The organism is Streptomyces similanensis (genome assembly GCF_039543625.1).
In the GTDB taxonomy this organism is placed as follows: Bacteria; Actinomycetota; Actinomycetes; order Streptomycetales; family Streptomycetaceae; genus Streptomyces; species Streptomyces similanensis.
On the sequence record NZ_BAABKC010000019.1, the window covers coordinates 55948 to 170483 of the forward strand.

At 71.9% G+C, this 114536-nt stretch carries 102 protein-coding genes and 4 tRNA genes (2 of these 106 only partly in view); 52 read left to right on the plus strand and 54 right to left on the minus strand.

Annotated elements, in window-relative coordinates:
* Positions 1-271 carry the beginning of a chromosomal replication initiator protein DnaA gene (gene dnaA, locus ABEB07_RS07255; RefSeq protein WP_345667494.1) on the minus strand. Its footprint begins 1793 nt before the window's first position, so 271 of the gene's 2064 nt are visible here — the first part of the coding sequence; it begins with the start codon at positions 269-271; the stop codon falls past the left edge of the window.
* A gap of 367 nt (positions 272-638) precedes the next feature.
* Here dnaA and rpmH point away from each other — a divergent pair, with 367 nt between their 5' ends.
* The 9 genes from rpmH (at position 639) to ABEB07_RS07300 (ending at position 7456) form a co-directional block, all read left to right on the plus strand.
* Entirely contained in the window at positions 639-776 is a 138-nt protein-coding gene (gene rpmH, locus ABEB07_RS07260; RefSeq protein WP_003956500.1) for a 50S ribosomal protein L34, read from the plus strand.
* 21 nt (positions 777-797) lie between these two features.
* Positions 798-1169, plus strand: a complete 372-nt coding sequence (gene rnpA / locus ABEB07_RS07265) for a ribonuclease P protein component (RefSeq protein ID WP_176149721.1) — start codon at positions 798-800, stop codon at positions 1167-1169.
* Positions 1166-1519: a membrane protein insertion efficiency factor YidD gene (yidD, locus tag ABEB07_RS07270; protein WP_164586613.1), complete on the plus strand. Its 354-nt coding sequence runs from the start codon at positions 1166-1168 to the stop codon at positions 1517-1519. Before rnpA ends, yidD begins: the two co-directional genes overlap by 4 nt.
* A gap of 3 nt (positions 1520-1522) precedes the next feature.
* Positions 1523-2812: a membrane protein insertase YidC gene (gene yidC / locus ABEB07_RS07275; RefSeq protein WP_345667495.1), complete on the plus strand. Its 1290-nt coding sequence runs from the start codon at positions 1523-1525 to the stop codon at positions 2810-2812.
* Positions 2813-2827: 15 nt separating this feature from the next.
* The gene (locus ABEB07_RS07280) at positions 2828-3340 is read left to right on the plus strand and encodes a Jag family protein (protein ID WP_176149719.1); all 513 of its coding nucleotides are present in this window, start codon (positions 2828-2830) and stop codon (positions 3338-3340) included.
* Between the two features lie 117 nt (positions 3341-3457).
* Positions 3458-4174 carry a 16S rRNA (guanine(527)-N(7))-methyltransferase RsmG gene (gene rsmG, locus ABEB07_RS07285; protein ID WP_164586619.1) on the plus strand — a complete coding sequence of 239 codons (717 nt, stop codon included), beginning with the start codon at positions 3458-3460 and terminating at the stop codon, positions 4172-4174.
* A 261-nt stretch (positions 4175-4435) separates the two neighbouring features.
* A complete protein-coding gene (locus tag ABEB07_RS07290; RefSeq protein ID WP_176149718.1) occupies positions 4436-5509 on the plus strand; it encodes a ParA family protein in 1074 nt (357 codons plus the stop codon).
* Positions 5506-6624 carry a ParB/RepB/Spo0J family partition protein gene (locus ABEB07_RS07295; RefSeq protein ID WP_345667497.1) on the plus strand — a complete coding sequence of 373 codons (1119 nt, stop codon included), beginning with the start codon at positions 5506-5508 and terminating at the stop codon, positions 6622-6624. The genes ABEB07_RS07290 and ABEB07_RS07295 overlap by 4 nt, the downstream gene beginning before the upstream one ends.
* 214 nt (positions 6625-6838) lie before the next feature.
* Positions 6839-7456 carry a GNAT family N-acetyltransferase gene (locus ABEB07_RS07300; protein WP_345667498.1) on the plus strand — a complete coding sequence of 206 codons (618 nt, stop codon included), beginning with the start codon at positions 6839-6841 and terminating at the stop codon, positions 7454-7456.
* 91 nt (positions 7457-7547) lie between these two features.
* Here the strand turns inward: ABEB07_RS07300 and trxA are convergent, their stop codons facing one another.
* The 7 genes from trxA to ABEB07_RS07335 all read right to left on the minus strand — a co-directional run bounded on the left by trxA (position 7548) and on the right by ABEB07_RS07335 (position 17450).
* The gene (gene trxA, locus ABEB07_RS07305) at positions 7548-7880 is read right to left on the minus strand and encodes a thioredoxin (RefSeq protein WP_164586624.1); all 333 of its coding nucleotides are present in this window, start codon (positions 7878-7880) and stop codon (positions 7548-7550) included.
* 45 nt (positions 7881-7925) lie between these two features.
* Positions 7926-8897 (minus strand): thioredoxin-disulfide reductase, encoded by a 972-nt coding sequence (trxB, locus tag ABEB07_RS07310; RefSeq protein ID WP_164586626.1) that lies wholly within the window; start codon positions 8895-8897, stop codon positions 7926-7928.
* Between the two features lie 186 nt (positions 8898-9083).
* Positions 9084-9947, minus strand: coding sequence for a zf-HC2 domain-containing protein (locus ABEB07_RS07315; RefSeq protein ID WP_345667499.1), 864 nt, complete (start codon positions 9945-9947; stop codon positions 9084-9086).
* Complete coding sequence (gene sigM, locus ABEB07_RS07320; protein ID WP_176149714.1) at positions 9944-10669, minus strand: RNA polymerase sigma factor SigM; 726 nt, start codon at positions 10667-10669, stop codon at positions 9944-9946. The genes ABEB07_RS07315 and sigM overlap by 4 nt, the downstream gene beginning before the upstream one ends.
* 28 nt (positions 10670-10697) lie before the next feature.
* On the minus strand, positions 10698-12419 hold the full coding sequence (locus tag ABEB07_RS07325) for a protein kinase family protein (RefSeq protein WP_345667502.1): 1722 nt from the start codon (positions 12417-12419) through the stop codon (positions 10698-10700).
* A 120-nt stretch (positions 12420-12539) separates the two neighbouring features.
* Positions 12540-14933, minus strand: a complete 2394-nt coding sequence (gene murJ / locus ABEB07_RS07330; protein ID WP_345667503.1) for a murein biosynthesis integral membrane protein MurJ — start codon at positions 14931-14933, stop codon at positions 12540-12542.
* Between the two features lie 45 nt (positions 14934-14978).
* Complete coding sequence (locus tag ABEB07_RS07335; protein WP_345667504.1) at positions 14979-17450, minus strand: DUF6049 family protein; 2472 nt, start codon at positions 17448-17450, stop codon at positions 14979-14981.
* A 244-nt stretch (positions 17451-17694) separates the two neighbouring features.
* Between ABEB07_RS07335 and ABEB07_RS07340 the strand changes: the two genes are divergently transcribed.
* Positions 17695-19158 carry a CCA tRNA nucleotidyltransferase gene (locus tag ABEB07_RS07340; RefSeq protein WP_176149710.1) on the plus strand — a complete coding sequence of 488 codons (1464 nt, stop codon included), beginning with the start codon at positions 17695-17697 and terminating at the stop codon, positions 19156-19158.
* 147 nt (positions 19159-19305) lie between these two features.
* Here ABEB07_RS07340 and ABEB07_RS07345 read toward each other — a convergent pair whose 3' ends face one another.
* The 4 genes from ABEB07_RS07345 to ABEB07_RS07360 form a co-directional block, all read right to left on the minus strand.
* Positions 19306-19830 carry an LppU/SCO3897 family protein gene (locus ABEB07_RS07345; RefSeq protein WP_176149709.1) on the minus strand — a complete coding sequence of 175 codons (525 nt, stop codon included), beginning with the start codon at positions 19828-19830 and terminating at the stop codon, positions 19306-19308.
* 129 nt (positions 19831-19959) lie between these two features.
* Entirely contained in the window at positions 19960-21222 is a 1263-nt protein-coding gene (locus tag ABEB07_RS07350) for an MFS transporter (RefSeq protein ID WP_345667505.1), read from the minus strand.
* A 96-nt stretch (positions 21223-21318) separates the two neighbouring features.
* Entirely contained in the window at positions 21319-22401 is a 1083-nt protein-coding gene (locus ABEB07_RS07355) for an inositol-3-phosphate synthase (protein ID WP_176149707.1), read from the minus strand.
* 44 nt (positions 22402-22445) lie between these two features.
* Positions 22446-23129, minus strand: coding sequence for a PadR family transcriptional regulator (locus tag ABEB07_RS07360; protein WP_345667506.1), 684 nt, complete (start codon positions 23127-23129; stop codon positions 22446-22448).
* 398 nt (positions 23130-23527) lie between these two features.
* Here ABEB07_RS07360 and ABEB07_RS07365 point away from each other — a divergent pair, with 398 nt between their 5' ends.
* Both ABEB07_RS07365 and ABEB07_RS07370 read left to right on the plus strand, forming a co-directional pair.
* Entirely contained in the window at positions 23528-26257 is a 2730-nt protein-coding gene (locus tag ABEB07_RS07365) for a transglycosylase domain-containing protein (RefSeq protein ID WP_345667507.1), read from the plus strand.
* A 107-nt stretch (positions 26258-26364) separates the two neighbouring features.
* Positions 26365-27873, plus strand: coding sequence for a glycosyltransferase family 87 protein (locus tag ABEB07_RS07370; RefSeq protein ID WP_345667509.1), 1509 nt, complete (start codon positions 26365-26367; stop codon positions 27871-27873).
* Positions 27874-28015: 142 nt separating this feature from the next.
* Here ABEB07_RS07370 and ABEB07_RS07375 read toward each other — a convergent pair whose 3' ends face one another.
* From ABEB07_RS07375 to ABEB07_RS07385, 3 genes are all read right to left on the minus strand, one after another.
* Positions 28016-29047 (minus strand): alanine racemase, encoded by a 1032-nt coding sequence (locus ABEB07_RS07375; RefSeq protein ID WP_345667510.1) that lies wholly within the window; start codon positions 29045-29047, stop codon positions 28016-28018.
* A 125-nt stretch (positions 29048-29172) separates the two neighbouring features.
* Positions 29173-30294 (minus strand): peptidoglycan bridge formation glycyltransferase FemX, encoded by a 1122-nt coding sequence (gene femX, locus ABEB07_RS07380; RefSeq protein ID WP_164589582.1) that lies wholly within the window; start codon positions 30292-30294, stop codon positions 29173-29175.
* A gap of 234 nt (positions 30295-30528) precedes the next feature.
* The gene (locus ABEB07_RS07385; protein WP_164589581.1) at positions 30529-30849 is read right to left on the minus strand and encodes a hypothetical protein; all 321 of its coding nucleotides are present in this window, start codon (positions 30847-30849) and stop codon (positions 30529-30531) included.
* A 288-nt stretch (positions 30850-31137) separates the two neighbouring features.
* Between ABEB07_RS07385 and rpsF the strand changes: the two genes are divergently transcribed.
* From rpsF to rplI, 4 genes are all read left to right on the plus strand, one after another.
* Positions 31138-31428, plus strand: coding sequence for a 30S ribosomal protein S6 (gene rpsF / locus ABEB07_RS07390; protein WP_019324683.1), 291 nt, complete (start codon positions 31138-31140; stop codon positions 31426-31428).
* A 73-nt stretch (positions 31429-31501) separates the two neighbouring features.
* A complete protein-coding gene (locus ABEB07_RS07395) occupies positions 31502-32101 on the plus strand; it encodes a single-stranded DNA-binding protein (protein WP_176149703.1) in 600 nt (199 codons plus the stop codon).
* A gap of 82 nt (positions 32102-32183) precedes the next feature.
* Positions 32184-32420: a 30S ribosomal protein S18 gene (gene rpsR / locus ABEB07_RS07400; protein WP_003949403.1), complete on the plus strand. Its 237-nt coding sequence runs from the start codon at positions 32184-32186 to the stop codon at positions 32418-32420.
* Positions 32421-32437: 17 nt separating this feature from the next.
* Entirely contained in the window at positions 32438-32884 is a 447-nt protein-coding gene (gene rplI, locus ABEB07_RS07405) for a 50S ribosomal protein L9 (protein WP_176149702.1), read from the plus strand.
* Positions 32885-33029: 145 nt separating this feature from the next.
* Here the strand turns inward: rplI and ABEB07_RS07410 are convergent, their stop codons facing one another.
* Positions 33030-34367: an MATE family efflux transporter gene (locus ABEB07_RS07410; protein ID WP_345667511.1), complete on the minus strand. Its 1338-nt coding sequence runs from the start codon at positions 34365-34367 to the stop codon at positions 33030-33032.
* A 458-nt stretch (positions 34368-34825) separates the two neighbouring features.
* On the opposite strand from ABEB07_RS07410, the gene dnaB reads away from it, so the two are divergent.
* Complete coding sequence (gene dnaB, locus ABEB07_RS07415; protein WP_176149700.1) at positions 34826-36304, plus strand: replicative DNA helicase; 1479 nt, start codon at positions 34826-34828, stop codon at positions 36302-36304.
* Between the two features lie 393 nt (positions 36305-36697).
* On the plus strand, positions 36698-37210 hold the full coding sequence (locus ABEB07_RS07420) for a TniQ family protein (RefSeq protein WP_345667584.1): 513 nt from the start codon (positions 36698-36700) through the stop codon (positions 37208-37210).
* A gap of 14 nt (positions 37211-37224) precedes the next feature.
* Here the strand turns inward: ABEB07_RS07420 and ABEB07_RS07425 are convergent, their stop codons facing one another.
* Positions 37225-37695, minus strand: a complete 471-nt coding sequence (locus ABEB07_RS07425; RefSeq protein ID WP_345667513.1) for a hypothetical protein — start codon at positions 37693-37695, stop codon at positions 37225-37227.
* 337 nt (positions 37696-38032) lie between these two features.
* Entirely contained in the window at positions 38033-38848 is an 816-nt protein-coding gene (locus ABEB07_RS07430) for a hypothetical protein (RefSeq protein WP_345667514.1), read from the minus strand.
* 188 nt (positions 38849-39036) lie between these two features.
* Here ABEB07_RS07430 and ABEB07_RS07435 point away from each other — a divergent pair, with 188 nt between their 5' ends.
* Positions 39037-39273: a LysR family transcriptional regulator gene (locus ABEB07_RS07435; protein ID WP_345667515.1), complete on the plus strand. Its 237-nt coding sequence runs from the start codon at positions 39037-39039 to the stop codon at positions 39271-39273.
* Here ABEB07_RS07435 and def read toward each other — a convergent pair.
* Positions 39248-39910, minus strand: coding sequence for a peptide deformylase (gene def / locus ABEB07_RS07440; protein ID WP_345667517.1), 663 nt, complete (start codon positions 39908-39910; stop codon positions 39248-39250). The genes ABEB07_RS07435 and def overlap by 26 nt on opposite strands.
* Before the next feature lie 114 nt (positions 39911-40024).
* Between def and ABEB07_RS07445 the strand changes: the two genes are divergently transcribed.
* Both ABEB07_RS07445 and ABEB07_RS07450 read left to right on the plus strand, forming a co-directional pair.
* Positions 40025-40606, plus strand: coding sequence for a winged helix-turn-helix domain-containing protein (locus tag ABEB07_RS07445; protein ID WP_345667518.1), 582 nt, complete (start codon positions 40025-40027; stop codon positions 40604-40606).
* Between the two features lie 307 nt (positions 40607-40913).
* Positions 40914-42299 carry a serine hydrolase domain-containing protein gene (locus ABEB07_RS07450; protein WP_345667519.1) on the plus strand — a complete coding sequence of 462 codons (1386 nt, stop codon included), beginning with the start codon at positions 40914-40916 and terminating at the stop codon, positions 42297-42299.
* 98 nt (positions 42300-42397) lie between these two features.
* Here the strand turns inward: ABEB07_RS07450 and ABEB07_RS07455 are convergent, their stop codons facing one another.
* Positions 42398-42850: a GNAT family N-acetyltransferase gene (locus ABEB07_RS07455; RefSeq protein WP_345667520.1), complete on the minus strand. Its 453-nt coding sequence runs from the start codon at positions 42848-42850 to the stop codon at positions 42398-42400.
* A 47-nt stretch (positions 42851-42897) separates the two neighbouring features.
* Entirely contained in the window at positions 42898-43362 is a 465-nt protein-coding gene (locus tag ABEB07_RS07460) for a MarR family winged helix-turn-helix transcriptional regulator (RefSeq protein WP_176149695.1), read from the minus strand.
* A 139-nt stretch (positions 43363-43501) separates the two neighbouring features.
* Here ABEB07_RS07460 and ABEB07_RS07465 point away from each other — a divergent pair, with 139 nt between their 5' ends.
* Both ABEB07_RS07465 and ABEB07_RS07470 read left to right on the plus strand, forming a co-directional pair.
* Positions 43502-44710, plus strand: a complete 1209-nt coding sequence (locus ABEB07_RS07465) for an MFS transporter (RefSeq protein WP_345667521.1) — start codon at positions 43502-43504, stop codon at positions 44708-44710.
* Between the two features lie 136 nt (positions 44711-44846).
* Entirely contained in the window at positions 44847-45269 is a 423-nt protein-coding gene (locus tag ABEB07_RS07470) for a GlcG/HbpS family heme-binding protein (protein ID WP_176149693.1), read from the plus strand.
* A gap of 77 nt (positions 45270-45346) precedes the next feature.
* Here ABEB07_RS07470 and ABEB07_RS07475 read toward each other — a convergent pair whose 3' ends face one another.
* The 5 genes from ABEB07_RS07475 to ABEB07_RS07495 all read right to left on the minus strand — a co-directional run bounded on the left by ABEB07_RS07475 (position 45347) and on the right by ABEB07_RS07495 (position 49824).
* Positions 45347-46213 carry a GNAT family N-acetyltransferase gene (locus ABEB07_RS07475; protein ID WP_345667522.1) on the minus strand — a complete coding sequence of 289 codons (867 nt, stop codon included), beginning with the start codon at positions 46211-46213 and terminating at the stop codon, positions 45347-45349.
* A 168-nt stretch (positions 46214-46381) separates the two neighbouring features.
* Positions 46382-46864, minus strand: coding sequence for an NUDIX domain-containing protein (locus ABEB07_RS07480; RefSeq protein WP_164585205.1), 483 nt, complete (start codon positions 46862-46864; stop codon positions 46382-46384).
* Positions 46865-46959: 95 nt separating this feature from the next.
* Positions 46960-47865 (minus strand): LysR family transcriptional regulator, encoded by a 906-nt coding sequence (locus ABEB07_RS07485; RefSeq protein WP_345667523.1) that lies wholly within the window; start codon positions 47863-47865, stop codon positions 46960-46962.
* Between the two features lie 273 nt (positions 47866-48138).
* Positions 48139-49347, minus strand: a complete 1209-nt coding sequence (locus ABEB07_RS07490; RefSeq protein WP_345667525.1) for a cystathionine gamma-lyase — start codon at positions 49345-49347, stop codon at positions 48139-48141.
* 99 nt (positions 49348-49446) lie between these two features.
* Entirely contained in the window at positions 49447-49824 is a 378-nt protein-coding gene (locus ABEB07_RS07495; RefSeq protein ID WP_176149688.1) for a phage holin family protein, read from the minus strand.
* Between the two features lie 47 nt (positions 49825-49871).
* On the opposite strand from ABEB07_RS07495, the gene ABEB07_RS07500 reads away from it, so the two are divergent.
* The 4 genes from ABEB07_RS07500 (at position 49872) to ABEB07_RS07515 (ending at position 52185) form a co-directional block, all read left to right on the plus strand.
* Entirely contained in the window at positions 49872-50189 is a 318-nt protein-coding gene (locus ABEB07_RS07500) for a cupin domain-containing protein (RefSeq protein ID WP_176149687.1), read from the plus strand.
* Positions 50190-50333: 144 nt separating this feature from the next.
* Complete coding sequence (locus ABEB07_RS07505; RefSeq protein ID WP_164585200.1) at positions 50334-50540, plus strand: DUF5326 family protein; 207 nt, start codon at positions 50334-50336, stop codon at positions 50538-50540.
* A gap of 278 nt (positions 50541-50818) precedes the next feature.
* On the plus strand, positions 50819-51649 hold the full coding sequence (locus ABEB07_RS07510) for an IclR family transcriptional regulator (protein ID WP_345667526.1): 831 nt from the start codon (positions 50819-50821) through the stop codon (positions 51647-51649).
* A 98-nt stretch (positions 51650-51747) separates the two neighbouring features.
* On the plus strand, positions 51748-52185 hold the full coding sequence (locus ABEB07_RS07515; protein ID WP_164585215.1) for an SsgA family sporulation/cell division regulator: 438 nt from the start codon (positions 51748-51750) through the stop codon (positions 52183-52185).
* A gap of 91 nt (positions 52186-52276) precedes the next feature.
* Here the strand turns inward: ABEB07_RS07515 and ABEB07_RS07520 are convergent, their stop codons facing one another.
* Positions 52277-53689: a YibE/F family protein gene (locus ABEB07_RS07520; RefSeq protein WP_345667527.1), complete on the minus strand. Its 1413-nt coding sequence runs from the start codon at positions 53687-53689 to the stop codon at positions 52277-52279.
* Positions 53690-53929: 240 nt separating this feature from the next.
* Here ABEB07_RS07520 and thiC point away from each other — a divergent pair, with 240 nt between their 5' ends.
* Entirely contained in the window at positions 53930-55750 is a 1821-nt protein-coding gene (gene thiC, locus ABEB07_RS07525) for a phosphomethylpyrimidine synthase ThiC (protein ID WP_345667528.1), read from the plus strand.
* A 75-nt stretch (positions 55751-55825) separates the two neighbouring features.
* Here thiC and ABEB07_RS07530 read toward each other — a convergent pair whose 3' ends face one another.
* The 3 genes from ABEB07_RS07530 to ABEB07_RS07540 all read right to left on the minus strand — a co-directional run bounded on the left by ABEB07_RS07530 (position 55826) and on the right by ABEB07_RS07540 (position 59257).
* Positions 55826-56662, minus strand: coding sequence for a hypothetical protein (locus ABEB07_RS07530; RefSeq protein ID WP_345667530.1), 837 nt, complete (start codon positions 56660-56662; stop codon positions 55826-55828).
* Positions 56663-56845: 183 nt separating this feature from the next.
* Positions 56846-57961, minus strand: coding sequence for a metallophosphoesterase (locus ABEB07_RS07535; RefSeq protein WP_345667531.1), 1116 nt, complete (start codon positions 57959-57961; stop codon positions 56846-56848).
* A 183-nt stretch (positions 57962-58144) separates the two neighbouring features.
* Positions 58145-59257: a LacI family DNA-binding transcriptional regulator gene (locus tag ABEB07_RS07540; protein WP_164584687.1), complete on the minus strand. Its 1113-nt coding sequence runs from the start codon at positions 59255-59257 to the stop codon at positions 58145-58147.
* A gap of 459 nt (positions 59258-59716) precedes the next feature.
* Here ABEB07_RS07540 and hisC point away from each other — a divergent pair, with 459 nt between their 5' ends.
* Positions 59717-60796, plus strand: a complete 1080-nt coding sequence (hisC, locus tag ABEB07_RS07545; RefSeq protein WP_176149683.1) for a histidinol-phosphate transaminase — start codon at positions 59717-59719, stop codon at positions 60794-60796.
* A 71-nt stretch (positions 60797-60867) separates the two neighbouring features.
* Here the strand turns inward: hisC and ABEB07_RS07550 are convergent, their stop codons facing one another.
* On the minus strand, positions 60868-61242 hold the full coding sequence (locus ABEB07_RS07550; protein WP_345667532.1) for a cyclophilin-like fold protein: 375 nt from the start codon (positions 61240-61242) through the stop codon (positions 60868-60870).
* A gap of 211 nt (positions 61243-61453) precedes the next feature.
* Between ABEB07_RS07550 and ABEB07_RS07555 the strand changes: the two genes are divergently transcribed.
* Genes ABEB07_RS07555 through cydD form a run of 3 tightly spaced genes read left to right on the plus strand, consistent with a single transcriptional unit; the run spans position 61454 to position 67555 of the window.
* Positions 61454-62962 (plus strand): cytochrome ubiquinol oxidase subunit I, encoded by a 1509-nt coding sequence (locus tag ABEB07_RS07555; RefSeq protein WP_345667533.1) that lies wholly within the window; start codon positions 61454-61456, stop codon positions 62960-62962.
* An 18-nt stretch (positions 62963-62980) separates the two neighbouring features.
* Complete coding sequence (cydB, locus tag ABEB07_RS07560; protein WP_345667535.1) at positions 62981-63985, plus strand: cytochrome d ubiquinol oxidase subunit II; 1005 nt, start codon at positions 62981-62983, stop codon at positions 63983-63985.
* Positions 63986-64036: 51 nt separating this feature from the next.
* Positions 64037-67555, plus strand: a complete 3519-nt coding sequence (cydD, locus tag ABEB07_RS07565) for a thiol reductant ABC exporter subunit CydD (RefSeq protein ID WP_345667536.1) — start codon at positions 64037-64039, stop codon at positions 67553-67555.
* Positions 67556-67588: 33 nt separating this feature from the next.
* Here cydD and ABEB07_RS07570 read toward each other — a convergent pair whose 3' ends face one another.
* The 4 genes from ABEB07_RS07570 to ABEB07_RS07585 form a co-directional block, all read right to left on the minus strand.
* Positions 67589-68515 carry an HAD-IIB family hydrolase gene (locus ABEB07_RS07570; protein WP_345667537.1) on the minus strand — a complete coding sequence of 309 codons (927 nt, stop codon included), beginning with the start codon at positions 68513-68515 and terminating at the stop codon, positions 67589-67591.
* 104 nt (positions 68516-68619) lie between these two features.
* Positions 68620-69522 (minus strand): LLM class flavin-dependent oxidoreductase, encoded by a 903-nt coding sequence (locus ABEB07_RS07575; RefSeq protein WP_176149677.1) that lies wholly within the window; start codon positions 69520-69522, stop codon positions 68620-68622.
* Positions 69523-69591: 69 nt separating this feature from the next.
* On the minus strand, positions 69592-70053 hold the full coding sequence (locus tag ABEB07_RS07580) for a hypothetical protein (RefSeq protein ID WP_345667538.1): 462 nt from the start codon (positions 70051-70053) through the stop codon (positions 69592-69594).
* 18 nt (positions 70054-70071) lie between these two features.
* On the minus strand, positions 70072-70620 hold the full coding sequence (locus ABEB07_RS07585; RefSeq protein WP_345667585.1) for an RNA 2'-phosphotransferase: 549 nt from the start codon (positions 70618-70620) through the stop codon (positions 70072-70074).
* Positions 70621-70927: 307 nt separating this feature from the next.
* Here ABEB07_RS07585 and ABEB07_RS07590 point away from each other — a divergent pair, with 307 nt between their 5' ends.
* The 5 genes from ABEB07_RS07590 to ABEB07_RS07610 all read left to right on the plus strand — a co-directional run bounded on the left by ABEB07_RS07590 (position 70928) and on the right by ABEB07_RS07610 (position 74988).
* A complete protein-coding gene (locus ABEB07_RS07590) occupies positions 70928-71950 on the plus strand; it encodes an ABC transporter ATP-binding protein (RefSeq protein ID WP_345667586.1) in 1023 nt (340 codons plus the stop codon).
* A complete protein-coding gene (locus tag ABEB07_RS07595) occupies positions 71940-72857 on the plus strand; it encodes an ABC transporter permease (protein WP_345667540.1) in 918 nt (305 codons plus the stop codon). Before ABEB07_RS07590 ends, ABEB07_RS07595 begins: the two co-directional genes overlap by 11 nt.
* Positions 72854-73765, plus strand: a complete 912-nt coding sequence (locus ABEB07_RS07600; protein ID WP_164585484.1) for an ATP-binding cassette domain-containing protein — start codon at positions 72854-72856, stop codon at positions 73763-73765. Before ABEB07_RS07595 ends, ABEB07_RS07600 begins: the two co-directional genes overlap by 4 nt.
* 9 nt (positions 73766-73774) lie before the next feature.
* Positions 73775-74494, plus strand: a complete 720-nt coding sequence (locus ABEB07_RS07605) for an ABC transporter permease (protein WP_164585483.1) — start codon at positions 73775-73777, stop codon at positions 74492-74494.
* Positions 74495-74903: 409 nt separating this feature from the next.
* Positions 74904-74988, plus strand: a tRNA-Ser gene (locus ABEB07_RS07610).
* Positions 74989-75078: 90 nt separating this feature from the next.
* Here the strand turns inward: ABEB07_RS07610 and ABEB07_RS07615 are convergent.
* From ABEB07_RS07615 to ABEB07_RS07655, 9 genes are all read right to left on the minus strand, one after another.
* Positions 75079-75918, minus strand: coding sequence for an HAD family hydrolase (locus ABEB07_RS07615; RefSeq protein WP_345667542.1), 840 nt, complete (start codon positions 75916-75918; stop codon positions 75079-75081).
* Positions 75915-77243 carry a serine--tRNA ligase gene (gene serS / locus ABEB07_RS07620; RefSeq protein ID WP_345667543.1) on the minus strand — a complete coding sequence of 443 codons (1329 nt, stop codon included), beginning with the start codon at positions 77241-77243 and terminating at the stop codon, positions 75915-75917. The genes ABEB07_RS07615 and serS overlap by 4 nt, the downstream gene beginning before the upstream one ends.
* A 548-nt stretch (positions 77244-77791) precedes the next feature.
* Positions 77792-78724 carry a prephenate dehydratase gene (gene pheA / locus ABEB07_RS07625; protein WP_345667545.1) on the minus strand — a complete coding sequence of 311 codons (933 nt, stop codon included), beginning with the start codon at positions 78722-78724 and terminating at the stop codon, positions 77792-77794.
* Between the two features lie 111 nt (positions 78725-78835).
* Positions 78836-80149 (minus strand): iron uptake transporter deferrochelatase/peroxidase subunit, encoded by a 1314-nt coding sequence (gene efeB / locus ABEB07_RS07630; protein WP_345667546.1) that lies wholly within the window; start codon positions 80147-80149, stop codon positions 78836-78838.
* 6 nt (positions 80150-80155) lie between these two features.
* Complete coding sequence (locus ABEB07_RS07635; protein WP_345667547.1) at positions 80156-82234, minus strand: copper resistance CopC/CopD family protein; 2079 nt, start codon at positions 82232-82234, stop codon at positions 80156-80158.
* 13 nt (positions 82235-82247) lie between these two features.
* Positions 82248-82730: a copper chaperone PCu(A)C gene (locus ABEB07_RS07640; RefSeq protein WP_345667549.1), complete on the minus strand. Its 483-nt coding sequence runs from the start codon at positions 82728-82730 to the stop codon at positions 82248-82250.
* Complete coding sequence (locus tag ABEB07_RS07645) at positions 82727-83377, minus strand: SCO family protein (RefSeq protein ID WP_345667550.1); 651 nt, start codon at positions 83375-83377, stop codon at positions 82727-82729. The genes ABEB07_RS07640 and ABEB07_RS07645 overlap by 4 nt, the downstream gene beginning before the upstream one ends.
* A 90-nt stretch (positions 83378-83467) precedes the next feature.
* Positions 83468-84208: a YcnI family copper-binding membrane protein gene (locus tag ABEB07_RS07650; protein ID WP_176149666.1), complete on the minus strand. Its 741-nt coding sequence runs from the start codon at positions 84206-84208 to the stop codon at positions 83468-83470.
* Between the two features lie 182 nt (positions 84209-84390).
* Positions 84391-85317, minus strand: a complete 927-nt coding sequence (locus ABEB07_RS07655) for a hypothetical protein (protein ID WP_345667551.1) — start codon at positions 85315-85317, stop codon at positions 84391-84393.
* Between the two features lie 248 nt (positions 85318-85565).
* Here ABEB07_RS07655 and ABEB07_RS07660 point away from each other — a divergent pair, with 248 nt between their 5' ends.
* Positions 85566-86012: an ATP-binding protein gene (locus tag ABEB07_RS07660; protein ID WP_164589165.1), complete on the plus strand. Its 447-nt coding sequence runs from the start codon at positions 85566-85568 to the stop codon at positions 86010-86012.
* A 112-nt stretch (positions 86013-86124) separates the two neighbouring features.
* On the opposite strand, the gene pdxR is transcribed toward ABEB07_RS07660, so the two are convergent.
* The 3 genes from pdxR to ABEB07_RS07675 form a co-directional block, all read right to left on the minus strand.
* Complete coding sequence (gene pdxR / locus ABEB07_RS07665) at positions 86125-87489, minus strand: MocR-like pyridoxine biosynthesis transcription factor PdxR (RefSeq protein ID WP_345667587.1); 1365 nt, start codon at positions 87487-87489, stop codon at positions 86125-86127.
* Between the two features lie 72 nt (positions 87490-87561).
* Positions 87562-89049, minus strand: coding sequence for an aminopeptidase P family protein (locus tag ABEB07_RS07670; RefSeq protein WP_425588969.1), 1488 nt, complete (start codon positions 89047-89049; stop codon positions 87562-87564).
* A gap of 126 nt (positions 89050-89175) precedes the next feature.
* Positions 89176-90723 (minus strand): PP2C family protein-serine/threonine phosphatase, encoded by a 1548-nt coding sequence (locus tag ABEB07_RS07675; protein WP_345667552.1) that lies wholly within the window; start codon positions 90721-90723, stop codon positions 89176-89178.
* 501 nt (positions 90724-91224) lie between these two features.
* Between ABEB07_RS07675 and ABEB07_RS07680 the strand changes: the two genes are divergently transcribed.
* Together ABEB07_RS07680 and ABEB07_RS07685 are read left to right on the plus strand one after the other, a co-directional pair.
* Positions 91225-91890 (plus strand): bifunctional DNA primase/polymerase, encoded by a 666-nt coding sequence (locus tag ABEB07_RS07680; RefSeq protein WP_345667553.1) that lies wholly within the window; start codon positions 91225-91227, stop codon positions 91888-91890.
* 430 nt (positions 91891-92320) lie between these two features.
* A complete protein-coding gene (locus tag ABEB07_RS07685; protein ID WP_345667554.1) occupies positions 92321-92800 on the plus strand; it encodes a hypothetical protein in 480 nt (159 codons plus the stop codon).
* 375 nt (positions 92801-93175) lie between these two features.
* On the opposite strand, the gene ABEB07_RS07690 is transcribed toward ABEB07_RS07685, so the two are convergent.
* The 3 genes from ABEB07_RS07690 to ABEB07_RS07700 all read right to left on the minus strand — a co-directional run bounded on the left by ABEB07_RS07690 (position 93176) and on the right by ABEB07_RS07700 (position 96125).
* Entirely contained in the window at positions 93176-94141 is a 966-nt protein-coding gene (locus tag ABEB07_RS07690; protein WP_176149661.1) for a DUF5926 family protein, read from the minus strand.
* Positions 94142-94520: 379 nt separating this feature from the next.
* Positions 94521-95072 carry an ATP-binding protein gene (locus tag ABEB07_RS07695; RefSeq protein ID WP_345667555.1) on the minus strand — a complete coding sequence of 184 codons (552 nt, stop codon included), beginning with the start codon at positions 95070-95072 and terminating at the stop codon, positions 94521-94523.
* A 225-nt stretch (positions 95073-95297) separates the two neighbouring features.
* A complete protein-coding gene (locus ABEB07_RS07700; RefSeq protein ID WP_345667556.1) occupies positions 95298-96125 on the minus strand; it encodes a glycerophosphodiester phosphodiesterase in 828 nt (275 codons plus the stop codon).
* 258 nt (positions 96126-96383) lie between these two features.
* On the opposite strand from ABEB07_RS07700, the gene ABEB07_RS07705 reads away from it, so the two are divergent.
* The 3 genes from ABEB07_RS07705 to ABEB07_RS07715 all read left to right on the plus strand — a co-directional run bounded on the left by ABEB07_RS07705 (position 96384) and on the right by ABEB07_RS07715 (position 98611).
* The gene (locus tag ABEB07_RS07705) at positions 96384-97952 is read left to right on the plus strand and encodes a S1C family serine protease (protein WP_345667557.1); all 1569 of its coding nucleotides are present in this window, start codon (positions 96384-96386) and stop codon (positions 97950-97952) included.
* Positions 97953-98015: 63 nt separating this feature from the next.
* Positions 98016-98102 (plus strand) — tRNA-Ser (locus tag ABEB07_RS07710).
* Positions 98103-98233: 131 nt separating this feature from the next.
* Positions 98234-98611, plus strand: a complete 378-nt coding sequence (locus ABEB07_RS07715) for a hypothetical protein (RefSeq protein ID WP_345667558.1) — start codon at positions 98234-98236, stop codon at positions 98609-98611.
* A 79-nt stretch (positions 98612-98690) separates the two neighbouring features.
* Here ABEB07_RS07715 and ABEB07_RS07720 read toward each other — a convergent pair whose 3' ends face one another.
* Entirely contained in the window at positions 98691-99572 is an 882-nt protein-coding gene (locus tag ABEB07_RS07720; protein WP_345667559.1) for a bifunctional DNA primase/polymerase, read from the minus strand.
* A gap of 482 nt (positions 99573-100054) precedes the next feature.
* On the opposite strand from ABEB07_RS07720, the gene ABEB07_RS07725 reads away from it, so the two are divergent.
* The 3 genes from ABEB07_RS07725 (at position 100055) to ABEB07_RS07735 (ending at position 103139) form a co-directional block, all read left to right on the plus strand.
* On the plus strand, positions 100055-100366 hold the full coding sequence (locus tag ABEB07_RS07725; protein ID WP_345667560.1) for a hypothetical protein: 312 nt from the start codon (positions 100055-100057) through the stop codon (positions 100364-100366).
* A gap of 415 nt (positions 100367-100781) precedes the next feature.
* Entirely contained in the window at positions 100782-101339 is a 558-nt protein-coding gene (locus tag ABEB07_RS07730; RefSeq protein WP_176149637.1) for a SigE family RNA polymerase sigma factor, read from the plus strand.
* Between the two features lie 156 nt (positions 101340-101495).
* A complete protein-coding gene (locus tag ABEB07_RS07735) occupies positions 101496-103139 on the plus strand; it encodes a long-chain fatty acid--CoA ligase (RefSeq protein ID WP_345667589.1) in 1644 nt (547 codons plus the stop codon).
* Positions 103140-103214: 75 nt separating this feature from the next.
* On the opposite strand, the gene ABEB07_RS07740 is transcribed toward ABEB07_RS07735, so the two are convergent.
* The gene (locus tag ABEB07_RS07740; protein WP_345667561.1) at positions 103215-104474 is read right to left on the minus strand and encodes an MFS transporter; all 1260 of its coding nucleotides are present in this window, start codon (positions 104472-104474) and stop codon (positions 103215-103217) included.
* Positions 104475-104605: 131 nt separating this feature from the next.
* Here ABEB07_RS07740 and ABEB07_RS07745 point away from each other — a divergent pair, with 131 nt between their 5' ends.
* Complete coding sequence (locus ABEB07_RS07745; RefSeq protein WP_345667562.1) at positions 104606-105184, plus strand: TetR family transcriptional regulator; 579 nt, start codon at positions 104606-104608, stop codon at positions 105182-105184.
* Between the two features lie 38 nt (positions 105185-105222).
* Here the strand turns inward: ABEB07_RS07745 and ABEB07_RS07750 are convergent, their stop codons facing one another.
* Complete coding sequence (locus ABEB07_RS07750) at positions 105223-109707, minus strand: hybrid sensor histidine kinase/response regulator (RefSeq protein ID WP_345667563.1); 4485 nt, start codon at positions 109705-109707, stop codon at positions 105223-105225.
* Positions 109708-109978: 271 nt separating this feature from the next.
* Positions 109979-110464: an SSI family serine proteinase inhibitor gene (locus ABEB07_RS07755; RefSeq protein WP_425588970.1), complete on the minus strand. Its 486-nt coding sequence runs from the start codon at positions 110462-110464 to the stop codon at positions 109979-109981.
* 200 nt (positions 110465-110664) lie between these two features.
* On the opposite strand from ABEB07_RS07755, the gene ABEB07_RS07760 reads away from it, so the two are divergent.
* From ABEB07_RS07760 to ABEB07_RS07780, 5 genes are all read left to right on the plus strand, one after another.
* Positions 110665-110755, plus strand: a tRNA-Ser gene (locus ABEB07_RS07760).
* A gap of 273 nt (positions 110756-111028) precedes the next feature.
* Positions 111029-111101 (plus strand) — tRNA-Arg (locus tag ABEB07_RS07765).
* Positions 111102-111169: 68 nt separating this feature from the next.
* A complete protein-coding gene (locus tag ABEB07_RS07770) occupies positions 111170-112060 on the plus strand; it encodes a DUF2797 domain-containing protein (RefSeq protein WP_345667590.1) in 891 nt (296 codons plus the stop codon).
* Positions 112061-112397: 337 nt separating this feature from the next.
* Positions 112398-113138, plus strand: a complete 741-nt coding sequence (locus ABEB07_RS07775) for a response regulator transcription factor (protein ID WP_345667565.1) — start codon at positions 112398-112400, stop codon at positions 113136-113138.
* Positions 113135-114536, plus strand: partial view of a HAMP domain-containing sensor histidine kinase gene (locus ABEB07_RS07780; RefSeq protein WP_345667566.1) — the 5' portion only. Its footprint extends 212 nt past the window's final position; the window shows 1402 of its 1614 coding nt (coding positions 1-1402); it begins with the start codon at positions 113135-113137; its stop codon lies off the right edge, out of view. The genes ABEB07_RS07775 and ABEB07_RS07780 overlap by 4 nt, the downstream gene beginning before the upstream one ends.

Here is a 114536-nt window from a genome sequence, read left to right on the forward strand (position 1 = left end):
AGCTGTCGACGGTGATCGCGATGCGGATAGGGCGGCCGCACTCGCGGCTCAGGGTCTCGCTGACGATCGGGGCGAGGCGGCCCTCCAGCACGTTCTTCGCGAACTCGTTCGGCACCGCGAGCAGTGCCGTGTCGGCGACCAGCGCGAGCGGCTGGCAGCGGCGGATCCAGTGCTCGTCCTTCGTCTCGACCCCCTGCCCGCGCCCCTCCCCGAGGAGCTGTTCGAGAACGCGTGGCCACACTGCGGCAAGATCGGCAGGTACGTCAGCCACAGGGCACGCTCTCTCACGGGGGTCCCACGAACGTGTGGTTCGGGACGGGTCGGGATGTAAACCGGGGACAAGGGATCGAAGGGGGGACCAGCCACGGTAGTCAGCGCGGCCGGTACGGTTCAAGTTGTTGTCCCCAGGCTGTGGACAGTGTCCCCCGCCGTCAGCCGGTTTGACCGGATGGCCCAGCCGCGCGTACCGTAACCAGGTCGAGTTGTCGATGGCTGCTGCCGCCTGCCTCCGAAGGGCACAGGTCACGTCAAGGTGATCCGTAAGCGGTGCACACGGGCGTGACTGCGAGCTACTCGTGGGCGCACGGTGACAGCCAGGACGGCACCCGCCACCTACCGAGTCTTTCTGGAGCCCCCGAGTGAGCAAGCGCACCTTCCAGCCGAACAACCGTCGTCGCGCGAAGACCCACGGCTTCCGGCTGCGTATGCGCACCCGTGCCGGCCGCGCGATTCTCGCGTCCCGCCGTAGCAAGGGTCGCGCCCGCCTGTCCGCCTGATCCCGATCAGGTCATGACATCGTGCTGCCTACCGAGAACCGGCTGAGGCGGCGCGAGGACTTCGCGACCGCGGTACGACGAGGGCGCCGGGCCGGACGCCCACTCCTCGTCGTCCACTTTCGTAGCGGTGCCACGGACCCGCACGCGCCAGGGGAGAGCGCTCCCCCGACACGTGCGGGTTTCGTCGTGAGCAAAGCAGTCGGAGGAGCCGTCGTCCGCAACAAGGTGAAGCGCAGACTTCGCCATCTGATGCGGGACCGGGTCATCCTGCTGCCCCCCGGTAGCCTGGTAGTCGTACGAGCGCTGCCCGGCTCGGGCGACGCGGACCACGCGACGCTGGCCCGAGACCTGGATGCCGCCCTTCAACGACTGCTGGGAGGGGGCGCACGATGAAGTACCCGCTGCTGGCCCTGATCAAGCTGTACCAGTGGACGATCAGTCCGCTGCTGGGGCCGGTGTGCAAGTACTACCCGTCGTGTTCCCACTACGGCTACACGGCCATCGACCGGCATGGTGCGATCAAGGGCACGGCGCTCACCGCCTGGCGCATCCTGCGGTGCAATCCGTGGTCGCTCGGCGGTGTGGACCATGTTCCGCCGCGCAAGCGTCCGCGGTGGCACGAAATGCTGCGCGGCGCCTGGCGTGCGCGCAGGGGCGGGCCCTCCGCCGCCGAACCGGCCACCGACGGGAGTATGCCGTCGAGCCCGGCCGCAGAGACCTCGTCCCATGCCCAAGGAGCATGATTAGTGGACACGATTGCCAGCCTCTTCAGTTTCATCACCTGGCCCGTCTCCTGGGTCATCGTCCAGTTCCACAAGGTCTACGGCGCGATCTTCGGGCCTGACACCGGGTGGGCCTGGGGCCTGTCCATCGTGTCCCTGGTGATCCTGATCCGCATCTGCCTGATCCCGCTCTTCGTGAAGCAGATCAAGGCGACCCGCGCGATGCAGACGCTCCAGCCGGAGATGAAGAAGATCCAGGAGCGCTACAAGAACGACAAGCAGCGTCAGTCCGAAGAGATGATGAAGCTGTACAAGGAGGCGGGCACCAACCCGCTCTCCTCGTGCCTTCCCATCCTGGCGCAGTCCCCGTTCTTCTTCGCCCTGTACCACGTGCTCAACGGCATCGCCTCGGGCAACAAGATCGGGTACATCAACGACTCGCTGCTCGCCAGCGCCCGGCAGGCGCACATCTTCGGCGCCCCGCTGGCCGCGAAGTTCCTGGACAGCGCCGACACGGTGCAGAAGCTCGGCGCGTCGCTCACCGACGTGCGGATCGTCACCGCCGTCATGATCATCCTGATGTCGGGGTCGCAGTTCTACACGCAGCGCCAGCTGATGACGAAGAACGTCGACACCACGGTGAAGACGCCGTTCATGCAGCAGCAGAAGATGCTGATGTACGTCTTCCCCATCATGTTCGCCTTCTTCGGCATTCGCTTCCCGGTCGGTGTCCTCGTCTACTGGCTGACCACCAACGTGTGGACCATGGGCCAGCAGATGTTCGTGATCCGCAACAACCCGACCCCGGGTTCCAAGGCCCAGGCCTCCTACCTGGAGCGGCTGCTCAAGCACGTCACGCACCACGGCAAGACCCGCACCCGGGGCGAGAAGGCCATCGTCAAGGCGATTGTCGCCAAGGGCCGCGAGCGCAACGAGTTCGAGCGCAAGTTCATCAACGGGCTCTCCAAGGCGGGCCTGGTCGCCCAGGCCGACGGCACCGTGGTGAAGGGCGAGAGCGCCGCCGTCGTCGAGTCCGAGGACGGCACGACGACGGTCGCCGGCACCGCCCAGCGGCGGCAGCAGCCCAAGCGGCAGAGCAAGTCCCAGCGCCAGTCGGGCGGCCCGAAGGCGGCCGGAGCCGATGACGAGGAATCCGAGCCGACCACGTCGCTGACCAAGTCCACCGAGCCGCAGGACGCCCCGTCCGCCGCCGCCGGCAAGCTCGCCTCCAAGCCCGGCAACGGCGCCCGGAGCAAGGCCCAGTCCGGTCAGCGCAAGGGTCCGCAGCGGCCCAAGTCCCCGTCCAAGAAGTAAGAAGGAGCCCATCCCGTGACGGAAGGCACCACCTCCGCCGCTGCCGAGGGTGCAGACGCCCTGACCCGCCTGGAGCAGGAGGGCGAGATCGCGGCGGACTACCTCGAGGGTCTGCTGGACATCGCCGACCTCGACGGCGACATCGACATGGACGTCGAGGCCGACCGTGCCTCTGTGTCGATCATCAGCGACGCCGGCGGCCGGGACCTGCAGAAGCTGGTCGGACGGGACGGCGAGGTGCTGGAGGCGCTCCAGGAACTGACGCGCCTGGCCGTGCACCGGGACACCGGTGAGCGCAGCCGTCTCATGCTGGACATCGGCGGCTACCGCGCCAAGAAGCGGACCGAGCTGTCCGAGCTGGGCGCGAAGGCCGCGGCCGAGGCCAGGGCCAGCGGCGAGTCTGTGAAGCTGAAGCCGATGAGCCCCTTCGAGCGCAAGGTGGTGCACGACGCGGTCAAGGCCGCGGGCCTGCGCAGCGAGTCCGAGGGCGAGGAGCCGCAGCGCTTCGTCGTCGTGCTCCCCGCCTGAGCGGTACCACGTTCCACCGGCCCCGTCTGTTGCGCAGGCGGGGCCGGAACTTTGTCAGCCTGATGATTCTGGTGGTCGGCGCCGGCGGCGCTGATGCGGTACGGAAGGACGGTTCCCGTGACGGAGGCAGCGGAGCTCCCCCCTGCGCCCGAGCAGGCGCGCGACGTATTCGGTGATCGCTTCGCTGACGCGGTCCGGTACGCCGAGCTGCTGGCCGAGGCCGGAGTGCAGCGAGGTCTCATCGGCCCGCGCGAGGTGCCACGCCTGTGGGAGCGGCACCTGCTGAACTGCGCGGTGCTCTCCGAGGTGGTGCCCGAGGGGGTGACGGTGTGCGACGTCGGCTCCGGCGCCGGCCTGCCGGGCATCCCGCTGGCCCTGGTCCGTGAGGACCTGAAGATCACGCTGCTGGAGCCGCTGCTGCGGCGCACCAACTTCCTGAGCGAGGTCGTCGAACTCCTGGGCCTGGATCACGTCACCGTGGTCCGGGGCCGTGCCGAGGAGGTCATGGGCACGGTCACACCGGTCCATGTGGTCACCGCGCGCGCGGTCGCGCCCCTGGACCGGCTGGCCACCTGGGGCATCCCGCTGCTGCGCCCGTACGGCGAGATGCTCGCGCTCAAGGGGGACACGGCCGAGGAGGAGCTGAAGAGCGCGGCCACCGCGCTGACCAAGCTGGGCGCGGTGGAGACCTCCATCCTGCATGTGGGCGAAGGCGTCGTGGACCCCCTGTCCACCGTGGTGCGGGTCGAGGTCGGCGAGAGCCCTGGTGGTGTGCGCTTCGCGGCCAAACGCGCGAAGGCCGCGCGGACGGGACGGGCCCGCCGTCGTCGGTAGTCCGTTCGGGGGAGGAAACTCCACGCAAGGTGTCAAACCGCCTCATGACGGAGTGTCGCGGCAGTGGGGCCGTCGCCGCTGGGCATCGTGTTTCACGTGAAACGTCGCTCTCTGCTGCACGGCATCATCAACCGTGGCCGCGCTGCGGCCCCACCGCGCGACCGCAAGCCTCTCGGTTCACTCGGAGAGGTAACGGAGTTGTCCACAGAGGTGGATTTCTCCACAGAACGCCGGGCCTCACTGGTTCGCGACCCCGAAGGCATGGCAGGCTCTGTTCATTGCGAGCCTGAAGTCGAGGAGAGTGAATCCTTGCGGTCCGACGCCAACATCGCGGGACCGATGACCGATCCGGTCCCCGGTCCCCGTACCGAGTCCATGGGGGAACATGTTTCACGTGAAACACCGCCCCCGATGGACGACACTCCCATCGGTCGTGCCGCCCAACTGGCGGTCGAGGCTCTGGGCCGCGCCGGCGATGGTCTGCCACGGCCCGAACAGACCCGCATCATCGTGGTCGCCAACCAGAAGGGCGGCGTGGGCAAGACGACCACCACGGTCAATCTGGCCGCCTCCCTGGCCCTGCACGGCGGCCGTGTCCTGGTGATCGACCTCGACCCGCAGGGCAACGCCTCCACCGCGTTGGGCATCGACCACCACGCCGAGGTCCCCTCCATCTACGACGTGCTGGTGGAGAGCAGGCCGCTGGCCGAGGTCGTCCAGCCGGTCGCCGATGTCGAGGGTCTCTTCTGCGCCCCCGCCACGATCGATCTCGCCGGTGCGGAGATCGAGCTGGTGTCCCTGGTGGCCCGGGAGAGCCGGCTCCAGCGGGCCATCCAGGCCTACGAGCAGCCGCTGGACTACATCCTCATCGACTGCCCGCCCTCGCTCGGCCTGCTGACCGTCAACGCGCTGGTCGCCGGTGAGGAAGTCCTGATCCCGATCCAGTGCGAGTACTACGCGCTGGAGGGCCTGGGGCAGCTGCTGCGCAACGTCGACCTCGTGCGCGGACATCTGAACCCCACGCTGCACGTCTCGACCATCCTGCTCACCATGTACGACGGCCGGACGCGCCTGGCGTCCCAGGTCGCGGAGGAAGTGCGCACGCACTTCGGTGACGAGGTCCTGCGGACCAGCATTCCCCGCTCCGTCCGTATCTCCGAGGCGCCCAGCTACGGCCAGACGGTGCTGACCTACGATCCAGGATCGAGCGGTGCCCTCTCATACCTTGAGGCGGCACGAGAAATCGCGCTGAGGGGCGTAGGGGTCAGCTATGACGCCACCCACGCTCACTCCGGCGCACAGAGCGACGCGAGCATGGTGGAGGGCATTCAGTGAGCGAGCGACGGAGGGCGTTGGGCCGTGGTCTTGGGGCACTGATCCCCGCTGCCCCGACCGGGGAGAGGGCGCCGGCTCAGGCGACCGCGGGGAGTGCTGCTTCGACCTCCCCCGCAGCCGTGCCGGTACTGACCGCGGAACGGGGCGACCGGGGGGTGGCCGCCGCGCGGGTGGCCGCGCTGCCGCCTGTTTCACGTGAAACGGAGGAGCAGACGCCGAGCGCTGCGGCGGAGCTTCCCGCACCTCCCATGGGTGCGCACTTCGCCGAGATCCCGCTCGACGCCATCACCCCGAACCCGCGCCAGCCGCGTGACGTCTTCGACGAGGACGCGCTGGCCGAGCTCGTCACCTCCATCAGGGAGGTCGGCCTCCTCCAGCCGGTCGTCGTACGGCAGCTCGGCCCGGAGCGCTACGAACTCATCATGGGTGAGCGGCGCTGGCGGGCCTGCCGTGAAGCGGGTCTGGAAGCGATCCCGGCGATCGTGCGGGCCACGGACGACGAGAAGCTCCTCCTGGACGCCCTGCTGGAGAACCTCCACCGGGCCCAGCTGAATCCGCTGGAGGAGGCGGCCGCCTACGACCAGCTGCTGAAGGACTTCAGCTGCACCCATGACCAGCTGGCGGACCGGATCGGGCGCTCCCGTCCTCAGGTCTCCAACACGCTGCGGCTGCTGAAACTCTCGCCCGCCGTGCAGCGCCGGGTCGCCGCCGGGGTGCTCTCCGCAGGACATGCGCGGGCGCTGCTCTCGGTGGAGGACTCCGAGGAGCAGGACCGGCTGGCTCACCGGATCGTGGCCGAAGGGCTGTCGGTGCGGGCCGTCGAGGAGATCGTGACCCTGATGGGATCGCGGCCGTCGACGGCGCAGCGCTCGAAGGGCCCACGGGCCGGCGGGCGGGTCTCCCCGGCCCTGTCGGATCTCGCGACCCGTCTGTCCGACCGCTTCGAGACCCGGGTGAAGGTCGACCTGGGCCAGAAGAAGGGCAAGATCACCGTCGAGTTCGCCTCCATGGAGGATTTGGAGCGCATCCTCGGCTCGCTGGCGCCGGGCGAGGGCCCGGTGTTGCAGAAGAGTCTTCTGGACGGCGGTGCGGAGGAGACGGAGGAGGACGCCTGAGGTCACTCGCGGACGAGTCCTCAGGGCCAGTCGCTCGGCAGGGGCGGGTCGTGACCGGTGGTACCGGAACACGGCCCGCTCTTTGCTTTCTGTCGGTGTCGAGGAGATCGTGCCGCGGTTACGATGCGATCGGGCATGGCACATCCACCGGGCGGTACTCATGCTTTCCAGCCGCTCGTGACGTTGTAGGCGCAGGAAGCGAGGATCAGCCTTCATGGGCCGTAGGCTGCTGCCGCTCACACTCGACAACCTTCCGGATCTTCCCCGGCACTGTCGTGGGTGCGTCTTCTGGGAGTTGGACCCCGTCAGCGGAGAAGCCGCGCTGAAGGCCGACCGAGCCTCCTCGGAGAAGGAGGCGTGGATCTCCGCCGTCCTGCTGGACTGGGGCTCCTGCGGCCGCGTCGTCTATGTCGACGACGTTCCGGTGGGGTTCGTGCTCTACGCGCCCCCCGCCTATGTGCCCCGTTCCACGGCGTTCCCCACCAGCCCGATCTCCCCGGACGCGGTGCAGCTGATGACCGGCTTCATCATGCCGGGCTATCAGGGGCAGGGGCTGGGGCGGGTGATGGTCCAGACGGTCGCCAAGGATCTGCTGCGGCGCGGCTTCAAGGCCGTCGAGGCCTTCGGGGACGCACGGTGGAAGGAACCCGCCTGCATCCTGCCGGCGGACCATCTGCTGGCGGTGGGCTTCAAGACGGTCCGGCACCACCCCACGCACCCACGGCTGCGGCTGGAGCTGCGCTCGACCCTGTCCTGGAAGGAAGACGTGGAGATGGCGCTCGACCGCCTGCTGGGAGCGGTGCAGAAGGAACCGGCGCTACGGCCGCTGTAGGCGCCCCTCAAGCAGAATGGGCCAACCCATCGGGGTTGGCCCATTCGTGTTTCACGTGAAACATGTGGCGTCGTCGAGACGGCCCAGCGGACTACTCGCTCAGGAAGTCGTCGAGGTCGCGGACGATCGCGGCCTTCGGCTTCGCACCGACGATGGTCTTGGCGACCTCGCCGTTCTGGTAGACGTTCAGCGTCGGGATCGACATGACGCCGTACTTGGCCGCCGTGGCCGGGTTCTCGTCGATGTTGAGCTTGACGATCTCGATCTTGTCGCCGTGCTCGGCGGCGATCGCCTCCAGCGAGGGGGCGATCTGGCGGCACGGACCGCACCAGGCGGCCCAGAAGTCCACCAGGACGGGCTTGTCGTTCTTGAGGACGTCCTCGTCGAAGGAGGCGTCGGTCACGTTCTTCAGGGTGCCGGCCACTGCGGGCTCCTTAACTGATGTGGTGCGGTGGGGTGGGGCGGGAGGTCAGACAGTGCTCTTCTCGGGCTCCGCCTTCTGCTCGTTGTCCGCGAGGGCGGCGAGGAAGCGTTCGGCGTCGAGAGCCGCGGAGCAGCCGGTACCGGCCGCGGTGATGGCCTGGCGGTAGGTGTGGTCGACGACGTCGCCGGCGCCGAAGACACCCGTGAGGTTGGTGCGCGTCGAGGGGGACTGCACCTTCAGGTAGCCCTCGTCGTCCAGGTCCAGCTGGCCCTTGAACAGCTCGGTCCGCGGGTCGTGGCCGATCGCGATGAACAGTCCCGTCACCGGGAGGTCGGAGAGCTCGCCCGTCTTGAGGTTGCGCAGCTTCAGGCCGGAGAGCTTCTGCTCGCCCTGGATCTCGGCGACCTCGCTGTCCCAGACGAACTTGATCTTCGGGTCGCCGAAGGCGCGCTCCTGCATCGCCTTGGACGCGCGCAGGGTGTCCCGGCGGTGCACGATCGTCACGGACTTGGCGAAGCGCGAGAGGAAGGTGGCCTCCTCCATCGCGGTGTCGCCGCCGCCGATCACGGCGATGTCCTGGTCCCTGAAGAAGAAGCCGTCGCAGGTGGCGCACCAGGACACACCGCGGCCCGACAGCGCGTCCTCGTTCGGCAGGCCCAGCTTGCGGTGCTGCGAGCCGGTGGTGACGATGACGGCCCTCGCCCGGTGCACCGTGCCCACGGTGTCCGTGACGGTCTTGATCTCGCCCGACAGGTCGACGGAGACGATGTCGTCCGGCACCAGCTCGGCGCCGAAGCGCTCGGCCTGGGCACGCATGTTGTCCATGAGGTCGGGGCCCATGATGCCGTCGCGGAAGCCCGGGAAGTTCTCCACCTCGGTGGTGTTCATCAGCGCACCACCCGCGGTGACGGCACCCTCGAACACCAGCGGCTTCAGCGAGGCACGCGCGGTGTAGAGCGCCGCCGTGTAGCCGGCAGGCCCGGAGCCGATGATGATCACGTTACGGACGTCGCTCACGGCTTGATTCCTCGTCTCTGGACTGTGTCCTACGGCCGGGGGGAGCCCTTCTCTCTGCTCTCACCCCACCCAACGGATCCTAAGGGGCGCGCATTCCCGCTCTGCCCGGGCACACGCGAGCGCCCCCACGTACGGGATACCGCGCAGCGAAGGGGCCAAGCGTCCGTGTGTCCGGGACGTGGGGTCTCAGGAACGAGGATAGGAGCGGTTCAGCAGGACCTTGGCCGCGACCGAGGGATGGCGCACGCAGGTCGCGTCCACCAGGTAGGCCGTGACACGGGTCGGGTCGCCTTCGGCGTCGGGCAGGACGACGAGATAGGCGTCCTTGCCGTCGTAGATGCCGGCCTTGGCCGCGAGCGGGGACTCGGCGCTGTTGAGGCCCTGCTGGACGCAGGAGGGGAGCGGGACGGTGGGCTCGCTCTTGAGGACGTGCGGCTTGCCGCTGCCCTTGTCCGACTCCAGGCCGAAGCTGTGCGGCGGGTGGGCCGGGTTGGGTGAGTTCTGGGTCGCCTTGGCGAGCAGGCCGGACACCTGCTGGGGCAGGGCGCCCTCGGAGAAGGTGTCCGCCGCGGCGCTCGGCCGGCCGTGAGCGGTGGTGCCGGCGTCCTGGTCGTCGTGGAGGGAGACCACGACCACCGAGGCGACACCGAGGGCGGCGACGGTGAACGCGGTGCCCAGGACGGCGATCCGGCGACGGCCGCGAGGCGCACGGTTCTTGCGGCCCGGGCCGGTGCTGGGGGTGCGTGCGCGGCCCGCGGGACGGTCCAAGGCCGCCGTTTCACGTGAAACATGGGTGCCGTCGCCGGCCTCGGCTGCCAGGGCGGCGTCGATCCGGTCCGCGATGTCGTCGGGCATCGCCTCCTGCGAGCCGTGCGACGTGCCGAGCAGGCTGCGGATCTCCTCGAGCGCGGCGTGCACATCGGCGCAGGGGACGCAGCCGTCCAGATGCCGACGCAGCTCCTCGGCCCGGGCGGTGGTGAGCAGGCCTTCGGTGAGGTCGGAGATCTCGGTGACGTCCGGGTGCCCGGCCGTGTCCGTCGTGGATGTCACGCTCGCCCACCTCCGCCCTTCACAGCAGCTGGATCACTTGGCCCGGGGTCCTGCGCGTCGGGGCCGCCGGGACTCGCCGCCGGTGGGACGGATGCCCCCCGTGCCCGGTTCCGTTCCGCGCCGGGCTCTTTCCCGGCGCCCGTGCCGCCCGGTCTGAGGTGGGTGAGCAGCGGCAGGAGTCTGGCCCTGCCCCGGGCGCAGCGGCTCTTGACCGTGCCGGTGGGCACCTCCAGGATGCGGGCGGCCTCGGCGACCGGGTAGCCCTGCATGTCCACGAGCACCAGGGCGGCCCGCTGGTCGGGCGGCAAGGTGCCGAGCGCGGCGACGAGCTGGCGCCGCACGTCGTGGCGCTCGGCGGGCGCCGAGGCGGACTCGTGCGGCTCCAGCAGGTGTTCCAGCCGCTCGGCGTCGTCCACGGGCGAGGTCTTGCGCGTGGCCGCCTTGCGGACCCGGTCCAGGCAGGCGTTCACGGTGATCCGGTGCAGCCAGGTCGTGACGGCCGACTGACCGCGGAAGGTGTGGGCGGCCCGGTAGGCGGAGACGAACGCGTCCTGGACGGCGTCGGCGGCCTCCTCGCGGTCCCCCAGCGTCCGCAGGGCGACGGCCCAGAGGCGGTCGCGGTGACGCCGTACCAGCTCACCGAAGGCGTCGTGGTCGCCCGCCACATGACGGGACAGGAGGTCATGGTCGCTCGCGTCGCCGTAGGCGGTCTCGTCCGCCATCGGGCCCCCTCCCCCTCACCCGAGGGCGTCAGCCCGTGAACTTCACATCGGTGACGGCCTGCTTGTAGCCGGCTCCGCTGTAACCGTCGCTGGGAGCCATGGGTACGTCCGTGATCCACAGCAGCACGTAGCGCGTCTTCACGGACTTCGACGCCTTCACCGTGAGCGAGGTCCCGGTGGTGGTGGCGGTTCCGATCTCCTTCATCCCGTCGACACCGGTCGAGGGGGTCAGGGAGTCCGTGGCGTAGAGGTGGATCGTGGTGTGGTCGCCGTTGTAGCGCAGCCCTATGGACGCCGTGGCGGGCGTCCTGGCGGAGCCGAGGTCGTAGACGATGCCCACGCCCGGCTTGTAGGGGGCCAGGGTCGGGCCGTCGTTGTAGCGGTTGGTCCGCCAGTATGTCGACGCGCTGTCGTCGTAGGTCTTGCCGACGTCTTCTCTGGCCTGCGCTTCGCCGCTGGCGACGTACTCCTGGGCGCCCTGGATCTTGATCGGGGCGGCCGGCTTCGGCAGCTGGGCCTTCTTGTCGCTGCTGTCCTGGGTCTGGGTCCGGTTGTCCTCGCCGGACTTGCCGCCCTTCTCCATCAGGGCGTCCGCGAGCTGCCAGCTGCCCAGGCCGAGCGCGGCGATCAGGAGGGCGGAGACGGCCCACTTCAGGGCCTTGCCGGTGCGGCTCTGCAGCGGGGGCGGCGGGGCCGGGACCGGCTGGGGGATGCCGGGGCGCGGAGCCGGACGACCGTAGGCGCCCTGCTGGTACGACGTGCTCTGGTACTCCGGCGGGGCGGTGAACGCGGGCTCCGGCGGGCGGATGCGCGGCATCTCGCCGATCGCCTTCACCAGCTCCTCGGGGGTGGTGCACGGCGACTCGTGGCGGGAGGCGGTGGCGCCGTCGTTGACGAGGGCGCGCATGGCCAGCTCGGACAGGCCGCGGTGGATGCCGGCGCGTACCTGGTCGGGCGGGATGAGACCGATGTCCTTGGGCAGGCCGGACAGGCCGTAGGCGTCGTTGTCGTAGGGCCAGCGCTGCGTGAGCGCCGCGTAGAGCAGGGCGCCGATCGCCTCGGTGTCGGTGCGCTGCGGGGTGTCGGAGCTGATGCCGCGCAGCGCGGCGTTCACGGCGAGGCCGCGGATGCGCCACTGGCCGGTGGAGGCACGCAGCACGGCGTTGGGGTTCAGCCGCAGATGGGCGAGGCCCTCGCGGTGCGCCGTGGCCATAGCGGAGGCGATCTGGCTGACCAGCTGGTAGGCGTCGTGCGGTTCCAGCGGTCCGGCGGACAGCAGGGTGGTCAGTTCGACGGCGTCGGGCAGCCACTCGTGGACGACGTAGACGAGGTCGTTCTCCTCGACGGCGTCGAGCACCTGGACGAAACGGGGGTCGCCGAGGAGGGCGGAGGAGCGTGCCGCGGCCAGTACCGAGCGGGCGCGCGCATGGTAGGCGGGCAGGATGTGCACGCCGACGGCCCGGCGCAGCTTCTCGTCCACGGCACGCCAGCTGCTGAACCCGTCCAGCCGGGTGACGCACTCCTCGAGTCGGTAGCGGGCGGCCAGCTTGTGTCCGCTGTGCAGCTCAGGTGGTGAGGTCCTCGTTCCGGGACGCTCGGTCCCGCCGCTCCCCTGCCCCTCGTCGATGTCCGTGCTCCGCTCCCGCGTCTCGGCCACCCCGTCGGCCGTGGCCTGGCCCGCCTGGGCGGTCAGCGGCTCGTCACCGCTGTTGTCTGCCACGTCGACGGCAGCCGTGCTCCGTTCCGCCACCGTCGCTCCTGCCTCCCCATGTCCATCGCGCGTTGTCCGACGCCGAAACCAATTGTGCCCACAGACCGCTGCTATGCACGACACACAGCCATGGCCGATGGTTGTGCGCCTACCCCCGCCTCAACGCCCCAGCCGCCCCCGGACCATACCGACGAGCGAGTTGAGTTCCTCGATCCGCATCCGGCGGGCGGCCACGAAGAAGATGCCGGACAGCAGGACGCCGCCGGCCACCAGCGCCGCGAACGAGCCGACGACCCCCTGGCCCAGCGTGTGTCCGACGCCGTAGCAGGCGACGCCGCTGACGAGCGCGGCCGGCACGGAGGCGATGCACAGCCGTGCGTAGGTCCGCAGCACGTGCGAGCCGTCGAGGTCGCCGCCGAGCCGCTTGCGCAGCCTGTTCCAGGCGACCCCGACGCCGATGGCGTAGGCGAGGCCGTAGGCGGCGGCCATGCCGATCACCGACCAGCGGTCGGGCAGCAGGAAGTAGCACAGGACCGAGGCGCCGGCGTTGACGGCGGCCACGATGACGGTGTTGTAGAAGGGCGTCCGGGTGTCCTCGTAGGCGTAGAAGGCGCGCAGGACGACGTACTGGACGGAGTACGGGATCAGGCCGAGGCCGAAGGCCATCAGCATGTAGCCCATGTGCGTCGCGTCGCTGGTGCCCGAGGAACCGAAGATCAGCGTGCACATCGGGATGCCGAGCGAGACGAAGCCGAAGGCGATCGGCACGATGGCGACGGCCGTGGTGCGCAGGCCCTGGGAGATGTCGTCGCGGACGGCGCCGCCGTCACCCTCGGACGCGGAGCGCGAGATCCGCGGGAGCAGGGCGGCCATCAGGGAGACGGTGATGATGGCCTGCGGCAGGCCCCAGATCAGCTGGGCGTTGGCGTAGGCGGAGAAGCCGGTGCCGCCCACGCCGGAGTGCTTGCCGGCGGCGGTGGACAGCTGCGAGACGACGAGGGCGCCCGCCTGGTTGGCGAGGACGAACAGGACCGTCCACTTGGCCAGGGTCGCGGCCCTGCCGAGGCCGTGGCCCCGCCAGTCGAAGCGCAGCCGCAGCCGGAACCCGGTCTCGCGCAGGTACGGGATCATCGCCAGGGCCTGCACGACCAGGCCGAGCAGCACGCCGACGCCCAGCAGCCGCTGGCCCTCGGCCGGGATGTTCGTGACCTTCAGGCCGGAGTCGGCCGAGGTGCCGTACACCCAGATGAACATGCCGAGCGACACGATGATGACGATGTTGTTCAGGACCGGGGTCCACATCATCGCGCCGAACTTGCCGCGTGCGTTGAGGACCTGCCCCATCACCACGTGGACGCCCATGAAGAAGATCGAGGGCAGGAAGTAGCGGACGAAGGTGATGCCGACCCGGTTGGAGGCCGGGTCGCTGGCGACCGAGTCGGACAGCAGACGGATCAGGAGCGGGGCGGCGAGGATCGCCAGGACGGTCAGCGCGCCCAGCGCGACCATGACGAGGGTCAGCAGCCGGTTGGCATACGCCTCGCCCCCGTCCTCGTCCTCCTTCATGCTGCGCACGAGCTGGGGCACGAAGACGGAGTTGAGCCCACCGCCGACGGTCAGGATGTAGATCATCGTCGGCAGCTGGTAGGCCACCTGGAAGGTGTCGCCGAGTACGCCGATGCCGAGGGCCGAGGCGATCAGCGCCGACCGGACGAAGCCGGTGAGGCGGGAGACCAGCGTGCCCGCCGCCATCACGGCGCTCGACTTCAGCAGGCCGGAGGCCTTGCCGCCCTTCTTGGCGGCCGGGGCCTCGGGGGGTGCGGCGACGGCCGCCTGGACGGTGACGTCGACCGGGGCGGGCGCGTAGGGACCGGCAGGGCCCTGGCCGGCGGCGGGGACCGGGGCGGCGCCGGGATTGGCGGGCACGCCCATGGGCGGGTAGGCGCTCGTCTCCTGATGCTGGGCCTGGTAGCCGTACTGACCGGCGGACTGGTAGCCGCCCGCACGGGGGTCCTGGTAGCCCTGCTGGTAGTTCTGGTAGCCCTGCTCGGGACCCTGGACGTCGCCGTGACGGGGCCCCTGGTAGCCGCTCTGCTGCTGGTCGCGGAAGAGGTGGGCGAAGGCGTCCGGCTCCTGGTACTCCTCGCCGGAGTGGCTGACCAGGTCGTCGACCCCCACGAACTGCGTGGTGCGGGGGTCCTCGCCGTAGGGCAGGTGCTGGGTGGCGCCGGACGGCTCGGGCGGCGGGGTCTGGGCCCACACCCGCGGGTCGGGCGCGTACGGCGACTGCGGCGGGTTGCCGTACAGCGGCTGCTGGGGCTCGTAGGCGCCCGGGGGCGGCGGCGGGTGCGCGGCGCGGTCGTACAGCGCCTCGCCGACCGGGTCCTGGGCGGTGAGGTCCTGCGCCCGGTAGGGATCCTCGGCGTAGGCGTCCTGGAGGTACATGTCCGCCGGATGCTGCTGCGGCGCCTGGCCGTGCTCGGGCGGCGGGGCATCGGGGCGCCCCGAGCCGCCCACGGCCTGGCCGCGGTCACCGTCGTACGGCGCGTTCATGGCTACCCCACCTCATCGTCCCGGGCCCTCCGGGCCACGACATCCTCAACGGTCCACTTTCTCACCCGTGCCGGACGGGTCGGCGTTTTCCGCTGCGGTGTCCGGTGTCGGGTCACTCGGCTGCTCCGGGCCCTCGGCCCGGGACCGGGTGCCCGGTTCTTCCGTGAGACGCTCGGCGGCGCCCGTGAGGTTCTCGGTCCGGTCCTCCCGCGGCCGGTCCGTGTCCTCGTCGGCCTCGTCGGCCTCATCGGCCTCATCGGCCGTCCCGGCGTCCTCCGAGCCCTCCCCCGGTTCGTCCGGGTCATGCCCGGTTCCGGCGTCCTCCCTGGCCGCGGCGCGCTTGCGCTGGGTGTACATGCGGAAGCCGGCGAGGACGAGGAGGAGGACGCCGCCGCCGATGACCAGCATCACCGTGGCGGTGATCTCGGTGACCTTCACGTCGAAGACGACGGGCGCGCCGTACGGCCGGCCGTCCTGCGTGTACAGCTGGGCGATCACCGAGACGGGGCCGTTCGCGTTGGCCGACGTGGTGAACTTCACCGACTGGCTGTGGCCGCCGGAGACGGCGACCGGCTGCTCCGAGTAGGCCCGTCCGACGATCTTGAGGCGGGTGGGGTTGGTCGAGGTGAGGCGCAGGACCAGGTGGTCGACGCCCTGCACCAGGTTGTTCTGCACGGTGACGGGGATCGTGGCGCTGTGGCCGGAGAGCTTGGTCTCCGACTTGTCGATCAGCTTGACCTGCTCGGAGATGTCGTCGAGGTAGTCCTCCACGCCGTCGCGGAAGTCGGCGGCGGCGCGCCGCCGGTCGCGCCATGACGTGGACATCTCCCGGTTCATGGCCCGCCCGAACGGCGTGACGACCCGCGACTCGTCGGTGAGGACGACCTTGAAGTTGTCGACCTTGTCCTTCGTCCTGGCGATCTCGGTGAACGCCGAGCCGCGGATCTGCTGCTTGCGCAGCGCGGACGGGTAATGGGAGGCCGAGGGGACCTTCGTCGTGGCATCGGGGTCGGGCTTGGCCCTGGCGGCCGCGCTCAGGGGCTGCGACTGGGACCAGGTGCTCTGCTGGAGGGTGGTCAGCGCCTGTGCCATGGCCTGGGCCTGGCTTGCGCTGGGCATCCGCTGCGGGGCGACGACGATGCTGCGCTGCTTGCCGGTCTGGCCGTTGAGTTCGAGGCTCTGGGCGAGGAACCGCTGCACGGCCAGGACACCGGCGTCGGCTCGCGTCAGATCGCCCTCGAACGCCGTCGACAGCCGGGCGTCCGCGACGACCGCGGTGGTGCCGCCGCCGATCGGGCGGGCGGCCGAGGGCGTGTAGGTCAGCCCGTCGGACTCCTCCAGGCTGTCGCTGCGCGCGATGACCTTGTCCGCGCCCGCCGAGGTGGCGACCCGGACGATCGACGGGTCGACGGCGCCGTCCACCGGCCAGGCGAAGTCCGTGTCGGGCTTCACGTGGAGCACCGTCTCCACCGTGCTGGCGGCCACGTCGGTGGCGTCCTTGAGCTGGCTCAGCGATCCGGTGACGCTCGTGCCGTTGTGGGCGAGGGAGGCCAGGTCCGGGTCGGCGAAGGGCAGCGCCACGACCTCCTTGCCGGCCACCGCCTGCTGAAGCTGGGCCAGCCACTGCTTGGCCACCGCCTGGTGGGTGCCGGCGACGGGAGTGGCGTCGCTGCTGGTCCGGATGCGGTAGCTGCGGGTCATCGCGTCGACCGAGGCCAGCAGATCGGGGTCGATCACCCAGGTGACGTCGAGGTCCTTGCCCAGCGAGAGCATCCGCTCCAGGCGGCCGCCGGGGGCGAGGTCGTTGGCGAGGTCGTCGTTGAGGAAGACCGGGACCTGCTGGGTTCCGGGGCCCGTCTCCGCCGTCATGTGCACCGTGGAGATCAGCGGCCACAGGTAGGTCGTCTTCGTCTTGGTGCCCGCGTCGTCGGGCTGCCAGGGCAGGAACGTGTGCTGGACGCCCAGCACCTGTTCCCACGCCTCGGAGGAGGTCTGCCCCGACAGGGAGACGGAGAGTTCGTAGACGCCGTCCGAGGAGAGGTCCAGCTTGCTGACCGGAACGGCGATGCTGAAGCGCTGGGCGACCTTGGGGGCCAGCCGGGCGAACTTCTGGACGTACTTGCCGCCGACCTCCGAGCCGTCGGAGAACGGGTCGTACTCGGTGTTCCGGGCGACGTCGTCGATGGCGGAGCGGGTCTCCAGACGCTGTCCCACCCGCAGGCCGACATGGGCGTCGGTGACCGCCTGCCTGCCGTTGTTCGTCACCGTGCCCGAGACGGTCAGCGTGTCCCCGTCCGAGGGAGTGCTGGGCGTGAGGGAGTCGACGGACACGGCCACCGTGCGCGATCCGGAGGCCGCCTGGACGGCGGTCCGGCCCGTGGCGTGTGCGGCCGGAGCGGCGGGCAGCTGGAACAGAGCGGCCAACAGCGGCGCTCCGGCGAGCAGTGCCCCGGTGCGCCGCAGCAGGCGGCGGGCAGGTGAGGGACTGGTCCCCTGGAAGTCTGCCGCCTCGGCCACGCGCTCGCCCGTCCCTCGTCGTCGTCAGTGGTCGTCGCAATGTGCGTCCCCGCATGGTAACGATGCCCGCTGAGGGTAAGTGCCGCGGAGGCGGTCACAAGATCGGCGGGCGGGCGGCGGCAGCCTGTATATAGAGGTATCCGGGGATTGTGTTCGTTGTGTCACGTAGGTCCGGCTTGCGGTGTGCCCGGCGGGGTGCGACGGCGAAGCGGTCGGGCCGCCGGGCCACGTACTCTCTTCTGTTGTGCCGAACGCCAACGATGACACCCCTGCCCTGAGCCAGGTACAGCAGCGCGCGGTGAGCGAGCTGCTGCGCGTGGCCCCTGTCGCCGACGACCTCGCGCGCCGATTCCAGGAGGCCGGGTTCTCCCTCGCCCTGGTCGGCGGCTCGGTCCGGGACGCGCTGCTCGGCCGGCTGGGCAACGACCTGGACTTCACCACCGACGCCCGCCCCGAGGACGTACTGAAGATCATGCGGCCGTGGGCGGACGCGGTGTGGGAGGTCGGGATCGCCTTCGGCACGGTCGGCGCCCAGAAGCAGGCCCGGGTCGAGGGCGTCGAGCGCTGCTTCCAGATCGAGGTGACGACCTACCGGTCCGAGGCCTACGACCGCACCTCGCGCAAGCCCGAGGTGTCCTATGGCGACTCCATCGAGCAGGATCTGGTCCGGCGGGACTTCACCGTCAACGCGATGGCGGTGGCCCTGCCGGAGAAGGTCTTCATCGACCCGCACGGCGGGCTGGAGGACCTGGCGGCCCGGGTGCTGCGCACTCCGGGCACCCCCGAGGAGTCCTTCTCCGACGACCCGCTGCGCATGATGCGAGCCGCCAGGTTCGCCGCCCAGCTCGACTTCGAGGTCGCGCCCGAGGTCGTCACGGCGATGAAGGACATGGCCGGACGCATTGAGATCGTCTCGGCCGAGCGGGTCCGGGACGAGCTGAACAAGTTGGTCCTCTCCGCCCACCCCCGCAAGGGTCTGACGCTGCTGGTCGACACCGGTCTGGCCGACCGGGTGCTGCCGGAGCTGCCGGCCCTGCGGCTGGAGCGGGACGAGCACCACCGGCACAAGGATGTCTACGACCACACGCTGATCGTCCTGGAGCAGGCGATCGCCTTGGAGGAGGACGGTCCCGACCTCGTCCTCCGGCTGGCCGCGCTGCTGCACGACATCGGCAAACCGCGCACCCGCCGGTTCGAGACGGACGGCCGGGTCTCCTTCCACCACCACGAGGTGGTCGGCGCGAAGATGACCAAGAAGCGCATGACCGCCCTGAAGTACTCCAACGACCTGGTGAAGGACGTCTCGCGCCTGGTCGAGCTGCACCTGCGCTTCCACGGTTACGGCACCGGCGAGTGGACGGACTCCGCCGTCCGCCGCTACGTCCGCGACGCCGGGCCGCTCCTCGGCCGCCTCCACAAGCTGACCCGCTCCGACTGCACCACGCGCAACAAGCGCAGGGCCACAGCGCTCTCCCGGGCCTACGACGGCCTGGAGGAGCGCATCGCCCAGCTCCAGGAGCAGGAGGAGCTGGACTCCATCCGCCCGGACCTCGACGGCAACCAGATCATGGAGATCCTGGGGGTCGGACCCGGACCGGCGATCGGGCAGGCCTACAAGCACCTGCTGGAGCTGCGTCTGGAGAACGGTCCGATGGAGCATGACGCGGCGGTGGCGGCCCTGAAGGAATGGTGGGCCGAGCAGAGCTGACGCCGCGGGCCGGGGCATGTTTCACGTGAAACATGGAGGGTGGGCACGGCCCCGGCCGACGCTCCGCCACTCCGCGCCCGTGTCCGCCGCAGGGCGAAGGGGCGATGTTTCACGTGAAACATCGCCCCTTCGCCATGCGTGCGGCTGTTACTTCTTGACTTCCTTCAGGCAGAGCACGACATCGTGGCCGCCGCCGTACTGCACGTAGGAGATCGTCGCGTTGGAGACGGTCTTGCACTTGTCCTGGTCGGTGGAGCCGTCGAACTTCTCGACGACCTCGTACTCGGCCTTGCCGGACGAGCAGCCGACGTCCTTGAGGTCCGGCTTGCTCATGGTGCCGTCGTTGTGCATGCAGGAGCCGACCGAGGTGGTCTCCGCGTCGTCACGGGTCAGGAACCAGCCCGCGCCGAACTTCAGCACGGCGATGATGACGGCGACGACGATCGCGCCGATGATGCGCAGGGCCTTCTTGCCGATGCGCTTGCCGGCCGGCGCGGGCGGCGGGGGAACCGGCGCGCCCTGCTGCTGGGGGAACGGGGCGTAGGGCTGCTGCGGCGGGTACTGCTGGCCGGGCTGCTGCGGCGGGTACGGCTGACCGGGCTGCTGCCCCGCGGGAGCGGTGGGCGCCTGGGCGTACGGATTCGGGCCCTGGGGCGGCGGCGAAGTGGTCACGTGGGGGTCCCCCTAGAGAAGCATCGGCACGATGACGCGAACATGGCGTCGAAATAAGACGCACGTAAGCTACAGGCCCTCACTGACATCCCCCTACCTCACCGGGAGTCTGTGTCACTGATGTGACACTTACTGGCGGGCATACCGGGCCATAGTCACCGCAACCACTGTGTAGATCACGGCGACCGTGACCACCAGGGCGGCCGACCGGCCGTCCGGCGGCAGCATCAGCGCGGCGACGGCCGCCGCGCCGACGAAGGCGACGTTGAAGAGGACGTCGTAGAGGGAGAAGATCCGGCCGCGGAAACCGTCCTGGACCTCGTACTGCACGACCGTGTCCGTGGCGATCTTGGCGGCCTGGGTGGTCAGTCCCAGCACGAAGGCCGCGACCAGCAGGGGGCCGCCGGCGAACGGCAGGCCGAGAGCGGGTTCGAGGACGGCGGCGGCGCCGGCGCACACCACGATCCACCGGATGGGACCGAACCGCGCCGCGGCCCAGGGCGTCACCAGCGCGGCCGTGAAGAATCCGGCCCCGGAGAAGCCGAGGGCGAGCCCGAGCAGGCGCAGCCCCTCGGCGGTGCTCGACGTCAGTCCGTAGCGGCACAGCATCAGCACCATGACGGTCAGCGCGCCGTAGCAGAACCGCATCAGCGTCATGGCGGCCAACGCGCCCGCGGCCTCCCGGCGCCGCGGCTCGGCCAGGTGCCCCACGCCCGCCATCAGGTCGCGGACGGTGCCGCCCAACGCGGCGCCCAGCCGCGGCCGTGCCGGGCGGCGGTCCGGGCCGAGCAGTTCCGGGGCCACCAGCAGCGACACGAGGGCCGCGCACAGGTACAGGGCGGCGCCCAGCAGCACCACGGCCGCGTCGGAGTCGGCCCCGGCCAGACGCACCACGAAGGCGAGGCCGCCGCCCGCGAACGCGGCCAGGGACCCCGCGGTCGGCGACAGCGAGTTGGCCGTCACCAGCCGCTCGGCGTCGATCACCCGGGGCAGCGCGGCGGACAGCCCGGACAGGACGAAGCGGTTGACCGCGGTGACGCACAGCGCGGACACGTAGAACAGCCAGTTCGCGGCGCCGGCCAGCATCAGCGTGGCGGTGGCCGCCGCCAGCGCCGCGCGCACCAGATTGCCGTAGAGGAACACCTGACGGCGCCGCCAGCGGTCCAGCAGGACGCCGGCGAACGGGCCGACCAGGGAGTACGGCAGCAGCAGCACCGCCATGGCGGAGGCGATCGCGGCGGCCGAGGTCTGGTGTTCGGGCGAGAAGACGACGTAGGTGGCGAGGGCCACCTGGTAGACGCCGTCGGCGCTCTGGGACAGCAGCCGTATCGCGAGCAGGCGCCTGAAGTCCCGCAGGCGCAGCAGGACGCGCAGGTCACGGACGACGGCCATGGGGCACAGCCTCACATACGCGAGGGCCCCCGGTGCACGCGCGGTGCGTCCGGGGGCCCCGCAGCCCTGGCAGGAGCGGTTTCGGTGAGCGGCTCGTCAGCGCTCGACGTCGCCGCGGATGAACTTCTCGACGTTCTCGCGGGCCTCGTCGTCGAAGTACTGGACCGGCGGGGACTTCATGAAGTACGAGGACGCGGAGAGGATCGGGCCGCCGATGCCGCGGTCCTTGGCGATCTTCGCGGCGCGCAGGGCGTCGATGATGACGCCGGCGGAGTTCGGGGAGTCCCAGACCTCGAGCTTGTACTCCAGGTTCAGCGGGACGTCGCCGAAGGCGCGGCCCTCGAGGCGGACGTAGGCCCACTTGCGGTCGTCGAGCCAGGCCACGTAGTCGGACGGGCCGATGTGGACGTTCTTCTCGCCGAGGTCCCGGTCGGGGATCTGGGAGGTGACGGCCTGCGTCTTGGAGATCTTCTTGGACTCCAGGCGCTCGCGCTCGAGCATGTTCTTGAAGTCCATGTTGCCGCCGACGTTCAGCTGCATGGTGCGCTCCAGGACGACACCGCGGTCCTCGAACAGCTTCGCCATGACGCGGTGCGTGATGGTGGCGCCGACCTGCGACTTGATGTCGTCACCGACGATCGGGACGCCCGCCTCGGTGAACTTGTCCGCCCACTCCTTGGTGCCGGCGATGAAGACCGGGAGGGCGTTGACGAAGGCGACCTTGGCGTCGATGGCGCACTGGGCGTAGAACTTCGCCGCGTCCTCGGAGCCGACGGGCAGGTAGCAGACGAGGACGTCGACCTGGCGGTCCTTGAGGATCTGGACGACGTCGACCGGCTCCTCGGCGGACTCCTCGATGGTCTCGCGGTAGTACTTGCCGAGGCCGTCCAGGGTGTGGCCGCGCTGGACCGTCACGCCGGAGGAGGGCACGTCGCAGATCTTGATGGTGTTGTTCTCGGAGGCGCCGATGGCGTCCGCGAGGTCCAGACCGACCTTCTTCGCGTCGACGTCGAAGGCGGCGACGAACTCGACGTCCCGCACGTGGTAGTCGCCGAACTGCACGTGCATGAGGCCCGGGACCTTGGACGCCGGGTCGGCGTCCTTGTAGTACTCGACGCCCTGCACCAGCGATGCGGCGCAGTTGCCCACGCCGACGATGGCTACGCGAACCGAACCCATTCCGGTTGCTCCCTGTGTGTACTCGGTGAGGCCCTGAGCGGGCATCACGTGACGGTGTCGCCGGGCGTATCCGGCCGGGGCGGCTCCCCGGTCCGGGGCAGGCCGCCCGTCGCTCCAGATGTGGTGTCGTGCGGTTGAGCGGTCTCGTCGGCGGACCCCTTGAGGTCGCGTCCGGCCCGCTCGCTCTCGATGAGCTCGTTCAGCCAGCGCACTTCGCGCTCCACGGACTCCATTCCGTGGCGCTGGAGCTCGAGGGTGTAGTCGTCGAGGCGTTCCCGGGTGCGCGTGAAGGAGGCGCGCATCTTCTCCAGGCGCTCCTCCAGCCGGCTGCGGCGTCCCTCGAGCACCCGCATGCGCACGTCGCGCGACGTCTGCCCGAAGAAGGCGAAACGTGCGGCGAAGTGCTCGTCGTCGTAGGTGTCGGGGCCGGTCTGGGAGAGCAGCTCCTCGAAGTGCTCCTTACCTTCCGCCGTCAGCCGGTAGACGATCTTGGCACGGCGTCCCGCGAGCGGAGCGGCGAGGGCGTCCTCGGCCGTGTGCCCCGGTTCCTCCGTCAGCCAGCCGCTCGCGACCAGTGTCTTGAGGCAGGGGTAGAGCGTCCCGTAGCTGAAGGCGCGGAACACGCCCAGTGACGTATTGAGTCGTTTGCGCAGCTCGTAGCCGTGCATCGGGGACTCGCGGAGCAGGCCGAGTACGGCGAACTCAAGGATGCCGGAACGCCGGCCCATCGTCGCCTCCTCTCTGCCGCGACCCGGTGGTGGCGGATGCCATTGCCGGTTCCGTGACGGTCTTTATCTCGCGCTGATGTATCGACTCGATACATCACGACGATAGAACGGCGGTCCGCGTGCGACAAGAGGGGGGATGGTGAACGGGATCACATCCCTGTTTCGTTGCGACCAAGTTGCCTGGTTTGGGGTGAACTTCGGAGCACGGAGGGTTTGGCCGGTGCGTAGTCTGTGCGCCATGCAGACCACCGGGAACCGAGTGACGCCTGGGGACGTCCTCGTCCTCGGTGCAGTACGGGTGAATGCGAGACCGACCACATCCGTACTTCGGGGGGACCGGAAACCAGCCGCCGTTTCCAGGCGCGCACGGGTGCGCCTGCCCGAGGAGTAGTCGTTCGATGAGCGAGCACCGTCGCAAACCGCCGCAGCCGCAGGGAGGCGGACGTGCCGCGGCCCGACGCGGCCCCTCCGGTTCGTCCTCCGGCCGCCGTGCGGCTCCGCGAGGCGCCACCGGATCTCCCGCCGACTCCTATGGGTCCGGTTCCCATGGGGCGGGCACGTACGGCGCGGGAGACGAACAGCGCCCCTACGGCGGGCGCGCCGAGGCCCGCCGCGCGGCGCAGCGGGGCGGCGGCCGGCGCAGAGGAGCGGACCCGTCAGGACCGGGACGCGGCCGCACGGCGCCGCCCGCCAAGAAGCGAATCATCGACTACCCGCGCGCGGGCAAGGACGGCTGGCGCCGCTGGACGCCCTCCTGGAAGCTGATGACGGGCCTGTTCGTCGGCTTCGTCGGCAGCCTGGTGGCCGTCGCGGGCGTCGGCTACGCCATGGTGAGCGTGCCGAACGTCGCCGATACGGCGACCGCCCAGAACAATGTGTACTACTGGTCCGACGGTTCTGAGATGGTACGCACGGGCGGTGAGATCAACCGCCAGATCATCGATTACTCGGACATCCCGGCCGAGATGCGGTATGCCGTCATCTCGCAGGAGAACAAGACGTTCGAGACCGACAGCGGCATCGACCCGAAGGGCATCGCCCGGGCCGTGTTCAACATGGCGCGCGGCGGCCAGACACAGGGTGGCTCGACCATCACCCAGCAGTACGTCAAGAACGCGATGCTCGACGACCAGTCGCAGACCGTCTCCCGCAAGTTCAAGGAGATCTTCGTCGCCATCAAGGTCGGCACGGACGTCCCCAAGGACGAGATCATGGCGGGATACCTCAACTCCGCGTACTACGGACGCGGCGCCTACGGTCTCCAGGCGGCCTCGCGCGCGTACTTCAACAAGGACGCCACTCACCTGAACCCGGGTGAGTGCGCCTTCCTCGCGGCGATGCTCAAGGGCGCCACCTATTACGACCCGGCCGGCGCCACCTCCATCGACCCGTCCGCCACCGCCGAGGCCAACAAGAAGCGGGCCGAGACGCAGATGCAGGACACGCTCGACAAGATGGTCGAGTACGGGCATCTCAGCGCGGCCGAGCGGGACAAGTACACCACCCTCCCCAAGTGGCAGAACCCCCGGTCGAACACCCGGCTCAGCGGCCAGATCGGCTACCTGGTCGACCTCGCCAAGGCCTACATCATCAACAACACCAAGATCAGGGCGAACGACCTGCAGCAGGGCGGCTACCAGATCCACACGACCTTCGACAAGAAGAAGGTCAAGGAGCTGGAGGAGGCCGTCACCAAGGTCCGCAAGACCAACATCGACCCCAAGAAGCGCCCGACGCACGACACGTACGTCCAGTTCGGCGGCGCCTCGGTGGACCCCGGGACCGGTGCCATCAAGGCGATCTACGGCGGCGAGGACGCCACCAAGCACTTCACGAACAACGCCGACGCGACCGGCGCCCAGGTCGGCTCCACGTTCAAGCCGTTCGTGCTGGCGGCGGCCATGCGCGACGGCATCCGTGATCCCGACGGAGACGAGGTGCAGCCGCAGGACGAGCGCACCCAGGTCTCGCCCAAGAGCCGCTTCAGCGGTCAGAACAAGCTGAAGATCAAGAACTACAACGGGACCGTCTGGAAGAACGAGAAGGGCGAGGAGTGGCTGCAGACCAACGACGACCACATCTCGTACGGCTCTGCGCCCGACTACATGATCGACCTGCGTGAGGCCATGCGGGAGTCGGTCAACTCCGCCTTCGTCCAGCTCGGCATGGACGTGGGACTGGACAAGGTCAAGGATGCGGCGCTGGACGCGGGTCTGAAGAAGGACAGCCTGACCGGCACCACCTACCCGTCGTTCTCCATCGGCATCTCCGACCCCAGCGCCATCCGCATGGCGGGCGCGTACGCGACCTTCGCGGCCAGCGGCCAGCAGAACGAGCCCTTCTCCGTCACCTCGGTCGTCAACAAGGACGGACGGATCTACCAGCACGAGGACGCCACCAAGACCGCGTTCACCTCGAAGATCGCCGACAACGTCACCGATGTGCTGAAGACCGTGGTCGAGAAGGGCACGGGCACCAGCGCCAAGCTGCCGGGACGTGAGGTGGCCGGCAAGACCGGCACCACGGACGGCAACCGGTCCGCCTGGTTCGTCGGCTACACCCCGCAGCTGTCCACCGCGATCAGCATGTTCCGGCTCGACGACGACGCGAACAACAAGGCACGGACCTTCCTGCCGATGTTCGGCACCGGCGGCAAGGACAAGATCCACGGCGCCTCGTTCCCGGCCGAGATCTGGCACGACTACATGCTGCAGGCGCTGGAGGGCCAGCCGTCGAAGTCGTTCCCGACGCCCCAGCCGATCGGTGAGATCGTCAACGCCGCGCCCAGCCCGACGACGCCCGCCCCCACGGCCAGCAAGAGCGAGACGGCCGACCCGACGCCGACGAAGACGACGCCCACGCCGAGCACGACGCCCACCACCCCGACGCCCTCGCCGACCGAGACGATCTGCGGCTTCTTCGGCTGCTCCGACAACGGCGGCCAGTCGAACGGCGGGAACGGCAACGGCGCCAACGGCGGCAACGGCAATGGCGGCAACGGCGCCAACGGCGGCACCGGCGACGGCGGCGGCGGTCTCCCGTCACCGACCACCAGCGAGTCCTCCGGAGAGAACGACGGCGGTCAGGGCAGTAACTGGGGCAGTAGAGGGGGCGTCTTCGGCAATTAGCCGCAGCGCCGCCCGCCGGGGCCGTTTCACGTGAAACAGGGGCCGCCGCACCCACCGGGTGCGGCGGCCCACGGCGTTTTCCCAGCCGCGTACGGCAGGATGTCCGCATGCCCAGTGCTGAATCGACGCAAGCGAGCGCGCACGAGCCCGGCCCGGTGCCGCCGACCCGGGAGGACGAGGTCGCCGCGGCCGGCAGCGAGCTGATCGGCGGCCCGATCGGACGGCGGGCCCTGCGCGCGGCGTCCTGGTGGACCCCGGTGCGCGTCGTCGCGCTCGTCGCGATCGGCATGTTCGCCCTCGGCCTGGTCCAGAAGGCGCCGTGCTACCACAGTGCCTGGTTCTTCGGCGCCAGCTCCCAGTACACCAAGGCCTGCTACTCGGATATCCCGCACCTCTACCAGGGGCGCGGCTTCGCCGACGGCCTGGTGCCCTACTTCGACAAGCTCCCCGGCGACATGCCGTACCTGGAGTACCCGGTGCTCACCGGGGTCTTCATGGAGGTCGCCTCCTGGCTGACCCCGCACAGCGGCACCATGCAGCACCAGGAGCAGTGGTACTGGATGGTCAACGCCGGGATGCTGATGGTCTGCACGGCCGTCATCGCCGTGTGCGTGGTCCGGACGCACGCCCGGCGCCCCTGGGACGGTCTGCTGCTGGCCCTGGCGCCGGCGTTCGCGCTGACCGCGACCATCAACTGGGACCTGCTGGCGGTCGCCCTGACGGCCGCGGCGATGCTGATGTGGTCCCGCGGGCGCTCCCTCGCCTTCGGTGTCCTGCTCGGGCTCGCCACGGCCGCCAAGCTCTACCCGGTGCTCCTGCTCGGTCCGCTGCTGGTGCTGTGCTGGCGTGCGGGCCGGTGGCGGGAGTTCGGCAGCGCCCTGGGAGGTGCGGTCGTGGCCTGGCTGGTCGTGAACGTGCCGGTGATGGTCTTCGCGTCCGACGGCTGGTGGCAGTTCTACCGGTTCAGCCACGACCGGGGCGTCGACTTCGGCTCCTTCTGGCTGATCTGGTCGCAGGAGTCGAGCGACCCGCCCAGCACCGACTTCGTGAACACCACGGCCACGCTGCTGGTGGTGCTCTGCGCCCTGGGGATCGCGGCGCTGGCGCTCACCGCCCGGCGCAGGCCCCGCTTCGCCCAGCTCGCTTTCCTGATCGTGGCGGCCTTCGTCCTCACCAACAAGGTCTACTCGCCGCAGTACGTCCTGTGGCTGGTCCCGCTCGCCGTTCTGGCGCGCCCGAAGTGGCGCGACTTCCTGATCTGGCAGGCCTGCGAGGTGGCGTACTTCCTCGGGATCTGGATGTACCTCGCGTACACGACCAGCGGGGACGCCCACAAGGGGCTGCCGGCCGAGGGCTACCACTGGGCCATCGTCCTGCACCTGGCGGGCACGCTGTACCTGTGCGCGGTCGTCGTGCGCGACATCCTCCGGCCCGAACGGGACGTCGTGCGCCGTGCGGGCGACGACGACCCCTCGGGCGGTGTGCTGGACCGCGCGGAGGACGTCTTCGTCCTGCGCGCCCAGGACCCCGCACCCTACGACGAGGGCCCCGGCGAGGGGACGCGGGTGGAGTGGGGCGGCCGCCCCGCGGCCCTGCCCGAGGGCCGTTCGCTCTGAGCGAACACCGCGCGGAGGGCCGCGAACAGGCGCCGGAACGGCACGGTGCGCGACCGGCCCCGCAACGGCGCGGGGAACAGACGGAAGGCCGTACCCGGGGATCCCGGGTACGGCCTTCGGCGTGCCGGCGCTGCTCGGGGCGTCAGCGGTCCAGGATGCGGTCGAACTGCGTCGTGGTGTGCCGCAGATGGGCCACCAGCTCGTCGCCGACCTTCGGCTCCGGCGCGTCGGAGGGCACGAAGAGGATCGACACCTGCATGTGCGGCGGTTCGGCGAACCAGCGCTGCTTGCCGCCCCAGACGAACGGCGACAGATTGCGGTTCACCGTGGCCAGGCCGGCCCGTGCGACGCCCTTGGCGCGCGGCATGACGCCGTGCAGCGCCTTGGGAGCCTCCAGGCCCACTCCGTGCGACGTGCCGCCCGCCACGACCACCAGGAAGCCGTCCGAGGCGGCCTTCTGCTGCCGGTAGCCGAAGCGGTCGCCCTTGGCCACCCGGGTGACGTCCAGGACCGCGCCGCGGTACTCGGTGGCGTCGTGGTCGCCCAGCCACAGCCGCGTGCCGATACGGGCCCGGAAGCGGGTCTGCGGGAACTGCTGCTGGAGCCGGATCAGCTCCTCGGCCTTCAGATGGCTGACGAACATGGTGTGCAGCGGCAGCCTGGCCGCGCGCAGCCGGTCCATCCAGCCGATGACCTCCTCGACGGCGTCCGAGCCGTCGGTGCGGTCCAGCGGCAGATGGATGGCGAAGCCCTCCAGGCGGACGTTCTCGATGGCGGACTGGAGTTGCGGCAGCTCCTGCTCGGTGACGCCGTGCCGCTTCATCGAGGACATCACCTCGATGACCACACGGGCCCCGACGAGGCCGTAGACGCCGTCGATGGACGACACCGAGCGGATCACCCGGTCGGGCAGCGGCACGGGCTCCTCGCCGCGCCGGTAGGGCGTCAGCACCAGCAGGTCACCGCCGAACCAGTCCTTGATCCGGGCGGCCTCGTACGTGGTGCCGACGGCGAGGACGTCCGAGCCGAGCCGGGTGGCCTCCTCCGCCAGCCGTTCGTGCCCGAAGCCGTAGCCGTTGCCCTTGCAGACCGGGACCAGCCCCGGGAACTGCTCCTGCACGTGCTTGTGGTGCGCACGCCAGCGCGCGGTGTCGACGTAGAGCGTGAGCGCCATGGCCGGACCTGGGACCTTTCTCCTGGCTGTGGTGTGTCAGAGCTGTGGTGTGTCAGAGAGGGGGAGCGTGGGTCGCCGGGGACGGGAGCGCCCGCGGCGGAGCGGGGAAAGCGGTGGGCGAGCGGTCAGCGCCGCGACATGTAGATGTCGAGCGCCTTGTGGAGCAGCTTGTTGAGCGGGAAGTCCCACTCGCCGAGGTACTCGGCCGCCTGCCCGCCGGTGCCGACCTTGAACTGGATCAGGCCGAAGAGGTGGTCGGTCTCGTCCAGCGAGTCCGAGATGCCGCGCAGGTCGTAGACCGTGGCGCCCAGGGCGTAGGCGTCGCGCAGCATCCGCCACTGCATCGCGTTCGAGGGCCGCACCTCACGGCCGATGTTGTCGGAGGCGCCGTAGGAGTACCAGACGTGTCCGCCGACGATCAGCATCGTCGCCGCGGCCAGGTTCACGCCGTTGTGCCGGGCGAAGTACAGCCGCATGCGGTTGGGGTCCTCGGAGTTGAGGGCCGACCACATGCGCTGGAAGTACGACAGCGGGCGGGGCCGGAAGTGGTCGCGCACGGCCGTGATCTCGTACAGCCGCTGCCACTCCTCCAGGTCGTAGTAGCCGCCCTGGACGACCTCGACGCCGGCCTTCTCGGCCTTCTTGATGTTGCGGCGCCACAGCTGGTTGAAGTTCTTGTGCACCTCTTCCAGGGACCGGTTGGCCAGCGGCACCTGGTAGACGTAGCGCGGCTGGACGTCGCCGAAGCCGGCGCCGCCGTCCTCGCCCTGCTGCCAGCCCATCCGGCGCAGCTTGTCGGAGACCTCGAAGGCGCGGGGCTCGATGAAGTCGGCCTCCAGGTCGCGCAGGCGCTTGACGTCCGCGTCCTGGATGCCGCGCTTGATGGTCTCGGCGTTCCAGCGCCGGATGATCACCGGCGGCCCCATCTTCACCGAAAACGCGCCCTGCTGCTTGAGGTGCGCCAGCATCGGCTGGATCCAGTCCTCCAGGTTCGGCGCGAACCAGTTGATGACCGGGCCCTCGGGCAGGTAGGCGAGGTAGCGCTTGATCTTGGGGAGCTGGCGGTACAGCACGAGACCGGCGCCGACCATCTGACCCGTACGGTCGTCGAACCAGCCGAGGTTCTCCGAGCGCCACTCCGCCTTGACGTCCGCCCATGCCGGGACCTGCATGTGACTCGCCGCCGGCAGGCTCTGGATGTAGGCCAGATGCTGCTCGCGACTGATGGTCCTCAGGGTCAGGCTCATTCGGGGCGCTCCTCGGGCTGGCTTGTCCCCATGGGTTCAGGGGCTCCGGCTCTCGCGCCGAAGCCTACTGCGCCAGGGGAGCGCGCAGACTGGCCGCACACCACCTTCGCCCCGGCCCGTCGCCCGCCGGGGCGTCGCGCGCGCTCCTGGCGGGGCCTGTGCCCGCGCTCGGGGCGGGGGCGTCCGCGCCGTCGGGCGGACGTCCCCGCGCGAGGAGTGTCCGGTGCGGGCGGGTCAGCCGATGACGCCGCCGAAGGGGCCGCCGTGCCACATGCCGAGGAAGAAGCCGATGGCCGAGGCGCCGAGCCCGAGGATCAGCCCGAAGCGCTGGCGTGTCGTCACCGAGACCCACTGGCCGTACGCGCCGGTGAGGACGCCCACCAGACCGGCCCAGGAGCTGAGCAGGTGCAGGCCGGGAGCGGCCAGGCCGGTGATGAACGCGGTCAGGCCCAGCACCAGGGTGACCAGGAGCAGCGTGTCCTGGAGCGGATGGGGCTTGCCGTCGGTGGCGAAGAGGCCGTTGCCGGCGGTGTTCGGTCGCATCGTCTGTGCCATGGGCACCTCCTGCGAAAGGCGGCGCATCGTAGCGCCATCAACACCCGAGGTGTCCAGATTGCCGGGAACCGGGCACCGATTTCAACCGGAAGCACGGGTGCGGGTACTCTGTACCGTCTGCACCCGTGTCTGCCTTCCGGGCAGAGCGCAGGAGAGCCCGGCGATCCCGCCGGTCCGCCCCGCTTGTCAGTGCCGGCTGTTTTACTGGCGGACACGATTGCGTACGCATCACAACCCTCCTGCCACGGAACGACCGTGGCCGCTGAGTCCAAAGGAGGTGGGTTCCACATGCGTCACTACGAGGTGATGGTCATCCTCGACCCCGATCTCGAGGAGCGCTCTGTCTCCCCGCTGATCGAGAACTTCCTCTCTGTCGTCCGTGACGGCGGCGGAAAGGTCGAGAAGGTCGACACCTGGGGCCGTCGTCGTCTCTCGTACGAGATCAAGAAGAAGCCCGAGGGCATCTACTCGGTCATCGACCTGCAGGCCGAGCCTGCGGTCGTCAAGGAGCTCGACCGCCAGATGAACCTGAACGAGTCGGTCCTCCGGACCAAGGTCCTCCGTCCCGAGACCCACTGAGCCTTCGGCTCAGCCGGCCTCCGGGATTCGAGTAGCAGCACCAGCAGCCAGCACACCCGCCGAGAGGTTCCCCATGGCAGGCGAGACCGTCATCACGGTCATCGGCAATCTTGTCGACGACCCCGAGCTGCGCTTCACCCCCTCCGGTGCGGCGGTCGCGAAGTTCCGCGTCGCGTCCACGCCCCGCACCTTCGACCGTCAGACGAACGAGTGGAAGGACGGCGAGAGCCTGTTCCTGACCTGCTCGGTCTGGCGTCAGGCGGCGGAGAACGTCGCCGAGTCGCTCCAGCGAGGCATGCGCGTGCTCGTGCAGGGCCGGCTGAAGCAGCGGTCCTACGAGGACCGTGAGGGCGTCAAGCGCACGGTCTACGAGCTGGACGTCGACGAAGTCGGCCCCAGCCTGCGCAACGCCACGGCCAAGGTCACCAAGACCTCCGGCGGCGGCGCCCGCGGTGGCCAGGGCGGTTACGGCGGCGGCGGTGGCGGCCAGCAGGGCGGCGGCTGGGGCGGCGGCCCCGGTGGCGGCCAGCAGGGCGGCGGCGCTCCGGCCGACGACCCCTGGGCGACCGGCGCTCCCGCCGGTGGCAACCAGGGCGGCGGCGGTGGCTGGGGCGGTGGCTCCGGCGGCTCCGGTGGCTCCGGCGGCGGCTACTCGGACGAGCCTCCCTTCTAGGCCTTCGCGCCGGGTCCTTCGGGCCCGGCCGGGTCGAAGGGCGGGTCGTACCCCCACTTCTTGATCACACAGGAGAAACACCATGGCGAAGCCGCCTGTGCGCAAGCCTAAGAAGAAGGTCTGCGCTTTCTGCAAGGACAAGGTCACGTACGTGGACTACAAGGACACGAACATGCTGCGGAAGTTCATTTCCGACCGCGGCAAGATCCGTGCCCGCCGCGTGACCGGCAACTGCACGCAGCACCAGCGTGACGTCGCCACGGCCGTCAAGAACAGCCGTGAGATGGCGCTGCTGCCCTACACGTCCACCGCGCGCTAAGGGAGGGTGACCGAATCATGAAGATCATCCTCACCCACGAGGTCTCCGGCCTCGGTGCCGCCGGCGAGGTCGTCGACGTCAAGGACGGCTACGCTCGCAACTACCTGATCCCGCGGAAGTTCGCTATCCGCTGGACCAAGGGCGGCGAGAAGGACGTCGAGCAGATCCGTCGTGCTCGCAAGATCCACGAGATCCAGACCATCGAGCAGGCCAACCAGATCAAGGCCCAGCTCGAGGGTGTGAAGGTCCGTCTGGCCGTCCGCTCGGGCGACGCCGGCCGTCTCTTCGGTTCCGTCACGCCGGCCGACGTCGCTTCGGCGATCAAGGCCGCCGGTGGTCCTGAGGTCGACAAGCGCCGCATCGAGCTGGGTACGCCGATCAAGACCCTGGGCGCCCACGAGACGTCCGTGCGTCTGCACCCCGAGGTGGCCGCCAAGGTCAACATCGAGGTCGTCGCGGCCTGATCGCCGTGCTCGGCTGCGTGAGCTGAGAGAGGGGCCGTACCCGGTCGGGTACGGCCCCTCTTCGTCGCTCCCGGTCCGGTCGCGTCGGCGGGGGCTTGTTTCACGTGAAACGGGGGGTGTTGTGGCCGAGGGCAGGACATTGTCCTCAGCGGGTCGCGCCCGTCACCAGCCAGCGCCCCGAGCGGGTGCGCAGCCACAGGGTCAGCAGGCGGACGGCCATCATGAGCGTCATCGCTCCCCACAGGGCGGTGAGTCCGCCGCCGAACACCGGGACCAGGAGCGCGGCCGGGACGAAGACCGCCAGGGTGATCAGCATGGCCCTGGCCAGGTAAGGGCCGTCGCCCGCTCCCATCAGGACGCCGTCGAGGACGAAGACGACACCGCAGACCGGTTGGGAGAGCGCGACCACCAGCAGCGCGGGCAGCGCGGCGTCCTTCACGGTGGGGTCGGCGGTGAACAGGGGCAGGAACACCGGGCGGGCCACGATCACCAGAAGACCGAGGGCCACGCCGACCGCGATGCCCCACTGCACCATGCGCCGGCAGGTCTCGCGGGCGCCGTCGGTGTCCTCCGCTCCCAGGAACCGTCCGATGATGGCCTGTCCGGCGATCGCGATGGCGTCGAGCGCGAAGGCGAGCAGGCTCCACAGGGACAGGATGATCTGGTGCGCGGCGATGTCCGCGTCACCGAGGCGGGCGGCGACCGCGGTGGCGATCATGAGGATGGCCCGCAGCGAGAGCGTGCGGACGAGCAGCGGAACGCCCGCCTGGGCGGACGCCCTGATGCCGGCGGCGTCCGGCCGCAGGGAGGCGCCGTGCCGGCGGGCGCCGCGGACGACCACGGTGAGGTAGACGGCGGCCATGCCGCACTGGGCGATCACGGTGCCCCAGGCCGAGCCCGCGATGCCGAGTCCGGCGCCGTAGACGAGGCCGACGTTCAGGGCGGCGTTGGCGACGAAGCCCGCGACGGCCACGTAGAGCGGTGTCCTGGTGTTCTGCAGTCCGCGCAGGACTCCGGTCGCGGCGAGCACGACGAGCATGGCGGGGATGCCGAGGACGGAGATCCTCAGATACGTCGTCGCGTACGGAGCGGCCGTGGGGGAGGCACCGAAGACGCCCACCAGCGCGGGTGCGGTGGGCAGGGCGAGGGCGATCACCGCGGCCCCGATCAGCAGCGCCAGCCAGATGCCGTCCATGCCCTGTCGGATGGCGGCCGGGAGATCACCCGCGCCGACCCTGCGGGCGACGGCGGCCGTGGTGGCGTAGGCGAGGAAGACGAAGACGCTGACGGCCGTCGTCAGGAGGGCGGAGGCGACGCCGAGGCCGGCCAGTTGCGCGGTGCCCAGATGGCCGACGATCGCACTGTCGGCCATCACGAAGAGCGGCTCGGCGACGAGTGCGCCGAAGGCCGGTACGGCCAGTGCGGCGATCTCTCGGTCGTGCCGTCGCCGGGAGGCCGTACGGCGTGCGGGGGCCTGAGTCATGGGGGTCAATCTAGTCGTCCACAGGTAAGTGATGCAAAGGCTTTGCGATCCTTACTTACCGTCTTGAGTTGTGCACATGTGCGCATCGTTCGAAGCGAATGTGGCCCGAGTGGGAAAGTTTTTCTTCTGCACAGCCCGTGGACGGGATCACCGCAGGTCAACTGGCTGCCGCGGCAAGAGGGGAGGGCTTGTTCACAGCACTGTCCACCGGGTCGTGCACAGGTTTTGCCGAGTTCTCCACAGCATCGGGCCCGTCGTCCACATGGCCTGTGGATAACCAGATTGGCTGAAGGTGCCCGGGGGCCTACCGTGGTCCGGCGTCCGCTCCTTCCACACGGCCCGCGAACCGTCTCACAAAGACGCGCGGAAGTGGAGTCGGGCCCTCGATTTGTCAGTGCCGTGACGTAGAAGAGAGAAGCACGGCGAGGTCCGCAGCGCGGACGGGAGGAGGTGGCTCGGTGAGTATTTCCGAGCCCTTGGACGACCCCTGGGCGGACAGCGGCCCCAGCGATCGTCTGCCCGCCTCCCGGCGGCGTCCCGACGGCGGCCGCGCCCGGGACGACCAGCACGACCGGGACCGGGACAGCGGCTCCTGGGAAGGGGCGGGCTCCTCGTTCGAACGCGTCCCCCCGCAGGACCTCGACGCGGAGCAGTCCGTGCTCGGCGGCATGCTGCTGTCCAAGGACGCCATCGCCGACGTCGTCGAGATCCTCAAGGGCCACGACTTCTACAAGCCCGCACACGAGACGATCTACCAGGCGATCCTCGACGTCTACGCCAAGGGCGAGCCGGCCGACCCCATCACCATCGCGGCCGAGCTGACCAAGCGCGGCGAGATCAACAAGGTGGGCGGCGCCTCTTATCTGCACACCCTTGTGCAGACCGTGCCCACGGCGGCGAACGCCGCGTACTACGCGGAGATCGTCCACGAACGGGCGGTGCTGCGCCGCCTGGTGGAGGCCGGCACCCGCATCACCCAGATGGGATACGCGGCCGACGACGACGTCGACGAGATCGTCAACCGCGCCCAGGCCGAGATCTACGCCGTCACCGAGCAGCGCACCAGCGAGGACTACCTGCCGCTGGGCGACATCATGGAGGGCGCACTCGACGAGATCGAGGCGATCGGTTCGCGCAGCGGCGAGATGACCGGCGTGCCCACCGGGTTCACCGACTTCGACTCCCTGACCAACGGCCTGCACCCCGGTCAGATGATCGTCATCGCCGCGCGTCCCGCGATGGGCAAGTCGACGCTCGCGCTGGACTTCGCGCGGGCCGCGTCGATCAAGAACAACCTGCCCAGTGTCATCTTCTCGCTGGAGATGGGCCGCAACGAGATCGCGATGCGGCTGCTGTCGGCGGAGGCCCGGGTGGCCCTGCACCACATGCGCTCGGGCACCATGACCGACGAGGACTGGACGCGGCTCGCCCGCCGGATGCCGGACGTCTCGGCCGCCCCGCTCTACATCGACGACTCCCCCAACCTGTCGATGATGGAGATCCGCGCCAAGTGCCGCCGTCTCAAACAGCGCAACGACCTGAAGCTGGTCGTCATCGACTACCTCCAGCTGATGCAGTCCGGTGGCTCCAAGCGCGCCGAGAGCCGCCAGCAGGAGGTCTCGGACATGTCCCGTAACCTCAAGCTGCTCGCCAAGGAGCTGGAGCTGCCGGTCATCGCGCTCTCCCAGCTCAACCGCGGTCCCGAGCAGCGCACCGACAAGAAGCCGATGGTCTCCGACCTGCGTGAGTCCGGCTCCATCGAGCAGGACGCCGACATGGTCATCCTGCTGCACCGCGAGGACGCCTACGAGAAGGAGTCGCCGCGCGCCGGCGAGGCCGACCTGATCGTCGCCAAGCACCGAAACGGCCCGACCGCCACCATCACGGTCGCCTTCCAGGGTCACTACTCGCGGTTCGTGGACATGGCGCAGACCTGACCGGTCCCGCTGTAGGTTCTCAAATCTCGTGTCATTTTCTCAGTTGCAATGTCATCTGAGTGGCCGATCTGACACGGGATTGAGAATTGCTGCTCATCGTCATCACTCGTTTGGGTGATCCTGTCTCAGGTCCGGCCTGCGAGCCTCCCGCGGCTGCCAGCGGGCGGTCCGCACCGGCGCTGAACGGCTGGACCAGGAGCTGATGGACCGGGTGAAGAACGATGAGGCGTCTGAGGCGGCCCGCCTCGAACTTCAGGCCGCGCTGGAGAAGAAGCGGCTGACCAGCCGTCCCCGGCCCCGAGGCCGACGAGCCGCATGAGGACGTCGGTCCGGACCGTGCCGATCCGGCTGCTGCCCGTGCCGGGTGAGGCCCTAGACTCCTGTTTGGAGGCGATGGCCAGGCGGATGGACACCACACTCGGTGATGTCCTGCTGCACTTCGGTTTCCCGGTCCGGCAGCGGGCCGGAAACCAGTTCCGGGGCATCCCGGCGGACTGGACGATCTTCCTCGACGGACGGTTGACCGCTGCCGTCGCGCACGCCACCGGGACGGCCCGGGAGGCGGTCACTTCCCTGACCCTGGCGCACTACGACGGACGGGCTCTGCAGATGAGTGCCGGAGGGCGGGCCGTGTCGCGGCATGTCCTTTGGGGACGCGGCCGGGGATCTCGGTTCTGCCCGGAGTGTCTTCACTCAGCGGTGGACGCTGGCAGTTGTCCTGGAGGCTCGGCTTCTCCTTCGCCTGCACCCGGCACCGCTGCCTGCTGGCGGATCGCTGCCCGCACTGCGGGCAGGTTCCGCGGCAGTGACCCCGTTCAGGCCGGTCCGTCCCCCAACCGGAACTCTGCGGCAATCCGCCGGTCCGCCCTGGCGGCCCGATCACGGCTGGCTGCGGCACCGATCTGACCCGCACTTCGACGCTACTCCTGCCTCCAAGCCATCCGGTTCTCCTGGCGCAGGACCGGGTGATGGAGATCATCGACGGGGCAACGGTGGCCTTCGGCCCCTACCGGACTGTTCCCCAGTCGGCACTGGCGGTGCTGGCCGACATCCGGGCCCTGGGCATTCGCGTCCTGAGCGACCTTCCCGCTGCTGTCCTGCGTCAACGGATGCAGGCCGACATCGCAGAAGTGCACCTCGCCACCGATCCGGTCGTCCCGCGCACCGAACAGGCGGCGGATCGACCGGGGTTCATGGCCCCGCCCCGAGCCGTGGATGCCGCGGTCGCGGTCACTATGGCCCTGGGCATCCTGGAGCAGCCAGGAATCCATCCGGTCGGCGAGGCCCTGCGGGGCCTGCTGGAAGCAGTACGCGAGGAACTCACCCAGATCTCGGCGACCAGCATCGACGACTGGGGCCGGGGCATCAGCCCAGTGCTGCAGTCCGTTCACCTGGCCGCCCTCGCTCCTTCCTTCCGCCCCAGCGAGCACCTTCGCTACCGCACTATGACCGAGGCTCCCCGCAGACCAGCAAGGACCACTCGGGACATCGAGCAGCGAGCCAGGAAGATCCCGACGACGTTCTGGCCATCCTGGACGGTCCGGCTCACACCACCTGAGGGAATCCACGGACGGGCCCTGGCTCCCGTCCTCGCAGCCCTGTTGCTGATCCCCGACAGCCGCACCTCCTTGGACCAGGCTGCCCGGCTGGTCGGCGACGCCATCGACGGCATCGAGATCTCACGCCTCCTTCAGGAACTGGACGACCTTCCGCAATGGCCAGGCATCGTCACGGCCTTGGACCGACTTGCCGACCACCTCGACGCCGACGGCACCCCCCATCGACTACGGCCGGCGCCGACTCCTGGACTACGCTGGCCTGCTTCCCCACGACCGCTGGCTGAAGATCTGCCGCCGCACCGGAACACCGTCGGGGACCGGACGGCGCGAACGTATCGCCCACAGCCAGCTCTTCCAACGTCTCAGCGGCTTGCCTGCCGAGACTGTTCCCGACGAACTGGGTGGGCTCGACAGCGCAGAGTTCCGGGCGACATCCATGCACTTCACCGCGCTTCAGACCCCGGAGCTCGCACACGCCCTCCAGCAGGAAGCCCTTGCATTCCTGGCCTGGCACCACATCCATGACGAGCCCGTGACTTGGCAGCCTCCCACCGCCCTGCTGGCCGGGCTCTCCCTTCCCGGACCCGACCCGGCGCACATCGACCTGCCTCGTCTGCACCAGCTCGTCCGAGAACGCCAGCACCCCGTTCAGCACGCCGCTCAGGTCCTGGACACAACCGTCGAGGCCATCCGGCATGTCCTCGACGAACACCCAGCCCCCGCAACCCCGTTGACGAAGAACGCCGCCAGAGCCACCGGCCGCATCCGGCAGCAAGCCCGGCAAACCGTGCCGGAAGAGCGATTCACTCAGCTCTACCTCGACGAACACCAGTCTCTCCAGCAGATCGCCACCCTCACAGGCTTCTCCCGCAGAGTGCTGACCGACCTTGCCAAGGAGTACGGCATCCCCCTCCGCGAGGGCCCACAGGACTACGAACGCCGCGGCACCGTCGAACGGGACTGGCTCATGGAGCAGTACATCCACCGCTGCCGAACTCTGCCAGACCTCGCCCGCGAAACCGGCATGAGCACCGCGAACATGGCCCGCTGGGCCCACACCCACAACATCCCCCCTCCGGCCACGCGGCGGAGCCAGCCACCACACTGCCCTCCGTGCCCCCGAGCTGGCCACAGATGCTCCCGCCATCCTGCGCGCCGCCCTGACCAGCCCAAATGCCCGGCAGCGACTCGAACGCTTCGCTGCCGCCCTGCCCCACCGTCACCGAAGCCGCCCGAGCCCTCGGCATTCACCAATCGACACTGACAACCCAGATCAACCGGCTCGAAAGGGACCTGGGCCGACCCTTGATCGAACGTACTGAACGGGGCCGCAAGATGCGGCCCACTCCCTTCGGCAGAAAAGTGGCCGCTGCTGCCAAGCGTCTCATTGGCCCAGGCGGGCGGCCTTGATCGCGCGTTGGGCGAAGACGTCCTCCCGGCGGTCTTCCATCTGCCGCAACGCGTCCTTGCGGTCCCGCTTGGAGAGCCGATCAAGATACGTACGGCCCACGAGGTGATCGGTCTCGTGCTGCAGACACCGAGCGAAGTACCCCAGCCCCTCGATGACGAGAGGGTTGCCATCCTTGTCGAACCCACGGGCGACAGCACGATCGGTGCGGGGAACCGCCATGCCTGCACCGGGCACCGACAGACAGCCCTCGAAGTCGTCAATGAGCCGGCGGCTACCCGGATCGGGCAGGTCCAGAACCGGGTTGATGATGTGACCGACATGCCGGATCCCATAGTCGTCCGGACAGTCATACACGAACAGGCGCAGGTCAACGCCCACCTGGTTGGCAGCCAGGCCGGCTCCGTCGGCTACATACATGGTCAGGAACATGTCGTCGATTAACGCCGACAACTCCGGAGTCCCGAACTCGGTCACCTCCCGGCATGGACGGCTCAGCACCTCCTCACCGATCACCGTGACCCTGCGAACCGAACCCCGTCCTGCCTCTGGCGGCAGAGCCGGATAGGTGTCCACCGGGCGGCCTTGCACCCGGACTCGTCGGTCGACGGAACGTGACCGCTCGTGACGAACAGACATGAATGTCTCCCTTTTGCGCACGCCACAGATGGGCAGCGGAGGTCACCGCAGCTGATTGCCCTTCCGCAGGATTACTGCTTGCCAAGCTCTTTGCAAAGTAGCAGACTTTGCAAAGTGACTGAAGATGACGTCAACATCCCGGACGACCAGACAGCCGACACCGGCGAAGAATTGCGCGAGCACGAAGTCCGCACAGCCCTGCTGGACCTGCTCGCCGAAGTCGGCACCGTCACGGCGACCGAAGCCGCCTCCCGGCTGGGTTACAGCTCTGGCCTCTGTTCGTTCCACCTACGGCAGCTCGCACGCCACGGATACATCGAAGAGGCCCCCCACCGCGGGGGCCGCGCACGTCCCTGGCGTCTGAGGCAGCACCCACCCGCTGCCGACGCTCCCATGGCGGAGGAGCAGATCGGCGACCTGGCCCGCGGGCTGGAGGACGAGAGCTGGCAGCGATGGCTGGCTCAGCGAGACGAGGCGCCGGCCGAATGGCGTCACGACGAAGCCTTCAGTGCCGTCGCCTACCTGACACCCGAAGAGATGAGCCGGGTCGCGGACGTGATCCGACGGGCCCTCGCGCCCTACCAGGACCGCGAACAACGCCCCCTGGCCCGGCCCGACGGCGCTCGACCGGTGGCCCTCATCACCCGACTGTTCCCCCTGCTTCCCCCCACAGCAGACGGCGCGGACCAGGACTGAGGAATGGTCGGCCGTTCCGCACTCACTTGAGGAAATGACACGACGCTGAGACAGCAGGCAGATGACACGACGTGAGACAGCCTGAAAACGTCCAGGTCACCGCGACGCTGCATGACACAGAAGCTGAGAGCCTACAGTCCCGCCGTGGGGCCTCCGGGCGACACCGGGCCGGCGGCCGGCACGGGCCTCAGGGCGACACCGGGCCGGCGGCCTGCGCGCGGAAAGGCGTCGGGCCATCGCCGCGACTCGCGGTCGCGCGCTGGGAAATGCGCTCGACGCGCACCGGAGCACGGGGTGGACTGGGGGCATGACGACACCTCAGGATGAGCTGCTCCCCGGCACCCGCCGGGCCCTGCTCCACCGGATCGCCGTGGCACAGGCCGAAGGGCGCGCCCCGTCGCTCGTCGCGGCGGTCGTGCGGGGCGGGCGCGCCGTCTGGCACGGTGCGCGCACCTCGGTGGCCGGACACGCGCCGGACGAGAACACTCAGTACCGCATCGGATCGATCACCAAGACCTTCACCGCCGTGCTCGTGCTGCGGCTGCGGGACGAGGGACTGCTCGATCTCGGCGACCCGCTGGAGAAGCACCTGCCCGGCACCGATGCCGGGGAGGCCACGATCGCCGACCTGCTGGCGCACACCGGCGGGCTGGCAGCGGAGTCGCCCGCGCCCTGGTGGGAACGCACCCCCGGCAGCCTGCGTCCCGAACTCTCCGACGTGCTGGGCGAACAGCCGCTGCGGCACCCGGTCGGCCGGCGGTTCCACTACTCCAATCCCGGCTACACGCTGCTGGGCGCGCTGGTGGAGAGGCTGCGGGGCGCACCCTGGGAGGACGTGCTGCGCCGGGAGGTGCTCGAACCGCTGGACCTGCACCGCACCAGCGGGCAGCCGCAGGCGCCGCACGCGGGTGGCTGGGCGGTGCATCCCTGGGCCGACGTGCTGCTGCCCGAGCCCGCCGAGGACCTCGGCCGGATGGCGCCGGCCGGGCAGCTGTGGTCCACCACGGGGGACCTGGCCCGCTTCGCGGCCTTCCTCGTCCAGGGCGACGAGCGGGTCCTGAGCGCCGGATCGCTGCGGGAGATGCGCACCCCCGCGGCCCCGCCGCAGGAACCGGACGTGGTGGCCGGGTACGCCTACGGTCTGGGACTGGAGCTGCGACGGTCGGGCGAGCGGCTGCTCGTGGGGCACTCGGGTTCGCTGCCGGGCTTCGTCGCCTCGCTGACCATCGCGGCCGAGGACGACGTGTCCGCCGTCGTGCTGGTCAACTGCACCTCCGGGGTGTCACCGGTGGCGGTGGGCGCGGATCTCGTCCGCATCGTCGCCGACGCCGAGCCGCGCATCCCGGAGCCGTGGCGGCCGGCGCGGGAGGCCGATCCGGCGGCGCTGGAACTGGTGGGGCAGTGGTACTGGGGGACGTCCGGCTTCGGGCTGCGGCTGGGCGCCGACGGGCTCGTCTCCCTGGAGCCGCTGAGCGGCAACGGCCGCCGCTCCCGGTTCAGGCCGAACGGCGACGGAACCTGGACGGGTCTTGAGGGCTACTACGCGGGGGAGCCGCTGGTGCCCGTACGGCGGGCCGACGGCTCCGTGGACCACCTGGACCTCGGATCGTTCGTGTTCACGCGCCAGCCGTACGAGGAGGGGGCCTCGGTGCCCGGCGGAGTGGACCCGCGGGGGTGGCGGGGCATCGCGTAGGGCTTCGGAGCCCGCGCGGCCTGCCCGGGGGTGCCCGGCGTCTCCCTGCTGGGGGTGTTTCACGTGAAACGCGCCCCCCCAGCAGGGCCCGGCACCGATCAGAGGGTCATCTTGAAGCCCACGTGGGAGGCCTCGAAGCCCAGGCGCTCGTAGAAGCGGTGGGCGTCGGTGCGCGACTTGTCCGACGTCAGCTGCACCAACTGGCAGCCCGCACGCCGGGATTCCTCGATCGCCCACTCGATGAGCCTGGTGCCCAGGCCGCTGCCGCGCTCGTCGGCGTGGATGCGCACGGCTTCGATGATCGACCGGATCGCGCCGCGCCGGGACAGCCCGGGAATGATCGACAGCTGGAGGGTGCCGATGACCCGGCCCTCGCGCACGGCGACCACCAGCCGCTGGTTCGGGTCGGCGCGGAGCCTGTCCAGGGCGGACAGGTACGGCGTGAGGTCGTCCGGCGACTCCCGCCGCGCGCCCAGCGGATCGTCGGCGAGCATGCCGACGATGGAGGGAATGTCGTCGGCGACAGCGGCGCGTATTTCAAGATCTCCCATGCCCGGCACCCTACGCGGGCCGCGCGGGCCATGCGGACCGCGCGGTGTCACGCGGGAGCGGGTGCGTGCAGCGATTCGACGACCCGGACCAGCGGGGCCAGCTCCGGCTTCTCGGCGGCCTCGTCCAGCGCCTCCCGCAGGGCGGCGTCGTTGGTCGGCCGGGCCTCCTCCAGGAGCGCGAGCCCGGCTTCGGTGACGTTGGTGTAGATGCCACGGCGGTCGGTGGGGCACAGGTAGCGCTCCAGCAGCCCCCGGTCCTCAAGCCGGGTGACGAGCCGGGTGGTGGCGCTCTGGCTGAGGACGACCGCGTCGGCGACCTGCTTCATCTGGAGATGGCCGCCCTCACCGTCGTGCTGCCGGCTGAGCACGTCGAGCAGGGAGTACTCGCGCACGCTCAGGTCGTGGCCCGTCTGCAGGGCGCGCTCGATGTGCGCCTCGATCCTCCCGTGCAGCAGGGACAGGGCGCACCAGCCTTGGGCGAGCGCGGTGAGTGCGGGGTCCGTCGCAGTCATGAACCTTTCCTCCATCCCGTGGGACTGCGTCCAGGATAGGGCAGTGCCGCAATAGACGGCGATTGCATTTAACCCGCGCATGCAACTATTGTGTGAGCACGTAGAGCGCACTTGCAATCTTTGGGAAGGTAGTCCCTCCATGCCTCTCGCGCTTCTGGCCCTCGCGATCGGGGCCTTCGGAATCGGTACGACCGAGTTCGTGATCATGGGGCTGCTCCCCGAGGTCGCGAGCGACTTCGGGGTCTCCATCCCCACGGCCGGTCTCCTTGTGACCGGCTACGCGCTGGGCGTCATGCTCGGCGCTCCGCTGATGACCGTGCTCGGCACGAAGATCTCCCGCAAGCGCATGCTGATGCTGCTGATGGGACTGTTCATCGCCGGGAACCTGCTCTCGGCGATGGCCCCCGCGTTCTCCGTCATGCTGATCGGCCGTGTGGTCGCCTCACTGGCCCACGGCGCCTTCTTCGGCATCGGCTCCGTGGTCGCGGCCGAACTCGTCGCGCCGCACAAGCGGGCCGGCGCCATCGCGATGATGTTCACCGGCCTGACGGTCGCCAACGTCGTGGGCGTTCCGCTCGGCACCCTGGTCGGGCAGTCCGCCGGATGGCGCGTCACCTTCGCCCTCGTCGCCGCCCTCGGCGTGATCGGCCTGGCCGGCATCGCCAAGCTGGTGCCCGATCTGCCCAGGCCCGAGGGTGTGCACCTGCGGCACGAGCTGGCCGCCCTGAAGAACGCCCAGGTCCTGCTGGCCATGGCGATGACCGTGCTCGGCTTCGGCGGTGTCTTTGCGGCCATCACCTACATCGCGCCGATGATGACCCACGTCGCCGGTTTCTCCGACGGCTCGGTCACCTGGCTGCTGGTCCTGTTCGGGCTCGGCATGGTGGCCGGGAACCTCGTCGGCGGCAAGTTCGCCGACCGGGCCCTGATGCCGATGCTGTACGTCTCCCTGAGCGCCCTGGCCGTGGTGCTCGCCCTCTTCACGGTCACCGCTCACAACCGGTTCGCGGCGGCCGCGACCATCGTCCTGATCGGCGCCCTGGGATTCGCGACCGTGCCGCCCCTGCAAAAGCGCGTCCTGGACCAGGCACACGGCGCCCCGACGCTGGCCTCGGCCCTCAACATCGGCGCCTTCAACCTCGGCAACGCGCTGTCCGCCTGGCTGGGCGGCCTCGTCATCGCGGCCGGCCTCGGTTACACGGCGCCCAACTGGGTCGGCGCGGCCCTCGCCGCGGGGGCCCTGGTCCTCGCCCTCCTCTCCGCCGCCCTGGAACGCCGGGACAGCGCCCCGAGCACGGCCTTCGATGCCGTCGACGCCACCGACCGGCCGATCGCCGTCCGGCACTGAGCAGGCGACCGCCTCCGGCACCGCACCGCGGCCGCACGGCCGCCGGAGGCGGCCCCCGCCCCATCCACCGTCGGCCGCCCCGACCGCTGTCGACCGACCCACCCCCCACCGCACCCCTCTTGAGGAGAACCCCCGCATGAGCACCACCACTGCCGTAGCCCCGCTGACCACCCAGGACGCCGAGGCGCTCGTCGCCGCCGCCCGACAGGCGGCGGAGGACGCCGGCGTCGCGGTCAGCGTCACCGTGCTGGACGCGGGCGGGCATCTGCTCGCCTTCCGCCGGGACGACCGCGCCGTCCTGATCTCGGGGGAGACCAGCACCCGCAAGGCCTACACGGCCCTGCAACTGGACGCCGCCACCGCCGACCTCGTGACCGCCGTGCAGCCGGGAGCCCCCTTCCACACCCTGCCCACCGCGCTCGACCGGCCGCTGCTGTTCATCGCGGGCGGGGTGCCCGTACGGCGTGCGGGCCGGCTGATCGGCGCCGTCGGCGTCGGCGGCGGCGCGCCGGAGCAGGACCACGGCTTCGCCGTCACCGCGCTGGAGAGCATCGCCTGACCAGCCCCCGGTGTGACGACGCCGGCCCCGCGGACACCGCGGGGCCGGCGTTCACGTGCCGTGTGGGTCCGGTGTCCTCAGCCCGCCGCCACGGTCAGCGGAGCGAAGCGCCGGGTCCAGTCGCCGGGCAGCTCCGGGATGCCGTAGGTCATGACGGAGTTGGAGAAGACGGAGGCCAGCCCGCGCTGTTGCGCCCAGGACAGCAGCTCCTCGTGGCGCGCGTCGATGTCGGTGCGCAGCGGGCGGTCGGTACGGGCGGCGACGGCGGTGACGAGGGCCTTGGCGGTCTCCGTGTCGCGGGCGATCAGCGGGCCGACGACATGGGTGTCCATGTTGGGCCAGGCAGCCGTGTACCCGATGATCCGGCCGCCGTCCTCCGCGACCAGGAGATGGTCGGAGAACGCGGGCAGCCGGGTGATGAGGGGGGTGCGGTCGGCGCCGAACACCTCCTCGTCCAGCCCGATGATGCCGGTAAGGTCCTCGGCGGTGGCCGCCCGCGTGGCGACGGCGGACGGTGTCCCGTCCGGGACGAAGCGGCCGACCACCATCTCCGCCCGCCCGGTGATCTTGAAGCCGAGTTCCTCGTACAGGGGGCGGCCGTAGGGCGTCGCGTGCAGGGTCAGCGGCGTGGGGCCCGCCAGCGAGAGGACGTGACCCATCAGGCGGCGTCCGACGCCCTGGCGGGCGTGCCGTTGGGCGACCAGGACCATGCCGACGGCGGCCAGGTCCGGGCGGCCCTGTGCGCCGTACTCGGTGACCACGCAGGCGGCCACGAGCCCGCCGTCGGGGTCGTCGATGCCGTAGGCCTTCCCGGCGGTGAGCAGGAGCCCCCATTTGTGCTCCTCGCGCTGCCACCCCCGGTTCTCGGACAGGTCTGCGCAGGCGGTGAGATCGCGGAGCGTCAGGCGGCGGATGGGCAGGGCGGCGGGGGAAGGAGTCGACACGCTGGTCAGGCTGTCCGACGGGTGCCGTCGGCGTCCAGCCGTTTCCGCCGAGAGGTGCGTGCTTTTGGTCATGCCGTGACCGGATGTACAGCGCCCCGACGGCTGCCGGGCGTTTCACGTGAAACACCGCCCCGCGAACCGCGGGACCGGGGCGCGCCGGTACGGCCGTCAGCCGAGGTCCGGAGCGTGCAGGGCCAGGACGCCCTCGATGTTCCCGTCCAGATAGTGCCGGAGCGACAGCGGGACGAGGTGGACGGAGGCGATGCCGACGCGGGTGAACGGCACCCGCACGATCTCGTACTCCCCCGCGGGCTCCTCCATCTCGGGTCCGTGCCGCTGGGAGGGGTCCATCGACTCCAGGCGGCAGACGAAGAAGTGCTGCACCTTCACACCGGTCGCGCCGCCGTCCGCTCCGATGTGCTCCACGGTGTCCACGAAGCAGGGCACCACATCGCTGATCTTGGCGCCGAGCTCCTCGTGCACCTCCCGGTGCAGGGCGTCGACGACGGTGGTGTCCCCCGGCTCGACCCCGCCACCGGGAGTGACCCAGTAGGGATCGACACCGGGCTTGGTGCGCTTGATCAGGACGAAGTCGTCGCCGTCGAGGAGAACGGCACGGGCGGTGCGCTTGACCACGGGTCGGACGGTCATGGGAGAAATGTGGCCCAGCTTGTTCCACGTGAAACATCGTGGATCGCCACCACGTGCGTTCGCCCGGCGAGGCCCGTAGGAGCCCGAGAGAGACCTCAGCACCAGCGAGGGGCCGTCCGCAGCAGCCACTCGTGGGCCCGCGCGATGTGCGGCATGGCCAGCGTCCCGGTGCGCACCACCAGGAAGTACGTGCGCAGCGGCGGCACCGCCGGCTCGTGGAGGGCCACCACCTCCCCCCGCGCCAGGGCGTCGGCGCACAGATAGCGGGGCAACACCGCGAGCCCGGCCCCGGCCGCCGCGCAGGCGAGCACCGCACGCAGATCGGGCACGATCACCGCACCGGCCACAGCGGGCCGGGAATCGAAGACCGAGGCCCAGTAGCGGAACACGAAGGGCAGCGACTCGTGAACCTCGATCACGGGGACGTTCCTCAGAGCTGCCACGCCCTTGGCCCCCGGCTGCACGGGCCCCGCCTCCTCGGCCCAGCGGGGGGCCGCGACCAGGACGTGCTCCTCGTCGCAGAGCGGAGCCGCCGTGAGCAGTCCGCCGCGTGGCCGGGCCGTCGCGATGGCGAGGTCGTGGTGCCCGGCGGACAGCCCGTCCAGCACCTCCTCCGCGGTCCCGAACGAGGCGCGCAGCGCGAAGCCCTGTCCGTCCTCACCGGTTAGCTCGGTCAGCGCGGGCAGCGCCCGTTCCGCCGTGAACTCGGGCGGTCCGGCCAGGTGCAGCGTGCGTAACGAGGACTCGTCGTCGAGGCCCGACTCGGTGATCTCCACCAGGGCGTCGAGGTGCGGCGCGGCCTTGTGGGCGAGCTCGTCGCCGATGGAGGTCGGTGTGACACCGCGGGCCTGGCGCAGGAACAGGGGGCGGCCGAGCTGCCGTTCCAGGGTGCGGATCTGCGAGGTGACGGCCGGCTGGGACAGGCCGAGCAGCGCTGCCGCCCGGGTGAAGGAACCCGCCCGGTGCACGGTCACGAACGTACGCAGCAACGCCAGATCCACAGTCCGCCCTTCGCTCGCGGCACCCCGTGCCCCCTGCTCACCGGCCGCACTCAACTATAAATATGTCGATAGGCCCCTGTCGCTACCGTGATTGGACACTGACAAAGAGTCAACTAGCCTGGTGCGCACGGTTCTTCACCCATGGAACCGAAGGCGGTCCGAGCCACGAGGGGGGAGGCTCGGACCGCCCGCCGCGCCGGACACCGGGCCCGCCGCGCCGGACACCGGGCCCGCCGCGCGGCGCCGGCCGTCGGGCCGGCCACGCCGAAGCGGTCAGCGCGCCGATTCGTCCAGCGCCCGCAGCACGTCCGCCACCAGGTCCGCCGGGTCCTCGGCGCCGACGGACAGCCGGATGAAGCCCTCCGGCACCGCGTCCCCGCCCCAGCGCCCGCGCCGCTCGGCCGTGGAGCGCACGCCGCCGAAGCTGGTGGCGTCGTCCACGAACCGCAGCGCGTCGAGGAAGCGCTCGGCCCGCACGCGCGTGGGCAGCGTGAAGGAGACCACGCAGCCGAAGCGCCGCATCTGCCGCGAGGCGACCGCGTGCGAGGGGTCGTCGGCGAGCCCCGGGTAACGCAGCCCGGTCACCTCCGGGCGTCCGCGCAGCACCTCGGCCAGGGCCAGGGCCGAGGCGTTCTGCCGCTCGACGCGCAGGTGCAGGGTGGCGATCGAACGGTGCGCGAGCCAGGCCTCCATCGGACCCGGGATCGCGCCGACGATCTTGCGCCAGCGCCGCACGCCCGCCATGGCCTCACCGTCCCGGCCGGCGACGTAGCCGAGCAGGACGTCGCCGTGCCCGGTGAGCTGCTTGGTGCCGCTGGCCACCGAGAAGTCCGCGCCGAGCTCCAGCGGCCGCTGTCCCAGCGGCGTCGCGAGGGTGTTGTCGACGGCGACCAGGGCGCCCCGCGCGTGGGCGGCCTCGACCAGCCGCCGGATGTCGCACACGTCCAGCCCGGGGTTGGACGGGGACTCGATCCACAGCAGCCGGGCGCCGTCCAGCACGTCGAGCTGGGCGTCCCCGCCGGTCGGGGCGGTGCGTACCTCGACGCCGAAGGCCTCCAGCTGGGCGCGCGCCAGGGGAAGCGCCTGGTAGCCGTCGTCGGGCAGGACCACGGCGTCGCCGGCGCGCAGCTGGGAGAAGAGCACCGCGGAGATGGCCGCCATGCCGGAGGCGAACACCAGCGTCCGCACGTCCTGACCGGGCGACTCCAGCTCGCCGATGGCCTGTTCGAGCAGCGTCCAGGTCGGGTTCTCGTCCCGGCCGTAGGTGTACGGGCCCGTCGGCTCGCCCGGCAGGTGGAAGTGGGCGGCGAAGACCGGGCCGGGGAGGGTCGGCTCGTGCTTGACCGGTTCGGGAAGTCCGGCCCGCACCGCGCGCGTGCCGTCGCCCGCCGGGAGACCGGTGTCCCGCCCGGTGCCGTCGCCCGCCGGAAGACCGGTGCCCCGCCCGGTGCCGTTCGTGCCGTCCGCAGCGGAGTCGCCCATGCCGCCCGTCCTTTCGCCTGCTGTCGTCGTGCCCGCGGGCCCCGGCCCGCCGCTCCCACCCTCTCAGAGCCCGGTGGCCGCGTCGTGCGGCCGGGTCGCTCAGTCCTCGTCCGGCAGGACCATGTGCAGCGCCCAGGAGACGACCGAGACGACGAGGCCGCCGAGGACGGCGGTCCAGAAGCCCTCGACGTGGAAGCTGAGCTGGAGCTTGCCGCACACCCAGGAGGTCAGCAGCAGCATCAGCGCGTTCACGACCAGGGTGATGAGACCGAGCGTGAGGATGAACAGCGGGAGGGTCAGCACCTTCAGCACCGGCTTGACCAGGAAGTTCACCAGACCGAAGACCAAGGCCACCACGATCAGCGTGCCGGCCTCCTTGGCGGTGCTGTCGCCGGTCAGGGTGATCTTGTCGAGCAGCCAGACGGCGACCGCCAGAGCACCCGCGTTGGCGATCGTCTTGACTACGAAATTCTTCATGTGTCTGATCGTGGCAGACGAGATCGACTACGGACACGGGCGAGGCGATGAAGGCATTCCGGCTGGACGAACTGGAGGCGGAGCGAGCCGCCAACGAGGGCGCCTACCTTCAGTTCCTGCGGGAGCGGAACATGTCGGTCGGGCTGTACGCGCTCGACGCGGGCGAGCACGACCCGCAGCAGCCGCACGGTCAGGACGAGGTGTACTTCGTCGTGAGCGGCCGGGCTGCGATCACGGTGGGCCTGGAGACGACCGAGGTGGCGCGCGGCAGCGTGGTGTACGTGCCGGCCGGGGTCGCCCACAAGTTCCACCACATCAGCGAGGACCTGCGGGTCCTGGTGGTGTTCTCTCCCCCGGAAGCCTGAGGCGTTCTCTCCGGGTTCCCTAGGGGATCGGTCAGGGGAGGACAAGGGATGCGGAGCCCCCGTCAGGCCCTTCGTCGGCCCTAGCATCGAGTGCAGGACATCGACGGGCCCGGCGAGCACGGGCGAGAGGTAGGGACGAGGGCAATGCGAGAGATCTTCGCGGGGCTGCCGTGGTGGGTGAAGTGGGTCGCGGTGCCGGTCATCGCCCTGGTCGTGTTCGGCGGGCTGATAGCGAGCGTGGTCCACTTCGTGATCTACCTGCTCTTCAAGCTGCTGATCTGCGTCGCCCTGGTCGGCGGACTGATCTACATCGTGCGGAAGTTCATGGCGAGCTCGCGCAGCGACTGGTGAGCGCCCCGGGGACACCGGTGACCGGTAACACGACGCACCGGTTCCCTCGCGGGAGGGAAGTTTCCCCGGCAAGCCGTCCCTGACCGGTGGCAGGCGGATAAGGTCCGGAGATCGTCGCGGGGGCCGGCCCCCGCGGGCGGCGCCCCCCACCCGTGTTTCCCCGCACGGGCTGCCCCCACGCGCTCCGGGAGTGACCCTTGGCCACGGTTGACACCGCACCCGCAGAACGGCCCGCACCCCGGCCCGCACCCTCCGCTCTCGGGACACCGTCCCGCGCCATGGCGCTGCCGGCGCAGCCGCGTTCCACCCCCGAGGCGGACCGGGCCCGCCCGCGGGTGCCGGAGCAGCCGCCCGCCCGTACGGCCCAGACGCTCATCGGATCGGTCCAGCGCGCGATGCGGCTGCTGGAAACCGTCGCGGGGCACCCGCACGGAGCCACCGCCAAGCAGCTGGCGCGCGAGACGGGTCTCGCCCTGCCCACCGCCTACCACCTGCTGCGCACCCTGGTCCACGAGGGCTATCTGCACCGCGACAAGGGGCTGTTCTTCCTCGGCGAGGCGGCCGAGCGGCTGAGCAGCAGCGGAGCCGCGCAGAAACGTCGCGGCACGATCGCCGACACGCTCGGACGATGGCGGGATTCGATCGGTGCGCCGGTGTACTACGCGATGTACCGGGACGGCGAGATCGACGTCCTGTGCGTGGCCGACGCCCCGGCCTGTCCGGCGGTCGAGGAGTGGGCCGACTTCCGGGAGACCGGGCACGCGCACGCGGTCGGGCAGTGCCTGCTCTCGCAGCTGGACGAGGACGCCCGCCGCGACCACCTCGCCCGGCATCCCGCGCGGTCCCTCACGCCGTACACGGTCCGTGACGGTCACGCGCTGCTGCGCCGGGTCGAACGGGTCGGGCGCATGGAACCGGTGACGGAGCGGCAGGAATACGCGCTGGGGACGGTCTGCGCCGCGGTGCCCATCACCGTGGGCACGACGGCCTGCACCGTGGCGCTGTCGCTCCCCGCACACCAGGCCGACCGGTTGCCCTCCGCCGCACGGCAGTTGCAGCACGAGGTGGGGCGCAGCGCCGGCTCTCTGGCGCTCGCTATCAGTATCTGAAAACTCACTCCTTGTGATCCGGCGTGTACGTTCAGCAAGATGCCTCAAGTGACACTTGGATGATTCCCGGCCAGTCGACGGCAGATGACGGGGTAGCAATGCGCGAGTCCGTACAGGCAGAGGTCATGATGAGCTTTCTCGTGTCCGAGGAGCTCTCTTTCCGCATTCCGGTGGAACTGCGGTACGAGACCTGTGATCCCTATGCCGTGCGGCTGACTTTCCATCTGCCCGGCGATGCCCCGGTGACCTGGGCCTTCGGCCGGGAGCTGCTGATCGACGGGGTGGGGGCGCCGTGCGGGGACGGCGATGTGCGGATCTCGCCGGCCGACAGCGACTCCCTGAGCGAGGTCCTGATCCGGCTTCAGGTCGGTCCGGACCGGGCGTTGTTCCGCTCCTCCACCGCGCCGCTCGTGGCGTTCCTCGACCGTACGGACAAGCTGGTGCCGCTGGGGCAGGAGGGCGCGCTGGCCGACTTCGACACCCATCTCGACGAGGCGCTGGACCGCATCCTCGCGGAGGAGCAGAGCGCGGGCTGAAGCGTTTCGGCAGGGGGTGCTGACGGCGGAGGGACACGTCGCCGCTCCCGCCGGTGGTGCGGAGCGCCGCACCGCCGCTCACGACGTCCGGTCAGCGCTTGCGGCGCCTGCCTCGGCCGCCACGTGCCGGCGCCGGGACGCCGGGGCCGACTCCGCCGCTCCCGGCCGGCGCCGGTCGGTCGGCCGAGACCACCAGCGCGGCGAGCGCCGTGGTGACCGGCACCGAGGCCACCAGGCCGATGGAGCCCACCAGCGTACGGACGATCTCCTCGGCCACCAGCTCACTGTTGGCGACGGTCCCCACACTGCTCTGCGCGATGGAGAAGAGCAGCAGCAGCGGCAGCGCGGCGCCCGCGTAGGCGAGGACGAGGGTGTTGACCACGGACGCGATGTGGTCGCGCCCGATGCGGATGCCCGCCCGGTACAGCCCGCGCCAGCCCATCGTCGGATTGGCCTCGTGCAGCTCCCAGACCGCGGAGGTCTGGGTCACCGTCACATCGTCGAGGACGCCGAGCGAACCGATGATGACGCCGGCCAGCATCAGGCCGCTCATGTCGATCGACGGATACAGGCCATGGATCAGCCCGGTGTTGTCGTCGGTGTTGCCGGTGAGCGCGGCCCAGCCGATGAACAGCGAGCCCAGAAGGCCGATCAGCACCAGGGAGATCAGGGTGCCGAGCACCGCCACCGACGTCCGTGCGGACAGGCCGTGACACATGTACAGGGCGATCAGCATGATGGCGCTCGCCCCGACCACGGCCACGACCAGCGGGTTCGAGCCCTGCAGTATCGCGGGCAGGATGAACAGGTTCAGCACCAGGAAGCTGATGGCCAGGGCGACCAGCGCCATGACGCCCCGCAACCGCCCGACGACCACGACGGCGAGTGCGAAGACGCCCGCGAGCAGCGCCACCGGGAGACGCCGGTTGACGTCGGTGACCGAGTACTGGAGTTCCCTGGGCGCGGAGGGCTCATAGGCGACCACCACCTTCTCGCCCTGGTGGAGCTGGCGCGACTGGTCGGGCTGCACGATCTCGGTGAACGTCCGGCCCTTGTCGTGGCCGGTGTCGACCCGCACCGTGGCCTTCTTGCAGTCGCCGGTGGCCTGCGCCTGCGCGGAGGCGCCCTCGGCGGTGGAGGTGTCGCCGGTCGGGGCGTCCCCGGAGGTGTTCACCGCCTTGCAGCTGACCGCCACCACCTGGGTGACCGTGGCCTGCTGGGTCTGCCGGTCGAAGCCCACGCCGGTGCGCTGGTGCGAGGGGGCGCCACCGGGCCACAGGACGGCGAGACCGACGAGCACCGCCGCGGCGAACGGGATGAGGATCGCGGCGATGACCTTGCGCAGGTGCTTGGAGACGGGAGTCGCCGGGCCATGGCTGTGGCTGTGGCCGTGGCTGTGCGCCTGTCCGTGGCCCTGCTGCGGGCCGTGCTGATGCCCGTGCTCGCCGGAGGCTCCGCGCCCCGGTTCGGGCGGCGGATGGGGGAACTGCTGTGTCGTGGTCACCGCCCGATCATCGCAAGAAGGGCGGAGGCCCACTGTTCACCGCGCCACAGATGACGCTAGCGTGGAGGCACCTTTGCACACGCGGGAGCTCGGAGCACCGGGCTGAGAGGGCGCTGACCTTCGTCTTCGCGGTGTTTCACGTGGAACCAACGGTGTTTCACGTGAAACCTGCCGGACGGGAACCGCTGCGTCGACCGCCGAACCTGTTACCGGGTAATGCCGGCGTAGGGAGTAGGTCTCATGACCAACAAGGACGCACGCACGCCTGCCTCCACGCAGTTGTCCAGCGACGGGGAGCAGTCCGCTCCTCGCGGGGAGGCCGGCGAGTCCATCGGCTGGCACAAGGCGTACGTCGAGGGCTCACGCCCCGATCTGCGCGTGCCGGTCCGTCAAGTGCACCTCACCAACGGGCAGTCGGTCACGTTGTACGACACGTCGGGCCCGTACACCGATCCACTCGTGGAGACCGACGTCCGCAGGGGCCTGTCGCCGTTGCGGGAGAACTGGATCATCGCCCGCGGCGACACCGAGGAGTACGCGGGCCGTCCCGTCCGTCCCGAGGACGACGGCATCAAGCACACCTCGCCGCGCGGCGGTCTGCGCAACCTCGACGCGGTGTTCCCGGGCCGGCCGCGCCAGCCCCGCCGGGGCCGCGGCGGGGCGGTGACCCAGCTCGCCTACGCGCGGCGCGGGGAGATCACGCCGGAGATGGAGTTCGTGGCGGTCCGGGAGAACGTCGCTCCCGAGGTCGTCCGCGAGGAGATCGCGGCGGGCCGCGCGGTGCTGCCGGCCAACGTGAACCACCCGGAGATCGAACCGATGATCATCGGCAAGCGATTCCTGGTGAAGGTCAACGCCAACATCGGCAACTCCGCGGTGACCTCCTCCATCGAGGAGGAGGTCGAGAAGATGACCTGGGCGACCCGCTGGGGCGCCGACACGGTCATGGACCTCTCCACCGGCCGCAACATCCACACCACCCGGGAGTGGGTGCTGCGCAACTCCCCCGTGCCCATCGGGACGGTTCCGCTCTACCAGGCCCTGGAGAAGGTCGACGGCCGGGCCGAGGAGCTGACCTGGGAGATCTACAAGGACACGGTCATCGAGCAGGCCGAGCAGGGGGTGGACTACATGACGGTCCACGCCGGTGTGCGGCTGGCGTACGTACCGCTGACGGCGAACCGCAAGACGGGCATCGTCTCGCGCGGCGGCTCGATCATGGCGGCGTGGTGTCTCGCGCACCACCAGGAGTCGTTCCTGTACGAGAACTTCGAGGAGCTCTGCGAAATCCTCGCCGCTTACGACGTCACGTACTCCCTCGGCGACGGCCTGAGGCCGGGCTCGATCGCGGACGCCAACGACGCGGCGCAGTTCGCGGAGCTGCGGACGCTCGGGGAACTCAACCGGATCGCGCAGCGGTTCGACGTGCAGACCATGATCGAGGGCCCGGGACACGTCCCGATGCACAAGATCAAGGAGAACATCGACCTCCAGCAGGAGATCTGCGACGAGGCCCCGTTCTACACGCTCGGTCCGCTGACGACGGACGTCGCTCCGGCGTACGACCACATCACCTCCGGCATCGGCGCGGCGATGATCGCGTGGTGGGGCACGGCGATGCTCTGCTACGTCACGCCCAAGGAGCACCTGGGACTGCCCAACCGGGACGACGTCAAGACCGGCGTGATCACCTACAAGATCGCCGCGCACGCGGCGGACCTCGCCAAGGGGCACCCGGGCGCGCAGGAGTGGGACGACGCACTGTCCGACGCCCGCTTCGAATTCCGGTGGGAGGACCAGTTCAATCTGGCGCTCGACCCGGACACGGCACGGGAGTTCCATGACGAGACGCTTCCGGCGGAGCCGGCCAAGACGGCGCACTTCTGCTCGATGTGCGGTCCGAAGTTCTGCTCGATGAAGATCAGCCAGAGCATCACGGAACGGTTCGGCGGCAAGGCGGCGGACGGGGTCTCCGCCGAGGAGGTCGCCGAAGGCATGCTGCAGAAGTCGAAGGAGTTCGCCGCGAGCGGGAACCGGGTGTACCTGCCGCTGGCCGAGTGAGCGCGGCACGGGGCCGGGCGGCGCCCGGGGGCCCGGGGCCCCCGGGTGGCCGCACAGCCGGCCGCGGCGCGGCGGCTAATCCGGCCGGTGCTCCGGTCCGCCGAAGTCCGGGCTGCTGAAGTCCGGGCTGGTGAAGCGGGGGCGAGCGGTCGGCGCCCCTTCGTCGGGGCTGCTGAACCCCGGGCGGCCGTATCCGAGGTGCGGGATGCGGTCGCCCGGCGCCGCCGTGGTGGTGCGGCGCGGGGCGACCGCGCCCGGAGCGGCCAGCGCCGCGTGCAGGAACGGCACGATGCCGCGTTCGAGCAGCGCGTCGCGCCACGCCTCCCTGGCCTGGCCGACCTCTTCGGGGAGGCCGCCGTGGCCGCCGTACTCGGTCGAGGACCGGTTGCGCAGGGCCGCGATCAGCAGTCCCGCGCCGGCGACCACGATCGAGGCCGCGGTCACCGCGCCGAACACCCAGCCGGCGGTGATCATCGTCCGGGCGAAGGCGGGCGCCGGGTCGAGCATCTTCAGCAGATAGCCGACGAGCAGGAAGACGGTCGCCGCTATCCCGGCGAGGACCGGGGCGAGCACCGCGACGACGGCCCCCGCGCCCGCGCCGGCCGCCCCGGCGGCCGCCGCGACCGTGCCCGGCTCCGCCGCGCCGGCGTCCAGGCCGGACGGGGCGGTGGGCGCCGGCCGGCGCAGTTCCTCACGGGTCTTCACGTAGTGCTGGTACTCGTCCGCGGCGGCCGCCGTGATCAGGGCCGTGGCGCCGAGCGCCATGGTGCGCAGCTGCTCGGTGGTGAGCCGCTGTCCGATGGCGGCGAGTTCCGGGCGGTGTGGGGCGGAGCGCAGCGCCTCATCGAGGATCCGCTCGAATTCCTGGCGATCCTCGCTCAGCAGGTACTGCGGAACGCTGTTCATGTGCATCCCCCGATGCTCCGTAGGGCTTGGGGGCTCGCATGGCGACGAGCCGTCGGGCAGAAACGGAGGGGAGCCTGCTACGGATAAGCCGATGGTAGAGCCGCGACGGCGCGCGGTGACAGGGGGTTTCCACAAATTGCGTGCCGGCCGGACCGGCCGGCACGCGTGGAGCGGGGGTGCGGTGAACGCTCAGCCGTCCAGCGGCAGTTGCTGGACCAGCAGCTTCCCGGCCATGGTCACGCCGCCGTCCATCGCGATGGCCAGCCCGTCGGCGTAGACGTGCGGTCCCTCCACCACGGGCCCGGTCGAGTCGTCGCCCTCCTCGGAGCCGACTTCGCCCAGCAGATAGGGAATCGGGCTGTGGCCGTGAACGATGCGGGTGCCGCCGTACGTATCGAGCAGGGAGCGCACGGCGTCGGCGCCGCCCTCGTCACGGAAGGAGAAGCGCTTGGTGAACTTGCGGAACAGGTCCCACACCTCGTCCGCGTCGTTGCGGGTGAGCGCCTCGCGGACGGTGTCGTTGACCTCTTCGATCGAGCGGCCGTAGTCGAGGTAGGCGGTGGTGTCGGAGTGCACGAGCAGATAGCCGTCGACCTCCTCGATCGCGTCGAGGCGGGCCATCCATTGCAGGTGGTGGTCCTGGAGGCGGTCCATGTCGGACTTCTGGCCGCCGTTGAGCAGCCAGGCCGCCTGGAAGGTGGCGGTGCCCGCGCCGGAGTTGACGGGGGTGTCGCCGAACCGCCGGGCGCCGAGGAGCAGCAGCTCGTGGTTGCCCATGAGCGCCTTGCAGTAGCCACCGGCCGCGGCCGCCTCGGCGGACAGCCGCATCACCAGGTCGATGACGCCGATGCCGTCCGGACCGCGGTCGGTGAAGTCGCCGAGGAACCACAGCCGTGCGGTGCCCGCGCACCACTGGCCCGCGGCGTCGACGAGGCCCTGCGCCTGGAGGGCGGCGACCAGCTCGTCGAGATAGCCGTGCACATCGCCGACGACGAACAGCGGGCCGGGTCCGGTGGCCGGCTGCTGCACGGCCGGCGCGGCCGCCGGGGCCGTGTTCACCTGGAGCGTGTCGCCGCGGTGGATGACGGGCAGGTCGCGCTCGGTCGGCGTGTACCCGTCCGGGTAGCCCTCCGGGGCCGCCGGGTAGCCGGGCTCGGCCGGCGCCGCGGTCTCGGCCGCACGGCTGCCGTGGGCGTACGGGCCGGTCTCGTTCACATACGCGGGCACGCGGAAGTCACGCAACGTCGCCGTCCGCTCCACCTCGGGTCCCTGACCGGCCCCCTGAGTCATCGACCCCTCCACCATCGCGCCGCATCTGCACCGCTTCGGACTGCCTGGTCGCAGCGGCCCGCGGTGTCGTGCGCCCATCATAGGAATGCGGATCGCGCCATGTGATGACCCAGGGGTGGTGAATCGGAACAGGACTCAGGTTCACCGCGGCTTTCGCCCCGATTGGGCAGTCTTCGGCGCGCTCGCGGCCGGCTGTCCCTACCGTCCCTCCGGCGCGCGTGGCGGGCTGACCGTCGTGCGCGGCGGGCGACGCTGGGACGAGGTGCGCACGATCAGCTCGGTCGGTATCACCTGCTCGACCGGGTGGTCGGACTCGACTCCCTCGATGGCGTCGATGAGGAGCTGGATGACCGCCGTGCCGATGCGGCGCGGTTTCAGGGAGAGCGTGGTGATGGGCGGCTCGGTGCTGGCGTACACCGTGGACTCGCTGCAGCACACCAGCAGCAGGTCGTCGGGGACGCGCAGCCCGTAGCGGCGGGCGGCGGCGAGCAGGTCGGTGCCGTTGGGGTCGAACAGTCCGTAGACGGCGTCGGGCCGGTCCGGGCGGGCCAGCAGCCGGTCGGCGGCGACGGCGCCCGCGCACGGGTCGTGGGCCGGGTAGGTCTCGTAGACCGGGTCCTGGCCGACGCGCTCGCACCAGTGCAGGTAGGCGGTGGTCGACAGGTGGGTGTACGTGTCGGTCGAGGTGCCGGTGAGCAGGCCGATGCGGCGGGCGCCGGCCTCGGCGAGGTGGTCGAGGATGCCGAGGACGGCGGCCTCGTGGTCGTTGTCGACCCAGGCGGTGACCGGCAGCGCGCCGACCGGACGGCCGTCGCTGACCACGGGTAACCCCTGCCGCACCAGCTCGCTGACGACCGGGTCCTGGTCGGAGGGGTCGATGACGACCGTGCCGTCCAAGGCGACGTTCGACCACACGTCGTGGCGGGAGGTCGCGGGGAGGATGACGAGGGCGTAGCCGCGGGCGAGCGCGGCCGAGGTGGCGGCGCGGGCCATCTCGGCGAAGTACGCGAACTCGGTGAAGGTGAAAGGTTCATCCCCGTACGTGGTCACGGTCAGACCGATGAGGCCCGACTTGCCGGTACGGAGGGTGCGGGCGGCGGCGGAGGGGCGGTACCCCAGCCGGTCGGCCACCTCGCGGACATGGCGGCGGGTGGCGTCCGGGAGTCTGCCCTTGCCGTTGAGGGCGTCGGAGACGGTCGTGATGGAGACTCCGGCGGCGGCGGCCACGTCTCTGATGCCCGCCCGGCCCGGCCGGCTGCCTCGCCGTGAGGTTTCCGCGCGGCTCACCTGGTGCTTCCCTGCTGCTGTCATGGCGAGCCGATAGTAGGGCTCATACGGTGGGGTAGCGCGGACGCATATGCACACATTGGCAGGCACGTTTCTGCATGGTCAGAAGCGTGTAAGTACCTGAGAAACGCAGCCTGTTCGTCGTTCTCACGGCAGTACGTGATGCGGTGGCAGGTGTGTGCCTGTCGAGCCTCCGAGGTATCGAAGAGGTCTCAACTCACCTTCATGGGGGACGCGCGCCACGGCGCAAGCCACCGGCGCATAGATATATGTATGGTGCGCCCCTGATTTGCACCTCTTCATCCGACGATGTCCCTGATGTCCGCACGACGTGCGCGGGTACCCGGCCGCGCGAGTCCCGCCCGCCGACGAGACCGTCCGCGCCCCCGGCGGGAGTGAGGGCCGCCGACCCATTCGCAGCGGCGGCCAATCCTCATAGGGTGTGCAGTATTGGAAGCCGGTGTGGTCACGAGGAGGACTGCGGTGAGCGAGAAGAACCCGAAGCTGCGCGCCGAGCTGGAGGGTATCCCCACCTACAAGCCGGGAAAGCCCGCAGCGGCCGACGGCCCGGCAGCGTACAAGCTGTCCTCGAACGAGAACCCCTACCCGCCGCTGCCCGGCGTCATGGAGACCGTGACGGCGGCCGCCTGCGACCTCAACCGGTACCCGGACATGGCGTGCACCGCCCTGACCGAGGAACTGGCCGAGCGCTTCGGGGTGCCGGCCTCCCACGTGGCGACCGGCACCGGTTCGGTCGGCGTCGCCCAGCAGTTGATCCAGGCCACCAGCGGCCCCGGCGACGAGGTGATCTACGCCTGGCGCTCGTTCGAGGCCTACCCGATCATCGCCCAGATCAGCGGGGCGACCTCGGTCAAGGTGCCGTTGACCTCGGACGAGGTGCACGACCTGGACGCGATGGCGGACGCGATCACCGACCGCACCCGGCTGATCTTCGTCTGCAACCCCAACAACCCGACCGGCACGGTGGTGCGGCGGGCGGAGCTGGAGCGCTTCCTCGACCGGGTGCCCGGTGATGTGCTGGTCGTGCTCGACGAGGCCTACCGCGAGTTCATCCGCGACGCCGAGGTCCCGGACGGCGTGATGATCTACCGCGACCGGCCCAACGTCTGTGTGCTGCGCACGTTCTCCAAGGCGTACGGGCTGGCTGGGCTGCGGGTGGGCTTCGCGATCGCCCACGAGCCGGTGGCGGCGGCGCTGCGCAAGACCGCGGTGCCGTTCGGCGTGAGCCAGCTGGCGCAGGAGGCGGCGGTCGCCTCGCTGCGGGCCGAGGACGAGCTGCTGGGCCGGGTCGGCTCGCTCGTGTGCGAGCGCACGCGCGTGGTCGACACGCTGCGCGCCCAGGGCTGGACCGTGCCCGAGACCCACGCCAACTTCGTGTGGCTGCGGCTGGGGGAGCGCACGGTCGCCTTCGCCGAGGCGTGTGAGCAGGCGGGCGTGGTCATCAGGCCGTTCGCGGGCGAGGGTGTGCGGGTGACCATCGGCGAGACCGAGGCGAACGACATCTTCCTGAAGGCGGCCGAGGCGTTCCGCAAGGAGGCGTGAGCGGTTCCTTGCGGTCTTCGAGGGCCCGTTCGGCGGGTGTGCGCTCCGTGCGCACACCGCCGGACGGGCCCTCAGTCGTCGACGAGCTCCACGCGCACCGGGTCGCCGGCGCGGACGGAGGCCAGCCGGCGCGGATCGCCGTCGATCCGGCCGAGGACGTTGCACGGACTGGCCAGACGGCACTCGTCGCCGCGTGAGATCGGTGTGGGGCCGTAGGGGAGGGCGAGGGCGTCGCCGTCGGTCCAGAAGGCCACGGTGCCGGGTTCGACGACCTGCCGGGCGTCCGTTTCACGTGGAACCGTGACGCCGGTGTCGAAGTAGACCTCTTCGCCCCAGGTATGGGCGGAGGAGACCAGCGGCAGCTCCCTGAGGAGAGCGTGTGCGGTGGGGGTGTCGTCGAGGGTCGCGGTGATCCGGTCGGCGGGCCAGGAGATCCGTATCTGCATGGCGTGCAATTCAACAAGTTGTTGAAGTTCTCGCCAAGAGGTCGCCTCCACGGCGGAGGGGGCACCCCCGGTGACACGGCCAAAATCAGTACGTCATAATTGCTTGTGAATGTGAACGCGTTCACAAGCAAGTCCGATTGCTGCCCTGTTGTGCAGGACATGCCAGGGCAAACCGCCGTCGTGACCACGACGACGTAAGGAGAGTGACGACGTGAACCTGGCTTTGGCGCCGGAGACGCTGGCGCGCTGGCAGTTCGGCATCACGACCGTCTACCACTTCCTGTTCGTCCCCCTGACGATCTCCCTGGCCGCGCTGACGGCCGGGCTGCAGACCGCATGGGTGCGCACGGAGAAGGAGAAGTACCTCAGGGCCACCAAGTTCTGGGGCAAGCTCTTCCTGATCAACATCGCCATGGGCGTGGTCACCGGCATCGTGCAGGAGTTCCAGTTCGGCATGAACTGGTCGGACTACTCGCGCTTCGTCGGCGACATCTTCGGGGCCCCGCTCGCCTTCGAGGCTCTGATCGCGTTCTTCTTCGAGTCCACCTTCATCGGCCTGTGGATCTTCGGCTGGGACAAGCTGCCCAAGCGGATCCACCTGGCCTGCATATGGATGGTGTCGATCGGCACCCTCCTGTCCGCGTACTTCATCCTGGCGGCCAACTCCTGGATGCAGCACCCCGTCGGCTACCGGATCGACAAGGCCAGGGGACGCGCGGAGCTCACCGACTTCTGGGCGGTCCTCACCCAGAACACCGCGCTCAGCCAGGCCTTCCACACGCTCTCCGCGTCCTTCCTGACCGGCGGCGCCTTCATGGTCGGCGTCGCCGCCTACCACCTCGCCCGCAAGAAGCACGTGGGCACGATGAAGACCTCGCTGCGGCTCGGCCTGATCACCGTCGTCATCGCCGGAATGCTCACCGCGATCAGCGGCGACACCCTCGGCAAGGTCATGTTCAAGCAGCAGCCGATGAAGATGGCCTCCGCCGAGGCCCTGTGGGACGGCCAGAAGCCGGCTCCGTTCTCGATCTTCGCCTACGGCAATGTGGAGAAGGGCCACAACACGGTCGCCGTCGAGATACCCGGCCTGCTGTCCTTCCTGGCGGACGACAACTTCAGCTCCTACGTCCCCGGCATCAACGACGTCAACAAGGCCGAGCAGCAAAAGTTCGGGCCCGGCGACTACCGGCCCAACATCCCGGTCACCTTCTGGGGCTTCCGCTGGATGATCGGGTTCGGCATGGCGTCCTTCGCCATCGGCATGGCCGGACTCTGGCTCACCCGCAAGAAGTTCCTGCTGCCGCAGCACCTGCGCGTCGGCGAGGACGAGGTGCCGCACCTGGTGGTGTTCAAGAACAAGGCGCTGGGACCGCAGCTGACCACGTGGTACTGGCGGATCGCCGTCTGGACGCTGGCCTTCCCGCTGATCGCCAACTCCTGGGGCTGGATCTTCACCGAGATGGGCCGCCAGCCGTGGGCCGTCTACGGCGTGCTCCAGACCCGGCAGGCGGTCTCCCCCGGCGTCTCCCAGGGCGAGGTCCTCACCTCCATCGCCGTCTTCACGGCGCTCTACGCCATCCTCGCCGTCGTCGAGGTCAAGCTGCTCGTGAAGTACGTCAAGGCCGGCCCGCCCGAACTCACGGAGGCCGACCTCAACCCGCCCACCAGGATCGGCGGCGACCTCCGTGACGCCGACAAGCCGATGGCCTTCTCCTACTAGGCCGAGGGAGGCACTGTCATGGAACTGCACGACATCTGGTTCGTCCTCATCGCCGTCCTGTGGACCGGCTACTTCTTCCTGGAGGGCTTCGACTTCGGAGTCGGCGTCCTCACCAAGCTCCTCGCCCGCGACCGGCCCGAGAAGCGGGTGCTGATCAACACCATCGGCCCCGTCTGGGACGGCAACGAGGTCTGGCTGCTCTCCGCGGGCGGCGCCACCTTCGCCGCCTTCCCGGAGTGGTACGCCACGCTCTTCTCCGGCTTCTACCTGCCGCTGCTGGCCATCCTGGTCTGCCTGATCGTGCGCGGGGTCGCCTTCGAGTACCGCGCCAAGCGGCCCGAGGAGAACTGGCAGCGCAACTGGGAGACCGCGATCTTCTGGTGCTCGCTGATCCCCGCCTTCCTGTGGGGCGTGGCCTTCGGCAACATCGTGCACGGAGTCAAGATCGACAAGAACTTCGAGTACGTCGGCGGCATCGGCGATCTGCTCCACCCGTACGCGCTGCTCGGCGGGCTGGTCACCCTGACGCTGTTCACCTTCCACGGCGCGGTCTTCACGGCCCTCAAGACCGTCGGCGACATCCGGGAACGGGCCCGCGGGCTCGCCCTGAAGTTGGGCCTGGTGACGGCGGTCGTGGCGCTGGCCTTCCTGCTGTGGACCCAGGCCGACACCGGCAACGGACGGAGCCTGGTCGCGCTGGTCGTGGCCGTCGCCGCCCTGGTCGCCGCTCTGGTGGCCAACCAGCTGGGCCGTGAGGGATGGTCGTTCGGGCTGTCCGGCGTCACCATCGTGGCCGCCGTGGCGATGCTCTTCCTGTCGCTCTTCCCGAACGTCATGCCGTCCACCCTGGACGCGAGCTGGAGCCTGACGGTCACCAACGCCTCGTCCAGCCCGTACACCCTGAAGATCATGACCTGGTGCGCGGGGATCGCCACGCCGCTCGTCCTGCTCTACCAGGGCTGGACGTACTGGGTGTTCCGCAAGCGGATCGGCACGCAGCACCTCGCCGACGCCGCGCACTGAGTCCGGCCGGGGTGTGTTTCACGTGAAACACATCCCTTGGGACCGAAGGGCATGTTTCACGTGAAACCGATCGATCCGCGCCTCCTGCGCTACGCACGGGCCACCCGGCTCTTCCTGCTGGCCGTCATCGCCCTCGGCGCCCTCGGGGCGGGACTGGTCATCGCCCAGGCCATGCTCATCGCCGAGATCGTGGTCGGCGCGTTCCAGCACCGGATGACGGCCGGCGAACTGACCACGCCGCTCCTGCTGCTGGCGTCCGTCGCCTGCGGCCGTGCGCTGGTGTCCTGGCTGACCGAGCTGGCCGCCCACCGGGCCAGCGCGGCCGTCAAGTCCGAGCTGCGCGGGCGGCTGCTGGAACGGGCGGCGGCGCTGGGCCCCGGCTGGCTCAGCGGCCAGCGCACCGGATCGCTGGTCGCACTGGCCACCCGGGGCATCGACGCCCTGGACGACTACTTCTCCCGCTATCTGCCGCAGCTCGGCCTCGCGGTGGTCGTCCCGGTGGCGGTGCTGGCGCGGATCGTCACCGAGGACTGGGTGTCGGCGGCCATCATCGTCGCCACCTTGCCCCTCATCCCCGTCTTCATGATGCTGATCGGCTGGGCCACCCAGTCCCGCATGGAGCGTCAGTGGCGGCTGCTGTCCCGGCTGTCCGGGCACTTCCTGGACGTGGTCGCGGGCCTGCCCACCCTGAAGGTGTTCGGCCGGGCCAAGGCACAGGCGGAGTCGATCCGGCGCATCACCGGCGAGTACCGGCAGGCGACCCTGCGCACCCTGCGCATCGCCTTCCTGTCCTCCTTCGCGCTGGAGCTGCTGGCCACCCTGTCGGTGGCCCTGGTCGCCGTGACGATCGGCATGCGCCTCGTCAACGGCGAGATGGCCCTGTACGTCGGGCTGGTCATCCTCGTGCTGGCGCCCGAGGCGTATCTGCCGCTGCGCCAGGTCGGCGCCCAGTACCACGCGGCGGCGGAGGGGCTGGCCGCCGCGGAGGAGATCTTCACCGTCCTGGAGACCCCGGTCCCCGAGACCGGCGCAGGCGCCGTTCCCACCGGGGCGCTGGCCTTCGAGAACGTGAGCGTCCGCTACCCCGGACGCGCCGCGGACGCCGTGCGCGAGGTGTCCTTCGCCGTGGAGCCGGGGGAGACCGTGGCGCTCGTCGGGCCGAGCGGCGTGGGCAAGTCGACCCTCCTGAACGTCCTGCTCGGCTTCGTCGCGCCCACCACGGGCTGGGTGCGGATCGGCGGAGCCGACCTCACCGGCCTCGACCTCGACGAGTGGCGCTCCCGCATCGCCTGGGTGCCGCAGCGACCGCACCTGTACGCGGGCACGATCGCCGAGAACGTACGGCTGGCCCGGCCCGACGCCGACGACGCCGCCTTGCGCACGGCACTGGCCGACGCGGGCGCGCTGGAGTTCGTGGACGCGCTGCCGCGGGGAGCGGACACCGTCCTCGGCGAGGACGGCGCCGGGCTGTCGGCCGGACAGCGGCAACGGCTCGCGCTCGCCCGGGCCTTCCTCGCCGACCGCCCCGTCCTGCTGCTCGACGAGCCGACCGCCGCCCTGGACGGCGCGACCGAGGCCGAGGTCGTCGCCGCGGTGCGGCGGCTGTCGGCCGGCCGGACCGTGCTGCTCGTGGTGCACCGGCCCGCCCTGCTGAGTGCGGCGGACCGGGTGGTGCGGCTCGACGGCGCCGAGGCGCTTCAGGGCGTCCGCTCCGCCGTACGGCCCGCCGAGCCGCACCCGGCGGAGGCGCACCCGGCGCAGGCGCACCCGGTGGACGACGACGGGACGGCCGAGCCTCAGGCCGCCGCCCGGATCACGGGCGCCGGCGCCCTGGCCCGAGTCCGGGCGATGTCCGGCCCCCGGCGGGGCCGTCTCGCCCTCGCCCTGCTGCTGGGCAGCCTCGCCCTGGGCAGCGCCGTCGGACTGATGGCCACCTCCGGCTGGCTCATCTCGCGGGCGTCGCAGCACCCGCCGGTGCTCTATCTCATGGTGGCCGTCACGGCGACCCGCACCTTCGGCATCGGCCGGGCCGTCTTCCGGTACGCCGAACGGCTCGTGTCGCACGACGCGGTGCTGCGGATGCTCGCCGACACCCGGGTCGCCGTCTACCGGCGGCTGGAGCGGCTGTCACCGGCCGGGCTGCGCCGGGTGCGCCGGGGCGACCTGCTGACCCGCCTCGTCGCCGACGTGGACGCGTTGCAGGACTACTGGCTGCGCTGGCTGCTGCCCGCCGGATCGGCGGTGGTCGTCTCCGCCGGCGCCGTCGCGTTCACGGCCTTGCTGCTGCCCGTGGCCGGTGCGGTGCTCGCCGCGGGACTGCTCGTGGCGGGGGCCGGTGTCCCGCTGGTCACCGCCGCCGTGTCCCGGCGCGCCGAACACCGGCTGGCGCCCGCCCGCGGGGTGCTGGCGACCCGGATCACCGATCTGCTGACCGGGACCGCCGAGCTGACGGTCGCGGGCGCGCTGCCCGACCGCGCGGCCCGGGCCCGGCGGGCCGACACCGCGCTCACCCGGATCGCCTCGCGCGCGGCCACCGCCACCGCCCTCGGCGACGGGCTCACCGCACTGGTCTCGGGCCTGACCGTCACGGCGGCGGCCCTCGTCGGCGTTCAGGCGGTCGCCGACGGACGGCTCGGCGGCGTCACCCTGGCCGTCGTCGTCCTCACCCCGCTGGCCGCCTTCGAGGCGGTGCTCGGGATGCCGCTCGCCGTGCAGTACCGGCAGCGGGTGCGGCGCAGCGCGGAACGCGTCCACGAGATCCTCGACGCGCCCGAACCGGTGCGCGAGCCCGAGCGGCCGCGGCAGGCGCCCGCGCGGCCGTTCCCGCTCGTCGTGAAGGGACTCACGGCCCGGTACGCCGGACAGGACCGGGAGGCGCTCGCCGGCCTCGATCTGCGTCTCGAAGAGGGCCGCAGGGTCGCCGTGGTCGGACCCTCCGGGGCCGGCAAGACGACGCTGGCGCAGGTGCTGCTGCGGTTCCTCGACCCGGAGGCGGGCGCCTACACCCTCGGCGGGGTCGACGCCCGTTCCCTGGACGGCGACGACGTACGACGGCTCGTCGGGCTGTGCGCCCAGGACGCGCACCTCTTCGACAGCTCGGTACGGGAGAACCTGCTGCTGGCCAAGAAGGACGCGACCGAGCCGGAGCTGCGGGGCGTGCTGGCGCGGGCCCGGCTGCTGGACTGGGCCGACTCCCTGCCCGACGGCCTCGACACGCTGGTCGGCGAGCACGGTGCGCGGCTGTCCGGCGGACAGCGGCAGCGGCTGGCCCTGGCCCGGGCGCTGCTCGCCGACTTCCCGGTCCTGCTGCTCGACGAGCCGGCCGAGCACCTCGACCTGCCGACCGCCGACGTGCTCACCGCGGATCTGCTGGCCGCCACCGAGGGCTGTACGACCCTGCTCGTCACCCACCGCCTGGCCGGTCTTGAGGCCGTGGACGAGGTGATCGTCCTGGCCGGCGGCCGGGTGGTGCAGCGCGGGCCGTACGCGGAACTGGCCGCCCTGCCCGGCCCGCTGCGGCGGATGGCCGAGCGCGAGGCGGCGACGGAGGAACGGGCGGGCGCGCGGTAGCGGACACCGCGTCCCGCGCCGGGGGAGCGGCTGTTACGGCCGCTCCCCCAGGATCCGCTCGATCACGACCGCGACGCCGTCCTCGTTGTTGGGGGCGGTCCGCCCGGTCGCCGCGGCGACCGCGGCGGGGTGGGCGTTGCCCATGGCGTACGACCGGCCGGCCCAGGTGAGCATCTCGACGTCGTTCGGCATGTCGCCGAAGGCGACGACCTCCTCGTGCGAGATGCCCCGTTCGGCGCAGCACAGGGCGAGCGTGCTGGCCTTGGAGACCTCCGCCGCGCTGATCTCCAGCAGGGCGCTGGGACTGGAGCGGGTGATGGCGACGCGGGCGCCGACGGCGACGCGGGCGGCGGTGAGGAAGGCGTCGGGCTCCAGCGTCGGGTGGTAGGCGAGGATCTTCAGGATCGGCTGGCCGACGGCGACGCCGTCCGGCGCCAGCAGCTCCTCGGCCGGCGCGAGATGGTCCGGCGCCTCCATGTGCAGCTTGGGGTACTCCGGCTCCTGGTGGAAGCCGTACGTCTGCTCGACCGCGCAGACCGTGCCCGGCGCGGCGTCCCGGATCAGCCGTATCGCCTCCAGCGCGTGCCGCGGCGTCAGCTCGCGCACCTTCACGAAGCGGTGGGCGCCGGGGCCGCCGTGCAGATCGACCACGGCGGCGCCGTTGCCGCAGATCGCCAGGCCGTGGCCGTGCACGTGCTCGGCGACGACGTCCATCCAGCGGGCCGGGCGGCCGGTGACGAAGAAGACCTCGATGCCGGCCTCCTCCGCCGCGGCGAGGGCGGCGACCGTGCGGGGCGACACCGACTTGTCGTCGCGCAGCAGGGTCCCGTCGAGGTCGGTGGCGATCAGCCGCGTCGGAACGAACGGGGCGGCTGCCCGCTCCAGCGAGGTCGAGAGCTGGGGGGAAGCCGGGGTCTCGGACTGTCGAGTCGCTGAGGTCACCGCGCCATTGTCCCGCATATGCCCGCACGTGCGTGCGGGAGTGCGCACATTTGATGCACGCGCGGTCACGAGAGGCACGATTTCGGTCACGACGGGTTCGCCGACCCGTCCACGGCCCCCGGCTACGCCAGCAGTCCGGGCGCCTCCGTGGCGATCTTCTCGAAGACCTTCTCGTCCGCGGCGAAGTCGGAGTCCGGGATGGGCCAGTGCAGCACGATCTCGGTGAAGCCCAGGTCCCGGTGCCGGCCCGCGAAGTCGACGAACGCCTCGACCGACTCCAGCGGCCGCTGCCGGTCCGGGGTGAAGCCGGTGAGCAGAATCTTGTCGACCTCGGCGACATCGCGGCCGAGCTCCGCGCAGGCCGCGCCGAGCTTGTCGATCTGCCCGCGCAACGCCGCCACCGACTGCTCGGGGGTCCCCGACTCGAACAGCGACGGGTCGCCGGTGGTCACCCACGCCTGTCCGTACCGGGCGGTCAGTCTCAGCCCGCGCGGTCCGGTGGCGGCCACCGCGAACGGCAGCCGGGGGCGCTGCACACAGCCGGGGAGGTTGCGCGCCTCGTGCGCCGAGTAGAACTCGCCCCCGGAGGACACCGAGTCCTCGGTCAGCAGCCGGTCGAGCAGCGGCACGAACTCCGCGAGACGGTCGGCGCGCTCCCGAGGTGACCACGGCTCCTGCCCGAGCACGGTGGCGTCGAAGCCGGTGCCGCCCGCGCCGATGCCGAGGGTGATCCTGCCGCCGGAGACGTCGTCGAGCGAGATCAGCTCCTTGGCGAGGGTGACCGGGTGGCGGAAGTTCGGCGAGGTCACCATGGTCCCCAGCCGCATCCGGCCGGTCGCCGCCGCGGCGGCGGTGAGGGTCGGGACGGCGCCGAACCACGGGCCGTCCCGGAACGTGCGCCAGGACAGGTGGTCGTAGGTGTAGCCGGCGTGGAAGCCCAGCTCCTCGGCGCGTGTCCAGGTCGAGCGGCCGCCCTCGTGCCAACGGAGGTAGGGAAGGATCAAGGTGCTCAGGCGCAGGCTCATGGGCCCGAGCCTAAGCGGCCACCGGTGTTTCACGTGAAACAGCCACCGCACCCGGCCGCCCAGCGATCGTCACCGCACCCGGCCGCTCAGCCATGAGGTGAGACCGATCATCGGGACGCGCTCCTTGTACGTACGGTCGCCGGGCAGCGGAATGACCAGGCGGTAGCCGGGCGGGAAGCGGCGCGCCGTGACGAACGCCCGGTCGCCGAAGACGGCCCGGAGGAAGGCGGGCACCTCGTCGCGGGGCAGGTCGAGGAACTCCACGCCCTCGACCGTGATCAGCGCGTCGTCGTCCGGGTAGAGCCGCACGGTCACCCGGGGCAGGCCGCCGAACTCCACGAACGCCTCGTGCGGCAGCGTGCCGTCCGGGTCGGTGGTGACGCCGACGCCGGCCGCGCTGCGCCGCGAGGTCTGGTCGGCGCCGATGTCATGGGTCACCTCGATCTCCCGCAGGTACTCCTCGGCGAGGGAGCGGCAGGCCGTGACGGCGGCCTCGGTGGTGGGGAGGTGGCTGTCCATGCCGTCGATCATGCCGGACCGGTGCCGGGATCAGCGGCCCGAGGGGAACCGCAGGTACCGGGGCGGCACGGCCTTGGTCAGCCAGACGCCGTTGGCGCTGACCTGGAAGACATGACCGTCGCGGTGCATGGCGCCGGCGTCCACGCAGAGCACGACCGGCCGGCCGCGGCGGGCGCCGACCCGGGCGGCGGTCTCGCGGTCGGTCGAGAGGTGCACGTCGTGCCGGTGCATGGGCCGCAGGCCCTCCGCGCGGATCGGCTCGACATTGCGGGGCACGGTCCCGTGGTAGAGGTACGGCGGCGGGATGGCCGGGGACAGACCGAGGTCGACCTCGACGGTGTGGCCCTGGCTGGCGCGGATCCGCTCGCCGTCGACGGCGAAGCGCTGCTTGTCGTTGGCGGCCACCACATGGGCCAGCTCGTCCCGGGTGAACGGGAATCCGTGGGCGGCGGCCGCCGCGATCAGCGTGTCGATCGCCACCCAGCCGCCCTCGTCCAGCCTGAGCCCGATCCGCTCCGGCTGGTGGCGGAGGTGCCTGGAGAGGTACTTCGACACCTTCACGGTGCGCCGCTCGTCCATGCCTCCGGGGGGCCGTCCGTTCGTGCCGTCGGGAGGCCGTACGTCCGTGCCGCCGACGCGTCGTCCATTCATGCCACCAGCGTGCCGGGAGAGACCAGCATCACGCAGGTTGTTTTCCGTGCGGAGGTTTGATCCACAGCAAGGTGACGTTATCCACAGCGGAATCCCGGGATTCTGTGGACAACCGAGCCGATCGCGGCACTCCCGGCCTTCCCCTAGGGCTCCGTACGCCTGGAGTCGGACGCCAAGACGGCTCTGGAGTCTGACGACCCGCGTGGCACACGTCACTACTGTCGAGGGCGTGACTGTGATCGCGACCGAAAGCCTGAGCAAGCGGTTCCCCCGGGTGACCGCGCTTGACCGGCTCTCCGTGGACGTCGGACCCGGTGTGACCGGACTCGTCGGCGCCAACGGGGCCGGCAAGTCCACACTGATCAAGATCCTGCTGGGTCTGTCCCCCGCCACCGAGGGCCGCGCCGAGGTGCTCGGCCTGGACGTCGCCACCAAGGGCGCCGCCATCCGCGAACGCGTCGGCTACATGCCGGAACACGACTGCCTGCCACCGGACGTCTCGGCCACCGAGTTCGTCGTCCACATGGCGCGCATGTCCGGCCTGCCGCCCACCGCGGCCCGCGAACGCACCGCGGACACCCTGCGCCACGTCGGCCTGTACGAGGAGCGCTACCGCCCCATCGGCGGCTACTCCACCGGCATGAAGCAGCGCGTCAAGCTCGCCCAGGCCCTGGTGCACGACCCGCAGCTGGTCTTCCTCGACGAGCCGACCAACGGCCTCGACCCGGTCGGCCGCGACGAGATGCTCGGCCTGATCCGCCGCATCCACACCGACTTCGGCATCTCGGTCCTGGTCACCTCCCACCTGCTGGGCGAACTGGAACGCACCTGCGACCACGTCGTCGTGGTCGACGGCGGCAAATTGCTGCGCTCCAGCTCCACCACCGACTTCACCCAGACCACGACGACCCTCGCCGTCGAGGTCACCGACAGCGACGAGCACCCGGACGGCACCGGCGCGGTGCGCGACGCGCTCCACGCGCGCGGGGTGCGCACCGAGGACGGCAGCGGACTGCCGGGCGCCGGCCACGTATTGCTGCTCACCGCACAGGGCGAGGAGACGTACGACCTGGTGCGGGACGTGATCGCGGACCTCGGCCTCGGCCTGGTGCGCATGGAGCAGCGCCGCCACCACATCGCGGAGGTCTTCCGCGACGACGGGGCGAACACCCCTGCGAGCGCTTCCCCGAGCACCCCCCTGAGCGCCCCCCGGAACGACGACGGACAGCGGAAGGAGGCGGCCGGCCATGACGGTTGAGCGGCCCACCGGGACACCGGTCACCTCGGCGGGCGACCAGACCCGCATCCACAACATCGGCTACCGCACCTACGACGGCCCCCGGCTCGGCCGCGCCTACGCCCGCCGTTCGCTGTACTCGCAGTCCCTGCGCGGCGCCTACGGCCTCGGCCGCTCGGGCCGCTCCAAGGTGCTGCCGATGCTGCTGTTCGCGGTGATGTGCCTGGTCGCGGCGATCCTGGTCGCCGTCACGGTCACCACCAAGGCCAAGGACCTGCCCGTCCACTACACGCGCTACGCGATCATCATGCAGGGCCTCATCAGCCTGTACGTCGCCTCGCAGGCGCCCCAGTCCGTCTCGCGCGACCTGCGCTTCAAGACGGTCCCGCTGTACTTCTCGCGGCCCATCGAGACCGCCGACTACGTCCGCGCCAAGTACGCGTCGCTGGCCTCGGCGATCTTCATCCTGACCGCCGCCCCGCTGCTCGTGCTCTATGTCGGCGCGCTGCTGGCCAAGCTCGACTTCGCCGACCAGACCAAGGGATTCGCCGAAGGACTCGTCTCCGTGGCCCTGCTCTCACTGCTCTTCGCCGGCATCGGCCTGGTCATCGCCGCCGTCACCCCACGCCGCGGCTTCGGCATCGCCGCCGTGATCGCAGTACTGGTCATCTCCTACGGCGCGGTCTCCACCCTGGAGGCCATCGCCGACACCCAGAGCAGCACCGGCGCCATCCCGTGGATCGGCCTGTTCTCGCCGGTCACCCTCATCGACGGGGTGCAGACCGCCTTTCTCGGCGCCACCTCCTCGGCGCCCGGCGCGGCCGGCCCCGGCAGCGGCCAGGGCGTCGTCTACGTCCTCGTCGTCCTCGGCCTCATCGCCGGCGCCTACGGCCTGCTGCTGCGCCGCTACAAGAAGGTGGGACTGTGACAACCCTGCGCATCGACCACGTCTCCCGCTGGTTCGGCAACGTGGTCGCCGTCAACGACATCACCATGACGATCGGCCCCGGCGTCACCGGCCTGCTCGGCCCCAACGGCGCCGGCAAGTCCACGCTGATCAACATGATGGGCGGCTTCCTCGCCCCGTCCACCGGCTCCGTCACCCTCGACGACCAGCCGGTGTGGCGCAACGAGCAGATCTACCGGCACATCGGCGTCGTCCCCGAGCGCGAGGCGATGTACGACTTCCTCACCGGCCGCGAGTTCGTCGTCGCCAACGCCGAACTGCACGGCCTGGGCGCCAAGGCCGCCCAGAAGGCGCTGGCCACGGTCGAGATGGAGTACGCGCAGGACCGCAAGGTCGCCACCTACTCCAAGGGCATGCGGCAGCGCGTGAAGATGGCCAGCGCCCTGGTGCACGAACCGTCGTTGCTCCTGCTGGACGAGCCGTTCAACGGGATGGACCCGCGCCAGCGCATGCAGCTGATGGACCTGCTGCGGCGCATGGGCGACGAGGGCCGCACCGTCCTGTTCTCCTCGCACATCCTGGAGGAGGTCGAGCAGCTCGCCCGGCACATCGAGGTCGTCGTCGCCGGACGGCACGCGGCCAGCGGCGACTTCCGCCGGATCCGCCGGCTGATGACCGACCGCCCGCACCGCTACCTGGTGCGCTCCAGCGACGACCGGGCGCTGGCCGCCGCGCTGATCGCGGACCCGTCGACGTCCGGCATCGAGGTGGACCTCGCCGAGGGCGCGCTGCGCATCCAGGCCGTCGACTTCGGCCGGTTCACGGCCCTGCTGCCCCGGGTGGCCCGGGACCACGGCATCCGGCTGCTCACGGTCTCGCCGTCCGACGAGTCCCTCGAGTCCGTCTTCTCGTACCTGGTCGCGGCGTAGGAGGCCCTGATGTACGACCCCACAGTCGCCCGGCTCACCTACCGGGCCCTGCTCGGCCGGCGCCGGGCCCTCATCCTCGGCGCGCTGCCGCTGCTGCTGATCGTGATCTCCGTGGTGGTGCGCGCGCTGACCGGCGCCGACGACCAGACGGCGGCGGACGTGCTGGGCGGGTTCGCGCTCGCCACCATGGTGCCGATCATCGGCGTCATCGCCGGTACCGGTGCGATCGGCCCCGAGATCGACGACGGCTCGGTGGTGTACCTGCTGTCCAAGCCGCTGAAGCGGCCGACGATCATCGTCACGAAGCTGATCGTGGCGATCGCGGTGACCATGGTCTTCTCGGCGGTCCCGACGCTGGTCGCCGGACTGATCCTCAACGGCAACGGACAGCAGATCGCCGTCGCCTACACGGTGGCCGCGCTGGTCGCCTCCATCGCCTACTCCGCGCTGTTCCTGCTGCTGGGGACGGTGTCCCGGCACGCGGTGGTCTTCGGCCTGGTCTACGCGCTGGTCTGGGAGGCGCTGTTCGGCTCCCTGGTGCCGGGGGCGCGCACGCTCAGCGTCCAGCAGTGGGCGCTGGCCGTGGCGCACCGGGTCGCCGGCGGTGACCTGGTGACCTCCGACGTCGGGCTGACGACCGGGGCGGTGCTGCTGGTGCTGGTCACCGTGCTGGCCACCTGGTACGCCGGGCAGAAGCTGCGGTCCCTGACGCTGGCCGGCGAGGAGTGAGCGGCCGGGGGCCGCGGCTGCCCTGAGGGACCGCTTGCGACGGGGTGCTTCCGATGGGCCGCTTCCGATGGGCCGCTCGCGACGGGCCGCTTCTTTACGCCGGCCTTCCTGACGGGGTCTTCACCCCGCTCTGCGAATGACCCCGGCCCGGCGGGCGCGAAATTCGGTGGCGCGGGCGGTGGGCGGGACGGCACAGTGAGGGTGTTCGCAGCGCCGGTCCGTGCCGGCGCCACGTTCTGGGAGAGGAGCTGGGCGATGTCGATGCACGGCAGTACGCCGAGCTCCCCGCAGGGCAGCCCGCGGCGGGCTCCGGAGTAGTCACTCGCTCCCGTCGGGCCCGCCCGCACGGGGAGCTGCCCGGGGCGGCCGCTTCGAGCACGCGATCCGCCATCGCGTGGGCCGCCCACCCGGAGGATTGGCCGAGTGGTAAGGCACCGGCTTGCTGAGCCGCGGTCGGGGACACCCCCGCGCACGTTCGATCCGTGCATCCTCCGCAGAGAAGAACTCCCGCTGCCGCCGAGCGGCCGCGACACCACCGGGACAGGCCCTGGCGGCGCCCGGCGCCCCGCCGGGCCCGCTCTCCCTCAGGCCAGCAGGCGTTCCAGTACCGCTGCGATGCCGTCGTCCTCGTTCGAGGCCGTCACCTCGTCGGCGACCGCCTTCAGGGACTCATGGGCGTTGGCCATGGCCACGCCGCGGGCGGACCAGGCGAACATCGGGATGTCGTTGGGCATGTCGCCGAAGGCGATCGTGTCGGCGGCCTTGACCCCCAGCCGCCGGGCCGCGAGCGAGAGCCCCGTGGCCTTCGACAGACCGAGGGGGAGCAGCTCCACGATGCCCGCGCCGGCCATGGTGACCGAGACGAAGCCGCCCGCGGCGCGCCGCGCCACGTCGGCCAGCTCGTCGTCCGTGAGGGTCGGGTGCTGGATGTAGATCTTGTTGAGCGGCGCGCTCCACAGATCGGACGCGTCCGTGAACGGGGTGCCCGGGAGCGACCCGGTCAGGGCGTACCCCGGGCCGACCAGCACGTCGCCGTCCAGCCCGTCCCGGCTCGCCGCCAGGTACAGCGGCCCGGTCGCCGCCTCGATCTTGGCCAGGGCCACCCCGGCCAGCCGCCGGTCCAGGGTCACCGAGGTCAGCAGCCGGTGCTCCCCGGCGTGGTACACCTGGGCGCCCTGGCCGCAGACCGCGAGGCCCCGGTAGCCGAGGTCGTCGAGTATGTGCCGCGTCCACGGCACTCCGCGCCCGGTGACCACGAGGTGGGCGGCGCCCGCCTCGGTGGCCGCGGCGAGCGCGTCCCGGGTGCGCGGTGAGACCGACCCGTCCGAGCGCAGCAGCGTCCCGTCGAGGTCGGTGGCGACCAGCCGGTACGGCAGGCCGCCGGACGTCGCGTCGCCGGCGGCCGCGGGAGCGGCGGCGGTCACTTGGCCTGCGGCTCCAGGACCTCCCGGCCGCCGAGGTAGGGCCGCAGCACCTCGGGCACCCGCACGGAGCCGTCGGCCAGCTGGTGGTTCTCCAGGATCGCGACGATCGTGCGCGGTACGGCGCACAGCGTGCCGTTCAGCGTGGCCAGCGGCTTGACCCGCCCGCCCGTCGCCCGACCGCCACCCCTGCCGGAGGTCGCTTCGCTCCCGCTGGACTTCTCACGCATCCGGATCGAGAGCCTACGGGACTGGAACTCGGTGCAGTCCGAGGTCGAGGTCAGCTCGCGGTACTTGCCCTGGGTCGGGATCCACGCCTCGCAGTCGAACTTGCGGGCGGCCGAGGAGCCCAGGTCGCCCGAGGCGACGTCGATGACGCGGAACGGCAGCTCCAGCGCGGTCAGCCACTGCTTCTCCCAGTCCAGCAGCCGCTGGTGCTCCGCCTGCGAGTCCTCGGGGGCCACGTAGGAGAACATCTCGACCTTGTCGAACTGGTGCACGCGGAAGATGCCGCGGGTGTCCTTGCCGTGCGAGCCGGCCTCGCGGCGGAAGCACGGCGAGAAGCCCGCGTAGCGCAGCGGCAGCTTGTCGGCGTCGAGGATCTCGTCCATGTGGTAGGCCGCCAGCGCCACCTCGGAGGTGCCGACCAGGTACAGGTCGTCCTTGTCGAGGTGGTAGACGTCCTGGGCGGCCTGGCCGAGGAAGCCGGTGCCCGCCATCGACTGGGGGCGCACCAGCGCCGGGGTCAGCATCGGCGTGAAGCCGGCCGCGGTGGCCTGGGCCATCGCCGCGTTCACCAGCGCCAGCTCCAGCAGGGCGCCGACACCGGTGAGGAAGTAGAAGCGCGAGCCGGAGACCTTGGCGCCGCGTTCCACGTCGATCGCGCCGAGGAGCTGGCCCAGCTCCAGGTGGTCCTTGGGCGCGAAGCCCTCGGCGCCGAAGTCGCGGATGGTGCCGTGCGTCTCCAGGGTGACGAAGTCCTCCTCGCCGCCGACGGGCACGTCGGGGTGGACGAGGTTGCCGAGCCGGAGCAGCAGTTCCTGGGTCTCGGCGTCGGCGGCGTCGCGCTCGGCGTCGGCGGCCTTGACGTCGGCAGCCAGCTGGCTCGCCTTCTTCAGCAGCTCGGCCTTCTCGTCGCCGGCGGCCTTGGGGATCAGCTTGCCCAGCGCCTTCTGCTCGGCGCGCAGCTCGTCGAAGCGGACGCCGGACGACCTGCGCCGCTCGTCGGCAGACAGGAGGGAGTCGACGAGCGCGACGTCCTCTCCACGGGCGCGCTGGGAGGCGCGCGCACGGTCGGGGTCCTCACGGAGCAGGCGAAGGTCAATCACGCGGTCAAGGCTACCCGTGCGCTGTCGCGGCCCACGACCCAGTATTCCGAACCGTGCTCCGCGCGCCGCCGCATACCGTTGGGGCGGAATTGCGGCGGTGTGTCAATAAGGTGTCCCCCGCTCCCTGGATGGAGGCAGCTTCCGGTCCGCCGGTTGACCGGATTTCCTTGTGCGACAGGGGACTTGGCGGTCGGCTTGTCCACAGGAATCCACTGCGGGCCAAGAGTTGTCCACAGGCTGTGCAGAAGATCTGTGGACTCCGGAATTGATCACGCGTGGCGCGCGATCGGAAGGAAGAATTCCTGCCCCAAACCAGTCCGACACCCACTTTCGGGTGGAAAAAGGTCGCCCCAAAAGATGAACCATGGGAAACGGGTGGACGAAGGGTGACCCGTGGGCCGACGGCCCGACCGGAGAGACACAGGCCGATTTGTCGACTGAGTCCCGGATCCGTGTCGACTTGTCCCCAGGTCGATCGGTCAGCCTGTGGATAACTTCTGTGGATAACGAAGCCGTGCAGGTGGACCGGCCCGTACGGGCGGGGCTGGCTAGAAACGGCCGTCCTGGCAGCGCGCGACCCAGTCCGCCGCGGCCCCGAACTCCTCGTCCGACGTACCCATGAACGGCGGCCGCACATCGGCGACGCCGACGTCCGCCCGCGGGTACGAGCCGAGGAAGCGCACCTGGAGGCAGAGCCGCTTCAGGCCCATCAGCGCCTCCGCCATCCGGCGGTCGGAGATGTGGCCCTCCGCGTCGACGCAGAAGCAGTAGTTGCCGATGCCCGCGCCCGTCGGCCGGGACTGGAGCAGCATGAGGTTGATCCCGCGGGTGGCGAACTCGCCCAGCAGGTCGCGCAGTCCGCCGGGATGGTCGGCGCGCTGCCACAGCACCACCGACGTCTTGTCCGCGCCGCTCGGCGCCGCGGGCCGGGCGGGCCGGCCCACCAGGACGAACCTGGTCTGCGCGTTCTCCGCGTCGTGGATCTCCGTCTCCAGCGCCTCCAGGCCGTACCGGGCGGCGGCGAACTCGCCCGCGAAGGCGGCGTCGTAGCGGCCCTCCTGCACCAGCCGGGCGCCGTCCGCGTTGGAGGCGGCCGACTCCCAGAGGGCGTCCGGCAGGTTCGCCCTGAGCCAGTTGCGCACCTGCGGCTGGGCGGCCGGATGGGCGGTGACGGTCTTGATGTCGGACAGCTTAATGCCCGGCCTGACCAGCAGCGCGAAGGTGATCGACAGCAGCACCTCGCGGTAGATCATCAGCGGCTGGCCCGCGACGAGTTCGTCGAGCGTCGTGGTGATGCCGCCCTCGACGGAGTTCTCGATCGGCACGAACGCGGCCTCGGCCTCGCCGGTGCGGACCGCGTCCAGTGCGGACTGCACGGACACGTACGGGATCAGCTCCCGGGTGGCCGCCTCGGGAAGGGTGCGCAGGGCGACTTCGGTGAAGGTGCCCTCAGGACCGAGATACGCGTAGCTCGCTGGCATGACCTCACCCTAATGGCCCCGCCCCGGCTCGGCCCGCGTGTCTCACGCCCGCCCCCTCCGGCGGGTGAACCGACCGCCCCCGACGGGTGAAGGACCCTGCCTCACCGGGCCTCATCCCTCCAGCAGCCGCTGCCCCACGTACTCGCCCTTCGCCGCCCCGCCCGGGACGGCGAACAGACCGCTGGCCTCGTGCCGGACGAACGGCGACAGCGCGTCGCCGCGGTCCAGCTTGCGCTGCACGGGCACGAAGCCGCGCAGCGGGTCCGCCTGCCAGCAGACGAACAGCAGACCCGCGTCCGGCTCCCCGCGGCCGTCGAAGCCGTCGTGGTACGAGAAGGGCCGCCGCAGCATCGCCGCGCCGCCGTTCTGGTCGGGCCGGGTGATCCGGGCGTGGGCGTTGACCGGGACGACGAACGTGCCGTCCGCACCCGTCTTCTCCAGGTCCATCTCGGCGCTCTCACCGCTCCCGCCGAGCGGCGCGCCGTCGGACTTGCGCCGTCCGATGACGTTCTCCTGCTGGGGGAGCGACAGCTTCTCCCAGTCGTCCAGGAGCATCCGGATCCGGCGGACCACGACGTAGGAGCCGTTCGCCATCCATGCCGGGTCCCCGTCGGCGGGGACGAAGATCCGCCGGTCGAAGTCGGCGTCGGCCGGCTTCGGGTTGCGGGTGCCGTCGACCTGGCCCATCAGGTTGCGGGCCGTCATGGGATGCGCGGTGGCGCCCGGCGAGCGGTTGAAACCGTTCATCTGCCAGCGGACCCGGGCGGCACCGCCCGCCTCCTTCTGGATCGCGCGCAGGGCGTGGAAGGCGACCAGCGCGTCGTCGGCGCCGATCTGCACCCACAGGTCGCCGTCGCTGCGCGCCTTGTCGAGCCGGTCGGAGGAGAAGGCCGGCAGCGGGTCCAGGGCGGCCGGCCGCCGCTTCGTCAGGCCGGTGCGGTCGAAGAAGGCGCGCCCGAAGCCGAAGGTGATCGTCAGCGACGAGGGCCCCGCGTCCCGCGCGACGTCCGTGTCGCCGGACGCGGCCGGCTCGCCCGCCATCAGCCGCTCGGCCGTCGCCGACCAGCGGCGCAGCAGCGCGGCGGCCTCCGGGCGGCCCGCGCCGGCCGTCAGGTCGAAGGCGACGAGATGGCCGCGGGCCTGGAGGCCCTCGGTGATGCCGGGCTGATGTTTCCCGTGAAACATCGCCCGGTCGGCGCCGAGCGAGGTGAGCGGGGCGGCCCCGGCCGGCTCCGCCGCGTACCCCGCCGCCGCGCCCGCCGCGCCCAGGACGAGGCCGGTGGCGCCGGCCGTGCCGAGCAGCCGCCGGCGCGAGACGCCTGCGGCGGCAGGGGCGTCGGCAGGGGCGTCAGCGGGGGCGTCGGCCGGCCGGGGTCCCGACGGCGCGGGCGGGTCCTGGAGGGTCCGGTGGGTCCGGTCGGTCATGGTGGTTCAGCCGATCTGCGCGTTCTTGGTGACGGTGACCTGGTCGATGTCGGAGGTCCGCACGGTCACGGCGACCTGCCAGTCGCCCGCCATGGGGATCTCCACCCCGCTCGCCGCCCAGTGCCCGGTGGTGATGTGGTCGGGGGCCACCGGCAGCGGTCCGACGCTCTTTGCGGTCAGCGTGAAGGCGACCTTGACCTCGGGGACGTCGAAGGCCTTGCCGTCGGGCCGCTGCACATAGAGGTGCATCTCGTTGCCGCCCACGCGCGCGGGGTCGATGTCGAGCCGTACGACGCCCTTGCCGTTCCGGCCGCCGGTGTCGAACGGCATGTCGAGGGTGACGGCGCCGGCCGAGGCCGATGTGTCCGACGAGGACGCCGACGAGGAGGCGGCCGCCGCGGCCTCCTGCTCGGTGCGCCCGGGTTCGGTCTGCGTCAGCACGGTGGTGACGGCGAGCAGGACGACGGCGACGCCCGCCTCGGCCAGCACCGAGCGGCGCAGGCCGTACCGGTTCGGGTCGGCGTCGCGCTGCCGCTTGGTCCGGGCGGCCGCCACGGCGGCCCGCTGCCGGGCGAGCTGGGCGGCCCGCCGGGCGTCGCCGCCGCCCGCCCCGGGCTGCTTCTCCTTCGCCGAGTTCGCCGAGTTCGCCGAGTTCGCCGAGTTCGCCGGGCTCGCGGCCTCCTCCGCCTTCTCAGCCTTTGCTGCCTTCCCCGAGGGCGCCGCCTTCCCCGGGTTCGCCGCCTTCGGCGACGCTCCGGCGGCGGCCGTCGCCGGCACGGACTTTGGCTCCGCCGTCTTGGCACGGCCCTTCCTGCCCGTCCGCGCAGCGGCCCGGTCCGCGGCCGCCTCGGCCAGGCGGGCGGTCCAGCGCCGGGAGAAGGAGGCGAGCGCGACGAGCAGCAGCACCAGGGCGATCTTGACCAGCAGCAGCTGCCCGTAGCGCGTGCCGGTCAGCGCGGACCAGGAGCCGAGCTGGCGCCAGGACTGGTAGACGCCGGTGGCGACCAGTGCGACGACGGCGCCGAAGGCCAGGCGCGAGAAGCGGTGCACGGCGGCGGGCTCGACCGGCTGGTCCGCGGGCGCCCGGTACAGCGCGACCAGGAGGGCGGCGAGCCCGCCGAGCCAGACGGCCACGGCCAGCAGGTGGACGACGTCGACGGGCATGGCGATGCCCGGCTGGAGGCCGACCGAGGCGTGCTCGGCCATCGCCCAGCTCGCGGCGAGCCCGGCGGCGACCACGCTCCCGCCGATCGCGAGCCCGAAGGTTAGGTCCCGCTTCTCCCCGTCATCGCGGTCCTCGCGCTTGACGTACGCCCCGAAGAGCACCGCCACGAACAGCGCCGCAGCGGCCAGCAGCAGCAGCCGGGAGACCAGGGCCGCGCCGCTCTTGGTCTGGAGCACCTGCCCGAGGAGGTCCAGGTCGAAGACGTCCCCGACCTTGCCGGAGGTGGTGTAGGAGCCGCGCAGGAGCAGCAGCGCGAGGGTGGCCGCGGTGAGCGTGAGCCAGCCGGAGACGACGAGTCGCTGCACGGCCCGCACCCCGGCCCCGCGCTGCCAGCAGGCCAGGACGAAGGCGGCGCCGCCGGTCAGCAGGATGAAGCCGGCGTAGGAGGCGTAGCGGCCCACCCCGTACAGCAGGCCGACGATTCCGCTGCCCACCTCCTGCCCGCCGGTGACGACCGCCGTCTTGGAGGGGGCCCCGACGGAGAAGGTGTAGGCGCCGCCGACGGGGTGGCTGTCGGCGGAGACGACCTGGTAGGTGACGGTGTAGGTGCCCTTGGCCAGGCCGCCGCGCAGGTGCACGGCGTAGGTGGTGCCGCTGGTGTTGGCCGGCTTGCCGGTGTTGACCCGCTTGCCCGCCGGGTCGAGCACGCGCAGCGAGTCGTCGCTCATGGCGACCTGCTCGGAGAAGGTCAGCGACACCTGGGTGGGCGCCTGCGGGACCACCACCCCCTGCTGGGGGTCGCTGCCGGTCAGCGCGGCGTGCGCGGAGGCGGGGCCCGCGCCGCCCAGCAGCAGGCCGACGACGGCGAGGAGCAGCAGTACCAGGGGCCGGACGGCCCGGGGGGTGATGGTCCGCGTCAAGGTGGTCCCTCCCTCAGTGGCCGGTCGCGGGGTTGTACGTGGCCGACTTCACCGGCATCTCGACCCGCAGCTCGCCGGACTCGGCGAAGTGCAGCACGACGGAGATCGTCTGGCCCCGCACGGGCTTGCGCTTCAGGCCGTCGAACATCAGGTGATTGCCGCCGCTCTTGAACACCAGCCGGCCGTGCGCGGGAACGGTGAGCCGGCCGGCCTCCCGCATGGTCCCGCCGACGGTCTCGTGCGCGGTGACGGAGCCGGCCACGTCGCTGGTGACCGAGGTCAGCTGATCCGCGGCGCCGCCCTCGTTGACGATCGTCAGGAAGCCGGCCGCCATGGAGTCCGAGACCGGCTGGGGCATGTAGGCGGACGTGACCGACAGGTCGGCCTTCGCGCCGGACCCGTCGCCGGAGGCGGAGGCCGAGCCGCCGCACCCGGTCAGCAGGGCCGTGCCGGCCAGCGCGCCCGCCGTGAGCACGGCCGCCGCCCGGCGCCTCACGGGTTCTGTCCCTTGACGATCTTGGGCAGGTCCTTGGTGAAGTCCTCGACGGTGGCGCTCTCGCCGTAGACCACGTAACCGGCGTCCGTCTTCGGCGAGAAGGCGACCACCTGGGTGCCGTGCACGGAGACGAGCTTGCCGTTCTTGTCCTTCTTCGTCGGTTCGATGGCGATGCCGACGCTGCGCGCCGCAGCCTGGATGGTGGCGAAGTCACCGGTCAGACCCACGAACTGGCTGTCCATGCCGCCCAGCCACTTGCCCAGCTCGGCGGGCGTGTCGCGGGCGGGGTCGGTGGTCACGAACACCACTCGCAGCTTGTCCTGCTCGGCCTTGGGCAGCTGCTTCTTGGCGACGGCGATGTTGCCCATGGTCAGCGGGCAGATGTCGGGGCAGTGGGTGTAGCCGAAGTAGATCAGCGTGGGCCGGCCCGCGGTCTCCTCGCGGAGGTCGTACTTCTTGCCGTGCGTGTCGGTGAGCACCAGATCGGGCTTCTCGAACGGCTGGTCGAGAACCGTGGCGGCCCGCTGTGAGGTCTGCTCGGCGACGACGGTGGCGGGCTTGCCGCCCCCGTTGTCGCTGTCGCAGGCGGAGAGGGCCATCAGGGCGGCGGCGAGCAGCGCCGTCGCGGCGTACGTCTTCTTGCGCATAGAGAAATGTCCCAGAAGTGAGAAATCCGGCGCGCACCGGGGTCGTACGCAAGAGTCGCACGACCCCGGTGCGCGCTGCGGAGGGCGAGGTCAGGCGGCGGTGGTCCGCCGGCGCCCGGCGAACACGCCGTACGCCACGCCCGCCGCGCCGATCACGATGCCCACGATGCCGAGGACGCGGGCGGTGGTGTCGGAGCCGCTGTCGGCGGCCGCGGTGTTCTGGGCGGCGGGCTTGGCGCCGGTGGCGGCCGGGGCCGCCGCGTCGTGGGCGTCGTCGTCGGCCGCGGCGGACAGCTGGAGCGTGGGCGCCGGGTTCTCGGGCTCCTCCTGGCCCTTCTGCTGGACCTCGATCCAGCGGACGACCTCCTTGTTGGAGTACGTCTGGAGCGCCTTGAAGACGAGCTGGTCGGTGTCCTCGGGCAGCGCGCCCAGGGAGAGCGGGAACTTCTGGAAGTAGCCCGGCTGGATGCCCTTGCCCTCGGCGGTCCAGGTGACCTTGGTGACCGCCTCGGTGATCTTCTTGCCGTGCATCTCCAGCGGCTTGGCCAGCGCGGACTTGGTGACGTCGATCTTCCAGCCGTCCACGGGCTGCGGCATCACCGAGGCCAGCGGGTGGTCGGCGGGGAAGTTGACCTCCAGCTTGGTCGTGGAGGCGTTGTCGCGCTCGTTGGGGACCTTGAAGTCGACGACCGCGTAGCCGCCCTTGGCGGCGGTGCCCTCCGGCTGCACGCTGACGTGCGCGAACGCGGGGACGGAGACGGCGAGGACGGCGGTGCCGGCGAGGGCGCCGACGGTGGCGAGACGGGAGGTCCGGCGGCTGATGGTCTTCATGGCGAAGTGCACTCCGATGCGAGTGGGTTCCGGTGATCGGGGAGGTGCGCGTGCGCGGGGCGGGCCGGCGGTGCGGTCGCCCGGAATCGGGCACGCGCGCGTGCCGCGCGACGGCGGCCGCTCCCCGGGGCGGAACCCGCTGGGCGGGCCCGGTGCCTCGGTGGGGTGCTGGTCGCGTCGCGTCAGGCGGCGAGAGCGAGGGCGGCGGCCGGCGGGCCGCGGCGGATCACCGTGTGCTGGAGTGCGGTGGTGGGGGGTGTGAGCGGTGCCGAGTCGGTGGTGCGCGCGAAGCGCGGGCCCGTCCCGGGCGCCGTGGGCAGGCCGGCGCACAGGGCGCGCACCAGCGCGAGCGCCCCGCGCAGCGACCGCATGAGCGCGCCCTCGGCGACACCGTGCGCCGACAGCTCGATCAGCCGCAGCAGCGCGAGGTCGCCCCGGCGCAGCAGCCAGCCCGCGGCCAGCGCGGCCAGCAGGTGGCCGAGCAGCATGGGCAGGGACGGCAGCATCGAGGCCGCCGAACCGCCCGTGGTCAGGGCGTCCGCCGGATGCGCGGTCGACGGGGCGGGCCCGTCGTACAGGTGCGCGTCGACGAGGATGCGGTAGGCGCGGGCGGGGCTGATCGCCGCGCCGGTGCCGCCGCAGACGTAGTGCGCGGCTCGCTCCACCAGCGTGGCGTCGGACAGCGCGTGCGCATGGCCCAGGGCGGCCGTGGACGCCGACGCCGCCGACGCTCCCGCGGACCCGGCGGCCGTCGGGCCGGACACCATCCCGCTCATGCCGCTCATCCCGGTCATGCCGGCCATACCGTTCATGCCGTTCGCGGCGCCCATGCCGTGCTGCCCCAGCCCGAACAGCGTGTGCAGCGCGGTCTGGCCCGCCGCGAGCAGCGCCGCGATCCCCGGCAGCGAGCGCGCGCGTCCGGCGAGCGGCGCCACCAGGACGAGCATGCCCAGGAACCCCGCGCCCAGCGTCCACGGCGCGACCGTGGCGCAGGAGGCCAGCGTGTGCCCGGCCGCGGCCAGCACGACGCAGACCGCGGCGAACACCGCGGCCCGCAGCAGGCGCAGCTCGCGTCCGGCCGGGGCCGTGCGCGCGTGGGGGGCAGTCATGGCGGGCCCATCATCCCACCGACCCCCCGCGCGCCGTACGCCAGGTCCGCGAAATGAGGTACGTACCGGTGCCTCCCCTTTTCGTCCGGCGGCCGTCCGCCATTCGTCCGGTGGCCATCGGGCATACACCGGTTCCGTTTCGCCCACATCCGCCGATCGGGCGGCCGGGTGCGAACGCTGTGCTTACGTTCGGGTGCACCGGGCAATACGTAACGGTATGTCGAGCCGCGGCCGGGAGGCTGGAGAGCATGAGCATCTGGTGGTCACTCCATCTGCGGCGTGACGCTGCGAGTGTGCCGCTGGCCAGGCGGCTCCTGCTGGGCGCCATGGAGACCGCGGGCGTCGACCCCGACATCTCCTTCGACCTCTGCGTCGCCCTGAGCGAGGCCTGCGCGAACGCCGTCGAGCACGGCGGTGGCGGCGACTGCTCCGAGGCCTACCGCGTCACCGCCTACCTCGACGGGGAGAAGTGCCGGATCGAGGTGGCCGACGCGGGGACCGGCTTCCCGGCCGGCACGCGCCGCGCGCAGGCCCGCGCCGCGCACGCCGACGCCGAGCACGGCCGCGGCCTGTGCCTCATCCGGGAACTCGCCGACCACGTCCACTTCGCCAACAAGCCGGGCCGGGGTGGCGCGGTGGTGAGCTTCGACAAGATCCTCAAGTGGCGCGAGGGCGCTCCGCTGATGGCGGTGTAGGCCCCGGCGCGCGCCTTCGACGGGCGCCCGCACGGCGCACGCCCCGCAGGGCACACGCCCCGCAGGGCATATGCCCCGCAGGGCACACGCCCCGCCGGCCGCCCGCGCCCCCTCACCCCCCGTCCAGCACCTTCGCCAGCACCTCCAGCGCGTCCGGGTACAGCCGTTCCCGAGGGGTGCCGTAGCCGACGATCAGGCCCTGGGGGCGGGCCTCGTGCGGGGTGTGCCAGTGGTCGGCGAGACGGCCCAGGGCCAGGCCCTCCGCCTCCGCGCGGGCCAGCACCTCGGCCTCGTCGGGCACATCGACCAGGGCGTGCAGCCCGGCGGCGATCCCGCGCACCCGCCGGGAGCCCAGCAGGTCCAGGAGCCGGTCGCGGCGCCGCCGGTAGCGCAGCCGGCACGCGCGCACGTGCCGGTCGTAGGCGTGGCTGTCGATCAGCTCGGCGAGCGCCAGCTGGCCGATGGACTCGGTGTGGTGGTCGCTGTGCAGCTTGGCGTCGGCGACCGCGTCCACCAGGTGCGGCGGCAGCACCATCCAGCCCAGCCGCAGCGCCGGACCGAGCGTCTTGGAGGCGGTGCCGAGATAGGCGACCTGCCCCGGCGCCATGCCCTGGAGCGCGCCGACGGGCTGGCGGTCGTAGCGGAACTCGCCGTCGTAGTCGTCCTCGACGATCAGCGCGCCGCCCGCGCGTGCCCAGTCGGTGAGCGCCCGCCGCCGCTCGGGGTGCAGGGTCACCCCGGTCGGGTACTGGTGGGCCGGCGTGACGACGACGGCCCTCTCCTCGCCGAGGTCCCGCACCCGCACCCCGCGCGCGTCCACCCGCACCGGCGTCACCCGGCCGCCGGCGCGCCGCACCACCTCGCGGTGGAACGGCAGCCCGGGGTCCTCCATGGCGACGGCGCCGCTCTCCAGCACCCGGGTCAGCAGCGCGAGGCCCTGCACGTACCCGGAGGTGATCACGATCCGCTCCGGCGGCGCGATCACCCCGCGCGCCCGCCCCAGGTAGCCCGACAGGGCGGTGCGCAGCTCGATCCGGCCGCGCGGATCGCCGTAGTCGTACGCCAGCGAGGGCGCGGTGGCGATGGCGCGGCGCAGCGCCCGCAGCCAGGCGGCCGCCGGGAACGCGCCGACGTCCGGACTGCCCGGCCGCAGGTCGAAGCGGGGCGCACGGGCGCGTGCCGTCGCGTCCGGCTCCTCGGCCGGGACGGCGGGCAGCTCGGCGACCCGGGTCCCTGAGCCCTGCCGGGCGGTCAGGTACCCCTCGGCGACCAGCTGGTCGTAGGCGGCCTTCGCGGTGCCCCGCGAGATGCCGAGTTCGCCGGCCAGCCGCCGGGTGGCCGGCAGCCGGGCCCCCGGCGCCAGCCGTCCGTCGCGCACCGCGTCCCGGATGGCCTTCTCCAGCCCCGCCCGGCGGCCCGCCGCCGCGTCCGGTTCCAGGTGCAGGTCCACCCCGAAGCCGGACCAGAAGTCGTCCACGTCCACGAAACCCCTCCCCCTGGGCACGTGAACGGCCGGACACCGCGCGGGTGTCCGGCCGTCGCCCTCGAATCAGCCCTTGAGCCGCGCCATCCAGGCCTCGACCTCGTCGGAGCGGCGCGGCAGCCCCGCCGAGAGGTTACGGTTCCCGTCCTCGGTGACGAGGATGTCGTCCTCGATGCGGACGCCGATGCCGCGGTACTCCGCCGGGACGGTCAGGTCGTCGGCCTGGAAGTACAGGCCCGGCTCGACGGTGAGGACCATGCCCGGCTCCAGCGTGCCGTCCACGTACGTCTCGGTGCGCGCGGCGGCGCAGTCGTGCACGTCCAGGCCGAGCATGTGGCCGGTGCCGTGCAGCGTCCAGCGGCGCTGGAGGCCCAGCTCCAGCACCCGCTCCACCGGGCCCTCGACCAGGCCCCACTCGACGAGCTTCGCGGTCAGCACGCGCTGCGCGGCGTCGTGGAAGTCGCGGTACTTGGCGCCGGGCCGTACCGCGGCGATGCCGGCCTCCTGGGCCTCGTACACGGCGTCGTAGATCTTGCGCTGGATGTCGCTGTAGGCGCCGTTGACCGGCAGCGTGCGCGTGACGTCGGCGGTGTAGAGGCTGTGCGTCTCCACGCCGGCGTCCAGCAGGAGCAGGTCGCCGGAGCGGACCGGGCCGTCGTTGCGCACCCAGTGCAGCGTGCAGGCGTGCGGGCCGGCCGCGGCGATGGTGCCGTAGCCGACGTCGTTGCCCTCCACCCGCGCGCGCAGGAAGAAGGTGCCCTCGACGTAGCGCTCGCTGGTGGCCTCGGCCTTGTCGAGGACCTTCACCACGTCCTCGAAGCCGCGCACGGTGGAGTCGACGGCCTTCTGGAGTTCGCCGACCTCGTAGGCGTCCTTGACCAGGCGGGCCTCGGAGAGGAAGACGCGCAGCTCCTCGTCGCGCTCGGCGGTCACCTTGTCGGTGAGGGCCGTCTCGATGCCGCCGTCGTGGCCGCGCACGACGCGCACCGGGCCGGTGGCCTCGCGCAGCCTCTCCGGCAGCTCGCGCACGTCGGAGGCCGGGATGCCGTACAGCTGTTCGGCCTCGGTCAGGGAGTGGCGGCGGCCGACCCACAGCTCGCCCTGGCCGGAGAGCCAGAACTCGCCGTTCTCCCGGTCGGAGCGGGGCAGGAGGTAGACCGTCGCCCGGTGGCCGTCGGCGGTCGGCTCCAGCACCAGGACGCCGTCCTCGGTCTGGTCGCCGGTGAGGTAGGTGTACTCCACCGACGCTCGGAAGGCGTACTCGGTGTCGTTGGAGCGGGTCTTCAGGTTGCCCGCCGGGATCACCAGGCGCTCGCCGGGGAAGCGCGCGGACAGCGCGGCGCGGCGGCGGGCGGTGTGCTCCGCCTGCGCCACCGGCGCGAGGCCGTGCAGCTCGGTGTCGGCCCAGCCGGACTTCATGTTCTCGGCGAGCTCGTCGGACACGCCCGGGTACAGCCCGTTCTTGCGCTGCTTGATGGGTTCCTCTTCGGCAGACGCCAGGGTTTCCTCGGCAGACGCCAGGGTTTCCGGGGTCGCCGGGAGCTCCTCCGTCACGGTGTTCCTCCTTGGTACGGCACTGAACCTCCCCCATCGTACGGGCGTACGGAAGGGGGTCACCGGTGGTAGTGCCTGTTACCGGCGGACCCGGGCGCGGCGCCCTCCCTTATCCGAAGCGCGCTCCTACTCGAAGCGCGCCGCCAGCAGCGCCACGTCCTCCACGCCGTCGGTGGCGTCCAGGTCGTCCGGCAGCACCGTGCGCAGCACGTGGTCGGCGATCGCGCCGGGATCGTGGCGCAGCGCGCGCGGTACGGCCGCCGCCGCGGCGTGCAGCCGGGCGAAGGCGCGGTCGACGGAGTCGCCGGTGCGGTGCAGCAGCCCGTCGGTGTAGAGCAGCACCGTCTCGCCCGCCGCCACCTCGAACTCCACGCTCGGCGCCTCCCAGCAGGAGAGCATGCCGAGCGGCGCGGACACGGAGGTCTCCACGTACTCGGTGCGCCGCTCGCCCACCAGCAGGGGTGGGCTGTGGCCGGCGCCGGCCAGGGTGATCCGGCGCAGCGCGGGCTCGCAGTAGGCGAACAGGGCGGTGGCGCAGCGGGCCGGTTCGGTCAGCCGCAGCAGCAGCTCCAGGTCGGACAGGACGGCGACCGGGTCCTCGCCCTCCATCACCGCGTACGCCCTGAGCGAGGCCCGCAGCCGGCCCATCGCGGCGACGGCGCCGGGCCCGGCGCCGGTGACCGAGCCGACCGCGAGGCCGAGCGCGGCGTCGGGCAGGGGCAGCGCGTCGTACCAGTCGCCGCCGCCGCGCGGGCCGGTGCGGTGCCGGGCGGCGAGCTGGACGCCGGGGACGCGGGGCAGCCGGGAGGGCAGCAGTTCCTCGTAGACCGTCGCCATGCACGCGCGCGTGCGTTCGCCCTCCAGCAGGCGGGCCAGGTGCTCGGTGGCGAAGCGGACGTAGAGGCCGGCGAGGTGGCGCTGCCGCTCGGTCGGCTCGGCGGGCTCGTCGTAGAGCCAGCCGGCGGCGCCGAGACGGCCGGCCGCCTCGGTGGACAGGGGCAGCGCGTAGCCGGCGGCGTAGCCGAGCCGGGCGGCGACCTCGCGGTGGCGGGCGTCGAGGCCCTCCTCGGCGAACAGGTCGGGGCGGACGACCTCGCCGGCGCCGCCGGGCAGTCCGGCGGCGGTGTCCAGGAGCGCGCCGTAGGGCATGGCGCCGCGCGGCACGGTCTCGATGTGCCCGAGGTCGGCGCGGGCCAGGCCCAGCCCGACGGTGGTGTCGGGCCCGAGGCCGTCGTCGGGTTCCAGCACGACGAGTCCGCGCCGGGCGCCCACCAGGGCGGCGCCGGCGCGCAGCAGTTCCGTCAGGGCGGCGTCCAGGGCGTTGGTGCGGGCCAGGCGCTCGGTCAGCTCGTGCAGGGTGGTCAGGTCGGAGACCCAGCCCGCGAGCCGGTCCTGGAGGAGGGTGCCCGGCGGATGCGGGTGGTGCGGCCCGGCGGCGGGGTGCGCCGCGGCCGCCTGAGCTGCGCCCGACGCCGTGGGAACGGGCGCGACAGTGTGTGCCGGTGCGGGGACCGTTGAATCGATTCCGGCCACTTTCGCGGGGTGCGGGGCGTTCATGGCGTCCGGCTTTCCGACCGGTGCGTACTGCTCAAAAGCATCGCAAACCCCCATGTCATTCTGCACGGCCGGCAGTGTCTCCACATGTACACGCACTCGTGAGGGGATGTCCAGCATTGTCCTGCTGGGATTCCTGGTGTCAGCGTGCGGTGCCGGATCTTCCTTCGAACCTCTTGCGCCACAACGAAGTTGGCTTGAAACTGCCTCGGGTAACGGCCTATTGCGGTCGACTGGGTTTGCTCCACAGAGCGTCACAGCGGTCGTGATGGGTACCTACTCGGAGAAGGCCGGGGGTGGTTGGCAGCCACCCGGAACCCGGCGACGGACCCGGGCGTCCTATCCACCGACGACCGTGCCCCATCTTCGCGTGACGGCGGCGGAGAGCAGAACGCGCGACGGCGAACCGCCAGGCTCCGCCACCCCACGCCACGCCCGTACCCTCGGAAACCGCAGTACGGGCGGGCTGCCGCGGAAGCAGCCGATGCTCGGCCCATAGGGGGTCCCCGTGCCCGCAGGCAGGGGTGTGATGCGCCATCAGGTACGCACAGTGAAGTGATCTACACATGGTGTGATGTGACCACGGTGTTGCGAGCGGTGCAACGGAAAGGACGAGCGCTCATGCGCGAGATCCCCGGAAGGCGACGCAGGCTCCTGTCCCGGCGCGGTACGGACGGGACCGAGCCGATCAGCGCGGCCCTGACCTTCGCGACCCGGTGGCAGTGGCCGGTGGTGCCGGGCGTGGCCCCGGACCCACGGCGGCCGGGCCGGTGCGGCTGCCCCGACGCGGAATGCACGGTGCCCGGCGCCCACCCCTTCGACCCGGGGCTCCTCGCGGCCACCACGGACGCCCGGATGGTGCGCTGGTGGTGGTCCAACCGGCCCACCGCGCCGATCGTGCTGGCCACCGGCGGCACGGCGCCCTGCGCGGTGAGCCTGCCCGCGCTGGCCGCCGCCCGTGCCCTGGCCGCCCTCGACCGCGCCGGCATGCGGCTCGGCCCGGTCGTCGCCTCGCCCACGCGCTGGGCGATCCTCGTCAAGCCGTACTCCATGGAGCAGCTCGGCGAACTCCTCTACGCCAAGGACTTCGTGCCCGGCTCGCTGCGCTTCCACGGCGCGGGCGGCTACCTCGCCCTGCCGCCGTCCGAGACCGGCGCCGGACCGATCCGCTGGGAGCGCGCCCCGCTGCCCGGCTCCGCCGCGCCCTGGGTGCCGGATGTGGAGGCCGTGGTGGACGCCGTCGTGGACGCCCTCACTCGTACGGGTGTGAGCGCGCCCGAGTTGTAGGGGGCGTCGGGCGCGGGGGAACGGCGGCGCCCGTTCTCGTCGTTATCGTCCCCTTATGCCGCGTCAGCTCCAGCACCAGCCGAAGCCTCGGTCCCCGCGCCTGTCCCGGCCCGAATGCGCGTCCCGGCCCGGATGCGCGTCCCGGTCCGAGGAGCACGGAAGCCGTTCGCCGCGGCGCGGCGGCCCGGACCCCCGCCGCGTCCGGCTGGCCGCCCTCGCGGCCGTCGTGGTCTGCGCGGCGGTGCTGCCGCTGGCCGTCGCGTCCGCGGGCCAGGTGGAGGGGCGCGGCGGGCGCGACGGGCGCGACGGGGCGGCCGGGGTGGTCGGGGCCCGGATGGCCGACCAGGCCGATGTGGTCGGTGGGGCCGGCGGGTCCGATGGGCCCGGTGGGACCGGTCGGGTCGATGGAGTAGACGGGGTAGCTGGAGGCGTGGGCCGGGCGGGTGGCCGGGACGGCTCGGCCGCGTGGTCCGCCGGACGGTCCCTGCCGGACGGCGACGACAAGATGCCCGCCGCACCGCGCCGTTCCCCGCTGCTGCTCGGCATCGGAGAGGCGACCGCCGTCCGCTGCGGACCGGAGGTCTCCGCGCCCGACGGCGTGGAGGCGCAGACCTGCGTGATCGCACAGGGCGAGGAGACCTGGGCGCGCGTCTACTACCGCAACACCACCGGGGAGCCCCTGGACGCCGCCCTGACCCTCATGGGCCCCGGCGACCGCACCGTGCGGACCCGCTGCGCGCCCGAGGGCGACGACGAGCCGGAGACGTGCGAGACCCCGCGCGGGCACACCCGGGGAGCACCGTCCGGCAACGCCGGCTACACGGCCGTCGCGGAGTTCGCCCGGCCGGGCGGGAACGGGGAGCTGCTGCTGCGCGCCGGAAGCAACACGGCGCCGGGGAGCGGCGGTTGACCCCCGGTGAGCGGCGGCGGCCGACCGGCGTCCGGTGCGCTGCGGCTGACCGGCTGACCGGCTGCCGGTGAGCGGCCTGCGGTCCGTCGACGCGCGGTCCGCCTCCGACCGCGCTCGGTGACCGCGCGCGCGGCCTTGCGCGGGCATGGAAAGACCCGGTTGCTGGCGACGGGGGATGCACCAGCAACCGGGCTATGGGAACGGTAACAAGAGATCGCCGGTTCGCAAATTCGAACTCGGCTTTCCGGTCACCGGCTGGGTGGCGTTTCCGGACACCGACTCGCCTGCTTACAAGGGGAGTTGTGGCGGAGGCCGCCGATCCGTGCGAAGGTGTTCGGCTGACCGGTCGGTCAGCCGAACCCGTCGGCCGGCAGATCAGCTGAGCGTGACCTGCCGGTTGGTCAGGCCGCCGCGCGCCCGGCGTTCGTCCGCGGTCAGCGGAGCCTCGACGGCCAGCGCCTCGGCCAGCCGCTCGGCGAACTCCGCGGCCGGCTTCTCCACGTCCTGCGCGCCGACCTCGCCGGGCAGGTCCCAGACCGGCACCGTCAGACCGTGGGCGCGGAAGGAGCCGACCAGGCGGGTGCCCTCTCCGAGGCCCGAGCGGCCTGCCGCGTGCAGCCGGGCCAGGGCGTCCAGCAGACGCTCCTCCGGGTGCGGCATGACCCAGCGCAGGTGGTTCTTCTCCGGCGTCCGGCACCAGTACGCCGCGTCGACGCTCTGCAGGCGCACGGTCGGGATGGCGGCGGCGTTGGCGCGCTCCAGGGAGGCGGACACCTCCGGCGTCGCGTTCTCCGCGTCCGGGACCCAGAACTCGAAGCCCTCGTGCACCACCGGCTCGAAGGGGGCCTCGGGGTCGAGCAGGTCCTGGAGCCGCGGGCCGTCGGCCGGGGCGCGGCGGCCCTGCACCGGCGTGCCGGACTCGGCCTCCAGAGCGCGCCGGAGGGTGTCGGCGAGGTCGCGGCTGATGTCGCCGGACGGGGTGTCGTTCTGGAGGCCGATCAGCACCGAGCCGTCATCCCGGCGCAGCGCGGGCCAGGCCATCGGCAGCACCGTGGCGAGCCGGACCGACGGAACGCCCTCGGGCAGGCCCTCGCGCAGCGTCAGTTCGACCGTGGCGGCGGGGACCAGCTCGCGCAGCGCCACCCAGTCGCACTCGCCGGGCAGCCCCTCGAAGGGCCGCTGCACCAGCTCGGTCGCCGCGTGCGCGGCGGCCCGGCCGTGGCAGGCCTTGTAGCGCCGGCCGCTGCCGCAGGGGCACGGCTCACGGGCGCCGACGACCGGGATCTCCCCGTCCGTGAGCTGCGGGCGCTTGGCCCCCGTCTGGGGTCGCTTCTTGGCCATCTGGGTGTCTCCCGGTTACGGCTCGTCTCGTACGGGCGGGAGCCTAGTCGTTCACGCCCTCAACGACGGGGAGCCTGTGGACAACTCGGGGAATCTCGGGGAACGCGGACACGGGAAGGCGGGTGGGGCGGAGGGGGCGGAGGGACCGGGAGAACCGGAAGAACCGGGAGAACCGGAAGAACCGGAAGAACCGGAAGAAGGGGAGAAGGGGCGAAGGGGGACGAGGGACGGCGGGGCGCGGTGAGGCGTGCACCGGCGGCGGGCACGACCACGACGCGCCGGCGCCGCGGCCACGCCCGCGCGACCCGTTCGGTCCGCGACCCGTTCGGTCCGGGACCCGCTCGGTCCGGGCCCGCCCGTTGGATCCAGGCCCGCCCGCTCAGTCCAGGTCGTCGAAGGCGTCCGCGAAGTCCAGTTCGGGGAGGGCGGCCACCCGTGGAGCGGCGACGCGGGTCGCGAAGTCGTCGCGGCGGTGGCTGGCGTCCGGGTCGTGCACGTCGTCGTGGACGACCACCCAGACGGTGACCTCGCCGCGGACGTCGTCCCGCACTCCCCAGTCGTCGCAGAGCGCCGTGACGATGGCCAGGCCGCGGCCGCCGTGCGCGGTGACCGAGGGGGTGGCCGGGGCCGGGCGGGTCGGGCCGCCGCCGTCGGTCACCTCGACCACCAGCCGGCCGCCCGTGTCCACCCGCCAGGCCGCCCGGACGTCGCCGTCACCGGCGAGGGCGCCGTCCAGCGGCCGGCCGTGCTTGCAGGCATTGCTCAAGAGTTCGGAAAGGACCAGTACGGCATCGTCGATGACCGATTCCGCCACACCGCCGCCGCGCAACTGCTCGCGCATCCGGTGCCGCGCTTCCCCGACGCCCGCAGGGCCATGGGGAACGGCCATGCACGACGACGTGGGCACCTCCTGTGCCACCACCAACGCCACCCCCGAGACCTCCTTCGCCCCACGCCACGGTGTGGATGCCCCATCGGCCTGAACCGGAAACCGGCCGTTCCCCGCCCGGCGACGCATTCACGACGAACGAACACGCACCGAACGCGCCGGAGCACTCCCTGTCGTCACATGGCCGGATTTCTACCGTGTGGCCGGAACCGGAGCTTGCTGGCAGAGGGCGGCCCCGGTCAAGGGCCGCGACGCATCGGTGATGGATCAGCGGCCGAGCTGTTGCAGCACCGCGAGCGGACGGTTGGTGATGATGGCGTCGACGCCCAGCTCGACGCAGAGGTCGACGTCCTCGGGCTCGTTCACCGTCCAGACGTGCACCCGGTGCCCGGCCTGCTTCAGACGCTCGACGTACGCCGGGTGGCTCCGCACGATCCGGATGGAGGGCCCCGCGATCCGCACCCCCGCCGGCAGCCGCCCGTCGCGCAGCCGGGGGGAGACGAACTGCATCAGATATACCGTCGGCAGCGTCGGCGAGGCCGCCCGCACCCGGTGCAGCGAGCGCGCCGAGAAGCTCATCACCCGCACCGGCGACTCCTCGGCCGCGGCGGGGGCGTCCAGACCGAACCGCTTCAGCAGCTCCAGCAGCCGTTCCTCCACCTGTCCGGCCCAGCGGGTGGGGTGCTTGGTCTCGATCGCCAGTTCCACCCGCCGGCCGGCGTCGGCGACGAGTCCGAGCAGCCGCTCCAGGGTGAGCACGGAGGTGTCCTCGGGGTCCTCCGGCCGCACCTCCCAGTCGGGCTCCTCGTCCCGGCCGCGCCAGGAGGCCCGGGTCCGCAGGGCGCCGAAGTCGAGGGCGGCGAGGTCGGCGAGCTCCAGGGCCGACACCGCGCCGCGGCCGTTGGACGTACGGTTGACGCGGCGGTCGTGCACACAGACGAGATGGCCGTCGGCGGTGAGGCGTACGTCGCACTCGAGCGCGTCCGCGCCGTCCTCGATGGCCTTGCGGTAGGCGGCCAGCGTGTGCTCCGGGGCGGCCTCGGAGGCTCCGCGGTGGGCGACTACCTGGGGATGGTGCTGCCGTGCGTGGGTCACCGCGTCATGGTGCCACCGCCGCGGGGTAGGCGTGACGGCGAACGGGTGTCGATGATGTGTCCGTTTCATGTGAGATGACCTATATAAGGAACAGGGCCGGACCCACAGCAACGGCTTATGGTGCTCTGACGGCCTGTGGGAAAAGCTGACTACCTACAGATGTACATGCACAGCTGGAGCACGCCGGGTCGTCGGCAGGCATGAGCGAGTGTGACCAGTGCGACCGACAACAACAGCCGTGGATCGAGGAGAAGAGCTGTGAGCACCGAGAACGAGGGCAACGAGGTACCCCCGGCCCCGTCCGCACCTCCCGTGCCGGTGGAACCGTCCGCAGCTTCCCCGCAGACGTCCGCCCCGCAGAGCGGCGGCGCGCCCGCCCCGCCGCCGCCCAGCACTCCCCCGCACGTGCCCGGCGCCGCACCGCAGAACGCCCACGGCGGCCCCGTCCCGCACGGCGCCCATGGTGCGCAGGGCGCCCACGGTGGCCCCGTCCTCTCGGACGCTCCCACCGCCACCGGCGCCCCGGCGCACGCCTCCGCCGGCTACGGCAGCTCGCCCGCCGACGGCTCCTGGCCGCCCCCGCCGCCCGCCACGCCCGCCTACGCGGACGGCGGCGCGGGCACGGGCGCCGGCGAGGGCCCGGGCGAGGGGCACGGCGGCGGACCCGGCTGGGGCTCGGCTCAGCAGCCCGAGCCGAAGGCGCGCGGCCGGCGCGGCGGGCTGATCGCCGCGGTGCTGGTGGCCGCGCTGGTCGCCGGCGGACTGGGCGGCGGCCTCGGCTACACCCTGGCGAAGAACGACGACAACGGCGGCTCCACCACGGTCTCCGCCTCCGACTCGGGCGCCGCGCAGGTCAAGCGCGCCCCGAACTCGATCGCGGGCGTGGCCGCCAAGGCGCTGCCGAGCACCGTCACCATCGAGTCCGAGGGCTCCAACGGCCAGGGCGGCACCGGAACCGGCTTCGTGTTCGACACCCAGGGCCACATCGTCACCAACAACCACGTGGTGGCCGACGCCGTCGACGGCGGCAAGCTCACCGCCACGTTCCCCAGCGGCAAGAAGTACGACGCGGAGGTCGTCGGCCACGCGCAGGGCTACGACGTCGCCGTGATCAAGCTGAAGAACGCCCCCTCGGACCTCAACCCGCTCTCCCTCGGCGACTCGGACAAGGTGGCCGTCGGCGACGAGACGATCGCCATCGGCGCGCCCTTCGGCCTGTCGAACACCGTGACGACGGGCATCATCAGCGCCAAGAACCGGCCCGTCGCCTCCAGCGACGGCAGCTCCGACAGCAAGGCGTCGTACATGAGCGCCCTGCAGACGGACGCCTCGATCAACCCGGGCAACTCCGGCGGCCCGCTCCTGGACGAGCGCGGCGCGGTCATCGGCATCAACTCCGCGATCCAGTCCTCCAGCAGCGGCGGCCTCGGCAGCACGGGCCAGTCCGGCTCGATCGGCCTGGGCTTCGCCATCCCGATCAACCAGGCCAAGTACGTCGCCCAGCAGCTGATCAAGTCCGGCAAGCCGGTCTACGCGAAGATCGGCGCCTCGGTCTCCCTGGAGGACGGCACGAGCGGCGCGACCATCACCGACCAGGGCGTCGGCGGGGCGGCGTCGGTCGAGTCGGGCGGCCCCGCCGACCAGGCCGGCCTCAAGTCCGGCGACGTGATCACCAAGCTCGACGACCACGTGATCGACTCCGGCCCCACCCTGATCGGCGAGATCTGGACCCACAAGCCCGGCGACAAGGTCACGATCACCTACAAGCGCGGCGGCAAGGAGCACACCACCTCCGTCACCCTCGGCTCCCGCGTAGGCGACAACTGACCACCCCTGCCACCCGCCGACCCGTTACTCTTGTCCCCGCGCCGCCGATCACGTCCGGCGCGGGGTGGGTTGCCCGAGCGGCCTAAGGGAACGGTCTTGAAAACCGTCGTGGCAGCGATGCCACCGTGGGTTCAAATCCCACACCCACCGCAGCGCGTCGCAGGTCTCGGATCTGCTGGTCAGGAGGGGCGCCACTCCCCGGAGCGGCGCCCCTTCCGCGTGCCCCGGACCCCGGCGGCAAGCCGTTGACGCCGCTCGGTGCGGGGCCGAGGATGCCGTGGGTGAGCAGAGGCTGTGAAGTGATCGTCATCGCCTTCCGAGGCGGAGAGGTGATGGAGCCCCTCACCCGGGACGACGATCGCCGCGAGTGGCATCAGCGGTTCGAGCCCATCCCCGGTATGGACGCCTGGGCCATCGACTTCTGGCGGCCCAACTGGACCGGTCTCCTGCGCCATCTGGACCGGCTGCCCTGGCCGTTCCCGCACTCCGTGCAGATCCTGCTGCGCGATCAGGACGACGAGTGCTTCGGGCTCTGGATGCTGCACGACGGCAGCCTCAAGGAGGTGCCGCTCCCCTGCACGGTCAGGTACGAGAACGATGTGGCGCCACTGGGTTCGATACTCGTTCGCACGGACCGGGAAGGGTGCCCGGCGGACTGAACGGGCGGGGTGCGTACGGGCGTTCTGTGGGGCGGCGCCGCCGGTCCGTGCACGGGTGTGATCACCGGGACGAGGTGCGTCATGCGGCCCGGTGCCGGGTCGCTCTGCGGGCCGCTGAGGTGATGGTCGCGCGGGCCTCTCGTTCGGGGAGGCCCGTGGTGGTGGCCGCGGTGATGAGGGGGGCGGTCAGGGCGGGGCCGATGCCGTTCTCGTAGGCGCGGCAGGCGGCCCAGAACAGGCGGGCGTTGCGCTGACCCTCGGGCGCCCCGAGGACGAACCGCACCAGGCCCGCGCCGGACCGGTCTCCGGCCGGGTGCGTGCGGTGGCCGGGGGCGGGCGGGGGCGGCAGGAGCAGGCACAGCAGGGCCGGCGGGCAGGGCGCGGGCGGCAGGTGCGCGGTGCCGGGGGCGAGGGCGTAGACGCCGTGTGCGGTGCGCGAGCCGGGGCCGACCAGGTAGCCGCCCGCGCCCCGGATGTCGATGCCGGGCGCCAGCCGGCTCGCGGAGTTCGGGACGACCACGCCCGCGGGGCCGCTCAGCCACAGGTGGCGACCGCCGCTGGGGGTCAGGACGACCACGGTGGCGGGGACGGCGAACAGGTGCCGCCGGGCTAGTGCGCGCAGCGCGGCCGGGGCGTCGGTGCCGGTCTTGGTGTCGAGGTCGACGCCGATCAGCTGGTACGGGGGCAGCCCGCACGCGATGCCGTAGCCGGTGGCCCGGGGCGCGGCGGCGAACAGCTCGCGCACGCGGGCCGGGTCGGCGGAGGCGTCGTGGACGCCGTGCCCGAAACGGCCGCACTCGCCGTGGCAGGGCGGGCGGCCGGGGTCGGGGTCGTCGTGGTGGGGGGAGCGCAGGGCCGGGAGTTTCGTCCGGGACAGGGGGATCACGGCCAGGCCGCGTTCGGCGGCTGACAGGGCGTGCGCGAGGGCCAGCGTGGTGGCCTGCCGGTCAAGGATGGCCATGGATTCATGGTCGTACGTGCGTTCGAAAAAGGGAAGGGGGAGTGATGCGGCGCGCCCGGGGGGTGGGGCGGGTGGAGCATTCCGTGGGGATTTCCGGGGCGTCGGCGGGCGGTTGGCGGGGGCTGGTGGAGGGACGTTTCGGCGCTTGCGGGGACTGGACGGACGAGTGGAGCCTCCCGTGCTGTCCGACGGCCGGTGCGCCTGTCGTGGTGGCGCGAAACGTGGCGAAAGGGGTTTATCGACCCGCCCTCACGCTTGCGTGGGAATCGGGATCTCCGGGGTGGTACGCCGGGGGGCCGGTGGGCAAGCCTGGTCTCGCGACGTCGTCACCAAGCGCCGGGGCGGTCGGCCGGCCGACCTGGCGGAAGCCGTACTCCAGGAAGCCGTACTCCAGGAAGCCGCGCACTGCCGGACGCGGTCCGCGCGGCCCCCGTGCGGCCGGTCAGGCGGCCGGTCGTGTCACCTCTCACCGAAGGAGCACCATGGCAAGCATCCGTACCGTCCGCGTTCTCGCCGCCGTCGGCGCGATCCCGCTCGCCGCCGCCCTCTTCACCGGCGTCGCGGCGGCGGACAACGGCGCCTTCGCGGACAACGGATCGAACGCGGGCGCCGCGAGCGTCGCCGGCAGCGGCGTCGGCCGCGACAACACCGGCAACTCGGCCACCTCGCAGCAGCAGGCCGTCGGCACCGGCGCCTCGAACCGGAGCGACAGCGCCCAGGTCGACGGCTCCGCGTTCACGGGCGTCCAGCAGGGCAACAGGAACCTCGCTGTCCACTTCACCTCGCTCTGGTGAGCCGCGGCGGGCCGGCACGCGCCGTGGGGGAGCGCCGGCCCTGAGCATCCGGGGGACGTCGGGGGTGTCGGGGGTGTGGGGCGAGGGCGTCGGGGGTGCCGGGGGGCGCTGGTGGGGAGGCGTCCGGGGGCGTGCTCGTGGGGGTGCGAGACGCGTCCAGGGGGGGGCAACACGCGGCCGTGCGGCGGTGCTTCGGCGCCGCCGCACGACCGTACTCGTGGGCGCCGCGGGGCCGTGCCCGGGGTCGCCGCACGGCCGTACGCGCGCGTCCGTCCCCGGGGCGACCCGCAGGGCCCGGCCCCTCCTCCTCCACCTTCAGGAGGTGCGGCCGGCACCACCCCTACAACTTGAGGGGGACGCCCCTTCGGGACCTGCGGGCGATCCGCCGCCGGAGCGCCGCTCCTAGCGTGGAGCCATGACCACACCCGTCTGCGCCGGCGCGTCGACAGCGGCCGTACCGGCGACGCCCAGCCCGGCGTATCCGTCGTTCGCCTCGTACATGCGGGCCCGCCAGCCGGTGCTGCTGCGCACCGCCCGGTCGCTGACCGCGAACCCGGCCGACGCCGAGGACCTGCTGCAGACCGCGCTCACCAAGACGTACGTCGCGTGGGAGCGGATCGAGGACCACCGCGCGCTCGACGGCTACGTCCGCCGCGCGCTGCTCAACACGCGCACGTCGCAGTGGCGCAAGCGCAAGGTCGACGAGTTCGCCTGCGACGAGCTGCCCGAACCGGAACCCTCGGTCGGCACCGCCGACCCCGCCGAGCAGCAGGCGCTGCGGGACGCCATGTGGCGGGCGATCGCCAAACTGCCCACCCGGCAGCGGGCGATGGTCGTCCTCAGGTACTACGAGGACCTCTCGGAGGTCCAGACGGCCGAGGTGCTCGGCGTGTCCGTGGGCACGGTGAAGTCGGCGGTCTCGCGCGCGCTCGGCAAGCTGCGGGAGGACCCCGAGCTGGCCCTCGCCCGCTGAGGCCCCCGTCCCCCGTCCCCCTCCCTGTGGGGAATATTGCGTCGCCGAATCGCCCGGGGCTAGTGACATACCGCTCGGTATGTGCGCAGAATCAGCGGACCCCCTACCACCGCGTAGGCAACGCCGCCCCGGGAGGACGACGCCGTGCTGAGCACCATGCAGGACGTACCGTTGACCGTCACTCGCATCCTCGTCCACGGGGTACAGGTGCACGGACGGTCGCAGATCATCACCTGGACCGGCGAGGGGGAGCCGCAGCGCCGCAGCTTCGCCGAGGCGGGCGCCCGCGCGGTACAGCTCGCCAACGCCCTGCGCGACGAACTCGGCGTCCGGGACGACGACCGGGTCGCGACCCTGATGTGGAACAACGCCGAGCACGTCGAGGCGTACTTCGCCGTCCCCGCCATGGGCGCGGTGCTGCACACGCTGAACCTGCGCCTGGCCGCCGAGCAGCTGGCCTGGATCGTCAACCACGCCGCCGACCGCGTGATCATCGTCAACGGCTCCCTGATCCCCCTGCTCGCCCCGCTGCTGCCGCACCTGCGGACGGTCGAGCACCTCGTCGTCTCCGGCCCCGGCGACCGCGCCCCGCTCGCCGGCGCCACCGCGCGCGTGCACGAGTACGAGGACCTGATCGCGGGCCGGCCGACCACCTACGACTGGCCCGAGCTGGACGAACGCCAGGCCGCCGCCATGTGCTACACCTCCGGCACCACCGGCGACCCCAAGGGCGTCGTCTACAGCCACCGTTCGATCTACCTGCACTCCATGCAGGCCAACATGGCGCAGTCGATGGGCCTGACCGACCGGGACACCTCGCTCGTCGTCGTGCCGCAGTTCCACGTGAACGCCTGGGGCCTGCCGCACGCCACCTTCATGTCCGGCATCAACATGCTGATGCCGGACCGGTTCCTCCAGCCCGCCCCGCTCGCCGAGATGATCGAACGCGAGCGCCCGACCCACGCCGCCGCCGTCCCCACCATCTGGCAGGGCCTGCTCACCGAGCTGACCGCCCGCCCCCGCGACGTCTCCTCCCTCGTCCAGGTCACCATCGGCGGCGCCGCCTGTCCGCCCTCGCTCATGCGGGCGTTCGACGAACTCGGCATGCGGGTCTGCCACGCCTGGGGCATGACGGAGACCTCGCCGCTCGGCACGGTGGCCCGCCCGCCGGCCCACGCGGTCGGCACCGACGAGGAGTTCGGCTACCGCCTCACCCAGGGCCGCTTCCCGGCCGGCGTCGAGGCCCGCCTGACCGGTCCCGGCGGCGAACGCCTCCCCTGGGACGGCGAGTCCGCCGGCGAGCTGGAGGTCCGCGGCCCGTGGATCGCCGGCGCGTACTACAACGGCCCCGGCGCCGAACCGCTGCGCCCCGACGACAAGTTCAGCGCGGACGGCTGGCTGAAGACCGGCGACGTCGGCACCATCAGCCCGGACGGTTTCCTCACCCTCACCGACCGCGCCAAGGACGTCATCAAGTCCGGCGGCGAGTGGATCTCCTCGGTCGACCTGGAGAACGCGCTGATGGCCCACCCGGACGTCGCCGAGGCCGCCGTCGTCGCCGTCCCCGACGACAGGTGGGGCGAGCGTCCGCTGGCCACCGTCGTCCTCAAGGAGGGCGCCGACGTGGGCTTCGAGACGCTGCGCGACTTCCTCGCCGGGGAGGGGAAGATCGCCAAGTGGCAGCTCCCGGAACGCTGGACGATCGTCGAGTCGGTGCCCAAGACCAGCGTGGGCAAGTTCGACAAGAAGGTGCTGCGCAGGCGGTACGCGGAGGGCGAGCTGGACGTCACGAAGTTCTGAGCCGGGGTCGGTGCCGGGGCCGGGGCCGGTGACGGCCCCACGCCGATCGCGGCGGCGACCCCGTCCGCGCGGGCGTCACCGCCGTACGGCCGTCGTCGTCCAGCCCAGCACCAGCCACACCGCCGCCACCGCGCACACCCCGGACCAGCCCCAGTGCGCGAAGGCGGGGGCGGCCACCGAGGAGGCGAGGGCGGCGCCCGCGAAGCCGGAGACGACGTAGGCGGTGTTGGCGGTCGCCGGGGTCGAGGTGGTCGTCAGGGCCAGGGTCTGGTTGGCGACGTGGGAGGCCACCAGGGCCGCGTGGATCGCCACGGCGGCCACGAACAGCGCCGCCATCGTGTGCCCGCCCAGCCAGAACAGCGGCACGGACGCGGCGGCCAGGACGTAAGCGGACCGTACGACCCTGGTCGCGCCGAACCGGTCGACCAGGCCGCCGGCCAGCGGGGCCACCGCGCTCGCGGCCAGCCCGAAGAGGCCGAACAGACCGGCGGTCGCCGTCGACAGACCGTACGGCCGTCCGGTCAGCAGCAGCGCCAGCGAGGTCCACAGCGCGCTCCAGGCGCCGAACATGCCGGCCTGCCGCAGGCACGCGCGCCACAGGTCGGGCGAGCGGCGGACGAGGCCCGGCAGCGCGGCGACGCCGGACAGCAGCGGGCCGGCGCCGCGGCGGCGCTCCGAGGGCAGGGCGGCCGCGGTCGCGAGACCGAGCACCAGGGTCAGCGCGCCCGCGCCCACGAACACCCAGCGCCAGCCGAACGCCTGGCCCACCAGCCCGCCGACCACCCGGGCGGCGACGATGCCGGTGAACAGGCCCGCCACCACCGCGGCCACATGGCGCGCGCGGCGGTCGGCGGGGGCGCGTTCGGCGACCATCGGGACGAGCAGCTGCGGCACCACGGTCGCGGCGGAGGCGACGAACACCGCCGCCGCGAGGGCGGCGGCGCCGGGCGCCATCGCCGCCGCGAGGAGCGCCGCCGTCGTCGCCAGGGACAGCCCGGCCACCAGCGGGCGGCGGTTCACCCGGTCGCCGAGCGGCGCGAAGAACAGCAGGCCGGCCGCGTACCCGAACTGCGCCACCGAGGCGATCCAGGCCACGGCGGAGGGCGCCGAGCCGAAGTCGTGGGCGATGAGGGGCAGCAGCGCGGCGGCGAGGTAGATGTTCCCGGCGGTGACCGCCGTGCACAGGGCTATGAGGGACAGGAACGCGGTCGGACCGAGGGGCCGACGGGGGCCGGAGCGGGAGCCGGGGGCGGTGGAGGGGTCTGCGGTGGTGCGGTCTGCGGTGGTGCGGTCGTCGGTGGGGGCGGTGCGGGTGGGGACGGGTGACGACGGCATGGGCTGTGGGCCTCCGATGCGTACGTGTCAGGACTGCAACCAACTGGTTGGTTGGAACGTGGAACAGTCTGCGCCCGCGATCGATTCCCCGTCAACCAAATAGTTGGTTGCCGACGTCGTACCCTGTCCCCATGGCAGCAAGGGACCCCGAGGCGACCAAGGCCCGGATCTTCGAGGCGGCGGTCGCCGAGTTCGCCCGGTACGGCATCGCGGGCGCCCGCATCGACCGCATCGCCACCCGGGCCAAGGCCAACAAGCAGCTGATCTACGCCTACTTCGGCAACAAGGACCAGCTGTTCTCCAAGGTGCTCGGCCACTCGATGGTCGACCTCGCGGCGGCCGTCCCGGTCGACGCGGACGACATCGAGGGCTGGATCGACCGGCTGCTGGACTACCACGCGGCCCACCCCGAGTTCCTGCGCCTGCTGTTCTGGGAGGGCGTCGAGTACGGCTCCGCCGAACTGCCCGACGAGGCCGAACGCCAGGAGCACTACGCCCGCAAGGTCGCCGCCGTCCAGGACGGCCAGGACCGGGGCGTGATCAGCGACGCGATCCCCGCCCGGGACCTGACGTTCCTGCTGGTCGCGCTGGCCGACTGGGCCGCCGTGGTGCCCCAGATGGAACGCATCCTGGTCGGCGCCGAGGCCACCGACCGCACCCGGCTGCGGGCGTCCATCAAGGAGGCGGCCCGCAGGCTCGTCGCGAAGTAGGACCGGCGGACGGCCCGAGTGGTCAGTCGGTCAGTCGGTCAGTTGGTGCCGATGCGGGCCAGCAGGTCGACGATCCGCGTCTGCACCTCGGCGCTGGTGGACCGCTCCGCGAGGAACAGCACCGTCTCGCCGGAGGCCAGCCGGGGCAGCTCGGCGGGGTCGACGGCGGCCGTGTAGACGACCAGCGGCGTGCGGTTGAGCTGCCCGTTCGCGCGCAGCCAGTCCAGGATCCCGGCCTGCCGGCGGTGCACCTGCATCAGGTCCATCACGACCAGGTTCGGCCGGAACTGCCCCGCCAGCGTCACCGCGTCGTTGTCGCTCGCGGCCCGCGCCACCTGCATGCCGCGCCGCTCCAGCGTCGCGGTCAGCGCCAGCGCGATCTCCGCGTGCTCCTCCACCAGCAGCACCCGCGGCGGATGCTGCTCGCTGTCGCGCGGCGCGAGCGCCTTCAGCAGCACGGCGGGATCGGCGCCGTACGCCGCCTCCCGCGACGCCTGTCCGAGCCCGGCCGTGACCAGCACCGGGACCTCGGCGGCGACCGCGGCCTGGCGCAGCGACTGGAGCGCGGTCCGGGTGATCGGGCCGGTCAGCGGGTCGACGAACAGGGCTGCGGGGAAGGCCGCGATCTGCGCGTCCACCTCCTCGCGCGAGTGCACGATGACGGGCCGGTAGCCGCGGTCGCTGAGCGCCTGCTGCGTGGTGACGTCCGGGGCCGGCCAGACCAGCAGCCGGCGCGGGTTGTCCAGCGGCTCCGGCGGCAGCTCGTCGTCCATCGGCTGCGGCCGCGGCGGATCCGCGACCTCCACGGCTCCACCGGGACCGTCCAGCGGTTCGGGCCCCTCGGCGGCGTTCTCGTCCGGGGCGCCTATCGCGTACGACCGTCCGGCGCCCTCGGTGCCGGGCACGGGGCGGGGCTGTCCGGGCAGGTTCGGCGGCTGGGGGTGCGGCGGCTGGGCCTGCGGGTTCGAACGGTCCGGCGGCGCGGGCTGCGCGGGGGCCGGTTCGGCCGCGGGGGGCGCGGGGGCGGCCTGCTCCGGCCGCTGTTCGGTGCGGGTGGCCGCCGGGTCGGGCGGGGTGCCCAGCTTGCGGCGGCGGCCGGAACCGCCGGGCGCGTGCGGGGGCGGCGTCGCCGACGGCTGCTGCACCTGCGCGGCCTGACGGCTGAAGGGCACGCCCTGACCGAGCGTGCGCACGCTGATCGCCCGGCCCTGGGTCGAGTGCGGGTCGACCGGCGAGGCGGCCTCGGCGGGCAGGGGCTGCGCCGCGCGGGGGGCGCCCTGGGCGGGGGTGGCCTGGCCGGACGCCTGGACAGGCGCCTGGGCGGCCTGTTCGGGCGGAAGCGGGGTCCCGGCGGGCGGTGTGGCCGGGGCGCCGGGGGCCGGGGGCTGTGCCGGGGGCAGGGGAGCGTCGGGGGCTCCGGGGGCCGGGATCGGCTGGGCGGGGGGCGCTGCGGGAACGCCCTGCGGCGGGGTGCCGGGCGACTCGGCGGGCAGCGGTCCGCCGGAGGCGTCCGGCCGGGCAACGGGCGGCGGCGTCCCGCCCGCGCCCCGCGGTTCGGCGCCCGGCTGACCGGGACCGACGAGGGGAACGACGTACGGCGTCACCGGCGCACCGGGACCCGTCCGCCCCGCCGGCCCGCCGGCCGCGGCCGGACCAGCCGGTACCGGAGGAGTGCCGGGCGCGACCGGCCCCCCCTGCAACGGCACGCTGGGGCCGACCGGCACGCCGGTCATGCCGGGCACACCGGGCGCGCCGGGCAGCGCGACGCCCTGTCCGACGACCGTCTCCTGCCCGGGGCCGCCGGGCACGGGCGCCGCCTGCGCCGGCGGAGCCACCGCCCGCCTGCGGCGTCCGGTCGGCGCGGTGGTCGGATGCGGCTGCGGCGGAGTGCGGTCGTCGTCGGCCTGGTTCCGCGGCGCGGCGTCGTGCCGGCCCCCGTCGGAGCCGGCTTCGGGAGCCGCGGGACCCGTGCCCTGGGCGGGGACGCGTACCGCGGGCGCGGCCTCGGGGTCCGGCCGGTCGGCGTCGGCGGGCGGCAGGGCGAAGACCGTACGCGGGGCCGTCTCCTGCGCGGCGGCACGCTCGTTCGCCGCCGCCAGGGCACGCCGCCGGCGCCCGGTCGGCTGCGCGCCGGAACCGCCTGCGCCGCTGCTGGAACCGGGGAAGTCGTCGGCGCCTTCAGCGGTCTCGACGGTCTCGGCGGCCGGGTTCAGGGGGACGGCGGGGCCGGTGCGGTCCGCCGCCGGGAGCGCCGGGGGCAGCGCGTGGGGCTCGCCGATCTCGCGCCGGGCGCGGCGGCCGGTGGGCGTGGGCACGCCCTGCGGCGGCACCGTGCCGCCCAGACCGGAGCCGGACGCCGCCGCGCCGGCCGCGTGCTCGGCCGCCATGACCACGGCGCCCTCGGAGACACCCGTGCTCTCGGAGACACCCGTGCCGTCGGGGACATCCGCGCCCTCGGGCATGCCGGCGCCGTCGGCGGGCCGGCCGCGTCGGCGTCCCGTGCCGCCGGACGCCTCGGCGCCCTGGGCCGCGTCCTCGCCCGTGGGCTGCGCCGGGAGCCGCGCGGGCGCCTCGACGGCGCGGCGCCGGCGCCGGCCGGTCGGCTCCGTCCGGGTGTCGGCGTCCGCCGGGGGCTCGGCGTCGAGGTCGTCGGCGTCCAGGAACGCGTCGGTGGCGCCGCGCCGGGCCCGCCGCCGTCCGCCGCCCGTGGCCTGCGCGGCCTGCGCGGGCAGCGCGAGCTCGGAAGAGATGCCGTCGGCGGGGGCGCCCTCGGCCGGCCGCACGGCCAGGGCCGTCGCGTCCGGGGCGGCGAGCGCCGGCTGCTGGGCGTACTCCGGGACGTAGCCCGCGGCCACGGCGCCGGCCCCGTCGCCGATGGGCACCTCCAGGACGTAGGCGCTGCCGCTCATCCCGGGCACCTCGACCGTCTGCAGCATGCCGCCGTGCGCGCGGACGATGCCGCGCACGATCGGCTCGTGCACCGGGTCGCCGCCGGCGTACGGGCCGCGGACCTCGATGCGGACGACGTTGCCGCGCTGCGCCGCCGCGACCACGACGGTGTTGTCCATGTAACCGCCCGCCGAGACAGGCGAGTTGCCGGTGGCGTCCACGCCCGCGACGTCCGCGACGAGATGCGCGAGGGCGGTGGCCAGGCGCCGCGGGTCGACCTCGGCCTCGATGGGCGGCGCGTGCACGGCGAACTGCACCCGGCCGGGCCCGACGAGTTCGACGGCCCCGTCGACACCGGCGGCGACGACCGCGTCGAGCATCACCTTGGTCCGGGTGATCGCCTCGCCGCCGACGTCGAGGCGCTGGTAGCCGAGGACGTTGTCGATGAGGGTGGTGATCCGCGCGTAGCCGGCGGACAGGTGGTGCAGCACTTGGTTGGCCTCGGGCCACAGCTGGCCGGCGTCGTCGGCGGCGAGGGCGGCCAGTTCGCGGCGCAGCTCGTCCAGCGGGCCGCGCAGGGAGCCGCCGAGCAGGGTCAGCAACTGCTCGTGCCGGGCGGCGAGGGCTTCGTAGCGGTCCTTCTCGCGCTCGCCGAGCGCGGCGTACCGCTCCTCGTTCGCGGCGAGTTCCTCCGCGTGCCGCTCGGTCAGCTCCTCGATCTCGGCGACGTGCCGCCGGCGCAGGGCGGTGAGTTCGGAGCCGTGCTCCTCGGCGAGCCGCTCCAGCTCCTCCGCGTGCCGCTCCTCGGCGGCGTCCTTCTCCTCGACCAGGGCGTCGTACGGGCGGCGGTCGGCGAAGGTCATCACGGCGCCGACGAGCTGGTCGCCGTCCCGGACGGGCGCGGTGGTGAGGTCGACGGGCACCTTGGCCTCGGACTTCGACCACAGCACCTGGCCGCGCACCCGGTGCTTGCGCCCGGAGCGCAGGGTGTCGGCGAGCGGCGACTCCTCGTAGGGGAACGGGGAGCCGTCGGCGCGGGAGTGCAGTACGAGGGTGTGCAGCTCGCGGCCGCCGAGTTCGCCGGCGCGGTAGCCGAGGATCTGGGCGGCGGCGGGGTTGACGAGGACGATCCGGCCGTCGGTGTCGGTGCCCACGACGCCCTCGGAGGCGGCCCGCAGGATCATCTCGGTCTGCCGCTGTGAACGGGCCAGTTCGGCCTCGGTGTCGACGGTGCCGGACAGATCGCGCACGACCAGCATCAGCAGCTCGTCGCCGGTGTAGCCGGAGGTGTCGTAGGCATGCTGGCCGTTCTGCAGATTCGCGCTCGTGACCTCGACCGGGAACTCGGTGCCGTCGGTCCGGCGGGCGATCATCCGGGTCGGCTTGGTGCGGGCGCGCGGGTCGATGTGGTCGGGGCGGCGCATGGAGCCGGGGATGAGCTTGGAGTCGAACTGCGGCAGCAGGTCGAGCAGCCCGCGCCCCACCAGAGCCGTGCCCGGGGTCTCGAAGGCCTCCAGGGCGATGGTGTTGGCGTTGACGACCGTGCCGTTGGCGTTGACCAGCACCAAGGCGTCGGGCAGCGCGTCGAGTATGGCAGCGAGGCGAGCAGCGCCTCGGGATGGCCTGCTGCTCACGAGACGCTTCCTCCCTGTTACCGCACCTTGCCGACCGCGGGGGCCATCTTGCCAACCGGCCCGCGGCGTGTCACGCGAAGGAGTCTAAGCGCTGAGGTTGCGCCCGCGACGGCGGATGAGAGGGAGGTCGCACGAGCAGGTGACGCACGACCCGCCCCTGACCGACCGTACGCGGCGCCCCGGACCGACTCCGCCCGGTGCCCGGACCGGTGGCGCGCCCGGCGGTCCGCGCAGGCCGTCGCCGGAGGCGGTGCCGCCTCGGACCGGCGGATCACCCGAGGTCGGGCAGGAGCGGCACCATCCGCTCCCAGCGCCCGATCTCGCAGCCGTTGGCCCTGCTGTACACCGCGTCCACCGGTCGCCCGGCCCAGACGCCGGTGACCCGGGCGGTGGCCGGGCCGCCGTACTCCAGGGTGCAGACGCTGCCGTCCGGCACCGGCGCGAAGGTGTCCCGCCCCCAGCGCGTGTCGCGGTCGAGCGCCGCGCACGCGCCCCGCACATCCGGATGGCGGCCGTGCTCGGGATGGCAGGACACCTCGTACGTCCCGTCCCGCCCGTCCCCCGCGTCCCGCACGGTGACGGTGAGGTGATCACCGGCCCGGTCCTCGTCCCGGACGGGCGGCGGCGCCCCGACGCCGGCGGCGGCCGCCCCGGCGGACAGCGCCGTGATCACCACGGCGGAGGCGGCGGCCCCGAGAAGGCGCCGCAGCGCCGAGGACGCCCTCGCCGCGGAGGAGGCGGAGGGAGCGAAGGACACGGAGGAAGGAGAGCTGACCTGCACCATGTCCGGACCAACGCGGCGGTCCGCCGGAGGTTGCGCCGCGGCCGACACAGTGCGACAAGGACTTTGCCCTGAACCCGGACTGCCTAGTACCGTGGGTGGCGATTGGTGGCACCCCGCAAGTCTGTGTCATCATCTGCACGCACCGATCGCGCGCTCGCGTGAGCGGTTGTGCTGGAGGCGTCGCCTAGTCCGGTCTATGGCGCCGCACTGCTAATGCGGTTTGGGCCTTCAAGCCCATCGAGGGTTCAAATCCCTCCGCCTCCGCGCACGAGCCCGAAGCCCCGGTCCCCAGGACCGGGGCTTCGGCGTTTCCCCGAAGACCGTCACGGCCATCACGGCCACCACCCGATCGGACCCGGCGCCCCCACTCCGCGCCCCGGTCATCACCGGGACCCCGCGCACCCCCCGAACCACGTTTCTGCAGGTCAGGCCGGGTAGGGGGAATGGATTTCACATGACGGCGGCAGTCATGTAATGTTCTTCCTGTCGCCGCGAGCGGGCCGAAAGGACCGGAAGCGAAGACGAAAAACAGAACAAGCACTCGTAGCTTAACGGATAGAGCATCTGACTACGGATCAGAAGGTTGCAGGTTCGAATCCTGCCGAGTGCACATCAGGCCAGAGGCCCCGGAGAGATCCGGGGCCTCTGGTGTTTCGCTGTCTCAGGGTCCTCGGGGTGATGGCGCGGATGTGGACGTGCTCGGGATTGCGGTGGTCCGCGGACGGGCCCGTGCTGCGGTGGCGGGACGGGCGGAGCAGTGCGCTGCCGTGGGGGAAGCGGGTGGCCTTCGGGGTCGCGGGGGATGGCGTGCGGGTCTGTGTGGGAGCGCGGGGGCACGACTGTCCCGTACGGGCCGCCGTGCCCGGTCGGAGTACGGGGGCGCGGTGCGAGGAGTGCGCGCGGCTGGACCGGGCGCACTCGGTGGCCGCCGACACGATCGCGGACGATCCGCGGCCGTACCGGGTGTATCTGGCGTGGTTCGGGCCCGGGATGGCCAAGGTGGGGATCACCGCGGCCGAACGGGGCCCGGCGCGGCTGCTCGAACAGGGCGCCGTCTGCTTCAGCTGGCTCGGCACCGGGCCGCTGATGGCCGCCCGCCGGACCGAGGAACTGCTGCGGGCCGCGCTCGGCATCCCCGACCGGATCCCCTACGCCCTCAAGCGCGCCGTCCGGGCCGCGCTGCCGGCGGCGGCGGCCGAGCGGGCGGCCGAGCTGCGCGACCTGCACGGACGGGCCACCGCGCTCGCCGGCTGGCCGGACTCGCTGGAGCGGGCGCCGTTCCGGCCGGTCGACCACCTCACGGCGTTCGGGCTGGCCGGGCTGCCCGCTCCCGCCGGTGCGGTGAGCGAGCTGGTCGCGGGCGGAGGAGTGAGCGGGGAACTGGTCGCCGCCGCCGGACCCGATCTGCACCTCGCGACCGGGAGCGGGAGCGGAGGCGGGGTCGTCGTGCTGGACACACGGCTCATGACCGGGTGGGGGCTCGGTCCGTGGCCGGGTGGGAACGACGGGATCACCCTGCCGGTAAGGGAGTTCAAGGAAGCGCCGGGCGTGCAGGACGGGTTGTTCTGAGCGCTCGCCGGTGAGTTGGGGGAGACGCACCGAGCGGGGGGTCGGTGAGCGGGGACCGGTGGGAGGCCGGGCCGTTCGGCCGTGACCGATCGCGTCCGTCGCGCCGCCGCGTAACCGAGTCGCCGCGCCGTCGCGTAACCGAGTCGCCGCGCCGCCGCGTAACCGAGTCGCCGAGTCGCCGGGTAACCGAGTCGCCGAGCGGTCGAGCCGCCGAGTCGAGGGGCCGTCAGCCGCCCCCCGGTTCCCAGGTGTTCCCTGAGAGGTGCCTGTGCGTTTCTCAGGGAAATCACAGACGGGCGCAAGCGTGCTCTCAGAGGGCGCCGACAAGGTGTCCACCATGACCACGACCTCGCCCCAGGGGCGCACCGAACTGCTGAGGCCGGACGGGAGCCCCGTCCGGGTGCTTGTGGTGGACGACGAGCTGTCGATCACCGAACTGCTGTCCATGGCCCTGCGTTACGAGGGCTGGCAGATCCGCAGCGCGGGGGACGGGCAGGGCGCCGTCCAGAGCGCGCGCGAGTTCCGGCCCGACGCCGTCGTCCTCGACATGATGCTGCCCGACATGGACGGGCTGGCCGTCCTGGGCCGGCTGCGCCGCGAGCTGCCCGACGTCCCCGTCCTGTTCCTGACCGCCAAGGACGCCGTGGAGGACCGGATCGCCGGGCTCACGGCGGGCGGGGACGACTACGTCACCAAACCGTTCAGCCTGGAGGAGGTCGTCGCCCGGCTGCGCGGACTGATCCGGCGCGCGGGCGCCGCCGACCGGCGCTCGGAGTCCGTGCTCGTCGTCGGCGACCTCACCCTCGACGAGGACAGCCACGAGGTCTCGCGCGGCGGGGACGACATCCACCTCACCGCCACCGAGTTCGAGCTGCTGCGCTTCCTCATGCGCAACCCGCGGCGGGTGCTGAGCAAGGCGCAGATACTGGACCGGGTGTGGTCGTACGACTTCGGCGGCCAGGCCAACGTCGTAGAGCTGTACATCTCCTACCTGCGGCGCAAGATCGACGCCGGGCGCGAGCCGATGATCCACACCCGGCGCGGCGCCGGTTACCTGATCAAGCCCGCGGTCTCGTGAGCGGGCGGCGGCGGTCGCGGGCACGGTGGGGAGCGCCCCGGCCGCGCACGCTGCGGACGCGGCTCGTCGTCGCGTCCGTGGTGCTGATCGCCGTGGTCTGCTCGGTGATCGGCACCGTGACGACGCTCGCCCTGCGCTCGCACCTCTACGAGCAGCTGGACGGCCGGCTCAAGGAGGTCGCCATGCGGGCGTCGGTGGGTCTGCGGCCGCCGGACGACCACACGGGCGCCGGCGTGACGCCCGAGCGGCAGCCCGGCACCGTGGATCTGACCGACTTCGTCACCCGGGGCCCGCAGCCGGAGTACACGATCGCCGCCAAGGTCGACGACGGCACGATCACCGAGGCGAAGGTCGGCGAGAAGGCGAACGACGACAACAACGTCCCCTGGATGGACGCGAAGCCGCTCACCGCCGCCCAGATCCGCGCCCTCGACGCGGTCCCGCGCGACAAGCGCAGGCACACGGTCGACGTCCCCGGCCTCGGCGGGTACCGCGTCCAGTACGTGACCGGCCCCAACGGCGCGTACTACGTGGCCGTCCCCACCTCCGACGTCGAGAACACCGTCGCCACCCTGATCCTGGTCGAGGTCAGCGTCACCGCCGCCGGACTCGTCGCCGCCCTGCTGGCCGGCGCCGCCATCGTGAGCGTCGCCCTGCGCCCGCTGCGCCGCGTCGCCGCCACCGCCACCCGCGTCTCCGAACTCACCCTGCACACCGGCGAGGTGAACCTCAGCGAGCGCGTCCCCGAACCGGAGACCGACCCGCACACCGAGGTCGGCCAGGTCGGCGCCGCGCTCAACCGCCTGCTCGACCACGTCCACGGCGCGCTGCACGCCCGGCAGCAGAGCGAGACCCGGGTGCGGCAGTTCGTCGCGGACGCCAGCCACGAGCTGCGCACCCCGCTGGCCTCCATCCGCGGCTACGCCGAGCTGACCCGGCGCGGCCGCGAGGAGGTCGGCCCGGACACCCGGCACGCGCTCGGCCGCATCGAGTCCGAGGCCGGGCGGATGACCCTGCTGGTGGAGGACCTGCTGCTGCTCGCCCGGCTGGACGCGGGCCGGCCGCTGCGGTTCGAGCACACCGACCTCGTACCGCTCGTGGTCGACACCCTCAGCGACGCCCGGGCCGCCGGGCGGGACCACGTCTGGCGGCTGGAGCTGCCCGACGAGCCCGCCCTCGTCCCGGCCGACGCGGCGCGGCTCCAGCAGGTGCTCGTCAACCTGCTGGCCAACGCCCGCACCCACACCCCGCCCGGCACGACCGTCACCGCACGCGTGCGCGGCAGCGGGCCGTGGCTGTGCGTGGACGTCGAGGACGACGGGCCGGGCATTCCGCGGGAGCTGCTGCCGCACGTGTTCGAACGGTTCGCCCGGGGCGACTCGGCGCGCTCCCGCGCCA

Coding starts and splice junctions, on each gene's coding strand:
- yidD (WP_164586613.1), top strand. CDS start 1,166: ATGAAGTACCCGCTGCTGGCCCTGATCAAGCTGTACCAGTGGACGATC.
- ABEB07_RS07290 (WP_176149718.1), top strand. CDS start 4,436: ATGGCAGGCTCTGTTCATTGCGAGCCTGAAGTCGAGGAGAGTGAATCC.
- ABEB07_RS07300 (WP_345667498.1), top strand. CDS start 6,839: ATGGGCCGTAGGCTGCTGCCGCTCACACTCGACAACCTTCCGGATCTT.
- sigM (WP_176149714.1), bottom strand. CDS start 10,669: ATGGCGGACGAGACCGCCTACGGCGACGCGAGCGACCATGACCTCCTG.
- murJ (WP_345667503.1), bottom strand. CDS start 14,933: ATGAACGCGCCGTACGACGGTGACCGCGGCCAGGCCGTGGGCGGCTCG.
- ABEB07_RS07350 (WP_345667505.1), bottom strand. CDS start 21,222: ATGGCCGTCGTCCGTGACCTGCGCGTCCTGCTGCGCCTGCGGGACTTC.
- ABEB07_RS07355 (WP_176149707.1), bottom strand. CDS start 22,401: ATGGGTTCGGTTCGCGTAGCCATCGTCGGCGTGGGCAACTGCGCCGCA.
- ABEB07_RS07360 (WP_345667506.1), bottom strand. CDS start 23,129: ATGGGCCGGCGTTCCGGCATCCTTGAGTTCGCCGTACTCGGCCTGCTC.
- ABEB07_RS07365 (WP_345667507.1), top strand. CDS start 23,528: ATGAGCGAGCACCGTCGCAAACCGCCGCAGCCGCAGGGAGGCGGACGT.
- ABEB07_RS07370 (WP_345667509.1), top strand. CDS start 26,365: ATGCCCAGTGCTGAATCGACGCAAGCGAGCGCGCACGAGCCCGGCCCG.
- ABEB07_RS07375 (WP_345667510.1), bottom strand. CDS start 29,047: ATGGCGCTCACGCTCTACGTCGACACCGCGCGCTGGCGTGCGCACCAC.
- femX (WP_164589582.1), bottom strand. CDS start 30,294: ATGAGCCTGACCCTGAGGACCATCAGTCGCGAGCAGCATCTGGCCTAC.
- ABEB07_RS07385 (WP_164589581.1), bottom strand. CDS start 30,849: ATGGCACAGACGATGCGACCGAACACCGCCGGCAACGGCCTCTTCGCC.
- rpsF (WP_019324683.1), top strand. CDS start 31,138: ATGCGTCACTACGAGGTGATGGTCATCCTCGACCCCGATCTCGAGGAG.
- ABEB07_RS07395 (WP_176149703.1), top strand. CDS start 31,502: ATGGCAGGCGAGACCGTCATCACGGTCATCGGCAATCTTGTCGACGAC.
- rpsR (WP_003949403.1), top strand. CDS start 32,184: ATGGCGAAGCCGCCTGTGCGCAAGCCTAAGAAGAAGGTCTGCGCTTTC.
- rplI (WP_176149702.1), top strand. CDS start 32,438: ATGAAGATCATCCTCACCCACGAGGTCTCCGGCCTCGGTGCCGCCGGC.
- ABEB07_RS07410 (WP_345667511.1), bottom strand. CDS start 34,367: ATGACTCAGGCCCCCGCACGCCGTACGGCCTCCCGGCGACGGCACGAC.
- ABEB07_RS07420 (WP_345667584.1), top strand. CDS start 36,698: ATGGCCAGGCGGATGGACACCACACTCGGTGATGTCCTGCTGCACTTC.
- ABEB07_RS07435 (WP_345667515.1), top strand. CDS start 39,037: ATGCCCGGCAGCGACTCGAACGCTTCGCTGCCGCCCTGCCCCACCGTC.
- def (WP_345667517.1), bottom strand. CDS start 39,910: ATGTCTGTTCGTCACGAGCGGTCACGTTCCGTCGACCGACGAGTCCGG.
- ABEB07_RS07450 (WP_345667519.1), top strand. CDS start 40,914: ATGACGACACCTCAGGATGAGCTGCTCCCCGGCACCCGCCGGGCCCTG.
- ABEB07_RS07455 (WP_345667520.1), bottom strand. CDS start 42,850: ATGGGAGATCTTGAAATACGCGCCGCTGTCGCCGACGACATTCCCTCC.
- ABEB07_RS07460 (WP_176149695.1), bottom strand. CDS start 43,362: ATGACTGCGACGGACCCCGCACTCACCGCGCTCGCCCAAGGCTGGTGC.
- ABEB07_RS07465 (WP_345667521.1), top strand. CDS start 43,502: ATGCCTCTCGCGCTTCTGGCCCTCGCGATCGGGGCCTTCGGAATCGGT.
- ABEB07_RS07470 (WP_176149693.1), top strand. CDS start 44,847: ATGAGCACCACCACTGCCGTAGCCCCGCTGACCACCCAGGACGCCGAG.
- ABEB07_RS07480 (WP_164585205.1), bottom strand. CDS start 46,864: ATGACCGTCCGACCCGTGGTCAAGCGCACCGCCCGTGCCGTTCTCCTC.
- ABEB07_RS07490 (WP_345667525.1), bottom strand. CDS start 49,347: ATGGGCGACTCCGCTGCGGACGGCACGAACGGCACCGGGCGGGGCACC.
- ABEB07_RS07495 (WP_176149688.1), bottom strand. CDS start 49,824: ATGAAGAATTTCGTAGTCAAGACGATCGCCAACGCGGGTGCTCTGGCG.
- ABEB07_RS07500 (WP_176149687.1), top strand. CDS start 49,872: ATGAAGGCATTCCGGCTGGACGAACTGGAGGCGGAGCGAGCCGCCAAC.
- ABEB07_RS07505 (WP_164585200.1), top strand. CDS start 50,334: ATGCGAGAGATCTTCGCGGGGCTGCCGTGGTGGGTGAAGTGGGTCGCG.
- ABEB07_RS07510 (WP_345667526.1), top strand. CDS start 50,819: ATGGCGCTGCCGGCGCAGCCGCGTTCCACCCCCGAGGCGGACCGGGCC.
- ABEB07_RS07515 (WP_164585215.1), top strand. CDS start 51,748: ATGCGCGAGTCCGTACAGGCAGAGGTCATGATGAGCTTTCTCGTGTCC.
- thiC (WP_345667528.1), top strand. CDS start 53,930: ATGACCAACAAGGACGCACGCACGCCTGCCTCCACGCAGTTGTCCAGC.
- ABEB07_RS07530 (WP_345667530.1), bottom strand. CDS start 56,662: ATGCACATGAACAGCGTTCCGCAGTACCTGCTGAGCGAGGATCGCCAG.
- ABEB07_RS07535 (WP_345667531.1), bottom strand. CDS start 57,961: ATGGTGGAGGGGTCGATGACTCAGGGGGCCGGTCAGGGACCCGAGGTG.
- ABEB07_RS07540 (WP_164584687.1), bottom strand. CDS start 59,257: ATGACAGCAGCAGGGAAGCACCAGGTGAGCCGCGCGGAAACCTCACGG.
- ABEB07_RS07550 (WP_345667532.1), bottom strand. CDS start 61,242: ATGCAGATACGGATCTCCTGGCCCGCCGACCGGATCACCGCGACCCTC.
- cydB (WP_345667535.1), top strand. CDS start 62,981: ATGGAACTGCACGACATCTGGTTCGTCCTCATCGCCGTCCTGTGGACC.
- cydD (WP_345667536.1), top strand. CDS start 64,037: ATGTTTCACGTGAAACCGATCGATCCGCGCCTCCTGCGCTACGCACGG.
- ABEB07_RS07570 (WP_345667537.1), bottom strand. CDS start 68,515: ATGCGGGACAATGGCGCGGTGACCTCAGCGACTCGACAGTCCGAGACC.
- ABEB07_RS07575 (WP_176149677.1), bottom strand. CDS start 69,522: ATGAGCCTGCGCCTGAGCACCTTGATCCTTCCCTACCTCCGTTGGCAC.
- ABEB07_RS07580 (WP_345667538.1), bottom strand. CDS start 70,053: ATGATCGACGGCATGGACAGCCACCTCCCCACCACCGAGGCCGCCGTC.
- ABEB07_RS07585 (WP_345667585.1), bottom strand. CDS start 70,620: ATGGACGAGCGGCGCACCGTGAAGGTGTCGAAGTACCTCTCCAGGCAC.
- ABEB07_RS07595 (WP_345667540.1), top strand. CDS start 71,940: ATGACGGTTGAGCGGCCCACCGGGACACCGGTCACCTCGGCGGGCGAC.
- ABEB07_RS07605 (WP_164585483.1), top strand. CDS start 73,775: ATGTACGACCCCACAGTCGCCCGGCTCACCTACCGGGCCCTGCTCGGC.
- pheA (WP_345667545.1), bottom strand. CDS start 78,724: ATGCCAGCGAGCTACGCGTATCTCGGTCCTGAGGGCACCTTCACCGAA.
- efeB (WP_345667546.1), bottom strand. CDS start 80,149: ATGACCGACCGGACCCACCGGACCCTCCAGGACCCGCCCGCGCCGTCG.
- ABEB07_RS07645 (WP_345667550.1), bottom strand. CDS start 83,377: ATGCGCAAGAAGACGTACGCCGCGACGGCGCTGCTCGCCGCCGCCCTG.
- ABEB07_RS07650 (WP_176149666.1), bottom strand. CDS start 84,208: ATGAAGACCATCAGCCGCCGGACCTCCCGTCTCGCCACCGTCGGCGCC.
- ABEB07_RS07655 (WP_345667551.1), bottom strand. CDS start 85,317: ATGACTGCCCCCCACGCGCGCACGGCCCCGGCCGGACGCGAGCTGCGC.
- ABEB07_RS07660 (WP_164589165.1), top strand. CDS start 85,566: ATGAGCATCTGGTGGTCACTCCATCTGCGGCGTGACGCTGCGAGTGTG.
- ABEB07_RS07675 (WP_345667552.1), bottom strand. CDS start 90,723: ATGCTGGACATCCCCTCACGAGTGCGTGTACATGTGGAGACACTGCCG.
- ABEB07_RS07680 (WP_345667553.1), top strand. CDS start 91,225: ATGCGCGAGATCCCCGGAAGGCGACGCAGGCTCCTGTCCCGGCGCGGT.
- ABEB07_RS07690 (WP_176149661.1), bottom strand. CDS start 94,141: ATGGCCAAGAAGCGACCCCAGACGGGGGCCAAGCGCCCGCAGCTCACG.
- ABEB07_RS07720 (WP_345667559.1), bottom strand. CDS start 99,572: ATGGCCATCCTTGACCGGCAGGCCACCACGCTGGCCCTCGCGCACGCC.
- ABEB07_RS07725 (WP_345667560.1), top strand. CDS start 100,055: ATGGCAAGCATCCGTACCGTCCGCGTTCTCGCCGCCGTCGGCGCGATC.
- ABEB07_RS07730 (WP_176149637.1), top strand. CDS start 100,782: ATGACCACACCCGTCTGCGCCGGCGCGTCGACAGCGGCCGTACCGGCG.
- ABEB07_RS07735 (WP_345667589.1), top strand. CDS start 101,496: ATGCAGGACGTACCGTTGACCGTCACTCGCATCCTCGTCCACGGGGTA.
- ABEB07_RS07740 (WP_345667561.1), bottom strand. CDS start 104,474: ATGCCGTCGTCACCCGTCCCCACCCGCACCGCCCCCACCGACGACCGC.
- ABEB07_RS07745 (WP_345667562.1), top strand. CDS start 104,606: ATGGCAGCAAGGGACCCCGAGGCGACCAAGGCCCGGATCTTCGAGGCG.
- ABEB07_RS07770 (WP_345667590.1), top strand. CDS start 111,170: ATGGCGCGGATGTGGACGTGCTCGGGATTGCGGTGGTCCGCGGACGGG.
- ABEB07_RS07775 (WP_345667565.1), top strand. CDS start 112,398: ATGACCACGACCTCGCCCCAGGGGCGCACCGAACTGCTGAGGCCGGAC.